Source organism: Lacihabitans sp. CCS-44, from assembly GCF_024343735.1.
GTDB lineage: Bacteria > Bacteroidota > Bacteroidia > Cytophagales > Spirosomataceae > Leadbetterella.
In genome coordinates, this window is the sequence record NZ_RJUE01000002.1 from 1 (window position 1) to 115343 (window position 115343).

The following is a 115343-nucleotide window of genomic DNA, read 5'->3' on the forward strand; positions in this document are numbered from 1 at the left end:
TGGGGGACACCGCTTGGTGGGTAGTTTGACTGGGGTGGTCGCCTCCAAAAGAGTAACGGAGGCTTTCAAAGGTTCCCTCAGCACGCTTGGTAACCGTGCGATGAGTGCAATAGCAAAAGGGAGCTTGACTGCGAGACAAACAAGTCGAACAGGTACGAAAGTAGGATATAGTGATCCGGTGGTTCTGCATGGAAGGGCCATCGCTCAAAGGATAAAAGGTACTCCGGGGATAACAGGCTGATCTCCCCCAAGAGCTCATATCGACGGGGAGGTTTGGCACCTCGATGTCGGCTCGTCACATCCTGGGGCTGGAGAAGGTCCCAAGGGTTCGGCTGTTCGCCGATTAAAGTGGCACGCGAGCTGGGTTCAGAACGTCGTGAGACAGTTCGGTCCCTATCTGTGGTGGGCGTAGGAAGTTTGAGAGGCTCTGATTTTAGTACGAGAGGACCGAATTGGACTGACCGCTGGTGTATCTGTTGTCTTGCCAAGGGCACGGCAGAGTAGCTAAGTCGGGACGGGATAAACGCTGAAAGCATCTAAGTGTGAAACCCACCTCAAGATGAGACTTCCCTTGAGGAACGTTAGAGATTATGACGTAGATAGGCTACAGGTGGAAGTGCAGTAATGTATGCAGCCGAGTAGTACTAATGAACCGAGAGCTCTTAAATTTTTATTTTCAGTCTTTCTCAATCACAATGTTAGCCCCCTAACCCCCAAAGGGGGAACAAAGAGAGCTAACATTAATGTCAAAAGAATTTAGATGTCCAAAAGACAACAGAAGAAATAGTCAACTAGATTCCTCCACTGGGGGCTAGGGGGCAGAATCATTCATGGTGTTGATAGGGCGGGTGAACACCTCTTCCCATTTCGAACAGAGCAGTTAAGCCCCGCACCGCCGATGGTACTTGGATCAAACCCGGGAGAGTAGGTAGATGCCAGTTTTTTATTTATGAAACCTCAATACGTAAGTGTTGGGGTTTTTTTGTTTTAAAAGAAAAAGTTGAACAGAGCTTTAAGTCTGATTACCGTACCTCCGCTGGTACTTATCAAATGTGGGCGGTAAGCTTAAAATGAGTAATGGTGCAGCATTACGATAGATTTCTAGGCGTGATCGCCAATTTTATTATAATTAATCTCAGCACTTGTGTTGTTTTTTTTATTTGTACATCTACTTGTAAAAGGATTTGAAAGAGCGATGGTTAGTGCTTAAGTATTATGGTCTCGAACTCATAATTTTCTCCTGGAGATAAAGTTTTTCTTATCATTATTTTTTCCAAGAAAAACACTGAATAAAGGATTTTTGATTTATATTCTGCACGAAGAAATTCATATGAGATTTTTTTTTAGGAATAACTATTGTTGCGTGAATATTGTCACATATTGTAAAATGTTTATTTGCGAATTTATTATCTTTTTTGAATAAATCTAGGGCGTTTAGAACTGGTTTAAATTTACTTTCAGGCTCTATTTTTACATTGATTAGATGATTAGAATCATAACAAATATAGTTGTTGAAATTTACCTCTATGGTGGTCAATTGATTAAGAACCTCTTTTAGTTTGCTTATAATTTCATGGGAACTACTTGATGTAACTACAAAACTTGCTAAAGTGAATGTGGTTGAGAATTTACATACTTTAATACACCATTATGGTTTTTCAGGATATTAGCTTTGTCTTGTTTAATAATTGAATTTTCTTTTACTGGAAAATAGAACTGCAAATCATATATAATATTTTTATGTTCTTAAAATATGGATGTTTGCATTTTGGTTAGATAATTTTTCCAAAGATATACAGAAAGCCTATACAGCAATTGAGAAAATTATAGATATAATATCTGTCTTTTTTGATTAATTAAGTTTTCGTCCATTATTTTAATGTTTAGGCTATTTTTGCATAATATATTTTAAACTTCAATAATTAGAACTGAATTATCTTTTAATGACGGAAATCTCACCAATCGCCCAAAACGTTATCAATTTTGTTAATCAAACGCAAAAGTCGATTTTTTTGACGGGGAAGGCGGGTACTGGTAAGACTACTTTGCTTAACCATATTGTTGGTTCTACTTATAAAAATACTGTTGTGGTGGCTCCAACTGGCATCGCTGCGTTAAACGCTAAAGGAGTAACTATTCATAGTCTTTTTCAATTGCCTTTTGCTGGTTTTATTCCTGAAGAAATTGACCCTGAGCATTTTTCTGAATCGGTTCGATTCGAGACAAAAATCTCTCTTACCCGTCATTTTAGAATGAGTTCAGTAAAAAAGAGTGTAATTCAAGAGCTTCAATTATTGATTATTGACGAGGTGAGTATGCTGCGGCCTGATGTGTTGGATGCCATGGATTATATGCTTCAGCGAGTTCGAAGAAATAGACAGAGTTTCGGTGGTGTGCAGGTGCTTTTTATTGGAGATTTGATGCAGTTGCCGCCAGTTATCAAAAATGAAGAGTGGGCTGTTTTAAAGAAATATTATTCTGGTAAATTTTTCTTCCATGCCCATGCTATTTTGAAAGATCCACCGATTTATGTGGAATTGGACAAGATTTTTAGGCAACAAGATCCAGTTTTTATAGATATACTGAATAACCTCCGAAACAATCAGATAACCCAAGAAGACCAACACAAACTCAATGAATATCTAAACCCTGACTTTGTGGCTCCTGCTGATGGAGGTTTTATAACCTTGACTACTCACAACCATAAGGCCGATGAGATTAATAAAAAGGCTTTAGAGGAATTGGAAGAGAAATGCTTGAAATACTATGCCGAAATTACGGGTGACTTTCCTGAAAGAATTTATCCTTTGGAAGAAAGACTGGAGCTCAAAAAAGGTGCTCAAGTGATGTTTGTGAAGAATGACCTGAGTATCGAAAAGAATTATTTCAATGGCAAAATGGGTTATATTTCTTCACTTTCTGAAAATGAAATATATGTGAGATTTCCACAAGAAAAACGTACAATTGCTGTTGAACGATACGAATGGAAGAATATCAAATATTCAGTAAATGAGAACACAAAGGAAATAGAAGAGGAAACCTTAGGCACTTTCGTGCATTTTCCTATAAAATTGGCTTGGGCTATTACAGTCCACAAAAGTCAAGGTTTAACTTTCGATAAGGCCATTTTAGATGTTTCTCAAGTCTTTTTACCAGGCCAATTGTATGTGGCACTTTCTCGTTTGAGATCGCTTGACGGCATGGTTTTAACTGAGCCTATTCGGTTGAATGGGATTCAGTCTAGCTATGACGTAATACAGTATGCCAATAATAAAGCAGATGAAGGGACAATAAAAGAATCTTTGGCTCAAGAGAAGCTAGTTTATGTAAAAGATTATGTTGTACAAAGTTTCAACTGGACCAATTTTGAGCAGATTGTCCGAAATCTTGTTGTGAGTTATCAAGATGAGTTGGATAAAATTTCGAAGATTAAGGAAATAGAATGGGCAAAATTCTACTTGGCAAAACAAATGGAGCTCTCTGCTTTGGCAGCGAAATTTACTCAGCAACTTAACTTTACTTTTCAGAATCAGACCTTTGATTTTGGGTATATCAAACAGCGAGTAGATGCTGCTGTGAAATACTTTTTGCCATTTTTAGAAGAGCATCATATGGCTTTGCTAATGAGGATTCATTTGATAAAAAGAACCAAACGCTCAAAATCTTATTTTGAAGAATTGATGGAAATGGACGGCCATCTTACATCGCTTATTCTGCAGATTTTCAAAGTTGAGCGGTTTGTTGATTGTATTTTTATACAAATAGAAATCACGAAAGAAAATCTGATAACCGAAAAACAAAGAAGCTATAAGCAGCAAATGTTGGATAAGTCTTTGACTAAGTTTCTGGAGGAAAGTGAGGAGTTAATAAAAGGGTTGGACGATGTTTCTTATTATGAAGTTCCTAAAAAGCAGAAAAAGGTTAATCAAAAATCTACTTTAGAAGAAACTTTTGACCTCTGGAAAAAGAATATGAGTATTGAGGAAATTGCCCAAAAACGAGTACTTTCTGTTGGAACAATTTACACCCATTTTGCCAAACTTGTTGAGGAAAAGAAGATAGAGATAGCCTCGCTGATGAGCCAAGATAGAATTTTGGAAATTGCTACAGCCTTCGAAAACTTCCAGCCCAATACTCCTTTGGGAGAAATAAAATCTGTTTTAGACGACAGTATCACCTGGGAAGAATTGCGGATTTATAAAGCCAGCCTTATAGCAAAAAATTATTTAAACTGATTAGTTTTCCATAAGATTCGTTTTGTCAAAATGAATTTGTAAGTTTAAATATTCAACCTTTATAAAAATGAGAAAAATTAGATTTACTCTTCTATTATCTTTTGCTTTTTCTATTGTTTTCGCCCAAAAACCAGTAAGAATGGGGATTGTAGGCATGACTCACGACCATGTTTGGCAAATTTTGAACCACCCAAAACATGAAGGAATGGAGCTGGTGGGATTTGCTGAACCCAACAAAGAATTGGCTCTTAATTACCTTAAAAGAGCCAATTTGCCCGAAAGCCTTTGGTTTTCTTCTTTGGAGGAAATGGTGGAAAAAGCCAAGCCTGAGGCCGTTTGTGATTTTAGAAGTACCATTGAACATCTAGAAACAGTGCAGAAATGTGCACCTTTGAAAATACATGTAATGGTAGAAAAGCCGCTGGCAGTGAATCTGAAAGCAGCAAAAGAAATGGAAATGCTGGCAATGAAGCATGGTATAAATATCATTACCAATTATGAAACAACCTGGTACGCTAGCCATCATCAGGCTTTTGAAATGATAAATACAGAAGGTAAAATTGGCGAAATACGGAAAGTGGTCATCATGGATGGGCATAGCGGACCAAAGGAGATAGGTTGTTCGAACGCTTTTTTGAGCTGGCTAACAGATCCAGTAAAAAACGGAGGTGGAGCCATCATGGATTTTGGATGTTATGGTGCTGATATTATGACTTGGTTGATGAAGGGCGAAAGGCCTATTTCGGTTTCGGCCACTGCCCAGACGAATAAACCTTCAATATATCCGAAAGTAGATGACGAAGCCACTATAGTGGTGCAATACCCCAAAGCTCAAGGGATTTTTCAGGCGTCTTGGAACTGGCCTTTTGATAGAAAAGATACAGAAATTTATGGCCAAAAGGGTTATATTTTTGCCAATCGCGAGCCTCAAATGCGGGTGAGAATGGGCGAAAGAAATGCTCCAAAAGAATGGGCTATTGATGCGAAACCTTTGTCGAATCCTCAAAATGATGCTTTTAGTTATTTTGCAGCAGTGGTGCGTGGTGAAATAAATTCGGAGAACGATTTAGGATCTTTGAAAATCAACATGGTGGCTATGGAAATTCTGGATGCTGCCGTGAAGTCTTCAAAAACGGGGAAAGTGGTAAATTTGAGGTAGTGAGTCTTTTACAAAACACTAAATGGCCATTTTTGTCGTTTAAAAGTCATTACTCATGACCATTTTTTGAAGAAACTATCCCTATTAACATTTTTATTTTTTCCGTTTGTCTGCCTAAGTCAAGATTTCTATTTCCTGCGTGGTTATGTGATGACCGAAACCAATGAACCTATTTTTGGGGCTACACTCAGGTCTGTAAACTCAAATGTTGGTACCAATTCCGACGAATTTGGAAAATATGAAATCAAGCTTCTAGAAGGTTTGAATAGAATTTCGGTTTCTTCAACGGGTTATCAAACTGAGATTTTCGAGGTGGTTTTGGAGAAAGACTTGGTAAAGAATATTTTTCTAAAAATCGACCAAAAGCAACTGGATGAGTTAGTGGTGAAAGTCAAAAAGAAGGATTATTCTTATGAAGTGATAAGGCATTTGATGGACAACAAGATAAATATGTTGAACCAATATCAGAATTTTCAGAGCAAAGTTTACATAAAAGCTGTTGAGAAAGTAGACAGGAAACCTGTAAAAAAGAAAGAAGACGAGAAGAATGACCAACTTTCTGAGGCTTTAGATAAAAAACCAATAATTAAGGATTCGATTCCAAATTTGAATATTTTCGAGTGCTCACTTATTCGTCATCAAAATGTCGTCGGGCAGCAAAAGGAAGAAAAAGAGGCGGTAAAAAGGATTGGAGATCAAAGCACACTTTTTTATAAATCGGTAACGGATGGAGAATTTGATTTGTATAAAAATCATCAAAAAATAGCTAAAATTGGAGGTAATGACATCGTTTCGTTTCTGAGCGATTTGACTTTTCTCAATTATAAATTCCAACTTTTGAAGTATTATTTCGAAGGAAATGAAAAGTTTTATCAAATAAGAGTTACTCCAAGATCTTTGGGAAATGCCCTCTATGAAGGTACAATTGAGGTGATTGAAGATGAGTGGGTGCTCAAAAATGTGGATTTGCAATTGACAAAAAGGGCTTTGCTTCGATATGATGAATTTGGTTTTAAGCAAGAATTTGAGAAAATAGAAAAACGTTGGATGCCCGTAAAAACCATTTATGAATGGAAAGTAAAAGAGGGTTCCACAAAAAAAAATGGAAAAACTGAGGTGTTACAATCCGACTTCAAATTTGACTTAGTGTTGCCAAAGCGATTCTTCGGTGCTGAAGTGGGTGTAACCACCGAAAATGCCTACAAACGAGATTCTACTTATTGGGAGAGTATTCGTCCCCAACCACTGACCAAAGACGAGCAAAAAGTCGTCAAAGAAAAAGAACGATTGGAAATTTTGATGAATTCTAAGGTTTATTTGGATTCCATTGATAAGATTTATAACAAAATTACTGTTCCGAAAATCATTTATTCAGGTATAGGTCACATCAATAGAGCCAAAAAGCAGACATGGTTTTTTGATCCAGCACTTGGTTTTCTTGATCCCTTAGCTATAGGGGGTTGGCGTGTTCGATACGGCGTGGCGTATTATAAACGGTACGAAAATCGGAAACAATTCTCTACGAATACTAACCTCACCTACGGTTTTAGGAATCAAGATTTGAAGGGCCAGATAAACTTCAACTATTTCTATAATCCTATGCGAAATTCAAGTGTAAATTTTCGTGTAGGTTCGGGTTTTAATGTGATAAATGGTTCTGCAACAATCAGTGATATTGCCCGTAGAAGCAATTTTTATCAGAATCGGTTCATAGACATAAGGCACAGAACAGAAGTCTTTAATGGATTTTATCTGAACTCCAATCTTTTGTATGAAAGTCGTAGCGATCTCTCGAATTATAAATTTGCCGCTTTTGGAGATAAAATTTTTACCAATAATACGCTTCAGACTTTCCCCACCACGCACGTTTACAAAACCAACTTTGGGATAGAATACACGTTAAGGCAGTTATTTCTGCGTGAACCCAACCAAAAGCAAATTTTGGGCTCTAAATTTCCTACTTTTAGTTTTAATTTTGAAAAGGCCTGGCCTATGTCGGGTAAAATTACCAGTAATTACACACAAATTTCGGGAGCTATTCACCAGACATTTAATATTGGTACCATTGGCACCTCGGAGTATAGAATAAATGTTGGGAAGTTTCTAGATACCACACGCATGGCGGTGATGGACTACCGTTATCAGCGTGGTGGCGATAGATACTTTTTCTCGCCTGCCATGTACACTTATCAACTTATTCCAAAGACTTTTCCCACTTTCGATTGGTATTTTGAGTCACACTACGTGCATCAATTCAATGGTTTTTTTACTTCAAAAGTGCCGCTTTTGAACAAAACGGGTATCCGGGAAATGGTTGGAGCAGGCTTTTTGTATGTTCCTGAAAGAAAATATCAGTATTCCGAAGTGTATTTTGGGTTTAATAGAATTTTCAAAATCGGCAGAGAACGCATTCGTTTGGGTTCTTACTATGTTATAGCTCAGTCCAACGAATTCGGTATCAGAAATGGCATTAAGTTTTCTATAGAACCCTACAATCAAAACCGAAATACTTGGAGTTTTTGATTTATTTTGTTGTTTTGTAGCCAAAGTAAGAAATAGAGGCTTTGCCATTTTTACCTTCCGATGAAATTATCAAATCCCCATTTGGCGTAAAACAAATGCCCTCGGGTTGAGGAAATTGGTCGTCATCTAAATTGTACTGCTGTTTTACCTTGCCGTTTTCATCCAAAACCAAGAGTTTTTTACCTGCCGATGCTAGAACATAAATTTCACCCGAAATTGGGTGAACGGCTATTCCTGAAGGCTTAAATTCTTTGCCATGTTTGCCATTTTTCTTAATGTCATCTTTCGAAATTGAGAATTTCTTGGTTAGTATTTTATTATTCAAATCAAACTGGAATATGGCTTTCTCTCCTTTCATTTCTTTGGCAGCCAAAAGCAGCGAATTCGATTTTGGGTCATATCCCAGTCCTTCGAATTCTTCTACTTCATCGTTGCTACAATCATATTTTATGGTGTTTTTACTGTTTGTTTCAAATGCACTTATCTGCCCATCGCTTCTCAAAACATAAGAGATACCTTCTAGGAAAACCACGTCTTCATAATCTCCATCGGCCTCAAATTCTAAGGTATCAATGATTTCTTCTTTTTTGTAATCATAAACAAACAAATGACCCACTTCGTCATTGATGCAAACAATTTGATTTTCAGTAAAATATGAAATACCCGAAATCTCTTTCAGGTTTTTGGATAAATTTTGTTGGAAGTCGGGCTTGTCAATTTCGTAAGGTTTAGGAGTTTTATTTTTTTTGAGAAAATAAAAAATCACCAAAAAGGAAATCAGAAAGGCAAGAGCGAGGAGAATCAGCATTTTCACGGGTGTTAATGTATTTTTATTACGCAATTTAGTAATTAGTTTGGGTCAATATGTAAAGTGTTTTTCTTTGGATAGCTCATTTTTGTGTGATTATTTGTCTTTTATGTATATCATTAAGGGTATAGAAATGAATTATTTCTTGTTTTTAGTGTGTTAAAGGGTATAATATCAAAAGAAAATATTGTAAATATACCTTATGTAATATAAAAAATTAATATATTTGTATTGTTGTATTTTATAGGGTATAAAAATGAAAGAAAATAGCAGGCTAATAAGATTTGTAAAGCAAAAACGCAAACTTGCAGGCATTACACAAGTGGAGTTGGCGGAAAAAGCCGACGTCGGCTTGAGGTTTGTGAGAGACCTAGAGCAAGGCAAAAAAACACTTAGGATGGATACCGTAAATAAGGTGTTGGCTCTGTTTGGGGCGGAGTTGGCACCAGTAGCTAAAGATCAAGAAAATGAATAGGAAAGCCAATGTATTGTTGCATAATCGGTTAGCCGGCACGCTTGCCGAAACCGATTCAGGCTATGCGTTTAGCTATGATGAGAGCTATGTTTTGTCGTCAGAGGCCATGTCCATAAGCAAAACATTGCCCGTAACATCAAAAGCCTACCAAAGTAAGGTACTTTTTCCTTTTTTTGATGGGTTGATACCTGAAGGTTGGCTGCTGGACATAGCCATAGACAATTGGAAAATAAACGCAAGAGATAGATTTGGCCTACTGTTGGCATGTTGCAAGAACACCATAGGGGCCGTCAGTGTAATACCACAAGACGATGAAGAATTATAAAAACAAGAATCCGCTTTATAAGCAGCAGACTCATAATCAGGTTTTTGAGCCAGAGGTATCCTATGGGAATGCCAAAGAAAGGTGTTTGTATTGTTATGAAGTTTTGAGAGATGGTGAGGAGCATTATCACCAAGCCTGTAGCAAGCGTTTTTTTGGTCAGGCTTACGTGCCCAAGTTTGAATACGACAAAGAAGCTTTGGCAGCTTTGGCTCAGCAATTTGTAAACGCCAACATGGCTGTTACAGGCGTGCAGGCCAAGGTAAGTCTAAGTTGGCATCGTAAGCAAGAAAGAAATGCCCTAAAAAAGTTGACTATAGTAGGTCTTTATGGCGATTATATACTCAAGCCGCCATCAGATTATTATCGCTCTTTGCCGGAGTTGGAAGATTGCACCATGAAAATGGCAGAGGTGTGTGGGCTCAAGACTGTGCCTCATACTTTGTTTCCACTGCAGGATGGCACATTATGTTATTTGACAAAAAGGGTTGACCGCACACGCTCAGGTATGCGTCACATGGAGGATATGTGCCAACTGACCGAACGTCTTACCGAAGACAAATACAAGGGCAGCCATGAGCAAATAGCCAAGGCTTTGGTAAAATATTCGGATGCTCCTCTGCTAGATGTTACAAACTTTTACGAGTACGTGGTTTTTAGTTATTTGACCGGAAATGCTGATATGCATCTGAAGAACTTTTCGTTGCTCGAAACAGACGAAAGAGGGAAATATATGCTCAGCCCTGCCTATGATATGCTCGGTACAGCTCTTGTAAACAAAGCCGATACTGAAGAACTGGCACTGACTTTAAACGGAAAGAAAAGCAAACTAAAATATGAGGATTTTTTAGCGGCTTACAAACTATCTAATCTTTCACAAAAGCTTTTGGATAAAACTCTCGAGAACTTTTACTACTGTCGGTATGAAATGCTGGAGGTGGTGCATAAAAGTTTTTTGGCTTATGATTTAAAAAATGATTTTGAGGTTCTGTTGTTGGATAAATACAAAAGGCTAGGAATGTAAATATCCAGGGGACAAATGTTTCATTTAAATCCAATATCTATATTGCAATCAAAAAATATTTAAACTATGCTCGTATTCAAATTTGGTGGTGCGTCTGTTAAGGATGTTGAAGGGGTTAAAAACCTCAAAAGTATTATCCAATTGTATGAAAATCAGACAATTCTAGTGGTGGTGTCTGCCATGGGAAAGATGACCAACACCTTGGAGGAAGTTGTGAAACTGTTTTACAAAAAGGAGGAGTACGCCCAAAAGTTAAAAGAAATAGAAGACTACCATCAGACATTGATAAACGGACTATTTGAAGACAATACAGAAATAACCGCTTTGCTAAAAAAACATAATCAAAGAATTAAGGATTATTTGGAAAACGTTGATGGTCAAAAGTATGATGAAATTTACGATCAGGTTATTTCTAATGGCGAACTGATTTCAACGCTTATTATCAGTACTTATCTCAACCAAGAAGGTGTCAATAACAGATGGTTAGATGCACGAAAATATTTGAAAACAGATGCTACTTTTAGAGAAGCAAAAGTCAATTGGGAAGCTACACAAAGTAGCATAGATTTGTTAGAACAAAATGTCAATCTGTTCATAACCCAAGGCTTTATTGGAGGAACCTCGGACAATAAAACAACCACGCTGGGTCGTGAGGGCTCTGATTACACAGCCTCAATATTTGCTCATTGCTTAAGGGCTGAGTCGGTTACTATTTGGAAAGATGTGCCCGGTGTCTTGAGTGCCGACCCAAGGCTATTTTCCGAATACCAAAAGTTTGACCAATTGTCATATACAGAGGCTGTAGAAATGACCTATTATGGTGCTACAGTTATTCACCCAAAAACCATTAAACCTCTTCAGAACTCCAACATTCCATTGTTTGTCAAACCATTTTTGCATCCCGAAGAAGCCGGAACAGTTATTAATTCAGATGAGTTTTTACAGAAAAACATTTCAGCTATCATTATCAAAAAGAACCAACTGTTGATTTCGATTTCGACCAAAGACTTTTCTTTTATTTCCGAGCTCAATATCTCCCATATCTATGAGGTTTTTGCCAAACTGAATCTCAAATGCAACGTTAGCCAAAACTCGGCCCTGAGTTTTACGGTTTGTTTAGATTATGACGATATGAAGTTTGAGGAATTGATAAAATCGCTTGAAACATCATTTAAAGTTAGATACAATGAAAATGTAACGCTTTACACCATCCGGCACTACGACTCCAATGTTTTGCAAAAAATATTAGAGGGAAAAACTGTAATCTTGGAGCAATTAAGCCGGAGCACGGCTCAAATAGTGGTGAAGTAAAGAACTTGAAATTAATTATAAACTTTTCCAGTATCAATCTAGGTTGATTTCGGCGTTTTTAAATTTTACTTTTCTAAATTTACAATCTAATACCTTCAATCAAAAATGAAATCATCAATCAAACTAATTGTATTTGCATTAATTCCATATTTTTCAATGGCTCAATTAAAATATCCAGAAACCAAAAAAGGTTCTCAAACAGACAATTATCACGGCACAGAAGTTAAAGACCCGTATCGCTGGTTGGAAGACGATAAATCGGCTGAAACAGCAGCTTGGGTAAAAGCCCAAAATGAGGTTACCTTTGATTATTTGTCTAATATTCCTTACAAAAAGCAGCTTCAAGACCGCCTTGAGAAAGTATATAATTATCCCAAATATTCTGCACCATCTAAGAAACACGAGTGGTTTTATTTTTACAAAAACGATGGTTTACAAAACCAGTCCGTTTTATACAGACAAAAAGGATTAGATGGTGTTCTAGAGTTGGTTATGGATCCCAATAAACTTTCGCCTGATGGTACAACACGTTTGATGCAATTTAATATTTCAAAAGACGGAAACTATGCAGCTTATGCACTTTCAAAGGGCGGTTCTGACTGGATGGACGTTTTTGTAATGGACTTAAAAACGCTGAAAACTTTAGAAGATAAATTAGAATGGGTGAAAATATCAGGTCTCGCATGGCAGGGAAGTGGTTTCTATTATAGCCGTTATCCAAAACCAGAGGGCAGTGCATTGGCTGCTAAGAACGAGAATCATCAAGTTTGGTTTCACGCAGTGGGAACTTCACAAGAGAAGGACAATTTGGTTTATCAAGATCCAGCTAACGGACAACGTTTTCATACTTTGAGCACTTCTGAAGACGAGCAGTTTGCGTTTTTGTATCTAAGTGATAGAGGAAAAGGCTTAGATGGAAATGCTCTTTTTTATAAGACGAAAGACCAAAAAGAATTTACGCCGGTGGTTAAAGAAATCACAAATTCATCATATTCATTTATTGATAATGTGAAAGGCAAATTTATCATTCAGACCAACGACAAAGCTCCTAATGAAAAGCTACTTTTGTTTGACCCGAAAACCAGTAAATTCTCTGATTTCATAGCTGAAAAACCTGAGCCATTGCAAGGTGCTGGAACTGCGGGCAGTAAGCTTTTCTTGAATTATCTGAAAGATGTTACTTCTCGCATTTACGTGTACGATTTGAACGGAAAGCTTGAGAATGAAGTAAAACTGCCGGGATTAGGTACGGCAGGTGGTTTTGGTGGAGACAAAGACGACAAATTCGTTTTCTATTCATTTACCTCATTTACTTTTCCTCCAACTATTTACCGATACGACATTGACACAAAGAAAAGCACTGTATTTCGCAACCCAGAGGTAGATTTCAAAGCTGACGATTTTGAAACTAAACAAGTTTTCTATACTTCAAAAGACGGTACAAAGGTGCCCATGTTTATTACTTACAAAAAAGGCCTGAAGCTTAATTCGCAAAATCCGACTTTGCTGTATGGCTATGGCGGATTTAATGTGAGTCTTAATCCGGCTTTTAGTCCATTGTTGATTCCATTTTTGGAGTTTGGGGGTGTGTATGCTCAAGCCAACCTGCGTGGTGGTTCTGAATATGGCGAAAAATGGCACGAACAAGGAATGAAACTTAAAAAACAGAATGTTTATGACGACTTTATAGCGGCGGGAGAATACCTGATAGCCAACAAATATTGTGATTCAGAGCATTTAGCTCTTCGTGGCGGATCAAATGGCGGACTTTTGGTGGGTGCGGTTATTAATCAAAGGCCAGATTTGGCCAAAGTGGCCATCCCTCAAGTGGGTGTAATGGACATGTTGCGTTTCCACAAATTCACCATTGGCTGGAACTGGATTGCAGATTACGGCTCAGCCGACAATGCCGAAGAATTCAAAGTGCTTTACGGATATTCACCATTGCACAATATTAGGTCTGGTGTAAATTACCCAGCCACTTTGGTAACCACTGCCGACCACGACGACCGTGTAGTGCCAGCACACTCGTTTAAATACGCAGCCGAGCTACAAGCCAAAGCCGCCGAAAGTACCAAAAATCCGTTGTTAATAAGAATAGACACAAACTCAGGCCACGGAGCTTCCAACACCAAAAAGAACATAGAAACCATGGCCGATATATATGGATTTATCTTTTGGAATATGGGGGTGAAAACTCTAAGATAAAAATAGGTAATAGTTGGAAAAAAGGAAGCCTTAGTTTAATCCTAAATTATCGGATGAACAAGGTTTTCTCTCAATTAGGAGCTGCCGTTTTCTCATCAAAGAGTTCGTCAATGTAGTATTTTCGGCGGTTGGTTTTGTTGCAGAGGGTTGGGTTTTCGTCGAAGGCGTAAATACATGGCCCGTAAAGATCGGTATTGTTGGCAACCATTATGCTTTTAGGTGACCCATCAGCAAAGGTATCTTTTTTATGAGCAATTCTGTTTAAAAGACAATGTCCCAATTCGTGAAAGACCAGGGCTTCCTTATCATTTTCAGAGATATTTTTCCAACAAGGCGAACTCGCCATATTTATTTCTACCGACCTCTGAAGTTCGGGGAATTTGGTATTTTGCGTGCATTTGCCACAAATATCCGTAAAATCTGCTGTATTGGTGGCTGGCTTGACTATTAGATTTTCCTTCGGGATTGTAATACCTCGGCTATTGGCTTCTTGAAAGAATTTGTCAACGTATTTTGTTAAAGAGGCATCTACGTTGTAAACAGTTGGTTCATTTATTTCTTCGGGTTTACAACTGATTGTGAATATACATACAACAGTTAAGCATTTCAAGAAATTTAAGAGTTTGAAATTCATTTATTATAAAAAATTATATTCCGAAGAATCGTTTGGTTTGGTTGGTTGATTCTCTTTGCGAGAGTTGAACATTTACGGCCTCCAAGGAAATCTTCGTATTTATGCCGTTGTGAATTTGTGCTACCAAGGTATTTATGGCTTTTTTACCTAGTTCATAGGCAGGCACATGTATGCTTGAGATGGTTGGCGTAAATGAGCCAAGAACGGGTTCGTCGTAATATCCCAGTATGCCTATGTCTTTCGGAATATTGTACCCGGCCTCTTCAATGGCCTTGTAAATGCCAATAGCTATCTGGTCGTTGGCAGCAAAAAAGGCATCCGGGCGATCATTCATTCTAAGTATTTCTTTGGTTTTTTCATACGCTGTTTCAATATCAAAATCTCCAAAGAATAGCTTTTTCTCGTAGCTATCGAGTCTGGCCTCTTTTAAGGTTTCCAAAAAACCATTCTCTAGTGTATATTTTGAATAGGAATATGTTTTAGCTCCCAAAAAGCAAATCTTTCTGTAGCCTTTTTCTATGAGGTGTTTGGCGGCTATTTGTCCACCCTCGAAGTTGTCAATCAATAACTGAGGCACAGGTACGTCTTTACACTCTCTATCTATCATTACAAGTGGTTTGTTGGACTTGATTAATTGCTGAAAATGTTCAAAACTCGATGTTTCGAAGGCTTTGGCTATAATGTATCCATCTATGTTGGCTTTGCTTAGCCTTTGGAGTATACTCACTTCTCTTCCGTAGGATTCCTTTGAACGACAAACCATCAAGGAAAAACCGGCATCGATGGCGGCATCGTCCATACCTTTGATGATTTGTGAAAAATAAAAATCTTCACTGGGAACAATTGCAGCCAACAAACTGGTCTGCGTTGCCGCTGAATTGGTATGATTGGAAGGGAGTTTGTACTCCAGATTTTTTGAAAGATTGAGTACAGCTTCTCTTGTTTCGAAATTAATCTCTGGCATGCCACGAAGGGCACGCGAAACAGTGGAAATCGACAAACCGAGTTGTTCGGCTATTACTTTTAAAGTTGGGGCTTTGGCCTTCATTATAAATTTTGGTTTTGGGACTTGTTTCAATAATATTTATAGACTAATTATCTATCTTGCAGTTATTTATGAATTTCAAAGTTAGTCAAAAAAAATCAAAATGCAAGTTTTTTGCAATTTTCCGCAAATGCCACAAATTACTTATTTTTCCACAAAAAAAGGCTAGAGTAATCTAGCCTGAGGTAATGATTTGAAAAGTCAGTTTTGGTCAATAGCCCCATTTTTGTATGACGGCCAAGTCTTCTTTGATACAATCTAAAGGGGCTTTTCCTTGGTAAGATTCCTGCTCAATTATAAACTGAGTTGTTCCTCCGGATTTCTTACCCATATCAATGATGTCTTTTACGCCAATTACTCCCACGCCTAAAATGGCACTTTCCCAGCCACCGTGTTCGCCGCTAGACTTTATTTCGTCTTTTACGTGCATGAGCTCAAATCTACCCGGGTATTGTGCCAACAGCTCCGCAGCTCTTCCACCACCGCCATACATATTGCCAATGTCGAGTTGTTGGGCCACAAGGCTAGGATCGGTATTTTGGAGCATAATGTCGTACACTTTCACGCTGCTCAGTTTGAGGCTAAACTCGAAGTCGTGGTTGTGGTACCCAAATTTCATCCCAGCGGCTTTGCAGAGTTCTCCGTTTTTGTTGAAAACCTCCATGAATTTCCTCAATTGGTCAAAATCCTTACGATAAGCAATGTCGAGCCACGGGCTTATTACATATTTTTGTCCACAAATAGCTGCGTCATCTACCAGTTTTTTCCATGTGTCGGTAAATTGTTTTTTATCTTCGTCATAGTGTCCTTTGCCAAAGACTGTATGGCCAGAAGGCATTTTCAAGCCTAAATCATCTAGGATTTTTTTAAACTCAGAAGCTGACCAGCCATAAAATTTGCCGTTGACATAGTTGGCATGCTCAACATTTTTATAACCCATCTCTGCTACTTTTTTCAAAGTAGTCATTGGGTCTTTTTTCATGTCATCTCTAACCGAATAAAGCTGAATACCAACGGCATGTTTGCTTTTTTTCTTTGCAAAAACTGCTTCAGAAAATAGCAGAGAGCCAGCAACAGCCTTTGCTGTATTGGAAACGAAATCTCTTCTATTCATTTGTTTTTTATTTATGGTTGATAATTTCTAACACTAAAATTAGACATTTTCTATTCACAATAAATTAATTTTTCATTGGATTTTGCCTAATTTTAAATTTTATTAAAAACTTATGCAAAACATAAAAGTAATAGCCTTTGATGCTGACGATACGCTCTGGGTCAACGAGCCTTATTTTCAGGAAATTGAGAGAAAATTCTGTGAATTATTAGAGGATTTTCTGCCGCATCATTCGGTGGCAAAAGAGCTTTTCAAAGTAGAAATGGACAACCTCGAGCTTTATGGATACGGAGCAAAGGCATTTGTTTTGTCGATGGTGGAGACTGTTCTTAAAGTTAGCAACAATACGGCTCCCATTCATTTAGTGGAGAAAGTAATTGAATTTGGCAAAGAACTCATAAGTAAACCCATTGAGTTGCTTGAGGATGTGGAAGACATATTGAAAAGTTTAAAGCCAAACTACAGGCTGGTGGTGGCAACGAAAGGCGATTTGTTAGACCAAGAAAGAAAACTGATGAAGTCTGGTTTGGAAAAATATTTCCATCATATAGAAATCATGAGCGATAAGCAAGTGAAAGATTATCAGAAACTTATCAAGCATTTAGACATTCAGCCAAACGAATTTATGATGGTTGGTAATTCCTTAAAATCGGATGTTCTGCCTGTTTTGGAGCTTGGTGGGGTAGGTGTTCATGTACCATATCATACCACTTGGGCTCATGAGGTGGTGGATGTAAAGATTGAGAATCCCAATTTTTATCATATCTCAAGATTGGGTGAAATTCTAAATTATTTCGGATCGTGAAGCAAAAATTAGACTTAGAAAATTGGCCAAGAAAAGATCATTTTAATTTTTTTTCTCAATTCGAAGAGCCATTTTTTGGTGTTTGCTTAGAGGTTGATTGTTCATTGGCTTATAAAAAAGCTAAGCAAAACCGAAAATCATTTTTTTTGAAATATTTACATGCTTCTTTGGGGGCAGCTAACGCAATAGAGCCTTTCAAATACAGAATTTCGGACGACGAAGTTTGGGTTTACGACCAAGTGAATGCTTCGCCAACCATCAATAGACCTGATGGTACATTTGGCTTTGCATACATGGATTATTTCGAAGATTTTGAAGAATTCAATGCATCTGCTGAAGTTGAGATTCATCGTGTACAAAATAGTACAGGACTAATTCCTGCTGGTTCTGGCCAAAACGTAATTCATTATTCTTCTTTGCCTTGGTTAAATTTTACGGCTATTTCGCACGCCAGAAGTTTCTCATTTAAAGACAGTTGCCCGAAGATTTCTTTTGGGAAACTCTCAGAAAATAAACGAATGCCAGTATCTGTTCATGTGCATCATGCTTTGATGGATGGCTTTCATGTCGGACAGTTTGTGGAGGCTTTTCAGGAAATTTTGAATGCCGAATAAATGGAAGGGTGGAAAAAGGTAGCTGTAATTTGCAATCTAGAATATGAAGATGAGTTTTTGCTTTTGAATAGTTAATAAATATAGAATGCAGCTACTTGCAAAATTGAAAACAAATAAATATGCTAGAAAACATTAAGGCCATTTTTGAAAAAAAAAGTATTCAAATTATACTCGTCTTGGCGGTCATCTTAGCCTATTATTTTTATTCTTTTGGCAAAATCGATATCGTTTCATCAGAAGACGACGTGCATTTGTTTGGTGCTTTAAATCTAAACTTACCGCTCGAAAAGTTCGGGAATTTTGGTTATTATTTGTTTTTGTTCGTTGTTTCAAAATTTGCCCATAGTCCACTTAATACCATATTTTTAGACTATTTTATACTTTCTACTTTGGCTTTTGTCTCGTTGTTTTTTGTTTTGAAAAAGCATTCTAAGTCTTTTTTTATTGCACTTTTTATTTCAACATGTTTTCTTTTTTCTGATTTCCAGCTTTTGTTAGTTCCGAAACTTACTTATCTCAATTTTATAGTTATTTGTCTTGGTTTATTTTTTTTAGATTCAAAAAAGTACGCTTTTCAAAACTATTTCATACTATCAGTTTGTGTTCTTGCAAACGCCTACGTCGCTCGCCCTGAGTTTGTTTGGTTTTTGGTACCTACGGTTTTATTGACTTTATTTAGTCATTTTAAACATAGTCCTAAACTCTCTCAAACTGTTTCTCTTTTTGGATTATTGTTCTCAATTATAGTCTTGTATTGGCTGGGTGGAGGTTTATATCCAACGGGTTATCTAAAGGAGATATTTATCCAGCATTTTTTTGATAACTACGAAGTCTGGACAGGAAAACATTTTGATTTGGCCGATGAATTTGGCCAATTCAATGCCATTTATGGTAAAGTGGAGTCTGATTTTCAGGTATTTACAGCAAACCCAGGATTGCTTCTGAAACATGGTTTGTACAATTTCAAAAACTTGATTTTAGGTGTTCTAAAAGTATTTAAAAGCACATTTTACGATGTTTTTGTTGGTATTTTTTCTAGTAAAACAAAATATTTTATTGTAGTTCTGGTTCTAATTTTGGGCTTAATAATTGACTTTAAAAGCTCTTTTAAGACATTAAAAACAAGTCTTTCTTTACCTAAACCTTTACTAAAATTCATCGTCTGGCTGCTATTGCCCTGTTTGCTGTTAGTTTTAGTGATTTTCCCAAGAGAGCATTTTGTGTTTTTGCTTTTGCCTTTTGTTTTTTTGAGCTTAGGGTATTTATTAAAGTCAATTAAGCTTCGTCAAAACAGATACTCTAAAATCTGCTTCAGTTTAATTCTGGGAGCAGTATTTATAGGCATCATTGGAAAATATCCAATTAAAGCAAACCATCCCAACAATGTCGATTTTTATAATTATTTGAATAAAATAAAACTTGAAAAGCCTTTGAAAATGCTTTCCAATGACAATTTCGGCTATTTATATTTTGGTCAAAACTTCGAAAGAGTAGGATGGAATCCGTCAACAGAAACAATTATAGACAAAGTTAGAGTAGAGAACATAGACCTGATAAGCATTTACCGACTTGACCTTGAAGTACCTGTAACAAGAGCGTTTGTGGATAGTTTACATATACAAACAGGCTATATTCGAATAAGGAATTTTGAAGCCCAAAAAAGATATTTATGGGTGAAACCTGAGTTGATTAATAAATTTCAATAAATCCCCAAAATCTGTATCGGACGGCCATTCATGGTGACGGTATCCTTGACTTTTTTGCCTGAAAGTTCTGTGCCCAATGGCGATGCCGACGAAATAAGCATAGCACTTACACCATCGTCCACGATTTTACCAAGACTGACCGAAACCAAAATGTAACCAATCGATGTGTGCACTAAACTGCCATTTTTGACAAATTCTGTCTCTTGCTCAAAGTTGATGTTTTCAAAAGTACTGATATCTTTTAGAAGCTCATTTTTTTGGTTTTCGAGCATTGCACGGTCATTTTGAGCCATAGCTCTGCCTGTTTCGTATTTGTCGCCCATACTACTCTTAGACTCTTCATTGGCGGCATTCTGAACGTTGAATATCGCTTTTTCTAGTTCAATTAATTTTGATTGCAACAGATTCTGTGCTGTTGTTATTATGTTTTCTTTTTTCAAATCTTTCAATGCGTTGGTTTGTCTGGGGCAGGAGCGGAGGCGTGAAGGCCAAGGTCAAATACCATTCTGGCGTATTTGTCCAGCAATTCTATCACTCGCTCACGGCTATCGGCTTTTACTATAAGCCCCACATGATATTCTTCGTTCATTTTCCAGCAGATTTCTTTGTCGTCAAAAACATCCACGTTTGGCCATTGGTGCGACGAGAGTGAAATCAGAATTCCCGAATATTTCTTTTCTATTTTTGGTAAAACATAGGGTTTTTTCTCTGCAACGGCCGTTTCTATTTTTGCCCATTCTTTCCAAATGTTTATACCCGATGAAGCCTCCACCATTTCTGCCAAATGAGCTCCTCCAACTCTGGAGGCAGTTTCCAAAAAGTAGTAATTGCCGTCTTCATGACATTTGATCACCTCGGTGTGAGAAGCACTAAACTTCATACCGAAGGCTTTCATTACTTGGTGATTTATCAATGAAAGTGCTTCTTGGTCTAAAGAGCCAAATTCTACCGTAACTGAACGAAATATACCCCCACCATGAGCTACATCAAAAGGCGTACTCAGATATTGACTACATCTTTCAAAAACAACTTCTTTATTAATAATCAGTGAATCAATGTGATAAACATCTCCAGGCTTGAATGTTTCTATCAGAAAATTGTGACGACTGTCGCCCAAGCTGTTTATCCAATCCCAAGCTTCGTTTTTCGAATATACTTTTTTGATACCAGCGGCCGATGCTTCAGATCGTGGTTTTACTAGCCAAGGTCCTTGCGTATTTTCCAAAAAATGCGTTATCTCTACATCGTTAAAAAGTGAACTGAAGGCAGGAACGGGTATCTGATTGTCTTCAGCCTGCACACGCATAGCCAGTTTGTCTCTAAAATATCGAGCTGTGGTTTGTCCCATGCCGGGTATTCTGAAATGTTCCCTAACTAAAGCAGCCTTTTCCACATCAAAATCATCCAAAGCAACCACCAAATCTATTTTTCGGGTTCGCATCAGATGTGCAGAACCTTCTAAAAGTGTCTGATAAGTATCGAAAGAATTATCGTTGTTTTCTAAATAAAAAAACTCGTCGATGCTTTCTCTTGGCCACGGTTTATGTTCGATCTTTTTGTGCGTTAACAAAAAAACAGTATTTCCTTCTTCTTTGGCAGCTTTAAGAAATTCCACGCCCTTGAAATAAGTACAGATACAAAGTATAGTCATCTCAATATTTTTTTCTAAAAATAAGCTTTAATGCTTAAATACAAAAAAAGCCACCCAATTATTTTGGATGGCTCTCAATATCTGATTGAAGAAGTTTATTTTCCTCCAGTCGCTTTCGGCGTTACGTTGCCTTTGATTGTCAAAATCACAGTTCCGTTTTCAGCATTACTTACTACAGTAATAGTTTTTGTAAATGCACCCGGACGGCCAGAAGTATTGTAACCTACTTTGATTACACTTTTAGCACCTGGCATAATTGGATCTTTAGACCACTCAGGAGTAGTACAACCACATGAAGCCTGAGCATTAGTAATAACCACTGGAGCTGTACCTGTGTTGGTTACTTCAAATGAATAAGTTGCCAAAGGGCCTTCCGAAAGTTTTCCGAAATCGTGTGTTTCTTTGTTGAACTTCAAAACACCTTGAGCGTTAGTAGCCGCTGCAAACAAAAGAACACTTACTAGAGTGAAAAATAATTTTTTCATGTTACTGAATATTAAATGTTTAAAAATGATTCGTGCTTAAAACCAATACAAAGTAAATACCAACATTAGATATATTAAAAACTTTTAACAATGTATTAACAATCCAATTTTCGATTCTTAAATAGTGATTTGTATTAAAATATGAATTAACTTTACATAAAGATTTGTATATTCACTCCGAATTCAATCATTGAATTTACGAATTATTACACTTTTTCAATTTGAATACTGATTAAATCATGGGTGAACTGCTTACTGGTTTTTATACATCAAATGAGGTAATTCTATCGAAAACTGAGGTTTTGGCTGATTATCAATTGGTTTGTGAGAGTAGGGCAGTGAGTTTGATGGGTAGAAAAGACGTATTCATGGGTCGTGCAAAATTTGGTATTTTTGGCGATGGAAAAGAGCTTGCACAAATTGCACTATCCAAGGTTTTTAGGAAAGGCGACTTCAGATCAGGGTATTATCGCGACCAAACCCTTGTAGCGGCTACTGGAGGGCTTACATGGCAACAGTTTTTTGCACAATTGTATGCACACGCCGACATCAACCACGATATTTTTACGGCTGGAAGATCAATGAATGCCCATTTTGGTAATCATTGGCTGGATGATAAAGGACATTGGCTTGACCAAACCGAAATGTTTAATGGTGCGGTAGACGTTTCTTCAACTGCCGGTCAAATGCCGCGAAGTTTAGGACTCGCTTATGCTTCAAAATTGTTCCGAAAAAACCCATACCTCAAGAAATTCAAGACTTTTTCTAACGGAGGAAATGAGGTTTGTTTTGCCACCATTGGTGACGCTTCTACTTCGCAGGGCATGTTTTTTGAGACTATCAATGCCGCCGGAGTTTTACAAATACCACTTGTGGTGTCTGTTTGGGATGATGGTTATGGCATTTCAGTTCCGATAGAATACCAAACCACCAAAGGAAGTATTTCGGAAGCCTTGGCGGGTTTTGAAAAAACGGATGGCAATGGCATAGAAATTATAAAAGTGAAAGGTTGGGATTATCCAGCACTTATACAAGCTTACCAAAGAGCCGTAAGAATCGCTCGTGACGAACACACGCCTGTGTTGGTGCATGTGGTAGAGGTTACTCAACCGCAAGGCCATTCAGCATCTGGTTCTCACGAAAGATATAAATCAAAGGAAAGACTGGCTTGGGAAATAGAATACGACTGTAATTTGATTTTCAGAGATTGGATTCTCAAAAATAATTTTGCTGGCGAAGCGGAGTTAAAAGCGATTGAGAAAAAAGCGGATGACAACGCCAAAGATGCCCGTAAAAAAGCTTGGGATGCTTGTCGTGAGGCCATCAATGCTGACAATATCATGGTTACTTCCTTACTAGCCGAGGCACTCGAAAGTAGCAAGGGTGACTTGGAAATAGCCAAGCTTGTGACCCAGTTTGAAACAAATACTAATCCACAAAAGAAAGACGGACTCAAAACACTGAAATTACTCTCAAGAATAGTTTCTGGTGAAAAAATCAGGAAGGAAATTGGTAAATTGATTGAGAATCTTCAAGCTAAAAATACTTACCGATACAGCAGTCATCTCTACTCTGAGTTTGAAACTTCACCAATGAGAGTTAAGCCTGTAAAAGCTATTTACTCTGACAAAAGCCTTATGGTGGATGGACGTGAAATAGTTAACAGATTTTTTGATTATGTTTTTTCTAAAAACCCGTTGGTATTTGCTTTGGGTGAAGATATCGGAAAAATTGGAGACGTAAATCAAGGTTTTGCTGGACTGCAAGAAAAATACGGCGAACTGAGAATTACCGATACAGGAATAAGAGAAACCACTATTATTGGACAAGGAATAGGTGCCGCCATGCGTGGCTTGAGACCAATTGTCGAGATTCAATATTTCGATTACATCTACTATGCCCTACCAACGCTCACCGACGACTTGGCATCACTCAGATACAGAACATTCGGCAAACAAATGGCTCCTGTGATTGTACGTACCCGTGGGCATCGTTTGGAAGGCATTTGGCATTCTGGGTCGCCAATGGCTGTAATGATACACGCTTTGAGAGGCATGCACGTGTTGGTGCCACGAAATTTTGTAAAAGCAGCAGGTTTTTACAACACATTGCTCAAAGGCGACGACCCAGCTTTGGTTATAGAAAGCCTAAATGGATACCGACTAAAAGAAAAATTGCCAGACAATTTGACGGAAATCTGTGAGCCGCTGGGTGTTCCAGAAATACTAAACGAAGGCAATGACATAACGATAGTAACTTACGGCTCCATGTGCCGCATAGTGGTAGAAGCTGCTGAAGATCTACGTAAAGTAGGCATAAGTGCCGAAGTGATTGACGTTCAGTCGCTTTTGCCTTTTGATATCAACAAAATGATATTGAAATCTGTAAAAAAGACCAACCGTGTCATTTTTGCTGACGAAGATATGCCAGGGGGAGGAACAGCCTACATGATGCAGCAAGTGCTAGACGAACACGGTGCCTACCATTTCCTCGACTCCAAACCCGTGTGCATCAGTGCACAAGCTCACCGCCCAGCCTATGGTACAGACGGTGACTATTTCTCTAAACCAAGCGTTGAGACCATTTTCGATGCTGCCTACCAAATCATGTCTGAGGTAAATCCTGCTAAGTATCCTGAGTTGTATTGAGAAGTGTTGTTTTTGAAAAAAAATATTTTAACAATCATGGTATCTAAATTTACACTCGAAGGGAAAAAATACGTATTCATGCCCAAAGAGGAGTATGATAAACTATTGCTTTTAGCCACAAAAAATGAACTCAAGAGCCAATTGTTATCTTTTTATCAAGCTAGAAAAAAAGTGAAGAGCTTATTTTTGGATTGTGCAGGACAAAAGGGGATGCAATAATTACGTTTGATCTTTGAAACTTGAGTATTTCTTATTTTAAATTAGATAGCTTATTCCAAGTATTTTATTGATTTAAGTGTTATTTTCAATCTAATTTTAGAACTAAATGTGTCTAAGTATTTGGTAAAATCTAAACCTACTTTCGTTTCAACTAGCCGAAACGAATTAATAGTTTTGTGACGATGAAAAATAGTAATAGTTATTTTATAAACAGTCAAAACTTATTGTTTCTCTATGAAAATAAAGCCAGTTTTGAGGAAAAGAAGCTTATTTATTCAAAATACTTGAAAGGTCTTCGTGGTCTAGCCTATAAAAACTATGCAGAAGCACAATTCGATTTGGCTGGGCACTATGATGACATAGGTTTCTGGGGTTTTCCAAATCCATTCTATAATCCTAGGAAGAAATTTTATTGGTTTAATAAATCTGCAAGTAATGGTTACTCGGAAGCCTTTAACAATCTTGCTAATATGTATGAAAATGGGGAGTTTGTTGAGTTGTCTTTGGAAAACGCATTAAGCATGTATCAAAATGGTGCAAACCTTGGAAGTGAAAATTGTAAAAGGAATTATAAACTATTGAAAAAGCAAATCGTTTCTAAATCTCATAGTTTCTTTAGTGATTTTCATGCTCAAAAAGAATGATTTGAAATAAAGTATTTATTAGACAATGTAGTTAAACACATGATAATAAATACTCTAATAAATTAAAAAAGTTAAATTATTTTTTCCTAATCAGAAATACATCTTGGTTGATTGTTTACCTTATCCACCCATTTTTTTCCTCCAAAAAAATAGCATAATTTTGGTATTATTTTAAAATGCCTTGATGAAAGATTTTATAGCTTCAAACAAACAACGATATTTAGACGAACTCTTCGATTTTTTAAGAATTCCTTCGGTCAGTGCGGACTCCAAGCACATTCCAGATATGATTAATGCTGCAGAATGGGTAAAAGATAAATTGCTCGCAGCAGGTCTGGATAAAGCCGAAGTTTGCCCAACAGAAGGTCATCCGATTGTATTTGCCGAGAAAATTATTGATCCAAGTTTGCCGACCATTTTGGTGTATGGCCATTACGATGTACAGCCAGCCGACCCTGTTGAACTTTGGAATAGCCCGCCTTTTGAACCAACGGTTGTCATTACACCAAGTCACCCACAAGGGGCAATTTTCGCTCGTGGTGCTTGTGACGACAAAGGCCAGATTTACATGCACGTTAAAGCAATCGAAGCCATGATTTTGCATAACGAACTCACTTGCAACGTAAAAGTGATGTTTGAAGGAGAGGAAGAAGTGGGCTCTGAAAATCTTGGAACTTTTGTCAAAAACAATAAAGAAAAACTCAAAGCCGACATTATTCTTATTTCAGATACTTCTATCATTGGCAACGATATTCCTTCTGTAGAAACTGGCTTGAGAGGCTTGGCTTACATGGAAGTTGAGGTGGAGGCGGCTAACCGTGACTTACATTCAGGCGTTTACGGTGGTGCAGTGGCTAATCCTATCAATGTTTTGTCGCAAATGATAGCCTCCATGCACGATGCCGATGGCAAAATAACAGTAAAAGGGTTTTATGACAAAGTGGTAGAGCTGAGCCAAGTAGAAAGAGACGAACTAGAAGCCGCTCCTTTTGACTTGGAAGAATACAAAAAAGACCTCAGCATAGCCGAAGTAACTGGCGAAAAAGGCTATACCACGAGAGAACGAGCCGCCATAAGGCCAACGCTTGATGTCAACGGCATTTGGGGAGGTTATACGGGCGAAGGTTCAAAAACCGTTTTGCCTTCAAAAGCATTTGCCAAAATATCGATGCGATTGGTGCCTGATCAAGATTGGGAAGAAATATCGGACTTGTTTATGACTCATTTCAAAGCCATTGCTCCGCCCACTGTAAAAGTTTCTGTAAAAAAACACCACGGAGGTCAGCCTTATGTAACTCCAACAGATTCAATAGGTTACAAAGCCGCTTTTATGGCTATGGAGGAGAGCTTTGACAAGAAACCCGTACCAACACGAGGAGGTGGAAGTATTCCAATCGTAGCACTTTTTGAGCAAGAATTGGGACTGAAATCTATACTTTTCGGATTCGGATTAGATTCTGATGCCCTTCATTCGCCGAATGAGCATTATGGGATTTTCAATTTCATAAAGGGAATCGAAACTATACCGTTGTTTTATAAGCATTTCAGGGAGTTAAGTAAGTAATAATTGTATTTCATACAATACTAATCAAACCATGAGCGATAAATTAAATCTTGCTGGACTGTCCACAGAGGCATCTTCTAACCACGATAATCTTGAGAAAAAGACCGTGCTGGAAATCTTGAAAGGCATAAATGATGAAGATAAAACTGTGCCTTATGCCATAGGAAAGGTATTGCCTCAGATAGAAGTTTTGGTAGAAAAGGCAGTGGAAAGAATGCAAAAAGGCGGTCGTTTGTTCTACATCGGTGCAGGTACAAGTGGTAGATTGGGCATAGTGGATGCCTCTGAATGTCCACCCACTTATGGCGTTCCTCATGGTTTGGTAGTCGGAATTATTGCTGGGGGAGATTCGGCTATCAGAAAAGCTGTAGAAAATGCAGAAGACGATGCCGAACAAGCATGGAAGGATTTGTCGGTTTTTGATGTAAATGCCAATGATACTATAATCGGTATAGCTGCCTCAGGAAGAACGCCTTATGTAGTCGGAGGACTAAAATCGGCCAACGAAAACGGTCTATTGACAGGTTGTGTGGTTTGTAACGCCAACAGTGCAGTTGCGGCAGAAGCACAATTTCCAGTAGAAGTAGTTGTTGGGCCAGAATATGTGACGGGGTCTACTAGAATGAAGTCTGGAACAGCTCAAAAGCTAGTGTTGAATATGATTTCTACTTCGATTATGATAAAGCTAGGAAAAGTGCGTGGCAACAAAATGGTGGATATGCAACTTAGCAATGAAAAACTGATTGAAAGAGGCATAAAGATGATTATGCATGAGATTGAAGTAGAATATGCTCTTGCTCAAGAATTGCTTAAAACACATGGAAGTGTAAGAAAAGCCGTTGATTTTTATCAAAACAATAGCCAATGATATGGTATTCATTTAATTGGTTTTCTGTAGCTACTCTACGTAAATTTGAGTGGGCAAATCCTTATTTTTTCTGGTTATTTCTACTTATTCCCGTTTTATTTTTTCTAAAATGGGTTTTTAAATCTCAAAGAAAACAAAGTCTTGTCCTTTCGGTTAGCAATCTCTCCTTTCAAGCCTCTTTGTTCGTTTGGTTAAGGTATTTGGTGCCTTTCTTTTATATTTTAGGAATACTTTGCCTTGTTCTTGCTTTGGCGAGACCGCAGCTGGTCAATCAAAACAAAGAGAAGTATGCTGAGGGTATAGATATAGCTTTGGCTATTGATATTTCAGATTCGATGTTGGCCAAAGACTTACAACCCAACAGACTGGAAGCGGCAAAAAACATAGGTAAGGAATTTGTGGAAGGCAGAGCAAACGACAGGATTGCCTTAGTAGCGTTTGCAGGTGAAACCACCACCTTAAGCCCACTTACTACCGATTATGATTTATTAAAAGAATATCTGAATAGCTTGAATACCAGCCTTATAAAAACTTCAGGAACGGCTATAGGTATGGCATTGTCGTCATGTATAAACAAGCTTCGCGATGTGCCTAGTAAATCAAAAATAGCGATTATCATTAGCGATGGGGACAATACAACAGGTGCCATAGCTCCAGAAATAGCCATAGAATTAGCCAAAACCTTTGGTATAAGAGTTTATACAATAGCTATTGGTAAAAACTCAGGCGAGGAAGTAATTGATGAGAAAACATTAAAAATGTTAGCAGAAAAAGCAGACGGTCAATTTTTTAGAGCCACAGACAATGATGCCTTATCAAAAATATTTAGTCGTATAAATCTTCTCGAAAAAACAATATTTAAGGATCAAGGAGTCAAAGATGTATCTGATTATTACTACATATATCTCAACTGGTCCATTCTCTTCTTTTTAGTTTCTCTATTTTTAAAATTTACTTTTTTGGGCAACATTTTGGAAGATTAATACCCAATTGTGTGATATTTTTCTTCTTTTTCTACAAAAGCGTCAAAATAATATTATAATTCGAATAAAATACCTAAAAAGGCATTCGAAAATTTTATAGGTTTGTATTAACAACCTTAATAAAAATGTTTAGAATACTTCTTCTTGCTTTATTGTGCGTTCAAATTTCGTTTGCACAAAAAACTAGTACCGAAAAACGAGTCCTCATATTTTCAAAAAATGCTGCTTGGGCATATAGACATGCTTCAATAGAATTTGGAGCAAAAAAAGTCAAAGAATATTGTGAACAAAGAGGCATAAAAGCGGATATTTCTGAAGATGCCAGCTTGTTTAACGACGAAAACCTCAAAAAATATAGTTCTTTGGTATTTCTAAGTGCCAATCAAGATATTTTTGATGCTGACCAAGAAGCTGCTTTACAACGTTATATACGTGCTGGAGGAGGTTTTGTTGGTATTCACTCGTCGTCGGGTGTAGAGCGAAATTGGAAATGGTTCAATCAGATGCTTGGGGCGACTTTCAAGGTTCACCCACCCTACCAAGACGGAACAGTCAAAGTGATCGATAAAAAGCATCCTTCCACCAAAATGCTTCCTACGGAATGGAAAAGAACTGACGAATGGTATTTCTTTACTCCAATTACCAACAAATTAAATGTTTTGATGGTTTTGGATTCCACGACTTTCAAGTCGAACGTTCACACGCAAAACTATCCAAACGCTTGGTATCATGATTTTGAAGGTGGTCGATCGTTTTATACTGCGGGTGGACACAGCGAAAAGGATTTCGAGGATCCATTATTTATGCAACATATTTTTGGAGGAATAACTTACGCCATCGGTAAAAACAAGATGTTAGACTATTCGAAAAACGCCAAATTTGAGAAAGCTCCAGCAAGAATAATTACATTGGATCCTGGACACTTTCATGCGGCTTTGGTTCAAAAAACTATGCTTGCAGGTCTGAATCCCGAAGTCCAAATTTATGCTCCGGCCGGAGAAGATTTAAACCAACATTTACAAAGAATAAATTCTTACAATAGTCGCAAGGAAGCTCCAACTTCTTGGAAGTCAAATACCTACACAGGTTCTGATTATTTCGAGAAAATGATTTCGGAGAAGAAAGGCGACATTGTGGTAATGGCAGGAAACAATGCCACAAAGACAGATGCTATATTAAAATCAGTGGAAGCTGGAATGAACGTATTGGCGGACAAACCCATGTGTATAAACACGGAGGGGTATGAAAAACTCAAAACAGCCTTCAAAGTAGCCAAAGAGAAGAATATTCTGTTGTACGATATCATGACTGAGCGGTCAGAAATCACTACCACTTTGCAAAGAGAACTTTCTATGATGAAAGGTGTTTTTGGAGATTTATTGCAAGGAACCCCAGAAGACCCATCCATTATTAAAGAAAGTGTTCACCATTTCTTCAAGTATGTTTCTGGTAGCCCACTTATACGCCCACAGTGGTTTATGGATACCAAGCAACAAGGCGAAGGCATTGTGGATGTGACCACCCACTTGGTTGATTTGGCTCTTTGGGCAGCATTTCCTGAAACACCTTTGGATGTAAAAGATGCCAAAATTTTGGCCGCTAAACGTTGGCCAACAGAAATGACTTTAGACGAATTTGGAAAAATTACAGGAGCAAAAACATTTCCTGATTTCCTAAAAAAAGAGCTTAAAGATGGTAATACACTGAATGTTTTTGCCAATGGTGAAATAGATTTCAAGGTAAAAAATGTGCATTCTAAAGTAAAAGTGCTTTGGAATTATAGCACTGACAAGGGTGGCGATACGCACTATTCTATCATGAAAGGTTCACTTGGAAATATTGAAATCAAACAAGGTGAAGAAGAGAAATACACGCCCACTTTATACATCAAGAACTCCAAAATTTCTGAGGCAAATTTGAATGCAGAATTTGAAAAATTGAAGGCAAAATATCCAGGTATAAGTTTAGTTAAAACAGGAACTGACTACATCGTTGATATTCCCGCAAAATACAGAACGGGACACGAGGCTCATTTTGGAGAAGTGATGGAACGTTACTTGAAATTTTACAAAGTAAATAACCTGCCTGATTGGGAAGTACCCAACATGCTTTTGAAATATTATATCACTACAAGTGCTTTAGAATTAGCCAATAAACAAAAATGACAAATCCTTTTTCATTAGAAAATAAAATCGCCTTGGTGACTGGCGGAGGTTCGGGTATTGGGTACGAAATTACCCGTTGTTTAAGAGATGCAGGAGCCAAAGTAATCATCACTGGTCGTAGAGAAAATATGTTGCAAGAAGCCGTAAAGGCCATTGGAGAAAATGTATTTTACGAAGTAAACGACGTAACCGATCTCAGTAAAACTACAGAATTGGTCGAAAGCATTGCTCAGAAATATGGAGAGATTGATATTTTGGTAAATAATGCAGGCATAAATATGAAAAAGCCTGCCGTTGAAGTCACCGATGTAGAGTTTAACAATATTATTCAAACTAATTTGACTTCGGTTTTTGCTTTGAGTAGAGAAGTAGCCAAAAAAATGATAGAACGTAAAACGGGTTCTATCATTATGATATCATCTATGGCAGGATATTATGGAATAGACAGAGTGCCAGCTTACACGGCTTCAAAAAGTGGTATCGAAGGACTTACAAAGGCCTTAGCATCAGACTGGTCCAAGTTTAATGTCAGGGTAAATGCTATAGCTCCTGGTTTTATAGAAACCGCCATGATGCAAACCGCCATGAACTCAGACCCCGACCGTATGAACAAAGCCCTTGGACGCACACCCATGGCCAAGTTTGGCAAGCCAGCCGATATTGGTCATGCAGCAGTATTTCTAGCCTCAGGAGCCGCGTCATATATTACGGGAGTTTCTTTAAGAGTAGATGGTGGAAATGCCATTGGATTTTGATAGCATTTATACTTTAGCAAAACAAACCTTTCTTGTATGTTTAAAGTATCAAGAACAAACTCATCAAATCCTGATTTTATAGTATTGGTAAAAAGACTAGATGCTTATCTGGCCATTACAGATGGAGACGAGCATGCTTTTTATAACCAATTTAATAAAATAGATAAGATAAATCATGTAGTGGTCTTTTATGAGAATGACCTGGCCATTGCTTGTGGGGCTGTAAAGCAAGTGGAAACTTCAGCTACTTGGGAAATAAAACGGATGTTTGTTACTGATGAAATGCGTGGAAAAGGAATCGCTTCTATGCTTCTTCAAGAACTGGAGCTGTGGGCTAAAGACTTAAATGTCGAAAAATTAATTCTTGAAACAGGAAAAAGACAAGTGGAAGCAGTCGCCCTTTATCATAAAAATGGTTATGCAATCACGGAAAATTTTGGCCAATATGTTGGTGTTGAAAATAGTATTTGTTTCGAAAAAATGCTAAAATAAGCATAATTTTTTCTTGGATTATTTATAGAATGTAATAATTGTTATATTTGCTAAATAATATTATGCTTGCATACTAATGGAAACTTACGCAAAGATTCTTCTTATAGCTTCTCCGATTTTTTTGTTTTTGGTTATGGCCGAAAAACTCTATGGATATCTGAGATTTAAGCATGAATTTAGAACTATGGACACTATATCTAGTCTTAGTTCGGGCTATACAAACACGCTTAAGGATGTTTTGGGATTGAGTATTACCATCATTTCCTACAAATGGTTTTATGATCATGTGGCATTATTCGAGATAAAATCTACGATTTGGGTTTATATCATAGCTTTTATTGCATTGGATTTTTCAGGTTATTGGGTGCACCGTTTAGCTCACGAAGTCAATTTCTTTTGGAACAAACACGCCATACACCATAGCAGTGAAGAATTCAATTTGGCGTGTGCATTGCGTCAGAGTATTTCTACTTTTGTTAATATCTTTACATTTTTTCTGATTCCTGCGGCCATTTTTGGTGTAAAACCTGAGGTAATCGGTATTGTGGCTCCTATACAGTTATTTGCCCAGTTTTGGTACCATACGGTTTATATCGATAGAATGGGCTTTCTTGAAAAAATCATCGTAACGCCTTCGCACCACAGGGTTCATCATGCTCTTAATCCAGAGTATTTAGATAAAAACCACGGGCAGATTTTTATCATTTGGGATAAACTTTTCGGTACTTTTCAAGAGGAATTACCCAATCTAAAGCCTGTTTATGGCATAACGAGACCTATGGCGACGTGGAACCCGATAAAGATAAACTTTAAGCATCTCTGGTTATTGATTTTGGATGCTTGGAGGGCCGATTCTTGGAAAGATAAATTAAGAATTTGGTTTATGCCAACAGGCTGGCGTCCAGATGGTTTTGAAGAGAAATATCCTGTAGATAAAATTACAAATCCGTATAATTTCCAGAAATACACAACAGAGTTTTCCGTAGGAGCAAGAACATGGATTTGGGTGCAGTTTTACATAACCTTGGGCTTTTTATCTATTATGTTTTACTATTTTGGAAATCTGTCTCTAACGCAGTTGTTGCTTTATGGCCTCATGATTTTCTTGAATATTTATGCTTATACCGAGTTCATGGATAAAAACCCAAGCTTTTTGTTTTTTGAGCTCCTTAAGAATCTTTACGGGATCGGTATGATTGCTTTTACAGACTTTTGGAATCCATTATTCGAGCAATTAACTGTATTGAAACCAATATTTTTGACCTATTTTATAGTCTCAACACTGGTTTCAATATATTATTTTAGGTCAAAAGAAGTTTTTGATTTAAAGGCTAAAACAGCTTAGTCCTCTAAATAATCCAAGTCCTTGTCGTGGGTTTCGGCTATGCTTAGGGTGGAGTAGAATCCGATTATATAAATTATTAGCCCCACAGATGCGGCAGCCCATATTACACCAAAATCAGGTTTCCAGAAGCCAAATAAAGTGGTCATTCCTGCTACTGAGCCTCTTACCATGTTAGGAACTGTAGTGGCCGCAGTGGCTCTCAAATTCGTTCCAAATTGTTCGGCACCCACGGTAACAAACATAGCCCAATAACCTGTCCAGAAACCCAACCAAACGCAAGTGGCATAAAGAGTAAACGCACTTTGCATACCTCCAAATAAGTAGAAAAGAACACCCAAAAGCGACATACCCATCATAAAAGCAATCGCTTTTTTACGTGAGGCTAACCAATGACTAAGGAATCCACTCAGGAAATCTCCTGCCGATATACCCACATAGGCCCACATGATGGCCAAGCCTGGTTCAACTTTCTCAGTAAAACCGAAGGTTTCACCAAATTGATTGCTGAGATATACCAAAATACCTATGCAAAACCAGGTAGGTAAACCAATGCCAATACACCTCAAATATTTTGTAAATCTGTTCCAATCCGTAAAAAAAGCAAAGAAATTTCCCTTTGACACATGGGCTTTATTAGTGATGCTTTTATACATACCCGACTCCAAAACTCCAACCCTTAGCAACAAAAGCAAGAACCCCATTCCGCCACCTATGAAGTAAGCGATTGTCCAGTCACCTGATAGTTTTACCGTAAATGTGGCAACAACTGCACCCAAAAGACCAACTCCAGCAACCAATGAAGTTCCTTTTGCCCTCAGATGTTTTGGCAATGCCTCCGAAACCAAAGTAATACCCGCTCCGAGCTCTCCAGCCAAGCCAATACCGGCTAAAAACCTCAACCATTTATAAGCTTCTACTTTGTCTACAAAGTCCATTTGGGGTATGAAACCACAAAAAATATTGGCCAAAGAATAGGTGATTATCGAACCAAACAGTACGGAAAGCCTACCTTTTTTGTCTCCCAATGTTCCCCAAAGAATACCACCAATCAGTAGTCCAATCATTTGGATATTAATGATACTTGTTCCTATGGTATCTACTTCTTGTTTATTTAATCCAAGGCTTTCAAGACTGGGAATCCGCACAATTCCAAAAAGTTGTAAATCATAAATATCTACGAAGTAGCCCAATGCGGCCACAATAACGGGCATACTAAATAAGTGCTGAAGGTCTGATTTTTCGTTTTTCATTCTAGGGTATTATAATTTTAGGGTACTTTCTTGTTCTATATTTTCACGCCAAAAGCTAGATCGCCAGCGTCGCCGAGTCCTGGTACGATATATGATTTTGTATTGAGTTCGGGGTCTATGTCGCCTATCCAAAGTTTGCACTCTGGCATACGGGCGTTGATGTATCTTACTCCTCTTTCGCTGGCTACAACGGAAACAATGTGTGTTTTGGCTGGAATTCCAAATCTTAGAAGTGCGTGATAAGCTTTTTCTAATGATTTACCAGTGGCCAACATGGGGTCACAGATGATGAGGGTTTTACCTTGTAAACTAGGGCTGCTAATATAGTCCATTTCAATCTCGAAATCCTCTTTGGCGTCATGAACACCACGATATGCTCCTATAAATGCACTGTCGGATTTATCAAAGAAATTTAACAAACCTTGGTGCAATGGCATGGCTGCACGCAAAACGGTAACAATAATCGGATATTCGCCAAGGATTGATGATTCTTTGGTACCAAGTGAAGTTTCGGTTTTAGAGTTTACAAAAGACAAAGATTTAGAAATTTCATAGGCAAAAATTTCACCTAATCTTTCAAGATTTCTTCGAAACCTCATGGTGTCTTTTTGAATGCTTTTGTCACGTAATTCGCTAAGGAAATTATTGGCGATAGAGTTTTGCTCGGCTAATACCCACATTTGAATGTTATTGTTTCAACAAAAATAGCAAAATACTTTATTCTCATTCTATTTCCAGAAAAAACAAATCGAAATTTCAGGGGCCGTAAAAACAAAACCTCTTTTTCGGTAAGAAAAAGAGGTTTCTAAAATGTCGATTCTTTCGAAAACTACACTTTGATTTCAACGTCAACACCTGCCGGTAGTTCCAATTTCATAAGTGCATCTACAGTTTTAGGACTTGCAGAGTAGATATCTATCAATCTCTTGTAAGTACAAAGCTGGAATTGCTCTCTTGATTTTTTTGAAACGTGAGGAGAACGTAAAACTGTGAATTTCTCAACACGAGTAGGCAACGGAATTGGTCCACTGACTGTAGCTCCTGTAGATTTTACTGCTTTAACGATTTTCTCAGATGAGTTATCAACCAACATGTGGTCGAAAGACTTTAATTTAATTCTGATCTTTTGTGACATTTGGTTCAGATTTTTTTGGTGAAAAATAAGCCTGCGAAAGAACCATTTACTCCGACAAGCCAAAAATTGGAGTGCAAAATTAAGTATAATTCTTTAATCACAAAAGTTTTAGGGAGAATCAATTTTTTAAATCATATTTTCTATATTATCCTTAAACCTAATCTCTCAAGTTTGTGCAATCACAAACTTTCTCGAGCATTAATTCATTTCTTTGATTCACAAAGCCCTTTTCATAAATTTGCCAAAAATAATTTTATGGTATCATTCCCAAACGCAAAAATAAATCTGGGTCTTAATATTATTGAGAAACGTACAGATGGGTATCATAATATTGAGTCCGTATTTTATCCTGTGGCTTGGTGCGATGCTCTCGAAATTATAAAATCTGATAGTTTTAGCTTTCATTCTTCAGGTCTAAAAATACCAGGAAATCAAGAAAATAATCTAATTGTTAGGGCACATACATTGCTTCAGAATGAAGGTTTTTTAAAGGGAAGCCAAGTAAACATTCATTTGCATAAAGTGTTGCCTATGGGTGCTGGGATAGGTGGGGGTTCAGCTGATGGGGCTTTTGCTCTGAAAATGTTCAACGAGATTTTTGAACTAAACTTGTCTAGTAACCGATTAGAGAACCTTGCCGAGTCTTTGGGCAGCGATTGCCCTTTTTTTATAGAAAATAAGCCCAAGTTTTGCTTCGGAAAAGGAGCAGAATTTGAGGAGCTTGCTTTTAGTCTAAAAGGCAAAAAAGTGGTATTGATAAACCCACAGATTCACATTTCTACTGCCGAAGCCTACGCAGGAGTAAAACCACAAAAGCCAGAAATTTCGGTAAAGGATATTTTATCAGAGCCAATAACAGTTTGGAAGAATTTTTTAAAAAACGATTTTGAAGAAAAAATCATAGAAAATCATCCAAAAATAGGCGAAATAAAAGCCAATCTTTATGAAAAAGGAGCCTTGTATGCCTCCATGACTGGAAGTGGCTCTACAGTTTTTGGTATCTTTGATGAATCTATTGATTTGATTAATACAGATTTTGAAGATTGTGTTTGCTGGAGTGGTGCTTGTATCTATTAATAAAGCCTTCTTTATCTCAAAAGCTGTATTTGATAAAAGTATAAAATACTGCTAGTCATTATTCTAAGATAATTATTTGACCGTTTAATAAATTTACTTTTTCTAGTAAATTCGAAATTTATAGCTTTGTGAAATCCACTTCAAAACTATAAACCATGTATAAAGTAATAATCCTATTCTTAGTTGCCATACAATTCTCCTTTGCTCAGTATCCAGCTGGTTTTCAGGAAGAAAGTTTTGGTACCTGGACTCTGCCGATGAATGTATCTTTCGACCACAACAATAAAATGTATGTGTCAGAAAGAGATGGTAGGCTATATTCTTTTACCAACAACGTGAAAACTCTCTTGATAGACATCAGAGAGGAGGTGGCTACTTATGGTGATTTTGGTTTGTTAAGTGCGGCATTGGATCCAAACTTTGAACAAAACGGTTATGTATACCTTTATTATGTGGTTGATAGGCATCATTTGCTTTATTATGGTACAAGTAGTTATTCGTCGGCTGCTGATGAGCAAGGTGCTACAATCAACCGAGTTACACGGTATACTTTAAATTCAGCCACAAATTTTACGTCTTTGGTACCTAATTCAAGGTTTGTTCTTGTTGGAGAAACGAAATCCACTGGATTCCCACTGACAGGTATTTACCATTCAGGAGGTGATATGAAGTTCGCGATAGATGGCTCATTGTTAGTGTCTTGTGGCGATGGGGCCAATGGGGCTGATTATGAGGACCAAGCTTTTATTGATGGCATAATTTCTTGGGAGGAATATAATGCTAGAAGACTTTGGAGATGCCAGATTCAGAATTCTTTGAATGGCAAAATCATCAGAATAGACCCAGCGAACGGAGATGGAATACCCTCAAATCCGTTTTATGATAGCAACGCACCGAGGTCGGCAAGGTCGAGAGTATATACTATGGGATTTAGAAATCCTTTTAGGTTTACTATAAAGCCCAATACGGGCAGCCATAGCATAAATGACGGTAATCCAGGTGTTTTGTATGTAGGAGATGTGGGCCAAGATGCCAAAGAAGAGATAAATGTAGTGACAGCTGGAGGACAAAACTTTGGTTGGCCAAGATTGGAAGGTATTGATGATGTGTATGACTATAATCCTGTGTACCACCCCATAGACCCCAAAAAGCCTACAATAGAGTGGGGAAGAGTAAATTCTACGGCTCGGGTGGTTATTGATAATAATGTACTCAACGTGGGTTCTGCTGCTTTTCCTTATTCAAGCTTCGTTGGAGGAGGGGCCATAGGAGGTGTTTTTTATGAAGGAGAAAGTTATCCTGAAGCCTATCATGGGAGCTATTTTTTTGCGGAATTTAATAACCGCTGGGCTCAAAATTTCAAATTTGATGGCAACAATAATCCAGTTTCGAAAATAGACTTTCATCCAGAATTAACAGGTTTGATATCTTTTACATACAATCACCACGATGAATGCGTTTATTATACGGCCGTAACGGGAGTTGTAAAAAAAATCAAATATGCTCCTAGTGGTAATCAATCTCCAACTGCTCAATTTACTTTTAATCCTAAATTCGGAACGAGTCCATTAACGGTAAATTTTGATGCTTCCTCGTCTTCAGATCCTGAAAATTCTGCTTTAACTTATCTTTGGTATTTTGGCGATGGAACCTCAACAATAGGAGTAAACCCGAGCCATCAATTTGTAACTAATAACAGTAATCCACAATCATTTCAAGTGACTTTAATAGTTCAAGATGCCAATGGTGCCACTAATTTGGTTTCTCAATTTGTCTCCCTTAATAACACGCCACCGACTATAATTTCAACGAGTTTGGACAATTTGGACGCTTTTGCCACTTCAGGTACTCCTAGCATTTTGCTCAATGCACAAGTGAATGATGCAGAAGAAAATAGCAATGCTCTTACTTATAAATGGGAGGCTTTTCTTTATCATAACGACCACCGACATCAGGAATTGAATGTTCAGTCGCAGAGTACTAATTTTCAGCTGGGATTGGTTCCATGCGACGATATTCTTTATTTCTACAGATTTGTATTCACCGTTACGGATTCTTATGGACTTGCCACGGTTTTCCAAAAGGATCTGTTTCCCAATTGCAATACTTCTGATCAAACTCCACCTTCTTTTCCAAACATAAAAGTGGAGGAAATTGAAGCATCAAGCTTTAAAATATCCTGGAATCCTTTGACAGACAATAATGGCATTAAGAATATCCAAGTTGTTATAAATGGCCAAAGTGTGGCTTTTTTGAGCCCATCGGCTAATAGCTATATTTACCAGTTGCCGAGTAGTATTTTGGGTAAGAATTTTAAGATATTGGTGGTGGCAAGAGATTTTGCAGCCAATAAATCGCAAAGTTCTGTGTTGGATTTCACTGCTATACAAAGCTGTATTGCGGGAAGTTACTCTACTTATTTGTCTGATTTGCAAGAGGCCTCGGCTATAAATGGCTATGGGCAGTTTGAAAAAGACAAAAGCAATGGTGAATATTTGCCAACTGATGGTCGAACTTTAATATTGAATGGAACTGCATTTTCAAAAGGTTTGGGAGTACATTCTTATTCTGAAATTACTTATAATATTGCTGGACAAGGATATGAGAATTTCGTGAGCACTGTTGGTATAGATGATGAGATAAGTGGAAATGTTTGTGGGACAGTTATTTTTAAAGTTTATAAAGACGGGAATCTTGATTATCAAAGTCCAGTTTTAAATCAAAACTCTGCACCACTTCCTATAAATATAAGTGTAGTGGGTGCAAGCCAGGTAAGGTTGGTTGTAGAAGATGCTGGAGATACAAACTGCGGCGACCATGGAGACTGGGCAGATGCAAAGTTTCTAAAATCTTGCATTTTGAATGATCATTTGGCTCCAAGTATGCCCACAAGCTTGGGTATTGCTTCTCAGCCATCAGGCTATTTGCTAACTTGGCAAGGTGTTTCGGATAATCTAGATTCTCAACTTGAGTATGAAGTATTTCTGAATGGGGCATATTTGGGGACAACTTTTGGTAACAATCTGCAAGTGCAAACACTTCCTAATAGCTCAAATTTTTTTACAGTTCAAGCCAAAGATGATGCTGGAAATAGATCAGTGAGTCAAACTTTCTTAATTAATAGTTGCCCTTCATCTTTAGAAATATTGCAATCAGAAACTATTTCAAATCAGACCGTTGTGAAGAAAGCCTCAGAATATATTCATGCTCAAAATGTTATCGAAAACCAGTCTAATGTAGAATATCACGCGGCTAAATCTATAGTTTTGAATCCAGGGTTTTCGGTTTCTCAAAGTGTTTTTGTGATGAAAATTCAAGGATGTAATAATTGAAAAGAATATTATTGAATAGGGGCTGTTTAAAAATCAAATATTTTATATCTTCACGTTTATAAATATCTTCAATTTTTTACAAAAGACCAAAAACATGTTTACTATCAAGGATATTTCTAAAATGATAGATCACTCGTTGTTGCACCCCACGATGACGGACAAAGACTTAATTGAAGGTTGCCAAATAGCGAAGGAATATGATGTGGCGGCTGTTTGTATAAAACCATATTTTGTAAAAGAGGCCGCAGAAATATTGAAAGGAAGCGGTGTGAAAGTCTGTAGTGTGATTGGATTTCCTCATGGAAATGGCACCATCCAAGCCAAAGTATTTGAGACTAGGCTGGCTTGTAAAGACGGAGCCACAGAAATAGACATGGTAGTAAACGCTGGCAAAGTTTTGGGTGACGATTGGCGATACGTAAAGAAAGAAATCAATGCCATTAACAAAGAATGTGTAAAACACGGAGCGATTTTGAAGGTGATTTTTGAAAACGATTTCCTTACGAAAGACAAATACAAAATCAAACTTTGTAAAATTTGCTCTATAATCGGTGTGGCTTTTATAAAAACTTCCACTGGGTACGGTTATGTAAAACAGCCCAATGGTGATTATAATTACAAAGGAGCTACAGAGTCAGATTTGATATTGATGCGAAAACACACTGACCCAAATGTACAAATTAAAGCAGCCGGCGGTGTAAGAACACTTGATGGATTGCTAAAAGTCAGAGAATTGGGCTGCACAAGACTAGGAGCAACCGCCACGATAACCATCATCGAAGATGCCAAAGCTAGACTTGGCCTAAAAAGCAATGAGGCTCAAAAAAAAGAAGACGTTTCAGGTTATTAGAAAACTCAAAACTCAAATCCTAATTTTACCTGAAAACGTTTTAAGTTCCTGGTTTCTGTACTCGAAATATTGTAAATGTCCGTTGGCTGAATAATTTGAGAGATTTCCATATATTGGTATTTATATCCGAAGTTAATTAACCAAGAAGACCCATTTTTTGTTGGAAACTTAAAACCTACGGTTGGATTGAGCAGAACTCCACCTTTCACGGTTTCAAAACTATTTGCTGCGTTGGCTATGGCAGAACCCACCCCAGCGTCTAAACCTGCTTGTAATTTTGCTCCTTGTTGGTTTTTTTCGTAAAAAACATGTCTAACACCCAATGCTACTGGTACAAGAAGGCTCGATGAGTACAAGTCTAAGCCGGTGGTAAGTCCGACTGTGGTCTTTTTCCGTACCTGAAAACCATTAAATGTTTGCAAACTCAAACTCGCCACGTTTTGAATACTGAATCCGTTTTGGGTAGGAGAAGGCCAATAACTCGAATAGCCTGGGTAGTAGTAATTTGTATTTTTTACTCGCCCAAATAGCACTCCAAATTCCGTCTGGTTTACGAATGGATACTTGAAGAGTTTTTCTTTTTGTCCGAAGGAAGTATTAAATACGAAACTTCCAATGATGCCTAGAATTAATATCTTTTTCATTTTTTTACTTCTATTTTGCTTAAAAGTTTCAAGTTTTTAGGGTCGGTGTTGTCATATTGATACAGGCCGTCTTCGCCCACCATAAGCAAGTGTTTGTCGTCTAATTGGATCACATCAAAGGCATGAATATTTTTGATATGTTGTTGAAGTTTTAGATCTGTGGCCTCTTTGGCATCAAAAGATTTTAAGCCAAATTTGCCTTCACAAACCGTTAGTTTGTTGTTCATTATAGACAATCCATGAGGGTTTTCCATTTGGTATGATTTTATCAAAAACGGTGCAGATAGGTTTTTAACATCTACCACATCGAGCTGATTGGGAGCTGCTCCACACCAGCCTTGGCGTAGAGTTACATAGGCTTTGTCGTTTTCAACCACCACGGGATCGCAAGCCCTAGCGTGTTGGAATATCGACAGTCTTTTTGGAGAAGCAGGGCTCGAATTGTCAAAAATGTGCATACCTGTGTTGGAACCAATGAAAAGCTTGTCTTTGTAAGGGAAGATAGTTTCGATTCCCCAGCCTAGATTTACTTTGCTAATGGAGTCAGGCTTTTGTTCGTTTTTGATGTTAAATACTAAGAGGTCAGACTGTGTGGCGGCATACAAATAATCCTCATAAATAGTAAATCTGGCCATTGAACCTCCTGTCCCTGAACTTGAGGATGTTTGTCCCTTAGTACCAGAATTAAATGCCAAGTCTTCTGCTATGCCGCCTCTAAACACTGGCCAAACATTGCTATTCTGACCGCAGTTTGTCGATACGGTCTCGGTTACGGTCTTAAACTCGTAGTCTGTTATAATCTTTGAATAAGGATCGTAATACCAACTTATTCCATCAATCAAGCCATGATTAAACATGTTTTTCAGACGCCCAACTTCCTTTATGGCCTTCGGATTGGAAATATCCAAAGCCACTAAGTCTGTGTAGCTGTCGGCGTAGAGAATATTATCTCGCACCGCCATATCTATCACGCCAGGTATTTTTAAAAATGAAACTTTTACTGGACTCGACGGACTGGTGTTATCAATAATATGCAAGCCTTTTTTTGTTTCACTTATAATCAGATAATTTTCATAAGCATATATTTTTGAAGGTTTTACCAAGTCTTGGGGACCTTCATTTGTGATACCGTTTTTGAGTTGCTCCTGTCCAATCTGAAATGGCACCGTGGTCCGGTAAGTCCTTGTTTGGTTGCATTCGTCTATACAACTCCAGTTGGCAATGGCCACTGTTAAGAAAAATAGTATTCTTTTCATAGATTTGAAACTTTACCGATAAACATTATCGTATTTGAGGTTTTTTCTGTTATCAAAAATACAAAGGGTTTGTTGCAGATTATTTCAGGGTAAACTGGCAATGAAGTTACCTCAATGCCAATCGTGGTTACCGCAGCCGCTTCAGTACCTTTTTCGTCTACAGCTACAAAAGTATCTTGTTTTACAAATCCCACTTTCAGTTTGCCAGCAGGTTTGGCTATTTTTGACAAATCTGCCTGATCTGTAAATGCTTTCAGCATGCCCATTTGTCCAAGTATTCCATTTAGTTTTTTAGAGTATTCTATTGTGAATTTTGGCAAACCGACCACCACTTTTCTTTTGCTCAATGCACTTTGAGCAGACTGCCAATTTGTTGCATTGAGGTTTTTTACGATACTCTCTACCGTTCCATTTTTAGGTAAAAGGACGGTCATACTGTATTTTTCGCTACCATAAGGCAATTCTACCAGTTGATAATCAGACTGTTCTGAGTATTTAAATTCTGAGGTCTGATTCATCATGTCCACCATTTTAGTGGTATTTGTGCCTTTAAATTCTGTCCTGTGCGTATTTTCAGTCTTAAATTCTCTTGTCCAGTCCCCTTTGAAATACAACGCGTTTATCAAAAACATGACTTGACTTGGTTCTATTTGCTCTATAATCTTCTTTATTTTGGCATTGGTATTATCGCTTGCCCATTGATTTATTTTGTTAACGGTAGTTGGATTAGCAAAATCTTCATTGTATAATCTAGCTTTAAAATGAGTGGTCAGATTGTCCGTAAAATCCTTTTCAGAGCTAAAGTTTTTGTCTTGCCAGATGGAGTTGGCAATGGTGTTAACTACTTTTGGATCTACTTTAGGAAGGTTTTCTATCAATTCCAAATAGGTTTTGTTTATTTCTTCCATACTTTGATTTTCTAAGCCCAAAACTTTTTGAATCTCGGTCTTGGTTTCGGTGTCAGCACCATTCAGAAGCATTCCTAAAGCTATGTGGAGGCTGAGAGGCGAGATGAAATAGTTGTTGTTTATCGATTCATTGTCTTGGAGTTTTTTCCAAAATTCAAATGCAAAATTGGAAGTCTTGGTGGCAAAATCAGCGGAAATATTTACTGATTTTACCTTTGGCGTGGATTGTTCGCAATTACTCATTATAAGTAATATGGCTGTAAGTGAGATGCTTAGAATTATCTTTTTCATATCAATTATTAAGTTTGAATGTCATCTGTTGTTTGGCTGTACTTAAAGTAAGTGTTTCGCTAGAAATATTGAAGTTTGTTGTTTCTGATAACCTTTTAAGATATTCTGCTTCAAAGGCCTCTGCCGACGCATTACCTGCAATTTCTGTCTTGCTAAGGTTACTAATAACTAATTTAGAATTTTCAATTATAAAATCAGCTTGGTAGAAGTTAATGGAGCTTTTTCCACTTAATATTTGACGACCTTTTTCGTTTCTTTCGGCTTTAAATTCTAAAACAACTTCATAATTAATCTTCTGATTATTTTCAAAAGAAACAAGTTTCCATTTCGAATGAATGCTGCTCCTGCTGGCCAATCCTATGGTATAACTATCATCTGGACTGATGGCATCGCCGCTTTTGCAAGCATTTAGCATCAAAAAAAGTATTAAAAGAAAATATCTCATCTTATATTTTTTTTGATTTGAATGGCGAGGTCCAAAGGACACTCGCCATCAAATTATTACCCTTAAACCCCTTATGTTTATAGAGAGTCTGGCAATGATATTTTGGTTGCAATGGGCTAAATATTTTTTCTCAGAATGAACTTTTTGGATTTCAAAAATGATTATATGATTAAATGTTCATATATTTGAATGTTCAATAATAAGAAGCAATGAAAGAAACGATATTGTCAGGTTGGAATTTTATGCGGTGGTTGAGGTTGATTATGGGCATTTACATCATCATCACGAGCATTACCGGTAAAAACTATGTTTTTGCTATAATTGGTGGTTTGTTTGTTTTTCAAGCCATAACCAACACCGGTTGTGCGGCATGTGCCTCTGTGCCTGTTTCGAAACTCGACCAAAAGGATACGGAGACTATTGAATTCGAAGAAATAAAGGCAGAAAAGCAATGAAGAAGTTTTTGATTCCAATTTTAGGAGTTATTTTAGGAGCTACAAGTGGGTATTTGTACTGGCAGCAAATTGGTTGTTCGTCAGGTACTTGCATGATAACCTCCAAGCCGCTCAATTCAACTATTTATGGAGCCGTAATGGGGTATTTGGTTTTTGGATTAATTGAAGATTTAATAAAGAAAAGATGAAAAAAGTTAAAAGTTTATTGTTCGTGTTCCTCATTGGGTTTGGATTGTTCAACTGCTCAGAGGCAAATTCGCAAGTTAAAACCATGGATTTGGATGGGTTTGTTTCCAAAATCAAATCTACTCCTAATGCACAGTTGATTGATGTTAGAACTCCTGGCGAGTGGGCTCAGGGCAAAATAGGTTCCTCAAAATTGATTAGCATAGCAGATCCAAACTTTCTAGAACAAGCTAGCAAACTTGACAAGAGTAAGCCAGTTTTTGTTTATTGTGCCGTAGGAGGTAGAAGTTCTAAGGCTTCTGCTATGTTGCAGCAGGCGGGTTTTACACAAGTCTATAATTTGAGCGGTGCTGGCTATACTGGTTTGGCTGCTAAAGGAGTAAAGTAATGCAAGAAAAATACAGGACACTTCTCGCACCTCTGATGGCTTCAATGACCTTAGGTCTCGCTCCATTTGTGCCTGAGCCACATGTTTTAGGTAAAATAAGGTGGGTTTTGGGAGGAGCCAAAGGTATGCAAATGATGGATTGGGGCGACTTACTGATGCATGGAGCTCCATGGATTTGGTTGATTTATGCTGCGATTAATGTATTTGTTATTAAAAGAAAGTAATATTCAAAGGTTGAATAAAAGATTCGAAAAGGAAGACCGTATTTGGTCTTCTTTTTTGTTTTTAGCTAAAAAATTTGCCTTTTTAGAAGATTCATAACCCGTTTCTTCTTCCGATTTATTTAATGCTATCATAAGTTTTATCTTTGTGTCACCTATGATAATATTTTAAAAAGAAGCATTTGACTAATAACCAACAAGCACAAACTCCGAAGGTTTTTTATGAAATCTTCATTCGTTCTTTCTGTGATTCAAATCATGACGGAAAAGGAGATTTGAAAGGAATCACGTCTAAACTTGATTATCTCCAATTTCTGGGCATTGAAGGAATCTGGATAACGCCTTTCTTCAGGTCAAATTCATATCATAAGTACGATGTGATTGATTATAAGTCCGTCGATCCAGAGTGTGGTACCCTGGGCGACTTTGAAAACTTAGTTAGAGAAGCACACAAGCGGAATATAAAAGTATTGTTGGATTTGGTGATAAATCATACGAGCAGCCAGCATTGGTGGTTTCAAGAAGCCAAAAAGGGTAAAGAAAATCTGTACAGAAACTATTACAATTGGCTTTCACCCGCCCAAATAAAAGCCAAAGGAATAGCCGAACGAGAAGCCACTGCCGACAGTGCTGAGAAACAACCTTGGCATTGGGCAAATAAAGCCGATGATGAAAAATACTACGGCATGTTTTGGAGCGAAATGCCAGACCTGAATATGGACAATCTGAAAGTGAGGGAGGAGGTTTACGAAATTGGTAGATTTTGGTTAGAAAAAGGTGTTGACGGATTCAGGATGGATGCAGCGAAACACATTTATCCTGATTGGGAAGCTCATAAATGTCATGCTTTTTGGCAAGAATTCAGACAAAGAATGGAATCCATAAAATCGGATGTGTATATAGTAGGAGAGGTGTGGACTTCGGCCGAAAAAATTGCTCCGTTTTTTAGAGGTTTGAAGGCGAATTTTAATTTTGATTTGTGTTTTGCGATACAAGATATTGTAAAATTGGGCAAAGATTCTAAAGATATTGTTTCGATGCTGATTTCGAATTACAAACTTTTTTCTGCAGAAAATCCAGAATTTATAGATGCCACTATGCTCAGTAATCATGATCAAAATCGGATTGGAAGTGTGGCTGAAGGAAACAGTGAAAAGCTCAAAATGGCGGCTAATTTACTATTTACTCTGCCCGGAAATCCATATTTATATTATGGAGAAGAAATAGGAATGAAAGGCAAGAAACCCGATGAAAACATCAGAGAAGCATTTATTTGGAACAAACGGTCCGAAGACAATGACCGAACCAACTGGCGAAAACCAGTTTATAACACCGACTCCAAAACCACGCCTCTGAAGTTTCAAATAGAGGATGAGAATTCGCTTTTTAATCATTACCGAAAACTGATTGCCTTGCGAAAATCTATTCCAGCTTTGGCTCAAATTAGTCCTCCGAATCTTCAAAAGGCAAGCATTTCTAATAAAAAAGTAGTATCCTTCATTAGGCCCCATCAGGATGGCTATGTGCTTGTTATTCAGAATATTACGAATGAAAACGTGGAGGTTTTGGTAAAGGAAAAGCTTGCTTGTGTGATTTTTTCTATGAATGATTCAAAATTGTATGGAGGAAAGGTTAAACTAGGAGCTTACGAAATGATAGTTCTACAGCAAGAATAAGAAATGACTGGCAAGCTACATGGATGGTTCGACCTCTTCGAGGTCGTTGTTTGCTAACTCTTCTCTTTAATTTCTAATATAGTCTGACCTCTCTGAGGTCATTACTTTATATAATAATGACCGCAGAGCGGTCAAATTATAATTGGCACAGAAATTAAAATAACAATAATGACCGCAGAGTGGTCAAATTATATTAGAACTAGGAATTAAAATAAGAATAATGACCGCAGAGCGGTCAAATTACGTTAGCCAAAGTACATTAACCGCGAGGACATAACATATCCAAAATGTCACTTCTTCAACCTCAAATAAAAGAAGTCGTCTTTTTTCCATGATACACGTTTTTTGTCTTGTGCTGCCATATAACTGATAAGGAAATTTACTTGGGCATATTTTCTACTTGCCGACCACACAAATCCATTTTCTATTTGGTCTGATGGTTTATGATAATGTGCAGCACGCCATTTTTTTACGTCTTCTGCCAAGTTTTTGTTAGAATTTATGTGTCCAAACTTCACGTGCAAGGCTGGAATTCCCGCCTTCACAAAACTGTATTGATCGCTTCTCACAAAACGCCCTTCGGTTGGTTCAGGGTCAGTTTCTATGCTTAGATTTAGAAGTTTAGCCGCTTTTTTTGTGATATCTTCAAGCGTACTATGCTCAGCTCCAAGCGGAGCTATGGATTCCAATTGGGCCAAAAATGTAGGCATATCGGTGTTTACGTCTACTACGATGTCTTTTTTCGGCACAGTCGGGTTATTTGCAAAATATGCCGAACCTAAAAGCCCCATTTCTTCAGCAGTACACATCAAAAACAACATGCTGCGTTTAGGTTTTATGGTTAATTGGCTGTAGGTTCTGGCTATTTCCAAAGCAGCGGCTACGCCTGAGGCGTTGTCATGAGCTCCGTTATAAATCGAGTCGCCTTCAATAGCTTTTCCTACTCCCAAATGATCCAAATGTGCAGAATGAATGACGTATTCTTTCTTGAGTTTTTTGTCGGTTCCTTCTATTTTTCCGATGACATTATAACTATCAATATCACTGTAAATAGATTCGTAAGAGCCTGTGGCTGTTGTTTTTAAGTTTTGGCTTACATAATTTCCTTTTTCCAAACTTTTCCATATTTCTTCTAGATTCAGGCCATTGGCTTTCATCAAATCTTTCAAAACATCTACTGTGATACTTCCAGCCAATTGCATATTTCCACCCATATAATTGGCCGAAGGGGTTAGTTTTCCATCAGGTTTTATAGACACATTGCTTCCGCCTTGGATAGACAAATTGGCTCCTACTTTAAAACGTGCCGTATTGTTTTCATAATTGCAAAGCAATACGCCAACTGCTCCATGTTTTAATGCGTAATCCTGGTAAGTGCTTGGATATCTGAGGTGTAGTTTCACGTTGGCAGGTACATTGTCAGGTGATTTTTGTAAAACCACACAGATTTTGCCTTTTACGTCAATGTTTTTGTAATCGTTGAAGCCCAGTTCAGGGGCGTCTATGCCCGACCCAACAAATACCAAAGGTGCATTGAAATCTACCTTGGCTTTTTCGGGATTAGCGTAAAACAAATAATCTTCACCAAGGGTTAATTTTTTGGAAGAACCATCACTTTGTGTGAAACTCAAACTGGTCTTTTCTTTTACCAATTTTGAATTTCTCAAGTTTACTTTTTGCGTATAGCCGCCATTTTCTCCGGCAGGCAAAATACCCATACTTTTGTATTCTTTTATGACATAATCCACTGCCATTTGGTAGCCAGGTTTGCCAGGTTTTCTGCCTAAAAGGGCATCGCTTGACAAATAAGCTACATGTGCTTTGATTTTGTTTGTATCAATGTTTTCGGTCAGTTTTAATACCTCTGAAGGGACTTCTTGGGCGGAAATACCGAAAGAAATCAGTAAAAATAAAGTACTTAATTTGTTGATTTTCATTTTGTTTTGAAGTTTAAACATTTAACCAATAAGTCATTTTCAAGATTAAAGCTCGGTTTTTCGGAGTCCATGGTTGTATGCCGAATCTCGGTATTTGCTCAGCAAAATAATTGTCGGTATACACCAAAAATATATCGCTCACAGGTTTAAATCTCCATTGCAAACGGCTGTTGATGTTGGTATTGTTGGTTTGCGAATTGTATTGAAAATACGTACTCAAAAACACCGACTTCGAAAACGACATTTCTGCCTTTGGGCCTATCAACCAGTATTTTACAGAATTATAAGGTTTCTGCATTTTTATGTCTGTATAATATATGTCCATCGCAACTTTTCCGTATGGCTGAATTCTGTAGTTAAAAGTCGATTCTATACCCAAAACTTTGCCCTCATTTATTTTTTCGCTTCTAAAATTATTGCCTCCGTAAATCAAGAAATTCCCAAAGAAATTGAATCTTTTTGGAGAAGTAATTTCCACAAAATAATTCCTTGTCTTGTAAATATCCACTGGTAATGGCACCACGTTTTTGGAAAAATCAGGATTGGGATTGTCGGATGCATTGGTGATGTCAAACGGTGATTGCAGTCGAGTGTAGGCCATATAATAACCCGTTGTCAACTGACCCTCTGAGGGCGTGCTAACATAAAAGAAAACAGGCGATTCGGTATCCAATCGTTTACCATTAAGGTCAAAAACATCACTTCCATCTATTCCGACACCGAAAGAGTTTATTTTTTTTGCAACTTTTGGATTTTTAGGGTTAAAAATAAATGTAACAGGTCGGTATAAATTATAAACTCCAGGTCGAGGAGTATAACCCACCTCGGTATTGTAATCTTTTCCAAGTCGTGCTATGCCAAGATTAATATCAATATGTGGATGATGATAGCCTACGTATTGATTTATCATACTCGCATCTTTCCCTGCACCCGGACTAAAAGATTGGTGGTAGGAAGTCTCGCTTTCGAGTCTGTTATCTGGTGAATAGTAATTGAATTCTAGACCAGCCATGCGGTTATATTTAGCAATGCCATCGGTGCTTGTTTCGGGTAGGTTTTTGAAAATATTCTCTTTGTTGACTACTATAGCACCAATGTAGGACCTTGAAAACACCTTTCTTTGCACTACTCCAACAGAGAAGTTTGTGGCTGGCGAAAATTCATTGTCGGCGTGATTTAGTTTGCCAGTTTGCATATTCATGACACCTATTCTCCAATTTTCATTAAGCTTTCCACTCAATCTTGCACCTCCAAAAATCGGTACTTGTTCTACAAGACCTGTAAATTTATTTCTTGTCAAGCCAATTCTTCTGGAAAAGAACGGACGAGAAGATGGGAAACCAAATGTTCCAAAAAGGTCAGAGTTTTCGATGAAAAACTGTCTTTTTTCGGGGAAAAATAACTCAAAACGACTCAAATTGGTTTGTTGTGCATCAACTTCTACTTGCGAGAAATCTGGATTTACCGTCAGGTCCAAATTGAGTGATGGTGTTATAGCAATTTTGGCATCCATTCCTGCTCCAAGTTTTGTTCTTCCGTCTGGTTTTAGAGCCTCTAAGTTTTCGTTTCTTGGAAAATCCTTTGAGTAATTGGTTGATAAATAAGGGATTAATGAAATGTTGGCACCCGGTTTTGGTGGAGCATCGTCCCAAATCAACAGACCTGTAAAAGCTAGGTTGTTCGGTTTGAAATTTCTTGGAACTGGCGACCAGGTGGCCGATTCATTGGTTTGCATAAAAAACCTCCCGAAGTTTATTCTCCAGCTGTTATTGCCCGACGAAACCTTGTAACGCAGCGTGGTAAAAGGAATAGCAAATTCAACTGTCCAATATTCCTCATAGTTTTTGACTTTCGAAAACCACTTGTTGTCCCACGAAAAATCGGCTTGCGTTCCAAGTGAAATCAGGCCTTCTCGTTGCGAATTGAGCGGTGAAACCGAAAACTGCATGCCGTTTAGTTTATCTTTAAAAGCATCTATAGTCACGGAAAAAACATCACTTGAGCCACTTTCGAAATCTCTTTTTAACGAACTAACCGTATAGGCGTTTTTGGGTTGATAGGCCTTCATGGCCACATAAAGAAACTTGTCATCAAACGTTAGCCTTACCTCAGTTTGGTTTTTAGCAAATGAAGTATCAAATGGGGCATTTTGAAAGAATCCCGTTGCTAAGTCTGCAGATTTCCAAACCTCATCGTCTAGAATACCATCTATTTTTACAGGAAAGGGGGTCTTTTTTATATGAATTTCTTTGTCCTTGTCTTGAGAAAAAACTTGAGAAATATTTAACAGTAGAACGGCTAAAATCAGGACAAGCGAAGAACGCATAAAGTACAATTTATAGGTTTGAATAATGAAATTTTCTACAAATATGGTAGATTTATATTTTTATATGAAATAGATTAGTGATAAATGGCAAAAAGGAAGAAAAGGTCTGCAGTTTTAGACCAAAAGGAACAGATTCACACATTTTTTAAAGAAAATACGGATAGAAATTATACGATGAACGACTTGTATAATTACCTCGATGTGTACGACAGCGAAGAGAAGATTTTCGTGAAGTTAATACTGGAAGATTTGGTGGACGAAGGTAAGATAATGTCGATAGGTGGAAGTAGATTTGTGATAAATAATGAGCCCAAAAGAGAGCATATTACAGGCAAAGTAGATTTCGTAAATCCGAAGTTTGCTTTTATCAGATTTAATGAAAACGAGTCAGATATATTTGTAAATTCTGATGATTTAAATGGTGCTTTGGACGGTGATACCGTTTCTGTAAAAATAATTGGACAACGCAAAAACGGCAAAAATCCTGAAGGTAGGGTAGTGGAGGTGCTTTCGAGAGGAAGAGATGAGGTAGTAGGCAAAATAAAGGTTTTCGCAAATTACGCTCTGGTAAGTCCTGACAATAAGGGTTTTCATGAAAATGTTTTTGTGGCAAAAGACCAAATAAACGGTGCGGAAACCAACGACTTGGTGATAGTAAAAATCCTGAAATTCCCTGAAAACCATGTACAAGCCTCTGGCTCTGTAGTTGAAGTTCTTGGAAAAGCAGGCGACAATGATGCAGAAATGCATGCCATCATGGCGGAATTTGGCTTGCCTATAAAATTTCCTGACGATGTACACAATGAAGCGGAGGCGATTAGTGAAATTATCACTGAAGATGAAATAAAAAAACGCCGAGATTTCCGTCAAACGCTCACATTCACGATAGACCCAGCCGATGCCAAAGACTTTGATGATGCCATCAGTTACAAGGTTTTGGAAAACGGAAATTATGAAATTGGCGTACACATAGCCGATGTTTCGCATTATTTGCAGCTCAATACTAAGCTCGAAGCCGAGGCTTTCAGAAGAGCTACTTCGGTGTATTTGGTGGACAGAACGATTCCGATGTTACCAGAAAAACTATCCAATAACCTTTGTTCGCTCAGACCCAACGAAGACAAATTGGTTTTTTCGGCGGTTTTTGAGATGAATCATGCCGCTCAAGTGGTGGGAGAATGGTTTGGCCGAGCGATCATACATTCTGACAGAAGATTTGCATACGAAGAAGCCCAAGAAGTAATAGAAGATACAGAAAATAAGGAATCAGTTTATGACCCGATTCTGAAAAACCTGAATCGTATGGCTTTGATTTTGAGGAAAGAACGATTCAACAAAGGAGCTTTTAATTTCGAAACCAACGAGACGAAGTTTAATCTGGACGAAAAAGGCCGACCAGTAGGCGTTTATCAAAAAGTACGTAAAGATGCACACAAACTTATAGAAGAATTCATGCTTTTGGCCAACAAACACGTGGCTCAGTTTGTGTATAATATTGCTAAGAAAAAAGACAAAGAGGCCGAAGCTTATACCATGGTGTATAGAGTTCACGAACCGCCAAATCCTACCAAAATGGAGACTTTTGCGAAGTTTGCCAATAAGCTAGGTTTTGTGGTAAAAACGGGTTCTACCGCAGCACTTTCAAAGTCATTGAATGGCTTGATGACCGAAATAGAAGGCTCCCCAGTGCAAAACGTTTTGGAATCTTTGGCTGTAAGAACGATGAGTAAGGCACGCTATTCTACCCAAAATTTGGGGCATTTTGGCTTGGCTTTTGACCATTACAGCCACTTTACTTCGCCAATTAGAAGATATCCTGATGTGATGGCTCACCGAATGCTTCAGCACTATTTGGATGGCGGGAAGTCGCTACCAGAGGATGATTTTGAGGTAAAATGTAAGCACTCGTCAGACCAAGAAAAGTTGGCAGCCGAAGCTGAAAGAGCCTCTATCAAGTACAAACAGGTAGAATACATGAGCTACCAGTCTCGCTCAGATATTTTCAACGGAGTGGTGACAGGCGTGGCTGAGTTTGGGATATTTGTGGAAATAGAAAACACAGGATGCGAGGGCATGGTGCGTTTGGCCGACCTTACCGACGATTTCTACGAATACGATGCCGATAATTTCAGAGTAGTAGGTCGAAGAAAAGGCAAAATTATTGGTTTTGGAAACACCGTAAGAGTAAAAATAAAAGCCACAGACCTAGAAAAACGCTCCATGGACTTGGAGCTGATCTCGGTAGAGGGCAGCAGTTTCAAAATAAAAGATTCAGGCAAAACTTTACCTTTTCCAAAGTCTAAAAAATCAAATCGCTCTTCGGGTGGAAGGGCTGATGGGAAGCGGACCAAGCGGAGGTAATTCTTTTTTGGAACACAGATGACACAGATGACACAGATTTAATAGATTGGCACAGATTTTTTGTTTTATTCATTTGGTAATAAAAAGTACAAATATTTCTTTGAGCGATTTGAAAAATCGCTCCACTTATTTATGAATTCATTCTACATAAAACTCCTTATAATGCCCACTGTGGTGGCATTGGTTACTGTGGTCAGCAAAAAATGGGGAAATAGCATTGGTGGTATTTTGGCGGGTTTGCCTTGGGTGGCTGGGCCTATTATTTTGTTTATAGCTCTCGAACAAGGGCTTGATTTTGCCGTAAATTCTATCTCTGGAGTTATGGTAGGTATCATTGGTTGGTCATTCTTTTGTGTGGTGTATGTGTTGGTGGGTCGTAAAAGCAATGCTCTGATAAGTGTGTTGGCGGGTTATGTGGCCTATACTTTGGTTGGAGTATCTTTAAACCCGGTTATTTCTTATCTGAATGTTTATCAGTGGTTTGCATTAAGTTTGTTGGTGCTTTTTCTGGGTTTGTTCTTTTTTCCGAAAGTAGCTGAGCATAAGTCTTTTTCCGTAAAAATTCTTAGATTCGAAATTCCTCTACGGATGATTATTATAACACTTTTTGTTATCACCATCACATTTTTGGCGGAGCGTTTGGGTCCTACTTGGAGTGGGATTCTTACGCCATTTCCAGTTATGACTACAGTTTTGGCCATTTTTACACATTATACTCAAGGAATTTATCAAGTTCGGAAAATCTACATGGGGCTTTTTACGGGCTCGTTGGGCTTTGCATTTTTCTTGTTTTTGCAGGCTATTTTGATGCCCATTTACGGCATTGCTGTGGCTTTTATAGTAGGTATTCTGGTAGATATTGTGCTTACTATTGCCATGAAATTTGTATTTCAGAAGTATAGATTGATTTGAGAAATTTGTTCCAAAAAGCCCAGGCAAGATTTAGAAAAATAGATAAATGAAGAAATTAATTGTCTTATTATTAGTTATTTGTGAGTGCACGTTTGCTCAAAAGCTAAAGATTGACACTTCTGTAATTTACCAAAAGATGCACAGTTTTGGAGCATCGGATTGCTGGTCGATGCAGATGGTAGGCAAATATTATCCTTTGGCAAAACGTGAAAGAATAGCAGAGCTTTTATTTAGTCAAGAGCTGGATAAATCTGGAAATCCGAAGGGCATAGGGTTATCGATGTGGAGGTTTAATATTGGAGCTGGTAGCACAGAGCAAGGCTCTAAAAGTATGATTACCAACGAATGGCGTAGGGCGGAAAGTTTCTTGGAAAATGGAAAATACGACTGGACAAAACAAGCTGGTCAACAGTGGTTTTTGGATGCAGCGAAGCGACATAAAGTAGATTTTACTTTGGGTTTTCTAAACTCGGCTCCTGTTTCGATGACAAAAAACGGAATCTCAATCGGTAGTGGTAAATTGGGCGAATGGAATTTTGACAAATCTAAAATTGATGAATTTACCAGTTTTCTTGCCGAGGTTTCCGAAAAGCTAAAGTTTGATTATCTGAGTCCTTTCAACGAACCACAATGGGACTGGGGGCCAAAATCAAAGTCTGGATTTGGCTCACAAGAAGGAACACCGATAAACAATGCTGATTTGGCTTGGGCTACAAGAAAGATAGATGAGAAATTTGGTGAGAAAAACCTAAAAACTCAACTGACTTTGGCAGAAACTGCCCAGATAGACTATTTGTATAAATCCAAGACCAACAGAACAGAGGCAAATCAGGATAACCAAGTTCAAGCTTTTTTTGACGAAGAAAGCTCGGATTATATCGGAAATTTGAAATCTGTTGAAAAAATAATATGTGGTCACAGTTATTTTACAACTTCACCCAACGAAGAATTAGTAAAGAAAAGAATGGATTTGGGTCAAAAAATCCAACAGCATAACATCAATTATTGGCAATCGGAATATTGTGTTTTGGGTGATAATGCTGGTGAGATAAATGGAAGTGGGATGGATTTAGGTATGAAAACGGCTCTTTATGTAGCCAAGGTAATTCATGCCGATTTAACATTGAGCAATGCTTCGGCTTGGCATTGGTGGCTTTCGGTAAGTGCCAATGATTACAAAGACGGTCTCATTTATGTTTCTAACAATGGGAAAATGGGTGAAAATGACAATAACAAATTTGATGGAGAAGTATTAGACTCAGAACTAATGTGGACTTTGGGTAATTATTCTAGATTTGTAAGGCCAAATATGCAAAGAATCAAAGTGGATTTGGAGATAAAAAACGTTATGGCTTCAGCCTTTAAAGAAAAAAGTAAGGTAGTTTTAATTCTAGTCAATAGTGCTGACAATCAAACGATTGAAATCCCCAAAATTTGGAAGAAACAAAAATTAGCGGCTTTTGTAACCTCAAAAGATGATAATTTGAAAAGCAAAAAAGTAGGTTCTAAAAACTTAATTTTAACTCAAGAATCTATCACAACGATTATCATCACAAAAAAGTAGAGCAAATTTCCATATTTGAGCATTCTCCCAAATGACCAAAAAGAACCATTGATTTTTAAAAATGATTTACTTTTTCATTACTCTTACCACCTCTTGATATTCTTCGTTTCTATATCTAGCCAAATAAATTCCTGATTGTAAGTGACTCAGGTTGAGCGATATTTGGTGATTGCCAGCTTCAAATTCTTCATTGATTTCAGGAGCAACTTCTTGACCATTCATATTTAATATTTGAATAGAACTTTGCCCCCCTTGTGAAACAAAATTCAAATTAAGTGTTTCTTGAAAAGGGTTCGGAAATGCTTTTATTCTAGTATTGGAGAGTGCGGGCTCATTGGCCGTAACATATCCACAAATACTAGCGGATGCAATAGGGATAGTATTGAAATCTTGAAACAATACACTTTTCATTTCCACAGAATCACTACAAAACCAGTATTTCATAATCGATGCATACACGGCTCTAAAGTCGTGTTGCATAGGAATATTGTCGTTGTTGGCAACTGTCGCCGAAATAGTGGTAGGCTTTCCAAAGTAAGTCGGATTTACTTTTTCGCCAAAGAAAAACATAGGTGCGGCTGCTCCATGATCTGTGCCTAAGCTAGCGTTAGATTTTATTCTGCGACCAAATTCCGAATACGTCATTCCCATCACCTTGTCTGCCACTCCCAGAAACTTCAAGTCGTCTTGAAAAGCTTTAATAGAATCTCCCAAATTTGCCATTAAAGTTGCATGTGTTCCTGTGCTGGTATCAGTGGCAGTCGTTTGGCTGCTGTGCGTATCAAAACCTCCTAATCTTACATAATAGATTTTAGTTTTTAGGCCTCCAGCTATTAGTCTAGCAACTATTTTGAGTTGAGAGGCTAAGCTTAAGTTTGGATATTCTTTCTGCTGGCTTACTTTTAGTGCTGCAGCTTTTATACTTTCTGAGTATTTGTTGGTTTGTTTAGATACTTGCCTTAGGTAGTCCAATTCCTTTCCCGCTAGTGTATTAGGTACAGGTTGGTCTGCATTTTCTATAAGATTATAGAAGTTAGTGGTATCCGAAATAGACATGCCCATACTATACAAAGGGCCTTGTAGAGCCGTGCTTACCACAGAGCCAATCTGAATAGATAATGGATCAGGATATTTTGTAGAAGGGTATCCCTCGGGGTAATTTGGGTGGTCTAGTGCTAAAAATCTTCCAGCCCAGCCACTTTCTAATACTTCAGTGGCATTAGATGCAGTGTGCCAAATATCTGTAGCTCTAAAATGCGAAAAATTTGGATTTGGATAACCAACATCTTGTACAATATTGCCTTTGCCATCTTTCATCAAAGTAGCTAGGTTTTTTAGTGATGGATGCAGCCCTATCAGGTCACTTTGGGGAATTTTGATAACTTTATCTTCTGCTAATGCTATATTAGTTCGAGCTTTGTTGTAATTGCTGTACTGGTTAATCGGAATTACCGTATTGAGACCGTCATTGCCCCCATTGAGTTGAATCACCACCAAGACATTTTCATTCTCTAGGAGTTTCTGGTCGATGTTGCCCATAGCCCAGAGACTTTGGTTGTTTAGAAATGTGGGTGTTAATGCTCCCAGAACTGTGTTTTTTATAAAATTTCTTCTCTTCATGGCTCAGCTTAGTTGATATTCGGGTAATGCAAGAAGATAACTCAAAAGACTTTTCAATCGAGTAGTTACCATGGCGATGTTATTGTTGGTAGGTTTTTGTTGTGACTCGTTCCAAAGCTCTGTCCAGTAATAATCTGAGGCTTGTCCAGCTAGAAGGATATCAGTTTTTAGCTCAGTTTTTAGATTGTTAGAAATGGAAATTTGGAACAACCAAAAAACCAATTCATCAATCAACTTCACAGGGTCTGAAGGTGTCTTGAGTTTTTTTACAAAACTTATTGGGTCAAAGAGTAATGTTTGATTGTTGCGTTTATAGCCTTTTGAGATATAGGTATCAGTAAATTTTGTTCTTTCTGGAAATGTGCTGGCGTTTATCCAGATTTCATGAAAAACTGGAGCTTGGTAATAAGCGGGCCACCCGGCTACACTCGGTGGATCACCTAATACCTGCTGCCCTTTGTCTGCCACCGTAGCCAAATCGTTGGCAAATAGGTAGTATTCATTTATATAGCTTTGATAAACAGGCCATGATGGCTCAAGCAACTTGGTGGTTCCCATTAGATGTTCTACTGGGCTTTTTATGACACAGCCGCGTAGTTCAGCATCAAAAAAATGTTTGCTAGAGAACATCACTTTTAAAACTGGCAGTATCTCAAACTTGCTGTCTCTGAATATCTTAGCTAGAGGAGCAATGAATTTGCTTTCTATTTCGGGAGTAATATCATAATAAAAAAAGAAAATATATAGTCTTCGAATGATATGTAAACTTACTTCTTCTTTTTCAAAAATCATGTTCAGCAGATCATCGAGTTCATTGGTAGCGAAATCCCCTGGGTGACCTTTTATTACCTTGTTTCCATAAAAAGACGAAAAGGTTTTGTCTGTAGAATCATGCCTATCCGCTTGAAAATAGCTATTGATTGGTTCTCTGTTGATCCTGTAGCCAGTTAGTATTTTGGCAGCACTTTTTACATCATCCTCAGTATATTTTGAGTTCGGGCCTTTGCCTACTGTAAAAAGTTCTTGAAGTTCGCGGGCATAGTTTTCATCTGGAGCTGTTTTGGTATTTTGTGTGCCATTCAGATAAAGCAACATCGCTGGTTCTAAGGAAATGGTCTTCGTGAAATCCTTAAAGTTGCCAAGAGCATATTTTCTTATAGTCTGCAAATATTTGTAGGCCATTCGGGCATCATTATACGAATTCATCTCGGTTGCGAAATGGTTGTGCCAAAACAAAATCATTTTTTCATGAATCGTGGTTTCTTGAAAATGCATAAGCTGAACCCACCAAGATTTTAAAGATTGCTGCCTTCTACTATTTATACTACCATCGCCATAGGTGCTGTTTACCCAAGTCTGGCCCAATGCCACACCTGTTGTGTCTTTTACAGCACTTTCGTAGTGATTCACTGGGGGATTAGGAGCAGCACTTTCTTTGAAAATAACCGCAATGACTTGGTCGAGTGTTTTGCCAGTAAATTTTTTAAAATCCTCAATTTTTATACCTAAAAGCGTCCGTTTAAGGAGGTGTTTCAGGGCTTCATCGTCGAAAGTGCCAGTAAATTTTTCATGACTAATAGGTCCAAATGACTTCATAGAGGAGGGAGTTTTGGGTTTGACACGTTTTTTCGAAAAAGGTTTAAATTTTTTCTAATTAGGTTTCACAAAAGATACAATAAAAATAGTGCCAAGTAACAATTATTTTTCATTAATGATTAATATTTTACATATTTAAAATACTTGTAAGCAAGTACTTATGTAACTGTTGGCATCGATAGATTAGTATTTGATATAGATAAAGTATCAAAAGTTTTTGAATACCAGAATGCTATCTTATGAGGTTATTTTTCCCAAAATACCACCTCATCCCTTACAGCTTTTATTTTTTTTGATTTTCCTTTGTATACCAATTCCGTTTCTCCACCAGGTTTTCCAGTGATTTTTGCTGAAACCAATTGGCAATTTTCCCAAACAATGTCTAACTCAAATCCACCTCTGGCTTTTAAGCCTTTTATGGAACCGCTTTTCCAAGCATCTGGCAATGCGGGCAAAAGATAAATTTTATCAGCAGTACTTTGCATAAGCATTTCGGCTACTGCGGCGGCTCCTCCAAAATTTCCATCTATTTGGAAGGGCGGATGGGCATCAAAAAGATTGGGATATGTGCCACCGCCTCTTTGGTAATTTACTTTTACACCGTCAGGTTCTACATATTTGAGCAATTCGCGATACATTTTATAAGCACGGTTTCCATCCCAAAGTCTCGCCCAAAGGTTTATTCTCCAGCCTTTTGACCACCCAGTGGTTTCGTCTCCTTTTATTTCGAGTGTAGTTTTGGCCGCTGCTGCCAAACCAGGTGTTTCGGCCATATTAATATGATTTCCTGGGTACATTCCATACAAATGCGATTGATGCCTATGCTTGGGTTCTGCATCATCCCAATCGTAATACCATTCTTGTAGGTTTCCTTTTTTACCTACTTGGTAGGGGTGAAGATTGGCCAGAACTTCCTCAAGTTTATTTTTGAAATCATAATCACTTTTTAAAATATTGCTGGCTTCTATAAGGTCTATAAAAAGCTCTCTAATCATGGCCAAATCGGCTGTAGCTCCATAAAGTGTAGCCCCTTTATAACCTTTGTCGGTGATGTAAACATTCTCTGGAGAAGTGCCAACCGCTGTAATGTATTGCCCGTTTTTGTCTTTTGTGAGCATATCCAAACAAAATTCTGCCGCACCTTTCATCAGTGGGAAGGCCTTGTTTTTTAAGAAATCTATATCTTTTGTATAAATATAATGCTCCCAAAGGTGCGTGGTGGCCCACGTAGCTCCCATAGCCCAGTTGGCCCAGACTGGGTCGCCTTTACCAAAATCTCCGACTGGATTGGTCATCGCCCAAATGTCAGAGTTGTGGTGACATGCCCATCCATTTGCGTTGTAGAAAGTTTTTGCTGTTATTCTGCCTGTTTTTTCTAAATTTTCAAGAAACCCAAGAAATGGCGTGTGCATTTCTGAGAGATTGGTATTTTCTGCCAACCAGTAGTTTTCCTCGGCATTGATATTCATAGTATAATTGCTGCTCCAAGGTGGTCTCATGTGTGGATTCCATAAACCTTGCAAATTGGCAGGAACGCCTTCGGTGCGAGACGAACTGATCAACAAATATCTGCCATATTGAAAATATAAGGTTTCGAGATATTTATCCTCAGCTCCTGTAGCATACCGTCTAAGTCTTTCATCTGTGGGTAAATCAATACTTAAGTCTGGTTTTAAATCAAGATTTACACGGTTATAAAATTTCTGATAATCACTCAAATGTCTAGCTTTGAGGTTCGTGTAAGTTTTTTGAATCAGCGGAGTTATTCTACTATTTACAAACGCTTTTTCATCTTTTCCTTGTGTTTCGGGGTCTTTGTTGAAGCCATTGAAGCTAGTAGCCATGCAAACGGCCAAGATTACTTCTGTGCCATTTTTTATACCTAATGTGGTGTCTGTTTTAACAGTCTTTCCAGAAATACTTTTTATAAAAATACTCCCGAAAAACCTCGTTCCTCTTTTTTGATCAAAAACTACAGGGTCTATTTTGTTGTTCACATAGCTTGGATCTGCTTTTACGGGTGCTCTTCCCGAAAATTGTAGCTGGTTTTCTGTAGTTTTTACATCAAACTTTAGTTGGGAATCAAATTTCAAGGTGAAATTCAGTTTTCCAACTTCCGAGCTTTTGAGTTTGATAATAAACGCTTTGTCGGGATATGAATAAAAATATTCTTTAGTAATTATGGTATTTCCTGTTTTGTAAGTCACTCTAGAAATGGCCTCGTCAAGCGATAATTCCCTATAATAGTTTGAAACATTCTCGTGTCCAAAGTCAATATACATGGTGCCTAGAGGAGCGTACGATTCTGAAAATTTGCCTTGCATTTTTCTGATTAAAGAATCTGCAGCTTTATAATTTTCATTTTGAAGAGCTTCTTTCACAGCAGGAAATGCCTTATAAGCGTCTTTGTTCATGTATGGATCCACTGGCTCGCCAGACCACAGTGTGATGTCATTCAAGAAAATTTTATCGGTTTTTGAGCCACCAAAAATGGTCGCTCCTTGGTTGCCATTTCCTAACACCAGTGCTTCTTCGAAATATTCAGCCTGTTTGTTGTACCACAGTTTTAGTGGAACTTTCTGAGCAATTAAACTTTGGGATATTAATACAAAAAGCAAGAATTTGAGTTTCATCATTAAAGGGTTGAATATTTTCCAAAATTAATAGAATTGGCTAAAAAAATAAATTTAATAATTACAGAAGAGGTCTTTATTGGTGCCGTTTTGTCCTTCTAAGTTCAAAAATGATTAGGATTAAGCCAATCACAACTGCTAATCCAAAGCATGTAAGCATAAAGTAAAAAGGATTTAATGTGCCAGTTTTTACTAAATATTCGGAGCCTGAACGCATTATTAAAACCAAAATAAAGTAGAATATCCCCAGAAATGCCCATGTGTTGAGTTTTGAAAATGGTGGGTTGTCATCTCTGAATTCGAAGTTATTATTCGAAAACAAAAATTTGAGTATATTCCAATCCCAAATTAACAAATAAACGTTTGCGAGTAGCATCAAAAATGTAATCAAGGGCGTTCCAGCGAATTCGTAAGAAACTGTTATCACGAAAATGTTGATAATAATGGGTAAAAAGAGTACGGCACCGAAAGTACTCCACCTTTGAGTCATTAATATTAGCCCCGCAATCAACTGACTCCAACCAATAAAATTCCAGTAAAGACCAGATGCATACATGGTTTCGAAAAAATGCCAAGCGGAATTTATCGGACTACCTGCCCCAGAGTCTGAAGTAAATCTCAAACCTTGAATTTTTACGATACTTGCGAATACGAAAGCTGCTCCTATTAAGTATCTTAAGAAAATAGTGAATATTTGAAGTGACTTAATTCTCTTTAAATTTGATATGGTCATAGAGGGCTAGTTTTTTTATAAAAATAAGAAATTTTTCTCCTTTAATTTTTTAATTCACCCATCGAAATTTGCTGCTTTAGCTTTTAATTAAATTTTTGGTTTAAAAAGGATTTATTTTTAATAGTTTTAAGGCTCAAAACTAATATCGAATTTATGAAAATAGTATTTCTTGACTCCTATACTGTGCATCCTAATGAGATCAATCTGGATGTTTTTAAGGTTTTTGGCGAGTTTGTTCATTATAATCGAACCGTTCCTTCTGAGGTAATTGAAAGAGCAAAAAATGCAGAAATAATATTGACCAATAAGGTGGTATTGGATAAAAAGATCATGAGCCAGTTGCCCAAACTCAAGTATATAGGTGTCACGGCAACGGGTTTTAATGTGGTAGACATAAAGGCAGCAAGCGAACTCGGAATTACAGTAACCAATGTTAGAAACTACAGTTCGAATTCAGTAGCACAGCAGGTTTTTGCAATGATTTTGTCATTTGCAAATCGATTATCAGAGCATTCAAGTTTTGAGAGTTGGGCTTCTCAACCTGATTTTTGCTATTATAATAATTCCCTTTCTGAGCTTTCAGGAAAAACAATCGGCTTAGTAGGCTTTGGAAATATCGCCCAAAAAGTGGCTCAAATTGCTCTTGCCTTTGATATGAAAGTGCTTATTAATAAGAGAACACCTTTAGAATCTCCAATTGATGGAATCATGGAAGTTGATATAGATACCCTTTTTAGTTCTTCTGATTATATAAGTTTGCATTGTCCATTAACTATTGAAAATGAGAGATTTATGAATAATTCGGCGTTTTCAAAAATGAAAAAAACAGCTGTTTTGATAAATACAGCCCGTGGCGGATTGATTAATGAAAGTGACTTGAAAGATGCCTTGAATTCTGGTGAAATAGCGGGTGCTTATTTAGATGTTTTGGCAGTTGAACCTCCAGCTAAAGACCACATTTTAGCTGATGTGCAAAACTGTAGAATTAGTCCGCACATAGCTTGGGCCAGCTTTGAAGCCAGACAAAAGCTTATAGAAATAGTATTTGAAAATTTAAAGTGTTTTTTGGAAGGAAAGCCTCAAAACGTCATCAAATAATAAAGGCCTTCCATTTGGAAGGCCTTTATTTATAATGCATTAACTGCAAATTACCATTTCAAAGGAACTTTCACTAAAGTCATATCCCATGAGATTGTTATTTGAGAATCTTCAGCTGTTAACGTAAGTTTTTCTACAGAAGCCTCATTGTTTAATGGCTTAACTTTTACAGAAGCAACATTTTTATCTTTCACTTTGTCGTATCCGTAGGCTCCCCATTGCTTAAGTTCAGAGTTTAGAATTACTGTCCACTCATCTTTTGTAGGAATAGTAAACAGTGAATATGTACCCGCTTTTACGGCAGCTCCTCCAAAGTTAACGTCCTTTTTGAAAGTCACCTCAGTTGCACCATTGGCTCCAGTTCTCCAAACTTCTCCGAAAGGAACAAGCTTGCCAAAAATTTCACGATCTTTTTTAGAAGGTTGTCCGTAAGTGATTTTTACGTTTGCACTTTCAGTGACTATAGCTGGGCTAGCGGCAGGCTTTTGTGCAAATGCAAATGAGCTGATAAGAGCAAAAAATACAAATATGCTTTTTTTCATTTTTGTTGAAATATTATAGTTTAAAAAATTGTTTCGAATATATAAACGACCTAAAGTCTCAATTAGTTTTTTCGGCTAGCTTTTTTGCCATTTCCAAAGGATTCGTCGGATTTGGGTTTAAAGTGTCAGACTCAATTAGGCCGTCTCTCAATCTAATAATTCGGTGGGCATAGTTGGCTATGTCCTCTTCGTGTGTTACCATTATTATGGTGTTGCCTTTTTCATAGATTTCATGAAAAAGCTGCATGATTTCATACGAAGTTTTGGTGTCAAGGTTACCGGTTGGTTCATCGGCCAGCAATATGGAAGGGTCGTTTACCAAAGCTCTTGCTACTGCAACTCGCTGACGTTGTCCTCCAGAAAGTTCGTTGGGTTTGTGTAATGAGCGGTCTCCAAGTCCTACACTTGCTAAAACAGATTGAGCTTTTTCGGTACGTGCTGCCTTTCCATAGCCAGCATAAATGAGCGGAAGGGCGACGTTTTCAAGGGAAGACTGACGAGGCAAAAGGTTAAATGTCTGAAAAACGAATCCGATTTCTTTGTTTCGCACTTCGGCGAGTTCATTTTCGCTCATGCCGCTTACATCTTTATTATTCAGTACATAAGAGCCAGAAGTTGGAGAGTCCAAACAGCCAATGATGTTCATCAAAGTAGATTTTCCTGAGCCTGATGGGCCCATAAAAGCAACATATTCACCTTTTTTAATTGTAATAGTTACATCCTTCAATGCATCAATTACTTCAGAACCCATCACATATCTTTTAGCGATATTCTTAGTTTCGATAATAACCATACTATCGGTTTTTGTTTATTTTTTTGAAAGCAACAAAGTTATATTTTATTTTTTGGCGAAGCATTTATTTTCTACCAACGAATTATTTGGCGGATGGGTGGTAGATTGTGAATTATATTCTTTCATAGAATGTACTTACTCTATAATTTTTCTAATTCTTATTTTGTTAGGGCTTATAGTCGTAAATGAACCCCATAGGTCAGAAACTCTATCGTTAAGAACCTTATCTAAGATTTGAAGTATATGCTGGGTTTCACTAAAATCATATCTTAACAGAATAACGCTAATGTTCTTTTCATTGTGTGAGTACACCCATTCACCGAAATCCTTATCTTCTGTTAAGATAATTTTCCTTGGTTTTTTTGAAATTTCAATTATTTCTTCGTCAGAAATACCTCTCAGATTTTCATAGATAGAAAAAACTTCAAAGCCCTTTGTTCTTAAGTATCCAATAATTTGATGGTCAATATTTTCATCAGCAAGAATCATTATACTAGGGCTTCCTCATTAGCAACAATATCCGCTGCATACTCAAGACAAGCACTAATTTCATCTTTAGTGACATCAGGATACATACTTTTAATATCCTCAAAACTTGCCCCTTGTGATAGTTTCCTCAAAATAATCTCAACCCCAATGCGAGTTCCTTTCAACACGGGCTTTCCTAAAAGGATATTGTGATTTTCTTCAATATGATTTCTATATTTTTTCATTTCGAAAATTTATTAAATCAAAAATAACAAAAAGATTTTAAAGGTTTCTTTTTTATAAAACTTTAGATTTCAAATCCCATACAAATTCAGTAAATCCTTTTTCTCTCCAAATGGAATGGTTTTCTCAAAAACAAACCCTAATTTTTGTAAAAGAGCATTAGAAGCCGTATTTCTCGGGTCAACTATAGCTATAATTCTGCTTAGTTTCAAAACATCTTTTCCGTATTTCAAGATAGCTTTTGCTATTTCATATCCAAATCCTTTTCCGATATAGTCTGGCAGAAAAGCAAATCCTAAATCCACATCTTCTAATTCTTGTCTTTTAATAAATCCACACATTCCAATTGGTTTTTGAGTCGATTTTTCTCCTACCAAATAGAATCCAAAGCCGTTTTCTTCATAACTTTTCAAAGAGCCATTTTTCAGATAATTTTCTGCATCGTCTAAATTCCTGACACCTTTATCTCCAATGAATTGAAGCCAAGTGGGCGTGTTTAGCAATTCGAGGATAAATGGGGCATCGATAAGTTCAAATTTTCGTAGAAATAATCTTTCGGTTTCAAGAATGAGCATTTTATGGAAATATTTTGTGGTCGAAAATTAAGAATTATTTCAAAACAAAGCATTTTTAAAACCACATTCAAGTCCAAAAAACGTTCTTTGTCCGTAAATTTGTTTCATGGAAAAATATGATGTTGTTATAATCGGAGGTGGCCCAATAGGCTTGGCTTGCGGAATTGAATGTCAACAAGCTGGCTTGAGTTATGTGATTTTAGAAAAAGGTTGTTTGGTAAATTCGCTTTATAATTATCCAACTACCATGACTTTTTTCAGCACCTCTGAAAGGCTTGAGATTGGCGGCGTACCTTTTGTTTCTATTTCAGCAAAACCCACACGCTCAGAAGCTTTTGGAATATTACAGAAGAGTTACACAAAACAAAACGCTGAATGTGAGACTTTTTGAGGAAGTTCAAACTGTGAAAAAAGAAGAGGATTTATACAAAATCAACACAAGCAAGAGTGAATACGAGGCTAAATATTTGATTCTTGCCACAGGTTTTTACGATATACCCAACACTTTAGGCATTGAAGGTGAAAACTTACCCAAAGTAACACACTACTACAAAGACCCACATTTCTATGCATTTCAGAAGGTTTTGGTTGTTGGAGCCAACAATTCAGCTGTAGATGTGGCCCTTGAAACTTGGCGAAAGGGAGCAGAGGTAACCATGGTAATTCGTGAGCCAGAAATAGGTAAAAGTGTGAAATATTGGGTAAGACCAGATATTGAAAATAGAATTGCTGAAGGCTCAATAAAGGCCTATTTTACCTCAAAAATTTCTAAAATAACCGATGGTAGTGTAATAATAAATACTCCTGAAGGTGAGATATCAGTAGAAAACGACTGGATTTTGGCGATGACCGGCTATAAACCAAATCTGCCTTTTTTAGAAAAATTAGGTATAAAACTATCTGAAAACCAACAAAGAAAGCCTCAATATGACGAAAACACCATGGAAACTAATCTGCCAAACGTGTTCATTGCCGGGGTAATATGTGGAGGAATGGACACCCGAAGTTTATTCATCGAAAACTCAAGAGTACATGCCGAATTGATTGTTAAGCGTATTTTGGAGAAAATATAACATTTAAAAATATGGGAAGTTTTAAGCAAATGTATTATCAGATAGTTTTTGGTACAAAACATCAGAAGTCAACTATTTCAAATGACTATTGTGAGGAATTGTACAAATACATTTGGGGGTTGATTAGTGCTAAAAAATGCAAGCTGTATAGAATAAATGGAGTGGAAGACCATATTCACATCTTTTGTGATTTACATCCTAGCATAGCTCTAGCCGATTTAATAAAAGATATCAAGGTTTCTAGTAGTATTTGGATGAAATCTGAGAATAAATTTCCCAGTTTTGAAGGATGGCAAGATGGATATGGAGTATTTACGTACAACAACCGAGATAAACAAATGATTATCAACTACGTAAAAAACCAAAAAGAGCATCATAAAACAGAGTCTTTCTTGGACGAATATAAACGACTTTTAACTGAAAACGAAATTGAATTTGATGAGAAATATTTACTGTGAATAATTTCACATTCAAGCCCTTCAGGCTTGTTTTTGATATCGCTCAATTATATTCGAACCATGGGTTTCACCCACGGCTATTGACATTTAAGCCTTTCAGGCTTGTTTTTGATATCGCTCAATTATATTCGAACCATGGGTTTCACCCACGGCTGTTGACATTTAAGCCCTTCAGGCTTGTTTTTGATATCGCTCAATTATATACGAACCATGAGTTTCACCCACGGCTATTGACATTTAAGCCTTTCAGGCTTTTAAACACTTCGGTTATTTTTGATTTAAAAGAGTATTTTTAATCCAAATGGGCTTAAATATGAATGCTCTCGAAGCATTCGGGGGAAAAATGGATGATACCAAGTTAAGCCTGAAAGGCTTAAATGTGAGTAACCCTCGAAGAATTCGGGGGATAATGATAGACAGAATCAAATTTAAGCCTGAAAGGCTTGAATGTGTTTTCTCAATCAAAATCCAACAAAACCACTTCTACAAGATATTTTTATATAAAAAACATTTTTACGCAAAATTGCACTTCTCCAATTAATTATTTGACAATCAATAGTTTACTATAAATTAATATATTGGCTGTGAGTTTATTGAAAATAAATTCGTACCTTTGCGGACTTTTTAGGGCTAATCTCCTAGAAAAAATCAATCTAAAAATCCTTTTCGAAAGGGAATCAAAATGCAAGAAATAAGAAATATCGCCATCATTGCTCACGTTGACCACGGTAAAACTACCCTTGTTGACAAAATCATCCACGCATCTAAAATCTTTAGAGAAAATCAAGAGTTTGGAGATTTAATCCTCGACAACAACGACCTTGAGCGTGAAAGAGGTATCACTATCGTATCGAAAAACGTATCTGTTAGATATAAAGGTATCAAAATCAATATCATCGACACTCCTGGTCACGCCGACTTCGGTGGTGAAGTAGAGCGAGTATTGAAATTGGCAGATGGTGTTATTTTATTGGTAGATGCTTTTGAGGGACCAATGCCTCAAACACGTTTCGTGTTAGGCAAAGCCTTAGATTTAGGATTGAAGCCGATTGTAGTTGTAAACAAAGTTGACAAAGAAAACTGTCGTCCTGACGAAGTACATGAAAATGTATTCGACTTGATGTTTAACTTGAACGCAACAGAAGACCAATTAGATTTTCCTTGCTTATACGGATCATCAAAACAAGGTTGGATGAGTACAGATTGGAAAGTTCAGACGGATTCAATCACTCCACTTTTGGATGCTATCATTGAATTTATACCAGCCTCTCCGATAAACGAAGGAACGCCTCAGATGCAAATCACTTCATTAGACTATAACTCGTTTGTGGGTAGAATAGCTATCGGTAGAGTAGCAAGAGGTACCTTGAAAGAAGGCATGCAAGTATCGCTTTGTAAGGCTGATGGTTCTATTAAGAAAATGAGAATCAAAGAATTACAGGTTTTTGAAGGATTGGGTAGAGTAAAAACGGACAGTGTAGGTTGTGGTGAAATTTGTGCAATCACAGGTTTGGATGACTTCGAGATTGGCGATACGGTAGCCGATGCAGAAAATCCAGAGGCATTGACAAGGATTTCGATAGATGAGCCTACCATGAACATGTTGTTTACAATTAACAACTCGCCGTTTTTTGGGAAAGAAGGAAAATTCGTTACGTCGCGTCACGTAAGAGAGCGTTTGATGAAAGAAACAGAGAAAAACCTTGCACTTAAAGTTAAGCAAGGGGATTCTGAAGATAAATTTATAGTATTTGGTCGTGGTATTCTTCACTTGTCGGTTTTGATAGAAACTATGCGTCGTGAAGGATATGAGTTCCAAGTTGGTCAGCCACAAGTATTGTACATGGATGGACCAAACGGAGAGCGTATGGAGCCAATAGAGACATTGGTTGTGGATGTTCCTGAAGAAACTGCTGGTAAAGTAATTGAGTTGGCTACACAAAGAAAAGGGGAGCTTTTGATTATGGAACCAAAAGGTGATTTGCAACATTTAGAGTTCAACATTCCTTCAAGAGGTTTGATAGGTTTACGTTCAAATGTATTGACAGCGACACAAGGTGAAGCCATCATGAACCACCGTTTCAAAACTTATGAGCCTTACAAAGGAGTAATTCCTGGCCGTACAAACGGTTCAATGATATCAATGGGTAATGGCCCTGCCGTTCCTTACGCTATCGACAAATTGCAAGATAGAGGAGTATTTTTCATCGATCCAGGCGAAGATATCTATATGGGAATGGTAATAGGTGAGCACAATCGTCAAAATGACATTGTTGTAAACTTACAAACTGCCAAAAAATTGACGAACATGCGTGCGTCAGGTTCTGATGACAACGTGAAAATTACACCGAAGTTGAACTTCTCTTTGGAAGAATGTATGGAATACATCCAAAAAGATGAGTACTTAGAAGTAACGCCTAAGTCGTTGAGAATGAGAAAGATTTACCTTGACGAAAACGAGCGTAAACGTTCTGAGCGTATGTCAGAAACCAACGCAGCTTTGGTTTAAGATGACAATTTGGTAATTGGTCAATTTGAAAATTAGCTAATTGAGAGATACTAAAAAGCCCTAATGAATACTCATTGGGGCTTTTACTTTTTGAGAGGACCTTTTATCTGCTTCTTCTCTTCTCTGCTCTGGGATGTCTTTTTTGATGAACTATCGCTGTAATCACTATTTCACTTAAAGCTTCATCTATGTAAAAATGGATATTGTATGGAAATCTTTCCAAGTGTGCAATCCTTATATTTCGATATCTAATTGAATGGCCAAAAGGATATCGACGTATTTTTAAAAGTGCCTTTTTAATTTATTCAGAAAACTGCTCTTCCAATCCCTCTTTTTGCTCTTTATACCATTTGTCTCGCATCGGATAAATCTAATGAGACCTCATCAAAAAATAAGAATTTCATTAAATTCTTTTGTTTAATTCATCAAAAAGTTGCTCAATTGGTTTTAATCTTTCCGCACTTATAGATTGAAGACGTGTGTCAATAAAGTCTTTTTCCCACTTTTGAATATCTTCATCCAGTGTCTCAATATCTGGAAATTTAGATTGAATCAACTCCCATTCTCTAATCGGAATAAAAACACCAGTTTTTTCACCAGACTCATTTTTTATTTCTTGAATTATCATTTTGATTAAATCTATTTTAAGCAAATATAATTAAAACTATAATATTTATGTTTGTAAATTTACATTCAGTATAGTTTCGTTTATTTGAATTGACTCTTTCTTAGTTTATTTTTACATATTTTTTTAAAATTATGCCTCAATATCTCCTAGTTGCCCATGATGGTGACGCCCCAAATGCCCTCGAAAAACGTATGGAAGTTCGTCCGCGACATTTTGAATATGCCAGACGGATGAAAGCAGAAGGTAAAATCATTATAGGCGGAGCTCAGCTTACTGAGGATGGAAAGATGAAAGGTTCGGCCGTTATACTCAATTTTGAAGACGAAAATGGTCTCCAAGAATACCTAAACCATGAGCCTTATATTTTAGAAGGCGTTTGGGCGAGTTACACGATAACACCTTTTAGAGTAGCCGATTTATCGTGATGGAACGCCAAAATGTCGACCAAGTTTTTATGGAGAGAGCATTCCATTTGGCCGCTTTGGGTAGAGAATGGGTGAGTCCAAATCCTATGGTTGGCTGTGTGATTGTGCATGATGGGCTTATCATAGGCGAAGGATTTCATCAAAAATATGGAGAAGCCCATGCAGAGGTAAATGCTGTAAATTCAGTTGTTAACAAAGAACTCCTGCCTGAATCTACGGTTTATGTAACCCTAGAACCTTGCTCCCATTTTGGAAAAACACCGCCTTGTGCCGATTTATTGATAAAACATAAGGTCAAAAAAGTAGTAGTGTGTAACCTCGATCCATTTCCGCAAGTTTCTGGAAATGGTATAAAAAAACTGCAAGATGCTGGAATTGAAGTAGTAACTGGTGTTTTAGCTACAGAAGGCGAAGAACTCAACAAACGTTTCTTTAAAGCTCAACGAACAGGTTTGCCGTATGTTGTTATAAAATGGGCAGAAACTTCAGACGGATTTGTGGCTCAAAAAAACGGAAACCCCTTGGCAATTTCGAATACTACTACCAATATAACTGTACACCGCTGGCGAGCTGAAGAGGCTGGAATTTTGGTGGGAACCAACACTGTTTTGACCGACAATCCGCAACTCAATGCCCGAAATTGGCCGGAATCCAATAATCCAACGCGAATAATTATAGATAAAAACCTCAGAATCAATGGTGATTTTAATGTTTTCGACCAAAAGCAAAACACATTAATTTATAATCTTCATAAAAAACAAACGGACGAAAATTTAGAATTTATCCAAATAAATTTTGAAGAAGGTTTTCTGAAAAATATGCTTTCTGACCTCAAAAATAGAGGTATAAATAGCATTTTGGTAGAAGGCGGGCCTCAAATTATCCAGTCTTTTTTTGAAGAACAACTTTACGATGAAATCCGAGTAGTAAAAAGTGACATGGTATTGAAAGAAGGAGTGTCAGCTCCAAAAGTCCCAAGTGGAATACCATTGGTCAAAAATTACAGTATCCTCAACGACCAGATTTTTATTTTTACAAGATAATTCCAACCATTTTTACGTTATTGGAATCATTCTTGTACCCTTTGAATACATTATTTTGTGTTCTGCCTTTTATAAAATATGTCAAACGATAAACTTGTAGTGGAGGCCTGCATTCGTGAGGAGCGGGTTGCTCAGCGGCAATTGTATGAACAATTTGCTGGGAAGCTCTATGCCGTATCGCTCAGATATATGAAAAGCCGAGATGAAGCCCAAGATGTGTTACAAGACGCATTTATAAAGATATTTAAAAACTTACATTCTTTCCGATTTGACTGTCCATTGGAAGCTTGGTTGAAGAGAATTGTGATAAATACCGCCTTAAAGGCCATCCAAAAGCGTGGACAAATGCCCACGATAGACATCGCAGATTATCACGGAGAATTGGACAAAAGTCCAGAAAATTTGGGTTTAGAAAATCTCAAAATGGAAACATTGTTGGAGCTTATAAATCAGCTTCCAGAAGGATGTAGGGCAGTTTTTAACTTGTACGCCATAGAAGGTTTTAAACATCAAGAAATAGCTGAGATGTTGAACATTACCGAAGGAACTTCAAAATCGCAGTTTTCGAGAGCGAGAATGCTTTTGATAGAAAAAATAGAAAAAGAAAATATTAGACTGGCGAAGGCCAATTAAATAAATGGAATCAGAATTTAAAAGTTTCGAAAACCAGTGGAATGAGGCCTTCAAGGACGCCTCGGTACCACCTCCCGATTTTGTTTGGGAAAACATCGAAAAAGAACTTGATAAAAAGAACAAGAAAAGAATAGCTTTCATTTGGTGGAAAAATCCTGCCCTATTATCAGGCATAGCAGCGGCCTTGGTCTTAGGACTCACGGTACTTTTTGTAAATAATAGCCAAACCGAAAAATTGTCACAAGTTCTTAATAGTAAAGAACCAATTGTACAAATGGACAAACAAAACACAGGCGAAAAGTCCCGAATTCAGAATAAACTACAAGAAACTTCGGAGGATAAAAACAAGTCTTTTGACAGTCCAGAAAAAGCTAACTTAGCGACTTTAACTATTACAAAAAAGCAGAAGTCAACTGGTGGGAAATTAAATTTATTTGGAAGAAATAAGAAAATCAGTTCAGCTGCTGCTGGTCAAGGTATTACACAGAAAAATAGTCAAAGTAGTGAAATTGTGAACCCAGCCAAACCAAAGGTTGTGGAAAATTATTTGGCGGTTAGTGAATTAGAGAAATTTGAGATCAATCAATTGAAGCAAAAAGGTGTCAAATATTTTGCGAATAGATTTCAACCCTTTCGCTCTCATATAAGTGTCGATTTTGAAGATGCAATAGCAGAAACAAAAACCTCTAAAGATAAAATGTGGTTTGGTGTAAATTCGGGTGTTGCTCCTTTTAATCCAAATTTTGAGAATACTGGTTTCACAGGAGAAGCCTTGACTTCGGCCAGAAATGATGCTGCTTTTGTGTCGAAAGGAACTGAGTTTGAGATGAGTCCTTCATCGCAAGGAAATATCACGAGTTTATTGCCCAATAGTTTGCCAGAAAGCAGTTTCAGAAATGGAAGAGCCGTGAATTTTGGTTTTTCATTTGGTAAAAAACTAAAGAAACGATTAGGTTTAGAAAGCGGCCTTAGATATATGCAAGCAAGTGCTTACATGAGTACAAACGTGTATGCCATAAACGAGAAAACTGGAGCGGTGAATAGCTATTTTCAGTCGAATTACCTGGATTCTAAAAGCAGCAATACCCAAACGGTTCTTTCTGTAAACGCCACCAACAAGCAGGTGTATAACTATTTTAACGTGCCTGTTCTCTTAAATTATAATATTCCTCTCATTAAAAAACTTGATATAGAGGCTTTAGGTGGAGTAAGTGGGGATATGTTTATTTTTGGCAATTTTGATGCTCAAAATTCCGAAAACAATAATCTCACTGCCGCAAATTCGACTTTCAATCTGCTGAATATTAGTGGAATGGGAGGCTTGAGGCTTAGCTATGATATAAGCAAAAGCTGGGAAGCCAACTTGGGCTCAACTTACCAACAAGCCCTGATTTCGGGTGTGACGAGCGAACAGAATTTGAGCTTCAAACCGAGAACATTTGGGATAAATTATGGAGTGAGATTTAAGATGAAATAAGGATGTCTAAGAGATAAACAAAAAAGGGCGAGAATTTCAGAATTCTCGCCCTTTTTGCATTTATAGAACAGAGCTATTATTCAACATAAATAGTTCCTGATGAAGCTGACATAGTCACTTCTGTTCCACCACCGTTTACTTTTCCTTTCACTCTGCCTGAGTCTAAGTTTGATGAAACTTTTGATAGTTTATCGCTTTTAATATGGTTTCCTTTGATGTCTAAATCCATTCCTTCTGAGAAAGGAATATTTGCATGAATATTACCTGCACTTGTGCTTAGGCTCAACACTTTACCCAATTTTACAATATTAGCATCTATTCCGCCGCCAGAAGTTCTAGCAATTACATCACCGCTTATCTGATTCAGCTCTATTCTGCCACCAGAAGTAGATACGTCCAAGCTGCCTTTTATTTCTTCCGAGTCAATACCGCCGCCGCTTGTGTGAGCTTTTATAGTTCCTTTGAGCTGGCTGAGTTCTATTCCACCACCAGAAGTTGACAGGTTGATATTTCCTTTCGAGCTTTTGGCCGAAATTCCACCACCGCTTGTTCTCATAATGATCATACCATCACACTCTTGCATTTTTATACCACCGCCACTCGTTTTTCCGTCTACTTTTCCTCTAAGTTTCGAAACAGTAATTCCACCTCCACTGGTTTTAAAATTCAAGTCTCCTTCAAGGTTGTCCAGTGTTATTCCACCACCAGCTGTACCCAAATTTACATCCACTTTTGATGGCGAGTACACCTCAAATCCAATAGAAAGTTTTTGTCTTTTCATTTCAGGGTCTTTTGGTTTTGCAAGACAAACTATTGATCCGTCTTTGTATTCCATTTCTAGAATGTAGTTTTTTAGTTCTTCCTCAATCTCACTTTTAGAGGCGGTTTTGTTCCAATTGTTGGTATTGATAAAAACCTTTACCTCAGCATCTTTACCCGCTGTACCGAATACTTTAATGCCACCTCCCGAAGTATTCACTTTAACGCTCTGGATGTTTACTCCTGTAAATTTCTTGGTGGTAAAAGGTTCTTTGGTTTGTGCCATACAAAAGCTTATGGCCAAGCTGAAGAAAATGATAATGTGATACTTTTTCATATTTATAATTTAGTTTTTCTTGAAAGATGCATTTTTGAGTTAAAGGTTGCACGGTAATTTTTTTGAAAAATATTTTAGAGAATCATAAATTTTGTAGGTTTGTCAAATATTTCATCAAACAGACCAACGCCAACTATGAACAACGGCATAGAATTAGAAAACATATATGCAGCGGCTTCCAGGCTCAAAAATGTTGCTTTGAAAACCCCTTTGATGTTTAATCAAAATCTCTCGGAAAGATATCAGGCCAATATTTATCTCAAAAGAGAGGATTTGCAAGTAGTGAGGTCATACAAAATAAGAGGAGCATATAATAAAATGGCCTCGATGTCTGCCGAAGATTTGGCCAAAGGAGTTGTTTGTGCCAGTGCCGGAAATCATGCCCAAGGAGTTGCTTACGCTTGTCAGAAAATGGGCGTAAAAGGCAATATTTTTATGCCTACTACTACGCCAGCTCAAAAAATAAAGCAAGTGAAAATGTTTGGCAAAGAATGGGTAGAAGTGATACTAATAGGCGATACCTATGACGATTCTTTCGATGCCGCACAAATATATGTAAAAGAAAACGGCGGAATATTTGTGCATCCATTTGATGATATCCAAGTGATGGAAGGACAAGGAACCGTGGGTTTAGAAATATTTAAAGACGCCGATTTTAAAATTGATTATCTGCTTTTTGCAATCGGAGGTGGTGGCTTGGCAGCTGGTGTAAGTACGGTTTTTAAGAATTTAAGCCCAAAAACCAAACTTATTGGTGTAGAACCGCTGGGTTCTCCCACCATGAAAGTTTCGATAGACAATGGTAAAGTAACTCCACTGGAGCATATTGATAAGTTTGTAGATGGGGCTGCCGTGAAAAAAGCGGGTGCTTTGACCTATGAAATTGTAAAAGATAAATTGGATAACATCCTTTTGATTCCCGAAGGAAAAGTATGTTCTACGATTTTGCAGCTTTACAACGAAGAAGCCATTGTGGCTGAGCCAGCAGGTGCTTTGAGTGTGGCTGCATTGGACACTATTAAAGATAAAATAAAAGGCAAAAACGTAGTCTGTATCATTGGCGGAGGCAATAATGACATTACACGTACTGAAGAAATAAAAGAACGTTCGTTGCTTTTTGAGGGACTAAAACACTATTTCATCATTAAGTTTTTGCAAAGGTCAGGAGCTATGAAGGAATTCTTGGAATTTGTTTTAGGGCCGACTGTCGACATCGTGTTTTTTGAATATTCAAAGAAAACTTCAAGAGAAAGAGGGCCTGCCTTGGTGGGAATTGAGTTGTCGAAGAAAGAAGAATTTCCTGCTCTTATCGATCGACTTGAAAAATCTAATGTCCAGTTTACCTACATCAACGACAAACCAGATTTGTTTGAATTTTTGATTTGAGAGAAATGTTTTTACTCCAATAGAGAAAGAATATCCTTTTCTGAAAGTGACTTCATAAATCCTTCTTCAGCCGTTATGAGGTCGTTAAAAAGTTGTTTTTTTGTATTTTGCAAATCCAGAATTTTCTCTTCTACGGTATTTTTTGTGATAAATTTATAACTAAAAACGGTGTTCGTCTGGCCAATTCTGTGGGCTCTGTCCACCGCTTGAGCCTCTATGGCTGGATTCCACCACGGATCAAGCATAAACACATATTCAGCAGCCGTAAGATTAAGCCCAACTCCACCAGCTTTTAGTGAAATCAAAAACACTTTTTCTCGGTCTTCGTTTTGAAATTTTTCTACCAACTCCATGCGATTTTTTGTAGAACCATCAAGATACAAATACGGAATATTTTGTTCGTCCAATTTCTTGGCTATTAGCGAAAGATGCTTTACAAACTGACTAAATACCAGCGTCTTATAGCCTTCTTTCACTACGTCTAATAACTTGTGCATTACGTCTCTGTCTTTGCCTGAATCTCCCGTATAGTCCTCATCAACCATCAACGGATTATTGGCCAATTGTCTGAGTTTCGTAAGGCCTTGTAAAACCAAAATACTCGACTTTTTAATACCACCAGCACCCACTTCGCTCAAAAGCTGATTGCGTATAAATGCCTTGGTTTCTTCATAAATTTTTTCCTGCTCTTCAGACATTTGGCAGTATTGTATGGTCTCTATTTTTTCGGGTAAGTCTTTGGCTACTTGCTTTTTATGCCTTCTGAGCATAAAGGGTTTTATTCTTGAAAATAGCTTTTGGAGCGTTTCTTCATCTTTTTGTTTTTCGATGAGATTCTGGAAATTATCTCTAAAATAGGCCATAGACCCCAACAATCCAGGATTGATAAAACTCATCTGTGACCACAAATCCATGGTGCTGTTTTCAAGCGGAGTACCGGTGAGTATTAGTCGGTTTTCGGTGTTGAGCTGTATTACCGATCTGAAAATCAGAGAACTAGGGTTTTTTATGGCTTGAGATTCGTCCAAAATAGCATAGTTGAATCTATAATTTTTCAGGAAATCAATATCCAATCTTAGAACACCGTAAGAACAAATGATGAGGTCATAAAATTTAAACGCTCCTGCATCCTTGTGCCTATTTTGCCCGAAATGAATCAATATTTTTAGTTTAGGCGTAAACTTGCTTGCTTCTTTTTGCCAATTATAAATCAGCGAAGTAGGCATCACCAAAATACTTGGACTTTCGGGTTTTTCCTCTTTCATTTTTTGTAAAAACGCAAGAGTAGTTACCGTTTTTCCAAGTCCCATATCGTCGGCCAAACAACCGCCAAATTTGAAGTTTTTTAAGAAATGCAGCCAGTCATATCCGGCTTTCTGGTAAGGTCTTAGGCTGCCCTTGAAGTTTTTAGGAAGTTCCACTTCTTCTATTTCTTCAAAATTTTTGAGGCCTTGCAACTTTCGGTTCATCACAGTTACTGCCAGACCGTCCTCTTCCAAATAATTGATAATTCCCACATGGTGTTTCTTCAAACGACCCTGTCCTTCGTCTTCAACTTCCAGATTTTCAAATAGTTCGGAGTATTTATTAAACCATTCGGTAGGTATCATGGCCATTTGTCCGTTGGGCAACTCGAACTCCCTGATGTTGTTTAGGATATAATTTCGGAGTTTTACAAATGGTATTTTGTATTCTCCAAACTGCACTAAAGCCTTTATATCAAACCAGTCACGGTTTTCTTCAATGTGTATTTCCAGTTTTGAATAGCCCAAGAAATATTTCACGGCATTCTCTGTATTCTGCTTAATTTCTATCTCAGATTCTTGAAGATTTATAGCGTTCTTTTGAAGCCACTCGATGGCTTCAGTTTTTGGTTTGGCTATTCTTCCATTTCTTAGATCAAGATTTAAGTTTTTAATGAACAGAATAGTCTCCTTTTCTTTTTCTAAGTTTTTTTTGATTTTATGAAAAACCCAAGACTCTTCTTTTTTCTCTAAAAAAACATAAGCAGGTGCACTGAAGTTGTCGTACTTAAAGTTGTATTTGCCATATTGGAACGAAAGTTCAAGGTAAAATTTACTTTCGTCTTCATTATTAGAATTGCCATTTTTTTCAAACAAACTGGCTGATATTTTCTGCGATTTTATTTCAGAAACCAACAATTGAGCCTTCATTTCCTGTTTTTCCTGAACAATCTCAAAACCCTTTGCAAAAACATTAAAGTTGGCTACCAAAGGCACTATAAATTTTTGATAATAAGTATCTTCTATTTTTTTTGGAATAATGATATTGGGTTTGTTGAGAAAGGGTTTTAGTTTTCTTCCATCAGCAAAGTTGTCGAAAATATACAGTTTGGTGTCTATCAACATACAAGCCGGCAGGTCGTTGACGATATAGGCGTTTTTAAATTGAAATTTCACCTTTTCTTCACCACATTTGATGATCGGATAATATACAGTTTGGTCGTCTTGTCTGTCAAAATGAAAATATGCTTTGGCAGACTCTTTCATGATTTCAATTTCCTTCCAAGTGGCTACACCATCGCTGCCCATTATAAACAATTGCTTGTTTTTTATTTGAGAGAATATCTCTTTTTTGTAGTTTTCGAGATAGGAAAATATAGAATCTCTAAGTAATTTATCCCCTTTTTCTAGGTTGAAAGTTTTCTTAAAAAAATCTTCAGTAGATATTTTTTTTGTGTTGAACTTCTTCAAAATTATATCCTGTTGAATGCTATCTGTAAGCCTCACCAGTTCATAATCGTCTTTTTCTAGGCCACTTGCAAAGTCCGAGATGTTTTTTGAGGAGATGTTTTGGGTTTGAAAGGTTACTTCACCTCGTGTGTTCAGCTGCACCACGTAGGACTCTAGCAAGAAACCGAGGTATTCGTGTTCATAAAGACTATATATAATTTTAAAAGGCTCTGTTGGCGATACAATCATCAGTTCGATTTCAAAAAAGGGAATCAAATGTAATGGTTTGGCTTTTGATGACAAAAAAAACCTTATGAAACATATCCACATTGCGACTGGATAAGTGGTTTGCAGTAATTTTAGCAAGCAAATCAAAAAAATATCTTAATTTTGCAACCAAAATTTTAAATATAAACCGAAAAACCAACCAATATTATGGCATACGGATTACTAAAAGGTAAGAAAGGTATCATATCAGGTGCATTAGACGAGAATTCTATCGCATGGAAAGTGGCATTGAAAGCAAAAGAGGAAGGAGCAATATTTACGCTTACAAACGCCCCAATAGCCATGAGAATGGGAGAAATTAATAAATTGGCGGAAGTTTGTGAAGCTGAGATCATTCCTGCAGATGCCACAAGTATTGAAGATATTGAGAATCTCTATGCCAAATCAATGGACGTTTTGGGTGGAAAGGTAGATTTCGTGTTGCACTCTATCGGTATGTCGCCAAACGTGCGTAAAGGCAGAGCCTATGGCGATTTAAATTATGATTTTTACAAGCAAAGTGTAGATATATCGGCCATGTCTTTTCACAAGTTTTTGCAAACTGCAGAGAAAATGGATGCCATAAATGAGTGGGGTTCGGTAGTTGCTTTGACCTATATGGCTGCACAAAGAACATTCTCATTTTACAGCGACATGGCAGATGCCAAGGCCATGCTGGAGTCTATTGCGAGAAGCTACGGCTATAGATATGGAAAGTTGAAAAACGTAAGAGTAAATACAGTGTCGCAGTCGCCAACCAAAACCCGTGCTGGTGGAGGTATAGCAGGATTTGATTCATTTTATGAATTTGCCGAAAAAATGTCTCCTCTTGGCAATGCTTCGGCAGATGCTTGTGCGGATTATGTGTTGACATTATTCTCTGATTTTACTAAAATGGTGACCATGCAGAACCTTTTCCATGACGGTGGTTACTCTATGACTGGAGTTTCAGCAGAATTGTTGGAAATGATAAAGCCTGCTGAATAAGAAAATATCAATATTTGATATTAAATTTGAACACCTGACATTCTCAGGTGTTTTTTTGTTTTTAAAAGAAATGCAATGACCAAAATTATCACCCTGACCATAAACCCAGCGGTTGACAAAAATACCAAGTTTGAAGGATTGGTAGCGGAGCACAAAATCAGATGCGAGCAGCCAGTTTATGATGCGGGTGGTGGTGGAATCAATGTTTCCAAGGCCATAAACCGATTGGGAAGCGAATCTACTGCTTTTTTTCCTGCTGGTGGACCCATTGGTGATTTACTGAAATCTTTGGTAAAAAAAGAAGGGGTGGTATTTGAAACTATTGAATCAAAAGCATGGACTAGGGAGAATTTTATAGCGGTTGATACCACTACCAACGCTCAATATCGATTCGGTATGCCAAGCCCTGAATTGACTTTAGAAGAATTTAAGGAAATTTTGGAGAAAGTTAAAAACCAAAATCCAGAAATATTGGTGGTAAGCGGAAGCTTGCCAGAGATCCTGGCTTCGATAATCTTTAAACGCATATCTGAAGTTTTTGGAGAAAAGAAACCCAAAATCGTAGTGGATACTTCGGGCGATGCATTAAAGTTTGCTCTTGAAAATGGAGTATATTTAATAAAACCCAACCACAAAGAATTAGCAAAACTACTTGGATTGGAAAAAATAGAACCTAACCAAGTAGAAAGTGCTGCCAAAGCTTTAATAGCAAAATACAATTGTGAGATTGTGGTAGTTTCTATGGGTTCAGAAGGGGCTATGCTTTTTGATAAAGACAACGCACACTTTGTAGCAGCTCCCAAAGTAGAAAAGAAAAGCACCGTAGGTGCAGGCGATAGCATGGTGGGCGGTATGGTGTGGGCTTTAAGTCAAGATTCATCACTCATAGATATTCTTAAATGGGGCGTAGCCTGCGGCTCAGCTGCCACTATGAATGAGGGTACGCAGTTGTTTAAAAAAGAAGATGCCGTTGATTTGTATTTTTCATTGTAAATTTTACCAAAAAAGACCTAGAATATTATGAAAACCCTGTTTTTAAGTGTATTAATGGCTATTACGTTTCTTAATTCCTCTGCCCAAGTACTCCGTCCAAACTATCATTATACGCCACCCAAAAACTGGGTGAATGACCCGAATGGATTGGTTTATATCGACGGAGAATACCATTTATTTTATCAATATAATCCTTTTGGCGATAAATGGGGACATATGAGCTGGGCTCATGCAGTGAGCAAGGATTTACAAAAATGGGAAACTTTGCCGCTCGCTTTGCCAGAAATCCAAAACGCTGACGGAAGCACTACCATGATATTTTCAGGCTGTGTGGTAGTAGATAGTTTCAACACTTCGGGGCTTTTTGCAAAAGGATTTAAAAAAGGGCTGGTGGCTGTTTTTACTTCTCATGTATCTAAACCGGGGCAAGATCTGGCTCAACATCAAAGCTTGGCTTATAGCTCTGACAAAGGTCGAACTTGGAAGTATTTCGATAAAAACCCAGTTTTGGATATTGGGCTAACCAATTTCCGAGACCCAAACGTGATTTGGTGGCCATCTGAGAAGAAATGGGTAATGACAGTCGTGAAACCTTTGGAATACTTGGTTCAGTTTTATTCTTCAAAAGACCTAAAGAAATGGACTTTTATGAGTGAATTTGGCAAACAAGGCGATATGAGCAAGATTTGGGAGTGTCCCGCCTTAGTAAAAGTGCCTATAGAAAACTCGAAGGAATCAAAATGGGTACTGATGCTTTCTAGTGGGCACCGACAGGCTGGATATTTGGCCATGCAGTATTTTGTGGGCGATTTTGATGGAAAGTCTTTCAAATCTCAGAAGCAAAACGAAATTTTTTATTTGGACGAAGGCAAGGATTTTTATGCCGCCATTCCGTTTTATAATTTACCCAAAACGCAGAAAAACCCAATAATAATAGGCTGGACAAATGACTGGGAATACGCCAATGACATACCAGCTGATGAAGGTTATAGAGGTGGTTTTTCAGTAGCTAGGAAATTGAGTTTGTATAACTCAAGAGGTGTATTTAAGTTTAAGCAAGAGCCGATTATTAACCATAAAGTAAAAACAGAAACCTTAACTTTATCCAAAAACTACGTTTTGAATTCAAATCTCGGTGAAAAAACACAAAACTCTTATAGATTAAATCTGGAAGTAGATTTGACAGCTTCCAAAGGTTTTGATTTGCAGTTATTGAAGTTTGAAAACCAATACTTGCTTCTGAGTTATGATGTTTCTACAAATATGTTTTCGATGGACAGAACAAAATCAGGCAAAGTAGATTTTAGTAAACGTTTTCCGAGTATAGAAACCATCAAGATTCTTCCTCAAAATAATAAACTCCAGCTTGATATTTTGGTCGATAAATCGATAGTGGAAGTTTATGTTAATGGAGGTAAAGTAGTTTTAACTGATCTTGTGTTTCCTGTAAATCAAGCAACTAAGGAGATATTTAGCTTTTTTAAATAATTTAGAGTGTTACAATAGTGATATCATTTATGTGAGATGTTGACTTATATCATTCTTTTCCACTGATAGTTTTGCTTGCTTTGAACAAACAAAACAAATACAATAATGGAAACCAAAACATATTTTTTTGATTTACACGAAGATCATATAGAATGGCTGAAGGCCTTAGATTTTTATCAAGACGAATTATTCATTTTTAAGAATAGACTGGCCGAGGTAAGTGCCAAGAATAGTTCTGTGGAAGTGAAAAAAGAAGTTGAGAAATATCAGAATAAGTTTATCATTCAAAAAAATGAAATCGACAATCTGAAGCACTATATTCATGGTGCAGAACGTGATATGGAAGAAGAAATCAAGAAAAATCCGGTAGCGGTAGATCACAGAAAAACGATTGAAGATACTAGCATTAGGGATAAAATGGAGATATTTATTAAGCTTTTTATGGAATTGAAAGAAGAGTTTAATGAGTTTGTTGGTAAGAATTTGTAATTATTAACGGGTGTTTTTAATGACAGGAATTTCCTCAAAAGAGCCAAACGCAATATTTGCGTTAGCGACAAGCTGTTTTTCTGAAAATATAGTTTGTCGCTAATTTAATTTTTATTCCATAATAAAATATTAATCCATTTTAAAAGAAGGATTATATTTAACTACACCCAATTTTTCAAAACCTCTTCATTTTTTGTTATCAGAAATTTACATTTTAGATTCAGTTTTTTACAACGCAAACTTCCAAATGGCTCCCATCGATTTTCTGCCACTAATTCCTTATTTTTGCAAATTATTAATTTTTGGTTCAGCTAACTCAGTAAATGGAAATTTCAAAAACATATAGTCCGAAAGAAATCGAAGATAAGTGGTATGCTTATTGGGAAAAAAACAAATTTTTCAAGTCCACGCCCAACAAAGACAAAGAACCTTACACGATAGTCATTCCGCCGCCCAACGTGACCGGAGTGCTACACATGGGCCACATGCTCAACAACACTATTCAGGACGTGCTCATCCGTAAAGCTCGTATGGAAGGCAAAGAAGCCTGTTGGGTGCCTGGTACCGACCATGCATCTATAGCCACTGAAGCTAAAGTTGTAGCCATGCTCAAAGAACAGGGCATCAATAAGGCAGATTTGACCAGAGATGAGTTTTTGAAATATTGCTGGGAATGGACCGAAAAATACGGAGGAATTATCCTGAAACAATTAAGGAAACTTGGAGCTTCGTGTGACTGGGACCGCACCCGTTTCACAATGGAAGAAAACCTATATGATGCTGTAATTGATGTTTTTGTGGATTTGCACCAAAAAGGTGACATATACCGAGGCTATCGCATGGTCAACTGGGACCCACAAGCCAAAACTACGGTTTCTGACGAAGAGGTAATCACGAAAGAAATGCCTTCGAAATTGGTGCATATCAACTATATCGGAGATGATGCAGAGGTAATTATCGCCACCACACGTCCGGAAACCATCATGGCAGATGCAGCTATTTGCGTACATCCAGATGATGAGAGATATAAAAACTTAATAGGAAAAAAAGTAAGAATTCCTTTAATCAATAGAGAAATCACAATCATTGCGGACGAATATGTGGAAATGGAGTTTGGAACCGGCTGCTTAAAAGTAACTCCGGCTCACGACCAAAACGACTTTGCCCTGGGCGAAAAGCATAAATTGGAAGTAATAGACATTCTGACAGATGATGGAAAACTCAACGAAAAAGCCCAGATTTTAGTTGGAGAAGACAGATTTGTTGCTCGAAAAATGATAATCAAAATGCTCGAGGAATCTGGCAACTTGGTGAAAGTAGAAGAATACAAATCCAACGTAGGAACTTCGGAAAGAACCGGAGCTGTTATTGAGCCAAAAATCTCATTGCAATGGTTCCTGAAAATGGAGCGGGTGAGCAAGCCTGCCCACGAAAACGTGATGAACGACACCATTCAGTTGATTCCACCAAAATTCAAAAATACTTATAACCACTGGATGGAAAACGTGCGTGATTGGTGCATCAGTCGCCAGCTTTGGTGGGGTCATCGTATTCCCGCTTATTATTTAGCTGATGGAACTTGCATTGTGGCCAAATCATTGGAAGCTGCCGTTGAAATTGCCAATACTCAACAAGGCAAAAACGTTACAGCCACTGATTTCACGCAAGACGAAGACGTGCTGGACACATGGTTTAGTTCGTGGCTGTGGCCTATTTCTGTTTTTGACGGTTTCAAAGACCCAAATAATGCAGATATCAACTATTATTACCCGACAAACGATCTCGTAACCGCTCCGGAAATCCTTTTCTTCTGGGTGGCTAGGATGATAATCGCTGGATATGAATATAAAGGTACTTATCCGTTTAAAAACGTATATCTAACTGGGATAGTAAGAGATAAACAAGGCCGTAAAATGTCTAAATCATTGGGCAACTCGCCTGATCCTTTGGATTTGATAGATAAATTTGGGGCAGATGGCGTTCGTACAGGAATGCTTTTCAGTTCACCAGCCGGAAATGACCTGCCTTATGACGAAAAACTCGTAGAGCAAGGTCGTAACTTTTCCAACAAAATGTGGAATGCCTTCAGATTGGTGAAAGGTTGGAATGTTTCCTCAGAAGCTTCGGCCAATCAAGGAAATAAAGTCGCAGTTGACTGGTTTAGAGCCAAACTCAACTCCGCAATTGTTGAGGCCCTCGACCACTACGACAAATTCCGTATGTCGGATGCCCTTTTGGTGACTTACAACTTGATTTGGAATGACTTCTGTTCGCAATACCTTGAAATGATTAAGCCCGCTTATGTGGATGGACAAAGCTTGCCGATATATCAGGAGACGTATGACGCCACACTTGGATTCTTCGAGGAATTGATGCGTCTAGTTCACCCATGGACACCGTTTATTTCTGAAGAAATATGGCAAAATATTCAGGAAAGAGCCGGAAATGATTCTATCTGTATCCAGGAATTCCCGAAAGGAGGAGCGTTGGATACAAAAATATTGGCCGACTTCGAAATCTTGTTTGAGTTGGTTTCTTGGGTGCGGAATACCCGGCAGTCAAAACAAATGTCGCCAAAAGATTCCTTGCCATTGAGCATCAATACCCAGGATGCCAGCAAATACGATCATTTAGAGGATTTGATGAAAAAAATGGCTAACCTTTCTGAAATCACTTTTGTGACATCTTCTGTAAAAGGAATGAGTTTGGTAATAAAAGGCGACGAATTCGGCATAGATTTAGGCGAAAACCTAGACGTAGCCGCCGAAATTGAAAACCTCAAAAAAGAGCTAGAATATACCCAAGGCTTCAAAAAATCAGTTGAGGCAAAACTCGCCAATGAACGTTTCGTAGCCAATGCAGCACCTGACTTGGTACAAAGAGAAAGGGATAAACTCGCCGATGCAGATGCTAAAATTAAAGCGATTGAGGAGGCTTTGGGGAGATTGGGTTAAGTTCTTAATTGTATTGTTTTAATATTGAAAAAGCACACTGACCTTTTGGGTTGTGTGTTTTTTTTGCAATTTCTAAGGAAGTAGTTCTTAATTGAGAAGAATTGGAGGATGTGGATTTAGTAGCTTTTTACAATTTTATTTTCTAACTCTTTCCTAAATAATTGAAGATTTCCTCCGCCTTGATACTACAATTCTCTCTCCATTTAGCATTAAAACTTGATGTAAGCCACGCTCATTTTCTACTTCAGAAATGTATAACGGATTTATCAAGTGTTTCCGACTAACTCTTAAAAAGCCTTGGAATTTTTCTTGGTGCCTTAACAAGGTATTGCTGGATAAAAATTTCTGACCATTTACTAGATGAAATTCCGTATAGTTTACATCACCCCGTAAGAATAGGATTTCATGTGCTGGTGGGATTTTTTGAGAAATCATGGTATTGTTTATAAAAACGTGTAGAGGAAAAATACTTTTTGGGTTATATTTTTATTCAAATCTAGTAGTTTTCAGATAAGGGTTCAATACCCCATTTGGGGTATTTTCAAAAAAATAGATTTTTCTATTTGCATAATTTCAAGGATTTCTTAAAATTTCGTAATTCTTTTATAATCAGTACGATGATTTGAAGAGTTTGATACTTTCAGGTGGTTGCACTGTTCAAATTTGTATCTTTTAAGGATTTTAAATTAATATAAATGGTGAATTTTTGAGGTGTTAATCAAAACTGCAGCAAATTCTTAAAAAATTAATATTTTAAAACTTCTATTAATTCTAACACATTTGAGATGCCAAGTTTGGTGTAAATATTTTTTCTATGAGTTTTTATGGTATGATAACTTAGATGGAGTTTCTCCGCAATCTCGTTGTTATTTAGGCCTTTACAGATTTCGTATGCGATTTCCAGTTCTCGGTCGCTTAAAAAGTGCTTGTCGCCAAAGCCACTGGCCACTGGGACTGATTTTTCATTTATTAATTTCAAAAAACAGTTTCCTCCGTTAAATACCGTCTGAATACCACTAATCAAGAAATTGGAATCACAATCTTTTAATAGATAGCCGTCCATTTCAGCCTCTTTGGCTTGTCTTAGGAATACCGAATGCTCATACATGGTAAGAATTATGACCTTTATTTTATTGAATTCCAGCTTAAGTCTTTTGCCTAATTCTATACCGTTTATGCCATTTAAGTTAATATCAAGCAAAATTAAATCGGGAGAATTGGATTGTATCGTAGAAATAATTTCGTTGATTTCTTTTAATGGTCCTAGGATTTCATAATCACGTTCTTTTAAAAGAAGCTCCTTTAATCCCAAACCAAACAGTAGGTGGTCGTCAACGATTAGTATTTTATGTTTATTCATATGGTACTTCAAGTATTACTGTTGTTCCGTTTGAATTTGAATCAAAATTAAGACTGGCATCCAAATTTTTAGCTCTAGAGAGCATATTCTGCATTCCCAAACCTGTCAATGAAGTAGAATTTTCAAATCCTCGGCCATTATCCTCTACAATCAGTGTCAATTCTTTATCATTTTGTATGAACTGCACCAATACTATGGTTGCACCGCTGTGCTTATGGATATTTTGAATAATCTCTGAAAGAATTCTGTAGATATTCAATGAAGCCTTAACCTCCAACTCTAGGTCTTTGGTGTTTTCTAAGAACTCAAATCTGATTTTCTTAGAGTTATTACCTCTTATGAGTTCTTTAATTGAATCTATTAGGCCAATTTTTTCAAAATCTGGGGGCATTAAAGCATGCGAAATACGACGCAAATCATCGCCGGACTTTTGAGTTAATTCTTTAATCTGTTTTGCATCTTCGGAGTTGAGAAGATTTACCATTTTTGAAAGAACAATATGTTTCAGACTTGCCAAAGTACCTCCCAAGTCATCATGAAGGTCTCTAGCTATACGTTTTTGTTCATTTTCTTGTATCTCAATTCTCGACTCCAACATTTCTAGTTCGGCCTTCAACAGTCTCTTTTGAATTTGCTTACTCAAATATCTTTCTCTAAAAATCAAAGCAAAAAGTATATAGAGCATCTCTACACAAATAGAAATACGGAATGCTTCAAAAAATTGATTCGGCACTTCCATAATACCAAAAACATTGGTTAGGCCCTCAATCATACCAGTTGTAATCAATGGCATGGCCATAAAAAAGTAAATTCGAGTCAAGAAGCTCCTTCTGAAGTTTGAAATCAGACTCCAGATAAGATAAAAGATAGTGGAAAGAAAAAACGAGAGTTTTAAATATAACAAAGGTTTTATGGCAGACCAAGTAGGAAATAGAGAAACAAAAACTGTACAAACAAAAAGTATATCTATTAGCTTTGAAATGGCCCTATTTCCATATTTTCTATCTGGATCAATAAACGACGTACCAAATCTTACAAAAGTATAAGTACTTATAAAAACAAATATGTTTACAAAGTAATTGATAATTACCGGCTGGTTATTCGTAAAATATGCTGGGGAGGAAATTCTGATAGTATAAAAAATAAAGAAATTGACGGCATAAATGAGATAAAGAACTAAAGTTTTGCGGTCTCTTTGAGAGGTATAAAAAAGATTGTACAAACAATACAAAATGGCTGTAATCAAAGCCATCGTGACCAAACCGTCATAAAACAAATAGGAGTGATAATGTTGATAAAACTGTTGTGTACTAAATAGATTTAAAGGCAAACGAACCACCTGATACTGATTTCTAACCCGATAAAATACTGTATCTCTTGAATTCGGACTCAAGGAAACCTTAAATGCATGCAAATAGCTTGGAAGTTCCCTGTTTTGGATTGCAGTTCCCCAACCAGCTTCTTCTTTATTCCATTTTCCTTCTTTCTTTTTATAGAAATCTACTTTCTCAAGAATGATTTGATCTGTACTCAAAATCACCTCCTGAGTCTGATTCGTATTGTTTTGTAAGACCAGCTTAACCCATAAGTTTCTTCTCAAATGCCCATATCCTATTTCTGGACCGTTAAACTTTTTGAAGGATTTGTTACCTAAAACATCCTCAAATCTGAGCGTATCGGTATCGTCCACAAAACATTCTACCGACTGAGCATTCACCTGCTTCGGTATTTTATTCAGTACCTGTTGCTCCTCGAATGTGCATGCATTTAATAGAGGCAACAGGATAAGGGCTTTCCAGAATTGGAATTTCAGTAACAATGGGAAACGCAATGTTTTTATATCTTCAGGTTCTTTTATGGTTAAATTTAGTTATTAAAGACGGCATACTCGGCAAGGTTGTTATAATATTTTTAGCGTAACTTTGACGAATTCTTCTATCCAATAAAAGAATGTGTGCAAACGCTCCTACTATGGTTATTAATAATCTAACAATATCTGAATGCGGTGTTTGTCATAACTTTGGACACTTAAAAAAAACTTAAAATTAGTTTACACTTTCCAAAATTCGGTTTAATTGGAGGCCATATTAAGGTTAATGAGAAGGTGCTTGGAATTATTAAGATAGATTTAATAATTGGAAAAAGCACACTGGCCTTTTCGGGTTTGTGTGCTTTTTAGAAGGATGTTTTTAAATATTTCCGACTTGATGAAAAGATCGAAACAATACAATTTTAGTTCCATTTATTCGAGTTAACTCTCCTTTCCATACTTGTTCATAAAGAGATTTCAAATCTTTTTTATCATCATTAGTCAGTCTTGAGTTGGGGCCATAGTTCATAATACTAAATGGTTGATGTTTGCCAAAAATAACGCTAGGATAACCTGTTTCACTAATATTTGCAAAAAAATGTCTTAATCCAAAAATATGACCTATTTCATGAATAAGGGTTTCTACTTGTTCTTCTTCACTTTGCGTGAACATTTTAGGGTGTATTACTAATTCATGTCTACCGCTATCTGGGAAAAAAGCACTTGCTAGGACACAACCATTAATATTACAATTGTCTGGACGAATTGTGATTTCAAAATCCCAAGCTTCAACTCTTTCACTAAACGTTATAGGGGAAGAATCTCCCCAAGCCAGAAGAGCTTTCGAGAATAATTTCCTAATTTCATTTTTTGCATCTTCTGGATTTTCAAAATATATAAAAGAGTTATTGTTAAACCTCCAACGTAGATTAACATTCTTTGCCCATAAAGGAATAAAACCTTCAGATGCGTCTAGTACTAATTCAGCTGGATTTGCATTATTTGGAGTTGGATAACCTTTTACATCCGTATTGCAAATATGGTTCTTGCCGTATGTATGTAGTATAGATTTTTCAGATGAAAAATAGCTTTCTTCTTTATTTTGCAAAAAAGATGAGTTTTCTTTTACGGAAGATTTTGTGATTTTCTTTTTTTCTTTCATGATTTTTTTCTTTTTTGATTTTTATGAATTGAATATTCAAACAATTTTATTTTTGTAACGCAGTGACCTTCTAATTAGTAGAAATTGAATTCCCTTTGGACATTAGTAATTAAGTGTTTTTATTTTTCGTCTACTCATTTTTAATTCCTTTCCATTTGATAATACCACGAATTTGGCATCAGCAGCTATTCGAATTTCTCTTATTACATTGGGATTAACTAAAAACTTTCTGTTAATGCGTTTAAATGTTGCCATATCTGGTATTTCTGCAATTCTTTTCAAAGTGTAACTTACTATTTTCTTTTTACCATCTGAAAGATGAAAGATTGTGTAATTGATGTCAGCTTCTAAATATAAAATATTTATATTATCTGGGTATTCTATTTTTATCATGGCCTCTTGGTTTATTTTGATAAACCAAAATTCACAAGAAAACTCTATTGACTTTAGGTGGTAATTGCGGATTTTATAAGGGTGTTTTTACGGTATTCCTTCTTCAATTTCTACTTGACAGATAACAAAAAGAAACCCCTTCTCAGCATAAGACTAGCCAAGAAGGGAACTCTTTAGAAGGTAAATGTTACTTACTTGAATAACAAACTAACTGTAGTGTCTTGGGATAGTTTTATTGGTTTTTCGAGAAAGGTATATGTTGTGTCAATCTTATTGTTTTTTAAGAAATATCCTTTTGAGGCAATATATAGATTTTGGTTAACCGGTAAATCAGAAAATTGGTATTCACCTTTATTGTTGGTTTTGCCAGTTCCGATATATCCTGCAACTGGGTTGGATTTTAGATTTGGAAGAAATAATGAACTTGAAAATATAAATGTTTCAATTCCTGAGACTACATCACCTTGGCTATCTAAAACTTTAATATTTAGTTTGGGTGATTGTGTTGGAGGCAAAATTGACAAAAGAATTTCCACTTTATCTTTATTGGTAAGGTCAACAACCTCAATTTTTGAATATTGCTTATTTAATCTTGAGACTAAGTAATATTTTGATGACGTCAGATTATAAAATATCGCTTTCCCTTTTTGATTTGAGTTTTGCCTGGTCTGAATTAATCCCTCCGGGTTTTCATTTGCAATGGTTTTTGCCTGAGATTCACTTATAAACAAATAGACTTCAGCATTGTTGATAAGGTCTGAGTTGTCTTTTATAGTTACAACTATTTGTTTACCCGAGTAAATTGGTGTGATAGAAAAATTTGCAATTTGTGACTCATTATTAAAATTCTGAACCTTTCTATATTTTATACCCCCAATATTTTTTTCAGCAATCAAATACAAGGTTTTTTTATTTTTTGACGGAAAGTATTCAAACTCAAACTTACCCAAACTATCTGTTTTGGTAGAAATCAAATATGGACTTCCTGTTGAGTCATTAGAAATGTAAACATCAATATTTTTTTTATCTTGTATTTCAGTTTCAAGGACATTATTCTGTATTTTTATTTCACCTTTTATACTGCCTGAAACATACAAATCACCTTCTTTACAACTCCAAAAGGATAATATGACCAAAAGAATTACATTTTTTTTCATTTTCAAAAAGGGTTAATAAATTTAACTAATTTTCCCAAAATACTTACATCAGTGGTCAAAGCAAAATATCCACGATTTAGCAAAGGTCTCTCGGAGGCTTTCACTAATTTGCCATTTTCAAGTTCATATCTGTTCTGAAAATACATATTACCCCCTACTTGAAGGTTGAGACCTGGAATTATATCAAAACCTACCCCAAGGAAATAATTCCTCAAGAACTTATATCTCACACTTAAACTCCCACTCACTGATACTGAGTTAATAAAGGCATTTCCCCTCAGGTATTTATATGGAAAACCATAATCTGTTTGTTTCTTTGACTTTGGGGTTCTGGTTTGGTTAAAGCCTTTAAATGGATAATATTTAACCCCCACCAAAATATCTAATTGTTCGGGATTAGGATTGCTAACAAATGTATTGGTGGCGGCGTCAAAAACAGAAGTATTTCTTGGGCTTGGCACATATGCTATGCCTGCAAATGGCCAAGAGCGTTTTAGATCGTAGGTTTTGTATTTTTTTGAAAGCTCGAGCGTATCTGTTGTTTTTCCATTATTGGTCTTTATTGAGTAGCTGATTTCATTGGCTCCTTTTTTGCCATTAGCGGATTTTGGTTTAATCCATTCTGAACGCATCAAAGTGTCCATTGAAAAGGTCTTTGGAAGCTCTAATGTGACAGGTATTTTTATAGATTCATGCCACTCCTTAAGTTTGCTTGTGTTTTTAAAATTACTTACTTCATTTCTTAAAATTCCCAATGAATCTAATGAATCATTTTTTTTAGAATTCCAAATATTTTGACACAATTTTTTGAGGTCTTTTCCTGTCTTGAGATTTGAATTGTTTGTATTTTTATCACATGGAACCATTTCTTTTGCTAAAATATTTCCTAAGCCTGAAAATTTTTTGTTTGATAAACTGGTATCCAAAACTTGATCAATTATCCCATCAACTACTTCTGCAAAAGGCGTTTTAATTTCATACCCTTTTACTGTTTCTGTGGAAAATACCTTGGTTCCTTTGGGAATGTTATGGACCGTAGGACTAATCTGATCTATGTCTGATATTAAACTAGGAATAAGTTTTTCACTATTCTTAATTTCGATATCGTTATTGTCACTGTAATGTCGCATCCAGTTGATTTCGGAAGAATCAGAGATAAAAAACTTTATTTCATTCAAAATAGTACCATTGTTTTTTAACGAAGTTTTGAAACTATTGAATGAAGTTAATTGACCTTCTAAACCGGTTAATTTCTTTTTTTCTATATCTAAACTAACATATAGCTCTTCCAATTTTTTTAAGTTATCAGAATCAATTGGAGGATGGGTCTTGACATTGGCGGTTTGCCTGTCTTTGATTTGCTTTTCCAATTTTTCAATTGTGGATTTTGAATTTGAGATAGAACTTGAAAGATTCTTTTCTGGTAAACCGAGAGGATTAAAAGATGGATTGGAGCCAGATAATAGCAAAGAAGCTTTGAGAATCTCTTTGTTTGGTTCAATAACTAGCTTGGTTATCGCCGAATCTAGTTCTTTTCTGGTGTCTTCTAACGTCAGTAAGTTATACATAAGCTCCCATGGATATAAGGAGTCCTTTCTTATTTTAACATCATAATCAAATTTTGTTATCAATGAGTCAATTACTTTCGCTTTAAGGTTAAAAGAATTTACTAAAGTTTGAATTTGTGGTTTAAATTTATCCCAGTTTTGGAATTTATGTTTGCTAATTCTGCCGAGGTATGTTGTATCAAATTGCCATTTTAGATTTGGTTTTATGATTTGGATTTTAAATTCTCTAGTCTTATGAACAATTTTATAATTAGTTAAAGAATCCTTGAAGATTGAGTCCGTAATTGAATTCAATTTCAAGTGGTAATTCCAATTTAAATTTTGAAATAGCTTTTTTCTGTAATTAGAGAGACTTAAATTATCAGAAAACAATTTTGGTAAAAGGTAATGTGAATTAAACTTATCTAAGTTCTGGGAATACGATTTCAAAGAATCATTAAGTGATTCCAACTGATTTATAGTTTCATGATCTCTAAATTCTGACGAATTGCCTAAAGGTTTTATTGAAATTTCATCATCCTTAAACAACAAATGTGGTAGTAAACCTGAGATATTCCCCTTTTTGTCATAATTGATGGTATAATTTGGAGTTTTTTTAGGTTCAAATTGTACTTTCATGTCCTTTCGAATAAAATCAAATTCCTTACCGAGTCTTTGGGCGAATAAATTTGATGATGTTAATAAAAGTAATGCCGCCGTTCTTACAATTAATGCTTCCATGATTACAAAAAATAGGGTTTTAATTCTTTACAAATTTACTAGTGAAGTTGAACCTTATCCTAGGTGAAAAATACCCTAAATTTGATAGAGTTTAAAAGGGTGTTTTTCACGTAATCACAAACAATTATTGTGAATAATTTTACACAATAACTAAACAGTTTGATTATGACCAAATTTATTTTTGACAGAAAAAAATTACAAGACTTATTAAATGACTCCAGTAATACTGGTGATTTTGTCGTGGTTAATCTATCATTTGATTGCGATGGTGACGGAGATTACACCTTCCCTGCTAGAGTAACTGCATCAATCTCTGATGGACAACTTGATGAATTGGGAACAATAAAAACTGGAGAAAAAGAAGAACCAGGATGTCCAAGCCCTCCAGGATGTACTACAAAATCAATTAGAAATAAATTGAACATGGTGTGAAATGGTTTCTAATTTACAGTGATATAATTGCCCCCTCATTTTTTTTGATAATTATACTTATTAAGTTGATTCGGAAAGAAAATTATGGGAGCAATTATATTTTGGTATATGCTATAATCCAAATATTGTTAAACAGTATTTGTGACTATATTGACTTTGTTGATGGTAATAATTACATGTATTATTACATAAATCAGGTTTTAACTTTAATAACTCTTGGCTTCCTTTTTAAATCATTGTTAAGTCAAAAGAAAATCCTAAGTGATTTCTTTTTTATTATTTGTGTGATTAGTTCCTTATTTTATTCTGACAATATCACCAATTCATTTGCAAGCTTTCCATTCGGGATTTTATCAGTATTTATTATCATCAATAGTTTATATTACTTTAAAATAAAGTTTAGCAACGTAGAATTAAATTATTTGTATGCCAATAAGAGCTTTTGGTATGTTGCAGGACTTTTTATTTATTTTTCGAGTAATTTTCTAATATTCATTTCTTACAATAATTTAATTTCCAAATCTGAGACTATAAATTACGCTTATATTCTTTGGCTGTTTCACAACTTAATTTTTACACTTATGTTTATTATTTTTTCACTTGTAGAATTATGGCCATTATTCCAAAAGAGATTCAATTAATACTAGAAATAACAGTTTTAATATTAAGCCTTGTTATTTTTATAGTTTTCCTCGTAATTAATAATCAAAGAAAAGTTAACTCTTTGATTTTGGAAAAAATTAAAAGAGAAAAGTTATACGAACAAGAAATCCTAAACGCAGAAAACGAAATTCAAGACGCCACCATGAAACACATCAGCCGTGAGCTGCACGATAATGTGGGGCAGATGCTAACTTTAGTCAAAATTCAACTCAATAATCTTTCGGAAGAATCGCCTGAGAATAAGAAGATCAATGATTCTAAAGAGTTTGTGAATAATGTTTTGACGGATATCAGGGCACTGTCAAAGAGTTTGAATAGTGACAATCTTTTACATGAAGGACTCGAAAAAGCCATTGGATTTGAGGTGGAGCGGGTGAAAAAGTTGGGCAACTATGCTGTGAAATTCTCTGCAAATACCGGAATTGTATCCGTTGACCGCAAAAAGGAAGTTTTGATCTTCAGGATTTTTCAAGAATTGCTCCAAAACTGTTTGAAACATGCCAAGGCAAAAAATATCGAAGTTAGTTTGGAAGAGACAATACAATGCCTTAATTTGGAGGTGGTTGACGATGGCATTGGATTCGATTTCGACACAAAAATTCAGAAAAATGGCTTTCAAAGTGGTGCGGGACTGAGTAACCTTATCCACCGGGCTGAATTGATGAATGGCAATTTGATTTTCGAACGAGGAAAGGTCAGCGGCACCAGAGCCCATTTAACCATTCCCGTTTAAAAACCTATGACAACTATTGCCTTAGCGGATGATCACCACCTCATTCGCAATGCCCTCGTAGAACTAATTAATCGTTTTGAAGGATTTCAAGTCATCTTTGATGTTGCTGATGGTCAACAGTTCATGGATTATCTTCAACAAAATCAAGCCCCAGACATTGCACTTATCGACATCAATATGCCAGAAAAAAATGGCTATGAAACCACAGAATACCTCACAAACCATTACCCGCAAATCAAAACTTTGGCCCTATCGGTTGAAGATAATGAGGAGTCTATCATCAGAATGTTGCGATGTGGGGCCAAAGGTTATTTGTTGAAAGATACGGATACCGTGAATTTTAGAACTGCATTGGAGATTGTTCGTGACAAAGGATATTATCACAGCGAGTTGGTATCCAACACTCTCCTTAGAAGTCTTCACAAACCGAATGGTTCTACAACCAAACCTGTGATTCAATTTCAAGCCCGTGAGCAAGAGTTTTTAGAATTGGCTTGTTCAGAGCTCACTTACAAAGAAATAGCCGATAAAATGTGTCTTTCACCTAGAACTATTGATGGTTACAGGGAGAATCTATTTATAAAATTGGAGTTAAAATCTCGTGTGGGCTTGGTACTTTTCGCTATTAAAAATGGATTAGTAAATATTTAAAAACCATGTCCTACTCCCAATCCCTCGCTAACCGCATACGAACCAGCCTACAAAACCTCGATAATGTGGAGGAAAAGCAAATGATGGGTGGTTTGTGTTTTATGGTAAACGACAAAATGTGTGTGGGTATCATCAAAGATGACCTCATGTGCAGAGTGGATCCCGACTTGAAGCCTGAACTTTTGGAAAAGCTAGGTTGCTTCGAAATGATGTTTACAGGCAGACCTATGAAGGCCTTCGTGCAAGTAGATGAAACAGGCCTAAGAACCCAAGCCGATTTCGATTTTTGGATACAACAATGTCTCGACTACAACCCAAAAGCTCAGGCCAGCAAAAAGAAGAAAAAGAAAGATGGAACTTACTCAATTGGATGATTTTCTTATTTTGCTTAAATAAGCCTCGCTTAAGGTTTTAGCAATGAACTTATCGACAAGATAAAGTACTAAATGTTCCTTATATTTTCTGTGCAGTCCGTTGAAAAATTTAACCACTCCAATCAATTTAATATCTTTGATGCAAATGTGAAATTTTTCAGAGGATCATTGCACAGAAAGTGTTTTTTTTGTTTTTTGTTTTTTTTTTAAAAGAAAGCCTCGCTGGCCAAGCGACGAAAGTGATTTACAAATAGAAACTATTCTAATCAATTCTAAGTATCAACGAGGTTCAACAAAAATAGGAAATCTACTTCCCAGCATAAGCCAACACCTTCTCCCAAACTCTAAAAATATTACCGGAGCAAATTTTCTCAATATCAGATTCTAAATATCCGCGTCGAAGTAGTTCAGCCAGGAGGTTTGGATAATCACCTACATCTTTCAGACCGGTTGGAAGACTATTTCCCACCCCATCAAAGTCAGAACCGAGTCCTACATGGTCTATTCCTGCCAGTTTCACTACGTTGTCTATGTGGTCTGCCACTTTTTTTACATCGGCAAATGCGAGCGGATGTTTTGCAAAGAACTCGTCTATAATCGGTTCAGCCGCTTCGTCACGGGCTTTTAGGCCCTTTTTATCAAGAATGGTTTTAATTTCAGCTTGTAGACTTTTTCTGTATTCTGTCACTTCCCTGGATAAGAATGTTGAACCGAAGTTGATCATAATTACCCCGCCATTTTTGCCCAATTTCGTTATCATGTCGTCCGACATATTTCTTTGAAAATCAGGGGTGAATTTCCTTGAGGACGAATGAGAAGCTATCACAGGCACTGGCGACATTTCCACCACCTGATAAAAAGTATCGTCAGACACATGCGAGATATCCACCAAAACACCTTCTTTATTCATAGTTTTTACCACTTCTCTGCCAAAAGGACTCAGGCCTTTCCAGGTGTGGGTGGTGTCGTAGCTTGAATCACATATTCGGTTGTCTTTTCCATGGCTGAGTGTTATATAACTGATGCCTTTGGCCCTATATTTGGCCACATCAGCCACTTCTCCTATTGGTGAGCCGTTTTCCATACCCATGGGGAGGGCTATTTTGCCTTTTTTGAATATTTCACGTATTTCTGCTGGAGTTTTGGCCACTTCAAAGTAGTCGCTTTTTTCAGTGGCTATGTAGTTGACCATCGTTATGAGCGAATCCGCCAATTTTTGAGCCCCTTGCGTATCATAACTTGCTGGTATGTAAATCGACATAAACGGTGCAGAAAGTCCACCTTTTTTGGCTCTTTTATAATCAAAATCACCTTCTTTGGTTTCTACCGGTATACCAGTAAATTCCTTTTGCATCTGAAAATTCTTGACTTTAAGTCTATAAGGCAAATCCACATGGCCATCTACCATGATGTATTTATGAGCCAATTCATCGGCTTTTTTCTGATAATCTGATTCTGGAGTTTTGTTTACTTTACAAGCAAAAATAGTAGCAGATATGCCAATTAGATAGATTTTTTTCATGATGAAGAAAGGGTATTTTTAAACAAGATAAAACCCTTAAAACTATTCACCAAATAATTAGGAAACTATACCGAAGAAATTATAATTCATGGTGGAATTTTCCAACAAAACTAGCATCAAAGTTGATTCAATACGATTGGTGTGGTTTCAACTGTATTGCTTTTGTTTCCGGCACGGTCTTTTATGTATACCTCAAACTTCACAGTGTCTTTTTTTACTGGCCAGAAAGCCGTTTCTATTTCTATTCGATAGCGTAGGGTACCCTCTATAGGGCCAATTTTATCGTCGGTCTTGAGTCTTGGATAAAAACCCGATAGAGTTTCGAACGTATTAAACTGCGTAAAAACGCCCTTCGTTTTCCGGAACGATTTCACCACATAGTTGTAGTCGGTTTGTGGTACTTTGCTTCCAATTTCTTCTGCATTGAAGCCCAAGTCGCCATCGCCATCTTGAAATTTTACTGAAACTATGATGGAGTCTTTTTTTGCTCCTGTAAACTGGTCAAGCCTAATGTCTTTGGTGATAGAGGCAAACTCGATGTTGGGTGTCATGGAAAAATCAGGCTCTTTGTAACAAGAACTGAGGGCTAAAATTGCCAAGCCAAAAAATATTAAATCTTTAAAATGCTGCTTACTCATGTGAGAAAACTTATTTTTGTAAAAATAATTAAAACCAAGGACATTTAAACAAAAATGACCATCAGAGACGAACTCAAGGCTGCTTTGGTACAACTCGACCAGAATCCATATTCTTTCGAAAAACTCGCTCTGGAGGTTTTTAGGTTTCAGTTTGCCCAAAATCCAGTGTACCATAGGTACGTCAAGTTTTTGTATAAAGATATAAAAAAAATTGACCGCCTCGAAAAAATTCCGTTTTTGCCTATCGAATTTTTCAAAAATCATCAAGTGATTTCTGGCCAAGTAGAGCCGCAAATAACTTTCGAAAGTAGCGGAACAACATCTGCTAATACGAGCCGACATTATGTAAGCGACTTACCCTTTTACGAACTCATGAGCCGCAATACTTTTGAGGCTTTTTATGGCCCGCTTACTGACTTTCATGTGTTTGCTCTTCTGCCTTCTTATCTCGAACGAAATAACTCTTCGTTGGTATATATGGTTCAAAACTTTATTTTTCACAGCTTCAGTCAGTTCGGTGGATTTTATCTGGATAATCTCGATGAGATGATTGAAAACATGACAGAGGCGGCCAAGGATGGAAGAAAAATACTGTTGGTTGGCGTTACCTTTGGCCTTTTGGATTTGGCCGAAAATGAAGTTTTGGCGGAGAAAATCAAAGCCATTTCAGATAAAGTTATCATTATGGAAACTGGCGGCATGAAAGGCCGACGTAAAGAAATGGTAAGGGAAGAACTGCATGGGGTTCTTACAGCTGCTTTTGGTGTAAAATATATTCACTCCGAATATGGCATGACAGAGCTGCTTTCGCAGGGCTATTCCAAAGGCGAAGGCGTTTTCTATTTGCCCAAAACCATGAGGATTTTATTACGCGAAATCAACGACCCCTTTACATATTTGCCCAGTTTTGCTCTAGGCGAACCCGACCAAGACGTAAAATATAGGGGACGAACGGGCGGAATAAATGTGGTAGACTTGGCCAATATAGACTCTTGCTCTTTTATCGAAACCAAAGATTTGGGGAGTTTTACACCTGACTACGAAGGCTTTAAGGTTATGGGGAGATTTGACAATTCGGATATCCGTGGCTGCAACTTGATGTTGAGCTAAAAAGCCTTTCAAATCTCAGGAAGGCCTTTCGTCCAAAAAAAATCACCAAAACAAACCTTTATTCTAAAAATTGAGTTTAACATTTATACAAAAAAATAAAAACTATGACATTGAAAATAGGCGACGTAGCTCCAGATTTTACATTGGTTTCTTCAGACAAATCACAAGTAAGTCTTTCAGATTTTAAAGGCAAAAAAGTTGTTGTATTGTTCTTTCCAATGGCTTTTACGGGAGTTTGCACCACCGAATTGTGCTCATTGCGTGACGACATTGCTACTTACAGCTCATTAAATGCCGAAATCTTGGCTATTTCAGTAGATTCACCATTTACCTTGGGTAAGTTTAAGGAAGACCAAAAACTACCTTTTCCATTACTTTCTGATTTTAACAAGACTGCAAGTGCCGCTTATGGAGCTCAATACGAAGAGTTTGTTTTGGGCTTGAAAGGTGTAGCAAAAAGGTCTGCGTTTGTTGTAAATCCTGACGGAACTTTGGCTTATGCCGAGGTGTTGGAAAGTGCCGGCGATTTGCCAAATTTTGACAACGTAAAAGCCGCTTTGGCTTAATAATAAATACTTTAGGCTGTCTTTGAAATGCTCCTTTGGCTTTCCGAGGCAGCTTTTTTTTATACAAATTATGAATAGGATATTTTTTTTAGGAGTCACCATATTGGTATTTTTACTGATAGACTACTACTTTTTTCAAGCCGTAAAGATTGGTATCAAAGGTCTGGCAGAAAACACCCAAAAATGGATTAAAATCATTTACTGGAGCATTCCCGTTCTCTCGCTTTTGATTTCGTTTGGAGGCATGGTGCTTTACCCTGAATATCTAAGTGCGAAAGTCAGGAATTTGATGGTGGCTTCTGTTTTTATTATATATATATCCAAAATAATGGGGGCCGCTTTCTTATTGATTGGAGATATCGTAAATATTATCAAGAACTTAGGTCTAAAAGCTACTGGTAATGCCGAGCCAGGAAGTCCGATAATTGGTCGGGGTGAATTTTTGGCTAAAGGTGCTATGGCTGTTGGTGGGGCTCATTTGGGAATTATGGCCTACGGAATTATCTCAGGAGCACATGATTACAGAGTTAAAAAAGTGCCTTTGTATCTGAAGAATCTACCCAAATCTTTCGAAGGCATGACCATCGCACAGCTCTCAGACATACATTCAGGAAGTTTTTATAACAAAACTGCCGTGCAAGGTGGGGTGGATATGTTGTTGGCACAAAAACCTGATGTGGTGTTTTTTACGGGTGATTTGGTGAACAATGAAGCCAAAGAATTGAACGATTATTTTGATGTTTTCAAAAAAGTAAAGGCTCCATTGGGTGTTTATTCAACACTCGGCAACCACGACTATGGCGATTATATACCTTGGGACAGCGAAGAAAAGAAGGTCAAAAACCTTGAAACGCTCATTGCTGGTCATAAACAAATGGGTTGGGATATTCTTATGGACGAAAACCGCAGCATCAAACTTGGTGGCGAACAGCTGGGTATTGTAGGAATTCAGAACTGGGGCATGGGCGGTTTTAAGAAAAAGGGTGATTTGAAAAAAGCACTGGTCGGTACAGAAGAATACACCAACAAACTTTTGCTATCGCACGATCCAAGCCATTGGAGAGCCCAAGTTTTGGGTAAAACAGACATCGATGCTGCTTTTGCTGGTCATACACACGGTATGCAATATGGAATAGAAATCGGTGGATTTCAGTGGAGTCCCGTACAGTTTCGTTACAAAGAATGGGCCGGTCTATATAAAGAAAACGATCAGCAATTATACGTAAACCGAGGTTTCGGATTTTTGGGATATCCTGGTAGAGTAGGTATTTTACCCGAAATCACCGTTTTTGAATTGAAAAGAGCCTAAGAATCTTACATCTATAATTTACGATAAAATGACCAGTATTTTGCTGGTCATTTTTGTTTTCGTAGGATATTAATGTCGAAATTTGCAACATGTTTACAACAGACCTCAAAAAAGAAATTAACCTTACTCTTAATCTTGCCATACCGATTATTGTAGGTCAACTGGGCGTGGTTATGATGGCCATTACCGACAATATTATGGTGGGTCGTTTTTTGGGGAAAATAGAACTCGGGGCAGCGGGTATTGCCAATTCTATCGCTTATTTGATTGGTTCGTTGGCCATTGGTGGCATGTCTGTGGTGGCTCCAATGGTATCGAAATGTGCCGCCGAAAATGACCATAAAGCACTCAAAGACTTGTTTGTAAGTGCTTTATTGGTGGCTTTGTTTTTTTGTTTCGTACTTACGGGTATAGGGATTTTGGTGTATTTCAACTTCGAAATTTTTCAGCAATCGCCCATTATTAACCAAACAGCACTGGGCTTCTTTCTTTATATTTTGGCCAGCAATATTCCATTGTTTTTATTTTTGGGCCTGAAACAGTTCGCCGATGGCCTCTCTAAACCCAAAGTGGCCATGGTGATTACTGCCGTAGGTTTGGTGGTCAATGGCATTGGGAATTACATACTGATCAACGGATCTTTCGGAATGCCTCATTTGGGTTTTGAAGGTGCTGCCATATCCACTCTGCTTACCCGGGTGGTAATGTTGATTCTCTTATTTTTGTATTTACGCCACAGCAGTACTTTTCAAGGTGCTTTTAAGGCTTTGAGTCTCAAGGTTAATTTTGACCTTACCAAAGAAATTTTGTTTCGAAGTATTCCGGGTGGCTTTCAGGTTTTCTTCGAGATTGGAGCTTTTTCAGTGGCTATCATTATGATGGGCTGGATAAGCGAAACAGCTCTGGCGGCCCACCAAATAGCCATTAATATTGCATCTACAACCTTTATGATGGCCACTGGATTCTCTTTTGCCGGAGGCATAAGAATAGGAGAGGCATGGGGAAAACGAAGCATAAAGGGCATTAAATTGGCGGGTTTTTCGGCTTATTTCTTGGTGTTTTTGTTCATGAGCTTGTGTAGTGTGCTGATTTTGACCTTCGATCATTTTTTGTTAGAACTTTATATAGACGACCTCGAGGTAATCAAAATCGCCCTTCCTTTATTGGCTATTGCGGCGTTTTTCCAACTGTCTGATGGCATTCAAGTGGTTGGACTCGGTGTTTTGCGAGGTTTGGCCGATATAAAATTGCCTACCATCATCACATTTGTGGCGTATTGGGTGGTGGCTCTCCCTATGGGTTATATTTTGGGCTTTGTTTTAGGTCTAAAGTCTATAGGTATTTGGTTGGGGCTTTTGGCTGGACTGACAGTTTCTGCTGTTTTTCTATATTTTCGGTTTAGAAAATTTACAAAAGCAAATTCATTGAGAAAGCGTTTTAATGCTTCATGAATCTATTCTTATTTTGAGGTAGCTCTAATTCGACTCAAACTCACCTGCGTAATTCCTAAATAGGAAGCAATGTGTTTTAGGGGGATTTTTTGAAGCAAATTCGGCTTTTTCATCAATGCTTGATACCGTTGCTCGGCTGTATGAAATTGAATGCCTTCAATGCGTTTTACAGTTTCCACATATCCCGCTTCAAAAATTAACCTAAAAAGCCGCTCAATTTGCGGGAATTTATCATACAAGCCAAATAGTTGGGTTGCGTTGATAGCCACGATTTCAGCGTCCTCTAATATCTGAATGGCTTTTTGAGAGGGGTTTCCAGTAAAAAGGCTTTCAACTCGAGCAATTATTTCTCCTTCGAATGAAAAAGATTCTGTAATATCTATGCCATCTTTATAGTAAAAAATGCGTGCCACTCCAGATTTTAGAAAGTAAATGGTTTTGCATGTTTGTCCAAAACTCTGAAGGTTTTCTCCTTTTTTTAATGTTAATAAGGAGCAGGTTTTCTCCAATGCATTTTTGCTTTCTTCGCTTAAAAGAAGGAATTTGTGAAAATATTGAAATAGCTCATTCATTTGCTCAGTTATCCATTTTATAAGAATCCACAAATTAAATAAAAATAAGTATCAAAGGGTTTCTAGCTTTGAATTATTAAAAATATCAGGATATTTACTGACATGATAAAAGTCAAGATTTTAATCTATTTTTAGTTTATTTAATATAAAAATGTATTTTTCGGAACAGAATAAACCCTAAATAGAATGACTACAAAAATTTGTATATTTTTTTTATACTTAGTAAGCTTCAATGCCTTAGCTCAGAAGCATTTTCAAACTATTTATGGGCAGGTATTGGATAAACAAACCAAAACACCATTGCCTGGAGCTACTGTTTTAGTTGAAAATTCAAATCCAAAATTGGTGGCGTCATCTGATGAAAACGGCAATTTTGTTTTGAACCAAATTCCTATAGGTCGTCAAATTTTGAACATTACTTACATTGGGTATTTGCCTCAAAAATCAGATGCTATAATACTTACTTCCGCAAAAAGCGTTACCCTAAAAATAGAATTGAGTTCGGGAAGTATTAATGCCGATGAAGTGGTAATCAGTGCAAATAAGAATGCTTTTGAGCCATTAAACGAACTTTCGGTGGTGAGTACCCGCTCATTTACCGCTGAAGAAACCGAGCGTATGCCAGCAGGGGTCAATGACCCTGGACGTGTGGCCTTGTCGTATCCGGGAGTACAGAGAGGGCCAGATGATACTGAAAATCAAATTGTTGTGAGAGGTAATTCGCCAATAGGTATTCTTTGGCGATTAGAAGGTGTAGATATGCCCAATCCTAATCATTTTGCGGTTGTGGGTTCGTCGGGTGGGGGAGTATCGGTGTTTTCGGCTCAATTATTGGCCAAATCTGACTTTTCAACAGGAGGTTTTGCGGCAGAATATGGCAATGCCCTTTCGGGTGCTTTTGATGTACAGTTTCGCCATGGCGATATGCAAAAACGTGAACATCGGGCCAAAATTGGAATTCTAGGATTAGACTTCGCCACCGAAGGGCCAATAAAAAATGGAACTTCTTCATATTTAGTTAACTACAGATATTCAACCTTGGGTCTTCTAGGAAAAATGGGATTTTATCTTGTTGGCGAGCGTGTCACTAACGATTTTCAGGATTTATCTTTCAATTTAGTTTTCAAAAAGAAAAAGTCGATTTCTACCCTTTTTGGCATTGGCGGTCTTAGTGAGGAGCATTATTTACCAGTTGAAAACGGGGTGGATAGGAATAAAAACCGATCAAGCGAGTGGGAAGATAGAGTGAAACCTTCCAACATGGGGGCTTTGGGTTATACGTATACCTATATGCCTGATAATAAAACGTATATAAAGGCTGTGGTAGCATTGGTGGGCAGTGATCAGATTAGAAACAGCGATACATTGGATATACAGAATGTAAGATTTAGGTACAATTCGGAGCGATATCTCGACAAACGCTTGGTGGCATCGGTGGCTTATTCTAAGAGGGTTTCAGAAAAATTTTGGGTAAAAACAGGCATTATCGCCAACCAGATTTTTTATGATTTTTTTAAAGAAACTCAAGCCAGGCTTAATCAACAAGATATCAATCAACGGCAAGTGAATGTCTCTGTAAAGGGTGATGGAAATAGCCAAATGTTACAGCAATATGTCCAAACCACTTACAAACTTTCTAGCAAAGTTTCACTCAATGCAGGTATGCATTTTTTAGAATTTTTGACCAATAGAACGGGCTCAGTAGAGCCTAGAATTTCGATGCTATATGCTCCAAATTCGTCTAGTAAACTGAGTTTTGCTTATGGCCGTCATGGCAGAATATTGCCGATGATGACTTATTTCTTTGCAGACTCAACCGGTAAAAACATCAATTTGAATTTAAAACCAGTAAAATCAGATCACTTCATTGCGGCTTTTCATCATTATACACAAAGCCGTATGCGTTTGAGCTTGGAGGCTTATTACCAAAGTATTTTTAATGTACCCATAAGTGCTGATGTTACTTCCAACTATTGGTTGCTCAATTATAGTGCTGATTTTCCTGAATTTCAGGTGAAAAGCCAAGGCTTGGGTAAAAACAAGGGTATTGATTTGGCAATAGAAAAGCAGTTTTCAAATTCTTACTTTTTTCTGGCTACTTTTTCGATTTTAGATTCCAAATTCAAGGCCAATGACGGACTATGGCACAATAGCCGCTTCAATACCAGATTTTCTTCTAGCTATACTTTTGGTAAAGAATTCCCTTTTAAAAACGGTAACATTCTTCAGATAGGCGGTCGGTATTTGTTCAGTGGAGGTTTTAGATATACGCCTTTTGATCCTGTAAAATCTAAAGAAAAAGGGCAATATGTGGGTGATCAAACCAAAGAAAACGAGGGGCAAGTGGCACCATTCCAAAGATTAGACACCAGAATAGCTTATAGATTTAATGGTCAGAAAACTTCTGGAAACATAAGTTTGGATTTTCAAAATGCCACTAACCGACTCAATGCCACTAATATAGCTTATGATTCTGCCAAAAATATTACTTATACAGAATATCGTGGAAGCGGATTTATACCGGTGTTAACTTTCCAATTTGATTTTTGAAATTTTACAGAACACGGATTTAAAGGATTAGATTCAACGAGCGGCCCAGACAGGTTTGGTGAATTTTATTGTAAACATTAACGAAGGTAAATGCCATCGTTTTCTAAACGTTTTACAATCGAATCAATCGTAAATCTAAAATCAAATCACCATCTAACTTGGCCCTCGCCTCTGCAAATCCATTTTTCGGTAACCAATTTCTCTAAAGCAAATGGCCCCCGAGCGTGAAGTTTTTGAGTAGAAATGCCAATTTCTGCACCTAGTCCAAACTCCCCACCGTCGGTAAATCTTGTGGAGGCGTTATGATAAACAGATCTGCGTCCACTTCTTGCAAGAAAGTTTCAGCTAATTTGTTGTCTTCCGTAATAATAGCTTCTGAATGTTTAGAGGAAAAGTGGTTGATATGTTCAAGAGCTTCATCAAAATTATTGACAGTTTTTATCGAAATCTTGAAGTCTAACCATTCTTTTCCAAAGTCTTCTGGCTGAGCATGTTGAAGTTTCGTAAAGCCATTTTTTTCGAAAAAAGGGAAAGCTTTATTATCAGCAAAAACCTCGATATTGTATTTTTCGAAACCCGTTTTTAGTTTCGGTATCAGTTTTTCCAGAACACTTTCGTCCAAAACAGCACAGTCTAGTGAGTTACAAACTGACGGACGAGAAGCTCTAGCATTGACAATGATTTCGGCAGCCATGTCGAGATTGGCCGTTTTTTCCACATAAGTATGACATACTCCAGCACCAGTTTCTATGGTCGGAATTTTGGAATTACTTCTTACAAAATCTATCAGTGACTGCGAACCACGAGGAATAATCAAATCCACATATTTGTCAGCTTCCAGCATTTGGCTCAAATATTTGCGGTCAGTTGGCAAAAGCATTACAATGTCTGTTGAAACTCTGTTTTGGTTCAAAGCTTCATGTATCAAGCTTACTAAATATTGATTAGAGAAATTGGCTTCTTTGCCACCTTTCAGCACACAGGCATTGCCAGACATTATGCAAAGCGAAGCCACATCAACGGTTACGTTAGGTCTCGACTCAAAAATGGCCCCAACCACACCCATCGGCACACTGATTTTCTGCATTTTTATGCCATTGTCAAGTGTTCTTTCGGTCAAAATTTGGCCAGTTGGGTCATTCAAATTGGCTACTTGTAATAATGAATCAGCCAAGCCTTTAATACGATTTTCGTTGAGAAGCAATCTGTCATATTTGGCATCTTTGGGATCCATTAAGTCTAAATCTTTTTTGTTTTCAGCAATGATTTTTGCTGAATTTTTCAATAAGATTTCTGCCAAATCAACTAATATTTGAGCTTTTTGATTCTTTGTCAACCTTCTAATTTGTGAAGCTGCTTTTTGTGTGTTTTTTAATAAATGCTCGATGCTTTCCATGCCTTACGTATATTTTTCGTGGGCAAAGGTCGGGATTTATTGTAAAACAAAAAAGGGCTTTTCAGCCCTTTTGTCATTTCATGTCTATCATTCCTGAGTTTTTAAGAAGCCCTTTGTCTTTTTCCATTAGCTTCCAATCTTTATCAAAAATACCATAGGATATCACATTGTTGATGTTTTTATCATATAACACCCAGTCACCATATCCTGAAAGTATGCTGGCTTTTCCAGCAGAACGCAATCTTGCAAAAGGGCTATTGTCGGCATTGGGCAATTCCCAAAATGGCTGACCGGAGTTTACCAAAATGTATCTATTGCCATTGGGAAAAATAAAACTCAAACTTGCATTTTCTCTTGCAGAAGATTTAAGGGACAAAGGCAAATAAGCGGCATATTTTTCTACTATTTCATTGGTTTCTGCATCACCAAAAAGTACCAGATTTGATCTTTCTATATCATTCGGCCTTACTTCTTTGTCGGATAATACTCTTGGAAATACCATCACCCTTCCCATAAAATCGCCTCTGTAAACACTCCAATCGGCTGCTTGTTCGGCTATTTTACGTCTTTGGTCTAATTGTTCTTTGGTCGGATTCCCTTTTGTTCCGTACACATAAATATGCCTATCGCCTATGGCTTCAGTCATGGGTCCTTCCAAAGCTGGGTTTTTGGTTTTACTATTATCAGGTCTTTTACCCACTGCCCATTTACCATCGGTTTTTATCAAAATTTGGCCATTGGTCAATCCAAAAACAGAAAGGTTTTGTCCGTCAATATTTAGGCTTAGCTTAGATTTTGTATTGAAATTTGGATGTTCAAGAATATTAATAGAAAACGCAGTTATATTTTCTGTTTTTACATCAAGTATGTTTTTGTTTTTGAAATTGGCTTCGATTTTTGCAGTTTCACCAACGTTTTTGTCAATGATTTCAAGCCAGTAGGCTTTGTTGTATTTCAATTGACTGGTCGTGAACTTTACTTTGTCAGGGAACGGATTTCTGGTGAACTTCGAAAACCAAGTAAATATAAATTCGTCTTTGTAGGCATTTACCCAACTGTCATGTTTTACACCAGGATATTCTTGATAAGTTACTTTGGCTCCCGCAGTTTTAAAATCTTCCACCCATTTTCTGGTGTTTTCAACTTTCACAGCTGGGTCCTGGTCGCCTTGAAAAAAATGGACAGGCAGATTATACACATTGTCTAAATACTTGATAGTCTCCGCTGGAGGAGCAGGACAAACAGGTGCAATAGCCGCCCAAACGTCAGGACGTGTGAGTCCAACCCACATCGTACCGCCGCCGCCCATCGAAAGGCCAGTAAGATACATACGGTTTTCATCAATATTGAAACGTTTTTTTGCATCTGCAATCATATCCCAAACATCTTTCTCGGCTACACCTTGGTAGCCCATGGTACCTCTAACGTTTGGGGAAATTACAATATAATTTACATCTTTCCACTTCGGAAACTTCAGGCTGGCTTCTACATCGTTTTCGCCTTCGGCATTGCTTTTGCCAAAAACTCTACGCAAAGCCAAACGGTGATTAGAACCTGCTCCATGAAGCATAACAACCAATGGATAAGTTTTTTTCTCGCTATAATCTTTCGGAATATAGCAGCCATAGGGTTGCTCAGTATCATCAACGTCCGAATGGAAAGTGAGTACTTGTGGACCAGAAGGGAGGGTTTGTGCAAACGAAGAAATGATGGATAATAGTAAAAATACAATTGAATATTTCAATTTTTTAGGAAAAACATGGCTCATTGTACGTAAGGTTTAAGAAAGATGGTAATTTTTCATGACCCAAATTTTTAAATATTTATCCATATTTCAAATCAAAACATCTAAAAAGTGCGTTTTGGAAGACAAGAAAAAGCTGATTTTCTAAAGTTTTTTAAGAACTATCGATTTTTTAAGAAAAATATTAAGATTAAAACAAAGAAAAAATATTATTGAGTATTTTGCGTAAACTATTCAACAGAAAGTAACATGTATTTAGATAGAAGAAATTTCCTTAAAATCGTTGGTGTGTCGTCAGGTTTGCAGATGATGCCTGGCTTGAGTTTTGGTAAAAATGATGAAATAATCATCGGCCACAATACCCATAAGTATAAAGTAGTGGTAGGCTGGGGAATGTTAGACGCTCAAAAAACACCTGTGAACGATTGCCATGAAATGGTGGAGGATGCCGCAGGAAGGCTGATTATGTGTACCAACGAAACCAAAAACAATATCCTCATTTATGACAAATCAGGCAAATTGCTCGAAACATGGGGTAATTCTTACCCAGGAGCTCATGGTCTTACAATATTCAATGAGGGTGAAAAACAGTACCTTTTGATATGTGATAACAGCCGAAATCAGGTAATAAAAACTGACTTAAAGGGCAAAGAAATTTTTAAAATTGAATATCCCAAGGAAACAGGTGAATACCAGTACCCAAGCCAGTTTGTACCTACCGAAACTGCCGTAAGTCCTTACAATGGAGATATTTATGTGGTGGACGGTTACGGCAAAAACTTTGTTATTCAGTATGATTCTAGTGGTAAATATATCAGGCATTGGGGTGGAAACGGCAACGAGGATTTTAATTTTAAATGCAACCACGGAATAGTTGTTGATATTAGAAACCCTTCAAAACCAACACTAATCATCACATCTAGACAGCAAAACTGCTGGAAGCGTTTCACACTCGACGGCAAATATCTATCAACTATTCATTTGCCAGGCTCATTTATTTGTCGTCCGGTTCTTAAAGACGACAACCTTTATGGAGCAGTTTATCGCTCTACCTCTGAAGAATACCCTAATTCAGGTTATATACAGATTCTTGACGAAAACGACAAAGTGATTTCCTCACCAGGAGCTTCAGAACCCATTTATCAAAACGGGGTATTGCAAGAACAAAGAAAATCAGACCCCGCCAAAGTGTTTATGCATCCTCACGACGTATGCATCGACGGTGACGGAAGTATTTACATACCGCAATGGGCATCTAAAAAGACTTATCCTGTTAAGTTGGAGCGGGTGTAGGAGAGGAGTTTTTGAGCAATGAAGTTAAATATAATTGAATTTGTTTTTGTAAAGTGCCTTAATAGTAATAACTAAGTTAATCTGTGTAGTAACTTTGTTACTGCGTTATAGGGAGTTTTGAAAATGAATACTTTTATTTACAATTTTTATGTTGATTAGAAAAAAAATCGCAGAATTTGATGAATAGACTCTAAATATACAAATAAGTTTGATTTAACATTGATAGACTAATATTTGAAATAACAAAAATGTCGCAATTTATAACTTTAAATACGATTATTGGAAATGGGAAATCTTATAAAGTGCCCATTTACCAAAGAGATTATTCTTGGGATAAAGATGATTGGGAAGATCTGTGGAATGATATTGAAGAAATACCCAATGATAAAACTCATTACTTAGGTTATTTAGTTCTCCAGCCTATAAAGGATGGAGAAGAATCCTTTTGGATAATTGACGGACAACAGAGATTAACAACCCTGTCCATTTTAGCTTTAGCTGTCACTGCTCTTTTTAGAAAGTGGTCCAATGAATCTATTAATAGTATAGAAAATAATATAAGATTTGAAAAAATCACTGAGAGGTATTTAGGTAATTTTTCAACTTCAAAATTGGCGATTAGTCCCAAAATAATATTAAATAGAAATAATGACGACTATTATCAAAGTTGGTTATTAAAGCTAAGACAGCCAGCTACTTTATCAAGGTTAAAACCTTCTCAGCGTTTATTACAAAAAGCGTTTAATTACTTTTTTAATGAACTTGAAGAAAAATTCAAAAACAATAAATCTGGAGCAGACTTAGCGGATTTTTTGGAAAAAGTTGTTGGGAACGGAATAGTTTTTACTCAAATAATTGTTAATAATGACTTAGATGCATTTAAAGTATTTGAAACATTAAATGCAAGAGGTGTGAAACTCTCTACAGCTGATTTATTGAAAAACTATTTGTTTAAACTTACGCATCAATTGGGCGAATTAGATTTGGACGAAGCAGAAAGGAGGTGGCAAAATATTTCAAATACAATTCAATCTAATGACTTAACAACATTTATACGCCATTATTGGAATAGTAAATTCAAATTGGAAAGACAACCCACTTTGTTTAAGGCAATAAAAAGAGAAATTGGAACTGCTGAAAAGGCATTCCAGTTTTTAAATGATTTAGAAGAAGTGAGTGTATTCTACACTGGATTCAATAACCCAAATGATGAATTATGGGATAAGGAGGAGAAACTTTCATTAAAGTTGCTTACATTGTTAAATGTAAGTACTTGTTATTCATTAATGCTTAGTTCTTTAAAGAATTTACCTAGGGTAGAATTTAAGATTATATTAAAAGAGATATCATTTATCACATTTAGGTATAACTTGAGTGACTTAAATCCCAATGAAGCGGAACGTGTTTTTAGTAAAGTTGCAAATGATATTTCAGATAAAAATATTATTAATGCTAGAGATGCAATTCTATCTCTAAAATCGATTTATGTGATTGATGATAATTTCGAACAAGTTTTCTCTACAATTAGTATTAACACTCGCAGAAAAAAAGATTTGGCAAAATATATTTTAGTAAAAATAGAGAATCAAATCTCTGCAAAAGATTATCAACCAGAAGAAGCCGTTGCTACCATAGAACATATTTTGCCGGAGAACCCAGGAAGCAGTTGGGAAGAATACTTTGCGGTCGAAGTACAAGAAGATTATATTTATAGATTAGGTAACTACAGTTTACTTGAAGGTAATATAAATAATAAACTCGGAAACAATATGTCTTTTTCTGAGAAATTAGAAAAATATAGATCTTCAAGTTACAAATTGAGCAATGAGTACTGTAATTATGAAAAATTCACTCCAAAAGAGATCACTTTAAGGCAAGATAAGATGGCTAAGTTTGCTAAAGCTATTTGGAAGAGTGCGTACTTACAACCCAAAAGCAACTCCTAATTTAAGAAATTATGTTTGGAATTCACAATTTCTGTGTCAATTGAATAATTTATTTTTGAGTAGCTCTATAAAATAGAGATTTCGAAAAGATTTAAGATAGATATCCCATTTATGGGTAACCTAAGTTGTACGGATAAATTATCTAAAAAGTAATTCGCACACCTATTCTGTCTAAACTCAGACGCTGTATTTTGTTCCCACCCCTTCAATACCTATTTTTGTATTTTTAAATACAGAAAATGAATATTCTTATAATAGGTTCGGGTGGTAGAGAGCATGCTTTTGCATGGAAAATGGCTCAAAGCAA

The 115343-nt window shown here is 37.0% G+C and carries 97 protein-coding genes, 2 rRNA genes and 1 pseudogene (1 of these 100 running past the window's edge); 60 read left to right on the forward strand and 40 right to left on the reverse strand.

Translation table 11 applies throughout. The features are described 5' to 3' along the window. The 5 genes from EGI26_RS01385 to EGI26_RS01405 form a co-directional block, all read left to right on the forward strand. Nucleotides 1-669, forward strand: a 23S ribosomal RNA gene (locus tag EGI26_RS01385); the annotation flags it as partial. Between the two features lie 160 nt (nt 670-829). Then, nucleotides 830-941 (forward strand): 5S ribosomal RNA (gene rrf, locus EGI26_RS01390). 1002 nt (nt 942-1943) lie between these two features. Next, nucleotides 1944-4235, forward strand: coding sequence for a helix-turn-helix domain-containing protein (locus EGI26_RS01395; RefSeq protein ID WP_255075861.1), 2292 nt, complete (start codon nt 1944-1946; stop codon nt 4233-4235). A gap of 67 nt (nt 4236-4302) precedes the next feature. Next, nucleotides 4303-5394, forward strand: coding sequence for a Gfo/Idh/MocA family protein (locus tag EGI26_RS01400; protein WP_255075862.1), 1092 nt, complete (start codon nt 4303-4305; stop codon nt 5392-5394). A 66-nt stretch (nt 5395-5460) separates the two neighbouring features. Further along, complete coding sequence (locus EGI26_RS01405) at nt 5461-7917, forward strand: DUF5686 family protein (protein WP_255075864.1); 2457 nt, start codon at nt 5461-5463, stop codon at nt 7915-7917. 1 nt (nt 7918) lies between these two features. Here the strand turns inward: EGI26_RS01405 and EGI26_RS01410 are convergent, their stop codons facing one another. Next, complete coding sequence (locus tag EGI26_RS01410; protein ID WP_255075866.1) at nt 7919-8725, reverse strand: SdiA-regulated domain-containing protein; 807 nt, start codon at nt 8723-8725, stop codon at nt 7919-7921. A gap of 256 nt (nt 8726-8981) precedes the next feature. On the opposite strand from EGI26_RS01410, the gene EGI26_RS01415 reads away from it, so the two are divergent. The 5 genes from EGI26_RS01415 to EGI26_RS01435 all read left to right on the forward strand — a co-directional run bounded on the left by EGI26_RS01415 (nt 8982) and on the right by EGI26_RS01435 (nt 14065). Continuing rightward, nucleotides 8982-9200 carry a type II toxin-antitoxin system Y4mF family antitoxin gene (locus EGI26_RS01415; protein WP_255075867.1) on the forward strand — a complete coding sequence of 73 codons (219 nt, stop codon included), beginning with the start codon at nt 8982-8984 and terminating at the stop codon, nt 9198-9200. After that, nucleotides 9193-9525, forward strand: a complete 333-nt coding sequence (locus tag EGI26_RS01420) for a HipA N-terminal domain-containing protein (protein WP_255075869.1) — start codon at nt 9193-9195, stop codon at nt 9523-9525. The genes EGI26_RS01415 and EGI26_RS01420 overlap by 8 nt, the downstream gene beginning before the upstream one ends. Beyond that, nucleotides 9512-10546: a HipA domain-containing protein gene (locus tag EGI26_RS01425; RefSeq protein ID WP_255075870.1), complete on the forward strand. Its 1035-nt coding sequence runs from the start codon at nt 9512-9514 to the stop codon at nt 10544-10546. The genes EGI26_RS01420 and EGI26_RS01425 overlap by 14 nt, the downstream gene beginning before the upstream one ends. A gap of 66 nt (nt 10547-10612) precedes the next feature. Next, nucleotides 10613-11857 (forward strand): aspartate kinase, encoded by a 1245-nt coding sequence (locus EGI26_RS01430; RefSeq protein WP_255075871.1) that lies wholly within the window; start codon nt 10613-10615, stop codon nt 11855-11857. Nucleotides 11858-11962: 105 nt separating this feature from the next. After that, a complete protein-coding gene (locus EGI26_RS01435; RefSeq protein WP_255075872.1) occupies nt 11963-14065 on the forward strand; it encodes a prolyl oligopeptidase family protein in 2103 nt (700 codons plus the stop codon). 70 nt (nt 14066-14135) lie between these two features. Here EGI26_RS01435 and EGI26_RS01440 read toward each other — a convergent pair whose 3' ends face one another. The 3 genes from EGI26_RS01440 to EGI26_RS01450 all read right to left on the reverse strand — a co-directional run bounded on the left by EGI26_RS01440 (nt 14136) and on the right by EGI26_RS01450 (nt 16858). Beyond that, nucleotides 14136-14699 carry a hypothetical protein gene (locus EGI26_RS01440; RefSeq protein ID WP_255075873.1) on the reverse strand — a complete coding sequence of 188 codons (564 nt, stop codon included), beginning with the start codon at nt 14697-14699 and terminating at the stop codon, nt 14136-14138. A 13-nt stretch (nt 14700-14712) separates the two neighbouring features. Next, nucleotides 14713-15747, reverse strand: a complete 1035-nt coding sequence (locus EGI26_RS01445; protein WP_255075874.1) for a LacI family DNA-binding transcriptional regulator — start codon at nt 15745-15747, stop codon at nt 14713-14715. Nucleotides 15748-15955: 208 nt separating this feature from the next. Beyond that, nucleotides 15956-16858, reverse strand: a complete 903-nt coding sequence (locus tag EGI26_RS01450) for a sugar phosphate isomerase/epimerase (RefSeq protein WP_255075875.1) — start codon at nt 16856-16858, stop codon at nt 15956-15958. Between the two features lie 112 nt (nt 16859-16970). Between EGI26_RS01450 and EGI26_RS01455 the strand changes: the two genes are divergently transcribed. From EGI26_RS01455 to EGI26_RS01465, 3 genes are all read left to right on the forward strand, one after another. After that, nucleotides 16971-17663: an HAD family hydrolase gene (locus EGI26_RS01455; protein ID WP_255075876.1), complete on the forward strand. Its 693-nt coding sequence runs from the start codon at nt 16971-16973 to the stop codon at nt 17661-17663. After that, nucleotides 17660-18277, forward strand: a complete 618-nt coding sequence (locus tag EGI26_RS01460; protein ID WP_255075878.1) for a chloramphenicol acetyltransferase — start codon at nt 17660-17662, stop codon at nt 18275-18277. The genes EGI26_RS01455 and EGI26_RS01460 overlap by 4 nt, the downstream gene beginning before the upstream one ends. Nucleotides 18278-18396: 119 nt before the next feature. After that, nucleotides 18397-19983, forward strand: coding sequence for a hypothetical protein (locus tag EGI26_RS01465; RefSeq protein WP_255075879.1), 1587 nt, complete (start codon nt 18397-18399; stop codon nt 19981-19983). On the opposite strand, the gene EGI26_RS01470 is transcribed toward EGI26_RS01465, so the two are convergent. From EGI26_RS01470 to EGI26_RS01480, 3 genes are all read right to left on the reverse strand, one after another. Further along, complete coding sequence (locus tag EGI26_RS01470; protein ID WP_255075880.1) at nt 19977-20423, reverse strand: 3-oxoacyl-ACP synthase; 447 nt, start codon at nt 20421-20423, stop codon at nt 19977-19979. The two genes, EGI26_RS01465 and EGI26_RS01470, sit on opposite strands and share 7 nt — an antisense overlap. Nucleotides 20424-20428: 5 nt before the next feature. Continuing rightward, nucleotides 20429-21634 carry an acetyl-CoA carboxylase biotin carboxylase subunit family protein gene (locus tag EGI26_RS01475; protein ID WP_255075881.1) on the reverse strand — a complete coding sequence of 402 codons (1206 nt, stop codon included), beginning with the start codon at nt 21632-21634 and terminating at the stop codon, nt 20429-20431. A 95-nt stretch (nt 21635-21729) separates the two neighbouring features. Continuing rightward, on the reverse strand, nt 21730-22119 hold the full coding sequence (locus EGI26_RS01480) for a DUF1573 domain-containing protein (RefSeq protein WP_255075882.1): 390 nt from the start codon (nt 22117-22119) through the stop codon (nt 21730-21732). 239 nt (nt 22120-22358) lie between these two features. On the opposite strand from EGI26_RS01480, the gene EGI26_RS01485 reads away from it, so the two are divergent. From EGI26_RS01485 to EGI26_RS01530, 10 genes are all read left to right on the forward strand, one after another. Beyond that, entirely contained in the window at nt 22359-24767 is a 2409-nt protein-coding gene (locus EGI26_RS01485) for a thiamine pyrophosphate-dependent enzyme (RefSeq protein ID WP_255075884.1), read from the forward strand. A gap of 36 nt (nt 24768-24803) precedes the next feature. Beyond that, nucleotides 24804-24986: a hypothetical protein gene (locus EGI26_RS01490; protein ID WP_255075885.1), complete on the forward strand. Its 183-nt coding sequence runs from the start codon at nt 24804-24806 to the stop codon at nt 24984-24986. 182 nt (nt 24987-25168) lie between these two features. Beyond that, nucleotides 25169-25630, forward strand: a complete 462-nt coding sequence (locus tag EGI26_RS01495) for a tetratricopeptide repeat protein (RefSeq protein ID WP_255075886.1) — start codon at nt 25169-25171, stop codon at nt 25628-25630. 184 nt (nt 25631-25814) lie between these two features. Then, nucleotides 25815-27194: a dipeptidase gene (locus tag EGI26_RS01500; protein ID WP_255075887.1), complete on the forward strand. Its 1380-nt coding sequence runs from the start codon at nt 25815-25817 to the stop codon at nt 27192-27194. 31 nt (nt 27195-27225) lie between these two features. Beyond that, complete coding sequence (murQ, locus tag EGI26_RS01505; protein WP_255075888.1) at nt 27226-28062, forward strand: N-acetylmuramic acid 6-phosphate etherase; 837 nt, start codon at nt 27226-27228, stop codon at nt 28060-28062. Further along, nucleotides 28059-29045 carry a VWA domain-containing protein gene (locus tag EGI26_RS01510; protein ID WP_255075889.1) on the forward strand — a complete coding sequence of 329 codons (987 nt, stop codon included), beginning with the start codon at nt 28059-28061 and terminating at the stop codon, nt 29043-29045. The genes murQ and EGI26_RS01510 overlap by 4 nt, the downstream gene beginning before the upstream one ends. A 125-nt stretch (nt 29046-29170) precedes the next feature. Then, nucleotides 29171-31210, forward strand: a complete 2040-nt coding sequence (locus EGI26_RS01515) for a putative oxidoreductase C-terminal domain-containing protein (protein ID WP_255075890.1) — start codon at nt 29171-29173, stop codon at nt 31208-31210. Further along, the gene (locus tag EGI26_RS01520; protein ID WP_255075891.1) at nt 31207-31965 is read left to right on the forward strand and encodes an SDR family NAD(P)-dependent oxidoreductase; all 759 of its coding nucleotides are present in this window, start codon (nt 31207-31209) and stop codon (nt 31963-31965) included. The genes EGI26_RS01515 and EGI26_RS01520 overlap by 4 nt, the downstream gene beginning before the upstream one ends. Before the next feature lie 36 nt (nt 31966-32001). Beyond that, entirely contained in the window at nt 32002-32457 is a 456-nt protein-coding gene (locus tag EGI26_RS01525) for a GNAT family N-acetyltransferase (protein WP_255075892.1), read from the forward strand. Nucleotides 32458-32533: 76 nt separating this feature from the next. Next, entirely contained in the window at nt 32534-33802 is a 1269-nt protein-coding gene (locus EGI26_RS01530) for a sterol desaturase family protein (RefSeq protein WP_255075894.1), read from the forward strand. Here the strand turns inward: EGI26_RS01530 and EGI26_RS01535 are convergent. The 3 genes from EGI26_RS01535 to rpsJ all read right to left on the reverse strand — a co-directional run bounded on the left by EGI26_RS01535 (nt 33799) and on the right by rpsJ (nt 36187). Further along, nucleotides 33799-35052, reverse strand: a complete 1254-nt coding sequence (locus EGI26_RS01535) for an MFS transporter (protein WP_255075896.1) — start codon at nt 35050-35052, stop codon at nt 33799-33801. The two genes, EGI26_RS01530 and EGI26_RS01535, sit on opposite strands and share 4 nt — an antisense overlap. Before the next feature lie 35 nt (nt 35053-35087). Beyond that, on the reverse strand, nt 35088-35732 hold the full coding sequence (gene upp / locus EGI26_RS01540) for a uracil phosphoribosyltransferase (RefSeq protein ID WP_255075897.1): 645 nt from the start codon (nt 35730-35732) through the stop codon (nt 35088-35090). A gap of 149 nt (nt 35733-35881) precedes the next feature. Further along, nucleotides 35882-36187 (reverse strand): 30S ribosomal protein S10, encoded by a 306-nt coding sequence (gene rpsJ, locus EGI26_RS01545; RefSeq protein WP_255036142.1) that lies wholly within the window; start codon nt 36185-36187, stop codon nt 35882-35884. 255 nt (nt 36188-36442) lie between these two features. Here rpsJ and ispE point away from each other — a divergent pair, with 255 nt between their 5' ends. From ispE to deoC, 3 genes are all read left to right on the forward strand, one after another. Then, entirely contained in the window at nt 36443-37264 is an 822-nt protein-coding gene (gene ispE / locus EGI26_RS01550; protein WP_255075899.1) for a 4-(cytidine 5'-diphospho)-2-C-methyl-D-erythritol kinase, read from the forward strand. A 155-nt stretch (nt 37265-37419) separates the two neighbouring features. After that, complete coding sequence (locus EGI26_RS01555; RefSeq protein WP_255075900.1) at nt 37420-40596, forward strand: NPCBM/NEW2 domain-containing protein; 3177 nt, start codon at nt 37420-37422, stop codon at nt 40594-40596. A 94-nt stretch (nt 40597-40690) separates the two neighbouring features. Then, complete coding sequence (gene deoC / locus EGI26_RS01560) at nt 40691-41446, forward strand: deoxyribose-phosphate aldolase (protein ID WP_255075902.1); 756 nt, start codon at nt 40691-40693, stop codon at nt 41444-41446. A gap of 5 nt (nt 41447-41451) precedes the next feature. Here the strand turns inward: deoC and EGI26_RS01565 are convergent, their stop codons facing one another. Genes EGI26_RS01565 through EGI26_RS01580 form a run of 4 tightly spaced genes read right to left on the reverse strand, consistent with a single transcriptional unit; the run spans nt 41452 to nt 44990 of the window. Beyond that, nucleotides 41452-42090, reverse strand: a complete 639-nt coding sequence (locus EGI26_RS01565; RefSeq protein ID WP_255075903.1) for a hypothetical protein — start codon at nt 42088-42090, stop codon at nt 41452-41454. Beyond that, a complete protein-coding gene (locus tag EGI26_RS01570; protein ID WP_255075904.1) occupies nt 42087-43346 on the reverse strand; it encodes an LVIVD repeat-containing protein in 1260 nt (419 codons plus the stop codon). Before EGI26_RS01570 ends, EGI26_RS01565 begins: the two co-directional genes overlap by 4 nt. After that, nucleotides 43343-44545, reverse strand: a complete 1203-nt coding sequence (locus EGI26_RS01575) for a serpin family protein (protein WP_255075905.1) — start codon at nt 44543-44545, stop codon at nt 43343-43345. Before EGI26_RS01575 ends, EGI26_RS01570 begins: the two co-directional genes overlap by 4 nt. Before the next feature lies 1 nt (nt 44546). Continuing rightward, complete coding sequence (locus EGI26_RS01580; protein ID WP_255075906.1) at nt 44547-44990, reverse strand: META domain-containing protein; 444 nt, start codon at nt 44988-44990, stop codon at nt 44547-44549. Nucleotides 44991-45199: 209 nt separating this feature from the next. Here EGI26_RS01580 and EGI26_RS01585 point away from each other — a divergent pair, with 209 nt between their 5' ends. From EGI26_RS01585 to EGI26_RS01605, 5 genes are all read left to right on the forward strand, one after another. Then, nucleotides 45200-45445 carry a hypothetical protein gene (locus tag EGI26_RS01585; protein WP_255075907.1) on the forward strand — a complete coding sequence of 82 codons (246 nt, stop codon included), beginning with the start codon at nt 45200-45202 and terminating at the stop codon, nt 45443-45445. Next, nucleotides 45442-45633, forward strand: a complete 192-nt coding sequence (locus EGI26_RS01590; RefSeq protein ID WP_255075908.1) for a DUF6132 family protein — start codon at nt 45442-45444, stop codon at nt 45631-45633. The genes EGI26_RS01585 and EGI26_RS01590 overlap by 4 nt, the downstream gene beginning before the upstream one ends. Further along, the gene (locus EGI26_RS01595; RefSeq protein ID WP_255075909.1) at nt 45630-46019 is read left to right on the forward strand and encodes a rhodanese-like domain-containing protein; all 390 of its coding nucleotides are present in this window, start codon (nt 45630-45632) and stop codon (nt 46017-46019) included. The genes EGI26_RS01590 and EGI26_RS01595 overlap by 4 nt, the downstream gene beginning before the upstream one ends. Further along, complete coding sequence (locus EGI26_RS01600; RefSeq protein WP_255075910.1) at nt 46019-46243, forward strand: hypothetical protein; 225 nt, start codon at nt 46019-46021, stop codon at nt 46241-46243. The genes EGI26_RS01595 and EGI26_RS01600 overlap by 1 nt, the downstream gene beginning before the upstream one ends. A gap of 179 nt (nt 46244-46422) precedes the next feature. After that, a complete protein-coding gene (locus EGI26_RS01605) occupies nt 46423-47916 on the forward strand; it encodes an alpha-amylase family glycosyl hydrolase (protein WP_255075911.1) in 1494 nt (497 codons plus the stop codon). A 290-nt stretch (nt 47917-48206) separates the two neighbouring features. Here EGI26_RS01605 and EGI26_RS01610 read toward each other — a convergent pair whose 3' ends face one another. Further along, nucleotides 48207-49853 carry a M20/M25/M40 family metallo-hydrolase gene (locus tag EGI26_RS01610; RefSeq protein ID WP_255075912.1) on the reverse strand — a complete coding sequence of 549 codons (1647 nt, stop codon included), beginning with the start codon at nt 49851-49853 and terminating at the stop codon, nt 48207-48209. Between the two features lie 13 nt (nt 49854-49866). Next, complete coding sequence (locus EGI26_RS01615) at nt 49867-52179, reverse strand: carbohydrate binding family 9 domain-containing protein (RefSeq protein ID WP_255075913.1); 2313 nt, start codon at nt 52177-52179, stop codon at nt 49867-49869. Nucleotides 52180-52263: 84 nt separating this feature from the next. Here EGI26_RS01615 and rnr point away from each other — a divergent pair, with 84 nt between their 5' ends. The 3 genes from rnr (at nt 52264) to EGI26_RS01630 (ending at nt 57016) form a co-directional block, all read left to right on the forward strand. Continuing rightward, nucleotides 52264-54540, forward strand: coding sequence for a ribonuclease R (gene rnr / locus EGI26_RS01620; protein ID WP_255075914.1), 2277 nt, complete (start codon nt 52264-52266; stop codon nt 54538-54540). Nucleotides 54541-54672: 132 nt separating this feature from the next. Next, nucleotides 54673-55452 carry a hypothetical protein gene (locus EGI26_RS01625; RefSeq protein ID WP_255075915.1) on the forward strand — a complete coding sequence of 260 codons (780 nt, stop codon included), beginning with the start codon at nt 54673-54675 and terminating at the stop codon, nt 55450-55452. A gap of 46 nt (nt 55453-55498) precedes the next feature. Continuing rightward, the gene (locus tag EGI26_RS01630) at nt 55499-57016 is read left to right on the forward strand and encodes a glycoside hydrolase (RefSeq protein ID WP_255075917.1); all 1518 of its coding nucleotides are present in this window, start codon (nt 55499-55501) and stop codon (nt 57014-57016) included. A gap of 66 nt (nt 57017-57082) precedes the next feature. On the opposite strand, the gene EGI26_RS01635 is transcribed toward EGI26_RS01630, so the two are convergent. The 4 genes from EGI26_RS01635 to EGI26_RS01650 form a co-directional block, all read right to left on the reverse strand. After that, a complete protein-coding gene (locus EGI26_RS01635; RefSeq protein ID WP_255075919.1) occupies nt 57083-58636 on the reverse strand; it encodes a DUF1501 domain-containing protein in 1554 nt (517 codons plus the stop codon). A 3-nt stretch (nt 58637-58639) separates the two neighbouring features. Next, a complete protein-coding gene (locus EGI26_RS01640; RefSeq protein ID WP_255075921.1) occupies nt 58640-60232 on the reverse strand; it encodes a DUF1800 family protein in 1593 nt (530 codons plus the stop codon). Between the two features lie 245 nt (nt 60233-60477). Then, complete coding sequence (locus tag EGI26_RS01645; protein WP_255075922.1) at nt 60478-62868, reverse strand: glycosyl hydrolase family 95 catalytic domain-containing protein; 2391 nt, start codon at nt 62866-62868, stop codon at nt 60478-60480. 73 nt (nt 62869-62941) lie between these two features. Continuing rightward, nucleotides 62942-63598 carry a hypothetical protein gene (locus EGI26_RS01650; RefSeq protein ID WP_255075923.1) on the reverse strand — a complete coding sequence of 219 codons (657 nt, stop codon included), beginning with the start codon at nt 63596-63598 and terminating at the stop codon, nt 62942-62944. A gap of 153 nt (nt 63599-63751) precedes the next feature. Here EGI26_RS01650 and EGI26_RS01655 point away from each other — a divergent pair, with 153 nt between their 5' ends. Continuing rightward, nucleotides 63752-64696 carry a D-2-hydroxyacid dehydrogenase gene (locus EGI26_RS01655; RefSeq protein WP_255075925.1) on the forward strand — a complete coding sequence of 315 codons (945 nt, stop codon included), beginning with the start codon at nt 63752-63754 and terminating at the stop codon, nt 64694-64696. Nucleotides 64697-64746: 50 nt separating this feature from the next. Here the strand turns inward: EGI26_RS01655 and EGI26_RS01660 are convergent, their stop codons facing one another. The 5 genes from EGI26_RS01660 to EGI26_RS01680 all read right to left on the reverse strand — a co-directional run bounded on the left by EGI26_RS01660 (nt 64747) and on the right by EGI26_RS01680 (nt 67317). Continuing rightward, nucleotides 64747-65238, reverse strand: coding sequence for a DUF2911 domain-containing protein (locus EGI26_RS01660; protein ID WP_255075926.1), 492 nt, complete (start codon nt 65236-65238; stop codon nt 64747-64749). A 58-nt stretch (nt 65239-65296) separates the two neighbouring features. Then, a complete protein-coding gene (locus EGI26_RS01665; protein ID WP_303626709.1) occupies nt 65297-66031 on the reverse strand; it encodes an ABC transporter ATP-binding protein in 735 nt (244 codons plus the stop codon). Between the two features lie 135 nt (nt 66032-66166). After that, the gene (locus EGI26_RS01670; RefSeq protein WP_255075927.1) at nt 66167-66520 is read right to left on the reverse strand and encodes a DUF5615 family PIN-like protein; all 354 of its coding nucleotides are present in this window, start codon (nt 66518-66520) and stop codon (nt 66167-66169) included. Then, the gene (locus EGI26_RS01675) at nt 66520-66744 is read right to left on the reverse strand and encodes a DUF433 domain-containing protein (RefSeq protein ID WP_255075929.1); all 225 of its coding nucleotides are present in this window, start codon (nt 66742-66744) and stop codon (nt 66520-66522) included. The genes EGI26_RS01670 and EGI26_RS01675 overlap by 1 nt, the downstream gene beginning before the upstream one ends. A 69-nt stretch (nt 66745-66813) precedes the next feature. Beyond that, a complete protein-coding gene (locus tag EGI26_RS01680) occupies nt 66814-67317 on the reverse strand; it encodes a GNAT family N-acetyltransferase (protein WP_255075930.1) in 504 nt (167 codons plus the stop codon). 106 nt (nt 67318-67423) lie between these two features. On the opposite strand from EGI26_RS01680, the pseudogene EGI26_RS01685 reads away from it, so the two are divergent. From EGI26_RS01685 to typA, 3 genes and pseudogenes are all read left to right on the forward strand, one after another. Then, nucleotides 67424-68390, forward strand: a pseudogene (locus EGI26_RS01685) (YpdA family putative bacillithiol disulfide reductase). Between the two features lie 11 nt (nt 68391-68401). After that, a complete protein-coding gene (tnpA, locus tag EGI26_RS01690; protein ID WP_255075931.1) occupies nt 68402-68848 on the forward strand; it encodes an IS200/IS605 family transposase in 447 nt (148 codons plus the stop codon). 682 nt (nt 68849-69530) lie between these two features. Continuing rightward, the gene (typA, locus tag EGI26_RS01695) at nt 69531-71357 is read left to right on the forward strand and encodes a translational GTPase TypA (protein WP_255075933.1); all 1827 of its coding nucleotides are present in this window, start codon (nt 69531-69533) and stop codon (nt 71355-71357) included. A gap of 403 nt (nt 71358-71760) precedes the next feature. Here typA and EGI26_RS01700 read toward each other — a convergent pair whose 3' ends face one another. Then, nucleotides 71761-71985, reverse strand: coding sequence for an addiction module component CHP02574 family protein (locus EGI26_RS01700; RefSeq protein ID WP_255075935.1), 225 nt, complete (start codon nt 71983-71985; stop codon nt 71761-71763). A 131-nt stretch (nt 71986-72116) separates the two neighbouring features. On the opposite strand from EGI26_RS01700, the gene EGI26_RS01705 reads away from it, so the two are divergent. The 4 genes from EGI26_RS01705 to EGI26_RS01720 all read left to right on the forward strand — a co-directional run bounded on the left by EGI26_RS01705 (nt 72117) and on the right by EGI26_RS01720 (nt 75563). Then, nucleotides 72117-72410: a YciI family protein gene (locus EGI26_RS01705; protein WP_255075937.1), complete on the forward strand. Its 294-nt coding sequence runs from the start codon at nt 72117-72119 to the stop codon at nt 72408-72410. Continuing rightward, a complete protein-coding gene (gene ribD, locus EGI26_RS01710) occupies nt 72410-73453 on the forward strand; it encodes a bifunctional diaminohydroxyphosphoribosylaminopyrimidine deaminase/5-amino-6-(5-phosphoribosylamino)uracil reductase RibD (protein ID WP_255075939.1) in 1044 nt (347 codons plus the stop codon). The genes EGI26_RS01705 and ribD overlap by 1 nt, the downstream gene beginning before the upstream one ends. Before the next feature lie 78 nt (nt 73454-73531). Further along, a complete protein-coding gene (locus tag EGI26_RS01715) occupies nt 73532-74086 on the forward strand; it encodes an RNA polymerase sigma factor (RefSeq protein WP_255075940.1) in 555 nt (184 codons plus the stop codon). A 4-nt stretch (nt 74087-74090) separates the two neighbouring features. Further along, the gene (locus EGI26_RS01720; RefSeq protein WP_255075941.1) at nt 74091-75563 is read left to right on the forward strand and encodes a hypothetical protein; all 1473 of its coding nucleotides are present in this window, start codon (nt 74091-74093) and stop codon (nt 75561-75563) included. 76 nt (nt 75564-75639) lie between these two features. On the opposite strand, the gene EGI26_RS01725 is transcribed toward EGI26_RS01720, so the two are convergent. Further along, nucleotides 75640-76659 carry a DUF4097 family beta strand repeat-containing protein gene (locus EGI26_RS01725; protein ID WP_255075943.1) on the reverse strand — a complete coding sequence of 340 codons (1020 nt, stop codon included), beginning with the start codon at nt 76657-76659 and terminating at the stop codon, nt 75640-75642. A gap of 135 nt (nt 76660-76794) precedes the next feature. Here EGI26_RS01725 and ilvA point away from each other — a divergent pair, with 135 nt between their 5' ends. Further along, a complete protein-coding gene (gene ilvA / locus EGI26_RS01730) occupies nt 76795-78045 on the forward strand; it encodes a threonine ammonia-lyase (protein ID WP_255075944.1) in 1251 nt (416 codons plus the stop codon). A gap of 11 nt (nt 78046-78056) precedes the next feature. Here the strand turns inward: ilvA and EGI26_RS01735 are convergent, their stop codons facing one another. Then, nucleotides 78057-80987 carry a DEAD/DEAH box helicase gene (locus EGI26_RS01735; protein WP_255075945.1) on the reverse strand — a complete coding sequence of 977 codons (2931 nt, stop codon included), beginning with the start codon at nt 80985-80987 and terminating at the stop codon, nt 78057-78059. 186 nt (nt 80988-81173) lie between these two features. On the opposite strand from EGI26_RS01735, the gene EGI26_RS01740 reads away from it, so the two are divergent. From EGI26_RS01740 to EGI26_RS01760, 5 genes are all read left to right on the forward strand, one after another. After that, nucleotides 81174-81992, forward strand: coding sequence for an enoyl-ACP reductase (locus EGI26_RS01740; RefSeq protein WP_255075946.1), 819 nt, complete (start codon nt 81174-81176; stop codon nt 81990-81992). A 75-nt stretch (nt 81993-82067) separates the two neighbouring features. Then, a complete protein-coding gene (locus tag EGI26_RS01745) occupies nt 82068-82985 on the forward strand; it encodes a 1-phosphofructokinase family hexose kinase (RefSeq protein ID WP_255075947.1) in 918 nt (305 codons plus the stop codon). Nucleotides 82986-83012: 27 nt separating this feature from the next. Continuing rightward, the gene (locus EGI26_RS01750) at nt 83013-84473 is read left to right on the forward strand and encodes a glycoside hydrolase family 32 protein (RefSeq protein WP_255075948.1); all 1461 of its coding nucleotides are present in this window, start codon (nt 83013-83015) and stop codon (nt 84471-84473) included. Between the two features lie 105 nt (nt 84474-84578). After that, nucleotides 84579-84962 (forward strand): hypothetical protein, encoded by a 384-nt coding sequence (locus tag EGI26_RS01755; protein WP_255075949.1) that lies wholly within the window; start codon nt 84579-84581, stop codon nt 84960-84962. Between the two features lie 323 nt (nt 84963-85285). After that, a complete protein-coding gene (locus EGI26_RS01760) occupies nt 85286-87916 on the forward strand; it encodes a valine--tRNA ligase (RefSeq protein WP_255075950.1) in 2631 nt (876 codons plus the stop codon). 153 nt (nt 87917-88069) lie between these two features. Here the strand turns inward: EGI26_RS01760 and EGI26_RS21285 are convergent, their stop codons facing one another. The 7 genes from EGI26_RS21285 to EGI26_RS01790 form a co-directional block, all read right to left on the reverse strand. Further along, nucleotides 88070-88351: a LytTR family transcriptional regulator DNA-binding domain-containing protein gene (locus tag EGI26_RS21285; protein ID WP_409035349.1), complete on the reverse strand. Its 282-nt coding sequence runs from the start codon at nt 88349-88351 to the stop codon at nt 88070-88072. A gap of 310 nt (nt 88352-88661) precedes the next feature. Beyond that, nucleotides 88662-89276, reverse strand: coding sequence for a response regulator transcription factor (locus EGI26_RS01765; RefSeq protein WP_255075951.1), 615 nt, complete (start codon nt 89274-89276; stop codon nt 88662-88664). Then, the gene (locus EGI26_RS01770) at nt 89269-91056 is read right to left on the reverse strand and encodes a 7TM-DISM domain-containing protein (RefSeq protein WP_255075952.1); all 1788 of its coding nucleotides are present in this window, start codon (nt 91054-91056) and stop codon (nt 89269-89271) included. The genes EGI26_RS01765 and EGI26_RS01770 overlap by 8 nt, the downstream gene beginning before the upstream one ends. Nucleotides 91057-91465: 409 nt before the next feature. Then, complete coding sequence (locus EGI26_RS01775) at nt 91466-92248, reverse strand: matrixin family metalloprotease (protein ID WP_255075954.1); 783 nt, start codon at nt 92246-92248, stop codon at nt 91466-91468. 102 nt (nt 92249-92350) lie between these two features. Further along, complete coding sequence (locus EGI26_RS01780) at nt 92351-92641, reverse strand: LytTR family DNA-binding domain-containing protein (RefSeq protein ID WP_255075955.1); 291 nt, start codon at nt 92639-92641, stop codon at nt 92351-92353. Nucleotides 92642-92832: 191 nt separating this feature from the next. Then, on the reverse strand, nt 92833-93798 hold the full coding sequence (locus EGI26_RS01785) for a hypothetical protein (protein WP_255075956.1): 966 nt from the start codon (nt 93796-93798) through the stop codon (nt 92833-92835). 2 nt (nt 93799-93800) lie between these two features. Beyond that, a complete protein-coding gene (locus tag EGI26_RS01790; RefSeq protein ID WP_255075957.1) occupies nt 93801-96086 on the reverse strand; it encodes a hypothetical protein in 2286 nt (761 codons plus the stop codon). A 165-nt stretch (nt 96087-96251) separates the two neighbouring features. Between EGI26_RS01790 and EGI26_RS01795 the strand changes: the two genes are divergently transcribed. From EGI26_RS01795 to EGI26_RS01810, 4 genes are all read left to right on the forward strand, one after another. Continuing rightward, nucleotides 96252-96518, forward strand: coding sequence for a hypothetical protein (locus tag EGI26_RS01795; RefSeq protein ID WP_255075959.1), 267 nt, complete (start codon nt 96252-96254; stop codon nt 96516-96518). A 730-nt stretch (nt 96519-97248) separates the two neighbouring features. Continuing rightward, nucleotides 97249-97914, forward strand: a complete 666-nt coding sequence (locus tag EGI26_RS01800) for a sensor histidine kinase (protein ID WP_255075960.1) — start codon at nt 97249-97251, stop codon at nt 97912-97914. A 6-nt stretch (nt 97915-97920) separates the two neighbouring features. After that, nucleotides 97921-98565, forward strand: a complete 645-nt coding sequence (locus EGI26_RS01805; protein WP_255075961.1) for a response regulator transcription factor — start codon at nt 97921-97923, stop codon at nt 98563-98565. Nucleotides 98566-98570: 5 nt separating this feature from the next. Then, nucleotides 98571-98939 carry a TfoX/Sxy family protein gene (locus EGI26_RS01810; protein WP_255075962.1) on the forward strand — a complete coding sequence of 123 codons (369 nt, stop codon included), beginning with the start codon at nt 98571-98573 and terminating at the stop codon, nt 98937-98939. 307 nt (nt 98940-99246) lie between these two features. Here EGI26_RS01810 and EGI26_RS01815 read toward each other — a convergent pair whose 3' ends face one another. Continuing rightward, nucleotides 99247-100461 carry a dipeptidase gene (locus EGI26_RS01815; protein WP_255075963.1) on the reverse strand — a complete coding sequence of 405 codons (1215 nt, stop codon included), beginning with the start codon at nt 100459-100461 and terminating at the stop codon, nt 99247-99249. A gap of 116 nt (nt 100462-100577) precedes the next feature. Then, nucleotides 100578-101099 carry a hypothetical protein gene (locus EGI26_RS01820; RefSeq protein ID WP_255075964.1) on the reverse strand — a complete coding sequence of 174 codons (522 nt, stop codon included), beginning with the start codon at nt 101097-101099 and terminating at the stop codon, nt 100578-100580. Between the two features lie 54 nt (nt 101100-101153). Between EGI26_RS01820 and EGI26_RS01825 the strand changes: the two genes are divergently transcribed. The 4 genes from EGI26_RS01825 to EGI26_RS01840 all read left to right on the forward strand — a co-directional run bounded on the left by EGI26_RS01825 (nt 101154) and on the right by EGI26_RS01840 (nt 105535). Then, nucleotides 101154-102209: an acyl transferase gene (locus EGI26_RS01825; RefSeq protein WP_255075966.1), complete on the forward strand. Its 1056-nt coding sequence runs from the start codon at nt 101154-101156 to the stop codon at nt 102207-102209. A 104-nt stretch (nt 102210-102313) separates the two neighbouring features. Continuing rightward, the gene (locus tag EGI26_RS01830; RefSeq protein ID WP_255075967.1) at nt 102314-102775 is read left to right on the forward strand and encodes a redoxin domain-containing protein; all 462 of its coding nucleotides are present in this window, start codon (nt 102314-102316) and stop codon (nt 102773-102775) included. 70 nt (nt 102776-102845) lie between these two features. After that, a complete protein-coding gene (locus EGI26_RS01835; protein WP_255075969.1) occupies nt 102846-104084 on the forward strand; it encodes a metallophosphoesterase in 1239 nt (412 codons plus the stop codon). An 89-nt stretch (nt 104085-104173) separates the two neighbouring features. Next, on the forward strand, nt 104174-105535 hold the full coding sequence (locus EGI26_RS01840; RefSeq protein WP_255075971.1) for an MATE family efflux transporter: 1362 nt from the start codon (nt 104174-104176) through the stop codon (nt 105533-105535). Nucleotides 105536-105543: 8 nt separating this feature from the next. Here the strand turns inward: EGI26_RS01840 and EGI26_RS01845 are convergent, their stop codons facing one another. Further along, a complete protein-coding gene (locus tag EGI26_RS01845; RefSeq protein ID WP_255075973.1) occupies nt 105544-106107 on the reverse strand; it encodes a Crp/Fnr family transcriptional regulator in 564 nt (187 codons plus the stop codon). Nucleotides 106108-106293: 186 nt separating this feature from the next. On the opposite strand from EGI26_RS01845, the gene EGI26_RS01850 reads away from it, so the two are divergent. Next, the gene (locus EGI26_RS01850; RefSeq protein ID WP_255075975.1) at nt 106294-108657 is read left to right on the forward strand and encodes a TonB-dependent receptor; all 2364 of its coding nucleotides are present in this window, start codon (nt 106294-106296) and stop codon (nt 108655-108657) included. A 259-nt stretch (nt 108658-108916) separates the two neighbouring features. Here EGI26_RS01850 and EGI26_RS01855 read toward each other — a convergent pair whose 3' ends face one another. Further along, on the reverse strand, nt 108917-110053 hold the full coding sequence (locus EGI26_RS01855) for a glutamate-5-semialdehyde dehydrogenase (protein ID WP_310587926.1): 1137 nt from the start codon (nt 110051-110053) through the stop codon (nt 108917-108919). A gap of 73 nt (nt 110054-110126) precedes the next feature. Next, nucleotides 110127-111797 carry an alpha/beta hydrolase-fold protein gene (locus EGI26_RS01860; RefSeq protein WP_255075976.1) on the reverse strand — a complete coding sequence of 557 codons (1671 nt, stop codon included), beginning with the start codon at nt 111795-111797 and terminating at the stop codon, nt 110127-110129. Nucleotides 111798-112046: 249 nt separating this feature from the next. Here EGI26_RS01860 and EGI26_RS01865 point away from each other — a divergent pair, with 249 nt between their 5' ends. The 3 genes from EGI26_RS01865 to purD all read left to right on the forward strand — a co-directional run. After that, the gene (locus tag EGI26_RS01865; protein ID WP_255075977.1) at nt 112047-113090 is read left to right on the forward strand and encodes a 6-bladed beta-propeller; all 1044 of its coding nucleotides are present in this window, start codon (nt 112047-112049) and stop codon (nt 113088-113090) included. 248 nt (nt 113091-113338) lie between these two features. Further along, entirely contained in the window at nt 113339-115036 is a 1698-nt protein-coding gene (locus EGI26_RS01870; protein WP_255075978.1) for a DUF262 domain-containing protein, read from the forward strand. A gap of 239 nt (nt 115037-115275) precedes the next feature. Further along, on the forward strand, nt 115276-115343 hold the beginning of the coding sequence (gene purD, locus EGI26_RS01875) for a phosphoribosylamine--glycine ligase (protein ID WP_255075980.1). Its footprint extends 1219 nt past the window's final position; 68 of the gene's 1287 nt are visible here — the first part of the coding sequence; the start codon lies at nt 115276-115278; its stop codon lies beyond the right edge, outside the window.

Bases quoted from the DNA above. Each gene is read 5' to 3' on its own strand.
- EGI26_RS01395 (WP_255075861.1), top strand. From the start codon at position 1,944: ATGACGGAAATCTCACCAATCGCCCAAAACGTTATCAATTTTGTTAAT.
- EGI26_RS01400 (WP_255075862.1), top strand. From the start codon at position 4,303: ATGAGAAAAATTAGATTTACTCTTCTATTATCTTTTGCTTTTTCTATT.
- EGI26_RS01410 (WP_255075866.1), bottom strand. From the start codon at position 8,725: ATGCTGATTCTCCTCGCTCTTGCCTTTCTGATTTCCTTTTTGGTGATT.
- EGI26_RS01415 (WP_255075867.1), top strand. From the start codon at position 8,982: ATGAAAGAAAATAGCAGGCTAATAAGATTTGTAAAGCAAAAACGCAAA.
- EGI26_RS01420 (WP_255075869.1), top strand. From the start codon at position 9,193: ATGAATAGGAAAGCCAATGTATTGTTGCATAATCGGTTAGCCGGCACG.
- EGI26_RS01425 (WP_255075870.1), top strand. From the start codon at position 9,512: ATGAAGAATTATAAAAACAAGAATCCGCTTTATAAGCAGCAGACTCAT.
- EGI26_RS01430 (WP_255075871.1), top strand. From the start codon at position 10,613: ATGCTCGTATTCAAATTTGGTGGTGCGTCTGTTAAGGATGTTGAAGGG.
- EGI26_RS01435 (WP_255075872.1), top strand. From the start codon at position 11,963: ATGAAATCATCAATCAAACTAATTGTATTTGCATTAATTCCATATTTT.
- EGI26_RS01440 (WP_255075873.1), bottom strand. From the start codon at position 14,699: ATGAATTTCAAACTCTTAAATTTCTTGAAATGCTTAACTGTTGTATGT.
- EGI26_RS01445 (WP_255075874.1), bottom strand. From the start codon at position 15,747: ATGAAGGCCAAAGCCCCAACTTTAAAAGTAATAGCCGAACAACTCGGT.
- EGI26_RS01450 (WP_255075875.1), bottom strand. From the start codon at position 16,858: ATGAATAGAAGAGATTTCGTTTCCAATACAGCAAAGGCTGTTGCTGGC.
- EGI26_RS01455 (WP_255075876.1), top strand. From the start codon at position 16,971: ATGCAAAACATAAAAGTAATAGCCTTTGATGCTGACGATACGCTCTGG.
- EGI26_RS01465 (WP_255075879.1), top strand. From the start codon at position 18,397: ATGCTAGAAAACATTAAGGCCATTTTTGAAAAAAAAAGTATTCAAATT.
- EGI26_RS01475 (WP_255075881.1), bottom strand. From the start codon at position 21,634: ATGACTATACTTTGTATCTGTACTTATTTCAAGGGCGTGGAATTTCTT.
- EGI26_RS01480 (WP_255075882.1), bottom strand. From the start codon at position 22,119: ATGAAAAAATTATTTTTCACTCTAGTAAGTGTTCTTTTGTTTGCAGCG.
- EGI26_RS01485 (WP_255075884.1), top strand. From the start codon at position 22,359: ATGGGTGAACTGCTTACTGGTTTTTATACATCAAATGAGGTAATTCTA.
- EGI26_RS01490 (WP_255075885.1), top strand. From the start codon at position 24,804: ATGGTATCTAAATTTACACTCGAAGGGAAAAAATACGTATTCATGCCC.
- EGI26_RS01495 (WP_255075886.1), top strand. From the start codon at position 25,169: ATGAAAAATAGTAATAGTTATTTTATAAACAGTCAAAACTTATTGTTT.
- EGI26_RS01500 (WP_255075887.1), top strand. From the start codon at position 25,815: ATGAAAGATTTTATAGCTTCAAACAAACAACGATATTTAGACGAACTC.
- murQ (WP_255075888.1), top strand. From the start codon at position 27,226: ATGAGCGATAAATTAAATCTTGCTGGACTGTCCACAGAGGCATCTTCT.
- EGI26_RS01510 (WP_255075889.1), top strand. From the start codon at position 28,059: ATGATATGGTATTCATTTAATTGGTTTTCTGTAGCTACTCTACGTAAA.
- EGI26_RS01515 (WP_255075890.1), top strand. From the start codon at position 29,171: ATGTTTAGAATACTTCTTCTTGCTTTATTGTGCGTTCAAATTTCGTTT.
- EGI26_RS01520 (WP_255075891.1), top strand. From the start codon at position 31,207: ATGACAAATCCTTTTTCATTAGAAAATAAAATCGCCTTGGTGACTGGC.
- EGI26_RS01525 (WP_255075892.1), top strand. From the start codon at position 32,002: ATGTTTAAAGTATCAAGAACAAACTCATCAAATCCTGATTTTATAGTA.
- EGI26_RS01530 (WP_255075894.1), top strand. From the start codon at position 32,534: ATGGAAACTTACGCAAAGATTCTTCTTATAGCTTCTCCGATTTTTTTG.
- EGI26_RS01535 (WP_255075896.1), bottom strand. From the start codon at position 35,052: ATGAAAAACGAAAAATCAGACCTTCAGCACTTATTTAGTATGCCCGTT.
- upp (WP_255075897.1), bottom strand. From the start codon at position 35,732: ATGTGGGTATTAGCCGAGCAAAACTCTATCGCCAATAATTTCCTTAGC.
- rpsJ (WP_255036142.1), bottom strand. From the start codon at position 36,187: ATGTCACAAAAGATCAGAATTAAATTAAAGTCTTTCGACCACATGTTG.
- ispE (WP_255075899.1), top strand. From the start codon at position 36,443: ATGGTATCATTCCCAAACGCAAAAATAAATCTGGGTCTTAATATTATT.
- EGI26_RS01555 (WP_255075900.1), top strand. From the start codon at position 37,420: ATGTATAAAGTAATAATCCTATTCTTAGTTGCCATACAATTCTCCTTT.
- deoC (WP_255075902.1), top strand. From the start codon at position 40,691: ATGTTTACTATCAAGGATATTTCTAAAATGATAGATCACTCGTTGTTG.
- EGI26_RS01565 (WP_255075903.1), bottom strand. From the start codon at position 42,090: ATGAAAAAGATATTAATTCTAGGCATCATTGGAAGTTTCGTATTTAAT.
- EGI26_RS01570 (WP_255075904.1), bottom strand. From the start codon at position 43,346: ATGAAAAGAATACTATTTTTCTTAACAGTGGCCATTGCCAACTGGAGT.
- EGI26_RS01575 (WP_255075905.1), bottom strand. From the start codon at position 44,545: ATGAAAAAGATAATTCTAAGCATCTCACTTACAGCCATATTACTTATA.
- EGI26_RS01580 (WP_255075906.1), bottom strand. From the start codon at position 44,990: ATGAGATATTTTCTTTTAATACTTTTTTTGATGCTAAATGCTTGCAAA.
- EGI26_RS01585 (WP_255075907.1), top strand. From the start codon at position 45,200: ATGAAAGAAACGATATTGTCAGGTTGGAATTTTATGCGGTGGTTGAGG.
- EGI26_RS01590 (WP_255075908.1), top strand. From the start codon at position 45,442: ATGAAGAAGTTTTTGATTCCAATTTTAGGAGTTATTTTAGGAGCTACA.
- EGI26_RS01595 (WP_255075909.1), top strand. From the start codon at position 45,630: ATGAAAAAAGTTAAAAGTTTATTGTTCGTGTTCCTCATTGGGTTTGGA.
- EGI26_RS01600 (WP_255075910.1), top strand. From the start codon at position 46,019: ATGCAAGAAAAATACAGGACACTTCTCGCACCTCTGATGGCTTCAATG.
- EGI26_RS01610 (WP_255075912.1), bottom strand. From the start codon at position 49,853: ATGAAAATCAACAAATTAAGTACTTTATTTTTACTGATTTCTTTCGGT.
- EGI26_RS01615 (WP_255075913.1), bottom strand. From the start codon at position 52,179: ATGCGTTCTTCGCTTGTCCTGATTTTAGCCGTTCTACTGTTAAATATT.
- rnr (WP_255075914.1), top strand. From the start codon at position 52,264: ATGGCAAAAAGGAAGAAAAGGTCTGCAGTTTTAGACCAAAAGGAACAG.
- EGI26_RS01625 (WP_255075915.1), top strand. From the start codon at position 54,673: ATGAATTCATTCTACATAAAACTCCTTATAATGCCCACTGTGGTGGCA.
- EGI26_RS01630 (WP_255075917.1), top strand. From the start codon at position 55,499: ATGAAGAAATTAATTGTCTTATTATTAGTTATTTGTGAGTGCACGTTT.
- EGI26_RS01635 (WP_255075919.1), bottom strand. From the start codon at position 58,636: ATGAAGAGAAGAAATTTTATAAAAAACACAGTTCTGGGAGCATTAACA.
- EGI26_RS01640 (WP_255075921.1), bottom strand. From the start codon at position 60,232: ATGAAGTCATTTGGACCTATTAGTCATGAAAAATTTACTGGCACTTTC.
- EGI26_RS01645 (WP_255075922.1), bottom strand. From the start codon at position 62,868: ATGATGAAACTCAAATTCTTGCTTTTTGTATTAATATCCCAAAGTTTA.
- EGI26_RS01650 (WP_255075923.1), bottom strand. From the start codon at position 63,598: ATGACCATATCAAATTTAAAGAGAATTAAGTCACTTCAAATATTCACT.
- EGI26_RS01655 (WP_255075925.1), top strand. From the start codon at position 63,752: ATGAAAATAGTATTTCTTGACTCCTATACTGTGCATCCTAATGAGATC.
- EGI26_RS01660 (WP_255075926.1), bottom strand. From the start codon at position 65,238: ATGAAAAAAAGCATATTTGTATTTTTTGCTCTTATCAGCTCATTTGCA.
- EGI26_RS01665 (WP_303626709.1), bottom strand. From the start codon at position 66,031: ATGGTTATTATCGAAACTAAGAATATCGCTAAAAGATATGTGATGGGT.
- EGI26_RS01670 (WP_255075927.1), bottom strand. From the start codon at position 66,520: ATGATTCTTGCTGATGAAAATATTGACCATCAAATTATTGGATACTTA.
- EGI26_RS01675 (WP_255075929.1), bottom strand. From the start codon at position 66,744: ATGAAAAAATATAGAAATCATATTGAAGAAAATCACAATATCCTTTTA.
- EGI26_RS01680 (WP_255075930.1), bottom strand. From the start codon at position 67,317: ATGCTCATTCTTGAAACCGAAAGATTATTTCTACGAAAATTTGAACTT.
- tnpA (WP_255075931.1), top strand. From the start codon at position 68,402: ATGGGAAGTTTTAAGCAAATGTATTATCAGATAGTTTTTGGTACAAAA.
- typA (WP_255075933.1), top strand. From the start codon at position 69,531: ATGCAAGAAATAAGAAATATCGCCATCATTGCTCACGTTGACCACGGT.
- EGI26_RS01700 (WP_255075935.1), bottom strand. From the start codon at position 71,985: ATGATAATTCAAGAAATAAAAAATGAGTCTGGTGAAAAAACTGGTGTT.
- EGI26_RS01705 (WP_255075937.1), top strand. From the start codon at position 72,117: ATGCCTCAATATCTCCTAGTTGCCCATGATGGTGACGCCCCAAATGCC.
- ribD (WP_255075939.1), top strand. From the start codon at position 72,410: ATGGAACGCCAAAATGTCGACCAAGTTTTTATGGAGAGAGCATTCCAT.
- EGI26_RS01715 (WP_255075940.1), top strand. From the start codon at position 73,532: ATGTCAAACGATAAACTTGTAGTGGAGGCCTGCATTCGTGAGGAGCGG.
- EGI26_RS01720 (WP_255075941.1), top strand. From the start codon at position 74,091: ATGGAATCAGAATTTAAAAGTTTCGAAAACCAGTGGAATGAGGCCTTC.
- EGI26_RS01725 (WP_255075943.1), bottom strand. From the start codon at position 76,659: ATGAAAAAGTATCACATTATCATTTTCTTCAGCTTGGCCATAAGCTTT.
- ilvA (WP_255075944.1), top strand. From the start codon at position 76,795: ATGAACAACGGCATAGAATTAGAAAACATATATGCAGCGGCTTCCAGG.
- EGI26_RS01735 (WP_255075945.1), bottom strand. From the start codon at position 80,987: ATGATTGTATCGCCAACAGAGCCTTTTAAAATTATATATAGTCTTTAT.
- EGI26_RS01740 (WP_255075946.1), top strand. From the start codon at position 81,174: ATGGCATACGGATTACTAAAAGGTAAGAAAGGTATCATATCAGGTGCA.
- EGI26_RS01745 (WP_255075947.1), top strand. From the start codon at position 82,068: ATGACCAAAATTATCACCCTGACCATAAACCCAGCGGTTGACAAAAAT.
- EGI26_RS01750 (WP_255075948.1), top strand. From the start codon at position 83,013: ATGAAAACCCTGTTTTTAAGTGTATTAATGGCTATTACGTTTCTTAAT.
- EGI26_RS01755 (WP_255075949.1), top strand. From the start codon at position 84,579: ATGGAAACCAAAACATATTTTTTTGATTTACACGAAGATCATATAGAA.
- EGI26_RS01760 (WP_255075950.1), top strand. From the start codon at position 85,286: ATGGAAATTTCAAAAACATATAGTCCGAAAGAAATCGAAGATAAGTGG.
- EGI26_RS21285 (WP_409035349.1), bottom strand. From the start codon at position 88,351: ATGATTTCTCAAAAAATCCCACCAGCACATGAAATCCTATTCTTACGG.
- EGI26_RS01765 (WP_255075951.1), bottom strand. From the start codon at position 89,276: ATGAATAAACATAAAATACTAATCGTTGACGACCACCTACTGTTTGGT.
- EGI26_RS01775 (WP_255075954.1), bottom strand. From the start codon at position 92,248: ATGAAAGAAAAAAAGAAAATCACAAAATCTTCCGTAAAAGAAAACTCA.
- EGI26_RS01780 (WP_255075955.1), bottom strand. From the start codon at position 92,641: ATGATAAAAATAGAATACCCAGATAATATAAATATTTTATATTTAGAA.
- EGI26_RS01785 (WP_255075956.1), bottom strand. From the start codon at position 93,798: ATGAAAAAAAATGTAATTCTTTTGGTCATATTATCCTTTTGGAGTTGT.
- EGI26_RS01790 (WP_255075957.1), bottom strand. From the start codon at position 96,086: ATGGAAGCATTAATTGTAAGAACGGCGGCATTACTTTTATTAACATCA.
- EGI26_RS01795 (WP_255075959.1), top strand. From the start codon at position 96,252: ATGACCAAATTTATTTTTGACAGAAAAAAATTACAAGACTTATTAAAT.
- EGI26_RS01805 (WP_255075961.1), top strand. From the start codon at position 97,921: ATGACAACTATTGCCTTAGCGGATGATCACCACCTCATTCGCAATGCC.
- EGI26_RS01810 (WP_255075962.1), top strand. From the start codon at position 98,571: ATGTCCTACTCCCAATCCCTCGCTAACCGCATACGAACCAGCCTACAA.
- EGI26_RS01815 (WP_255075963.1), bottom strand. From the start codon at position 100,461: ATGAAAAAAATCTATCTAATTGGCATATCTGCTACTATTTTTGCTTGT.
- EGI26_RS01820 (WP_255075964.1), bottom strand. From the start codon at position 101,099: ATGAGTAAGCAGCATTTTAAAGATTTAATATTTTTTGGCTTGGCAATT.
- EGI26_RS01825 (WP_255075966.1), top strand. From the start codon at position 101,154: ATGACCATCAGAGACGAACTCAAGGCTGCTTTGGTACAACTCGACCAG.
- EGI26_RS01830 (WP_255075967.1), top strand. From the start codon at position 102,314: ATGACATTGAAAATAGGCGACGTAGCTCCAGATTTTACATTGGTTTCT.
- EGI26_RS01835 (WP_255075969.1), top strand. From the start codon at position 102,846: ATGAATAGGATATTTTTTTTAGGAGTCACCATATTGGTATTTTTACTG.
- EGI26_RS01840 (WP_255075971.1), top strand. From the start codon at position 104,174: ATGTTTACAACAGACCTCAAAAAAGAAATTAACCTTACTCTTAATCTT.
- EGI26_RS01845 (WP_255075973.1), bottom strand. From the start codon at position 106,107: ATGAATGAGCTATTTCAATATTTTCACAAATTCCTTCTTTTAAGCGAA.
- EGI26_RS01850 (WP_255075975.1), top strand. From the start codon at position 106,294: ATGACTACAAAAATTTGTATATTTTTTTTATACTTAGTAAGCTTCAAT.
- EGI26_RS01855 (WP_310587926.1), bottom strand. From the start codon at position 110,053: ATGGAAAGCATCGAGCATTTATTAAAAAACACACAAAAAGCAGCTTCA.
- EGI26_RS01865 (WP_255075977.1), top strand. From the start codon at position 112,047: ATGTATTTAGATAGAAGAAATTTCCTTAAAATCGTTGGTGTGTCGTCA.
- EGI26_RS01870 (WP_255075978.1), top strand. From the start codon at position 113,339: ATGTCGCAATTTATAACTTTAAATACGATTATTGGAAATGGGAAATCT.